General features: G+C 42.9%; 115 protein-coding genes (2 of these 115 only partly in view). 70 read left to right on the top strand and 45 right to left on the bottom strand.

Annotated elements, in window-relative coordinates:
* Positions 1 to 560 carry the 5' portion of a 3-oxoacyl-ACP synthase III family protein gene (locus B4Q04_RS18160; RefSeq protein WP_013993814.1) on the bottom strand. It extends 496 nt beyond the left edge of the window, so 560 of the gene's 1,056 nt are visible here — the first part of the coding sequence; the start codon lies at positions 558 to 560; its stop codon lies off the left edge, out of view.
* Positions 561 to 726: 166 nt separating this feature from the next.
* Positions 727 to 3,579, bottom strand: coding sequence for an aminomethyl-transferring glycine dehydrogenase (gene gcvP / locus B4Q04_RS18155; RefSeq protein WP_088697642.1), 2,853 nt, complete (start codon positions 3,577 to 3,579; stop codon positions 727 to 729).
* A 125-nt stretch (positions 3,580 to 3,704) separates the two neighbouring features.
* On the opposite strand from gcvP, the gene B4Q04_RS18150 reads away from it, so the two are divergent.
* Positions 3,705 to 4,529: a hypothetical protein gene (locus tag B4Q04_RS18150; RefSeq protein WP_088697641.1), complete on the top strand. Its 825-nt coding sequence runs from the start codon at positions 3,705 to 3,707 to the stop codon at positions 4,527 to 4,529.
* On the opposite strand, the gene B4Q04_RS18145 is transcribed toward B4Q04_RS18150, so the two are convergent.
* Together B4Q04_RS18145 and B4Q04_RS18140 are read right to left on the bottom strand one after the other, a co-directional pair.
* Complete coding sequence (locus tag B4Q04_RS18145) at positions 4,526 to 4,753, bottom strand: hypothetical protein (RefSeq protein WP_013993817.1); 228 nt, start codon at positions 4,751 to 4,753, stop codon at positions 4,526 to 4,528. The two genes, B4Q04_RS18150 and B4Q04_RS18145, sit on opposite strands and share 4 nt — an antisense overlap.
* Positions 4,754 to 4,755: 2 nt before the next feature.
* Complete coding sequence (locus B4Q04_RS18140; RefSeq protein WP_046287897.1) at positions 4,756 to 5,310, bottom strand: sigma-70 family RNA polymerase sigma factor; 555 nt, start codon at positions 5,308 to 5,310, stop codon at positions 4,756 to 4,758.
* 120 nt (positions 5,311 to 5,430) lie between these two features.
* Between B4Q04_RS18140 and B4Q04_RS18135 the strand changes: the two genes are divergently transcribed.
* The gene (locus B4Q04_RS18135) at positions 5,431 to 5,787 is read left to right on the top strand and encodes a rhodanese-like domain-containing protein (protein WP_013993819.1); all 357 of its coding nucleotides are present in this window, start codon (positions 5,431 to 5,433) and stop codon (positions 5,785 to 5,787) included.
* Here the strand turns inward: B4Q04_RS18135 and B4Q04_RS18130 are convergent.
* The 5 genes from B4Q04_RS18130 to B4Q04_RS18110 form a co-directional block, all read right to left on the bottom strand.
* Positions 5,784 to 6,305, bottom strand: coding sequence for a 5' nucleotidase, NT5C type (locus B4Q04_RS18130; RefSeq protein ID WP_088697640.1), 522 nt, complete (start codon positions 6,303 to 6,305; stop codon positions 5,784 to 5,786). The genes B4Q04_RS18135 and B4Q04_RS18130 overlap by 4 nt on opposite strands.
* A 247-nt stretch (positions 6,306 to 6,552) precedes the next feature.
* Positions 6,553 to 8,571, bottom strand: a complete 2,019-nt coding sequence (locus B4Q04_RS18125) for a M3 family metallopeptidase (RefSeq protein WP_088697639.1) — start codon at positions 8,569 to 8,571, stop codon at positions 6,553 to 6,555.
* Between the two features lie 22 nt (positions 8,572 to 8,593).
* On the bottom strand, positions 8,594 to 8,995 hold the full coding sequence (locus B4Q04_RS18120; protein ID WP_088697638.1) for a hypothetical protein: 402 nt from the start codon (positions 8,993 to 8,995) through the stop codon (positions 8,594 to 8,596).
* 31 nt (positions 8,996 to 9,026) lie between these two features.
* Positions 9,027 to 9,518, bottom strand: a complete 492-nt coding sequence (purE, locus tag B4Q04_RS18115) for a 5-(carboxyamino)imidazole ribonucleotide mutase (protein WP_013993823.1) — start codon at positions 9,516 to 9,518, stop codon at positions 9,027 to 9,029.
* 4 nt (positions 9,519 to 9,522) lie between these two features.
* Complete coding sequence (locus tag B4Q04_RS18110) at positions 9,523 to 10,695, bottom strand: 5-(carboxyamino)imidazole ribonucleotide synthase (protein ID WP_013993824.1); 1,173 nt, start codon at positions 10,693 to 10,695, stop codon at positions 9,523 to 9,525.
* 110 nt (positions 10,696 to 10,805) lie between these two features.
* Between B4Q04_RS18110 and B4Q04_RS18105 the strand changes: the two genes are divergently transcribed.
* The 4 genes from B4Q04_RS18105 to B4Q04_RS18090 all read left to right on the top strand — a co-directional run bounded on the left by B4Q04_RS18105 (position 10,806) and on the right by B4Q04_RS18090 (position 14,249).
* Positions 10,806 to 11,912 (top strand): adenylate kinase, encoded by a 1,107-nt coding sequence (locus B4Q04_RS18105; RefSeq protein ID WP_088697637.1) that lies wholly within the window; start codon positions 10,806 to 10,808, stop codon positions 11,910 to 11,912.
* A 186-nt stretch (positions 11,913 to 12,098) separates the two neighbouring features.
* Positions 12,099 to 13,100, top strand: a complete 1,002-nt coding sequence (gene obgE / locus B4Q04_RS18100; protein WP_088697636.1) for a GTPase ObgE — start codon at positions 12,099 to 12,101, stop codon at positions 13,098 to 13,100.
* Positions 13,101 to 13,167: 67 nt separating this feature from the next.
* Positions 13,168 to 13,689 (top strand): DUF4136 domain-containing protein, encoded by a 522-nt coding sequence (locus tag B4Q04_RS18095; RefSeq protein WP_013993827.1) that lies wholly within the window; start codon positions 13,168 to 13,170, stop codon positions 13,687 to 13,689.
* 194 nt (positions 13,690 to 13,883) lie between these two features.
* The gene (locus B4Q04_RS18090; RefSeq protein WP_013993828.1) at positions 13,884 to 14,249 is read left to right on the top strand and encodes a hypothetical protein; all 366 of its coding nucleotides are present in this window, start codon (positions 13,884 to 13,886) and stop codon (positions 14,247 to 14,249) included.
* Between the two features lie 13 nt (positions 14,250 to 14,262).
* On the opposite strand, the gene B4Q04_RS18085 is transcribed toward B4Q04_RS18090, so the two are convergent.
* The 6 genes from B4Q04_RS18085 to B4Q04_RS18060 form a co-directional block, all read right to left on the bottom strand.
* Positions 14,263 to 20,268: an alpha-2-macroglobulin family protein gene (locus tag B4Q04_RS18085; protein ID WP_236631046.1), complete on the bottom strand. Its 6,006-nt coding sequence runs from the start codon at positions 20,266 to 20,268 to the stop codon at positions 14,263 to 14,265.
* A gap of 281 nt (positions 20,269 to 20,549) precedes the next feature.
* The gene (locus tag B4Q04_RS18080) at positions 20,550 to 21,335 is read right to left on the bottom strand and encodes an SDR family oxidoreductase (RefSeq protein ID WP_013993830.1); all 786 of its coding nucleotides are present in this window, start codon (positions 21,333 to 21,335) and stop codon (positions 20,550 to 20,552) included.
* Positions 21,336 to 21,369: 34 nt separating this feature from the next.
* On the bottom strand, positions 21,370 to 21,681 hold the full coding sequence (locus tag B4Q04_RS18075) for a cupin domain-containing protein (protein WP_046287899.1): 312 nt from the start codon (positions 21,679 to 21,681) through the stop codon (positions 21,370 to 21,372).
* A gap of 144 nt (positions 21,682 to 21,825) precedes the next feature.
* A complete protein-coding gene (locus B4Q04_RS18070; RefSeq protein ID WP_088697634.1) occupies positions 21,826 to 23,970 on the bottom strand; it encodes an OmpA family protein in 2,145 nt (714 codons plus the stop codon).
* Positions 23,971 to 23,972: 2 nt separating this feature from the next.
* Positions 23,973 to 24,911 carry a type IX secretion system membrane protein PorP/SprF gene (locus tag B4Q04_RS18065; RefSeq protein WP_013993833.1) on the bottom strand — a complete coding sequence of 313 codons (939 nt, stop codon included), beginning with the start codon at positions 24,909 to 24,911 and terminating at the stop codon, positions 23,973 to 23,975.
* 3 nt (positions 24,912 to 24,914) lie between these two features.
* On the bottom strand, positions 24,915 to 27,800 hold the full coding sequence (locus tag B4Q04_RS18060) for a gliding motility-associated C-terminal domain-containing protein (protein ID WP_088697633.1): 2,886 nt from the start codon (positions 27,798 to 27,800) through the stop codon (positions 24,915 to 24,917).
* 257 nt (positions 27,801 to 28,057) lie between these two features.
* On the opposite strand from B4Q04_RS18060, the gene B4Q04_RS18055 reads away from it, so the two are divergent.
* The 7 genes from B4Q04_RS18055 (at position 28,058) to B4Q04_RS18025 (ending at position 35,268) form a co-directional block, all read left to right on the top strand.
* Positions 28,058 to 29,416 (top strand): UDP-N-acetylmuramate--L-alanine ligase, encoded by a 1,359-nt coding sequence (locus B4Q04_RS18055; RefSeq protein ID WP_088697670.1) that lies wholly within the window; start codon positions 28,058 to 28,060, stop codon positions 29,414 to 29,416.
* 109 nt (positions 29,417 to 29,525) lie between these two features.
* The gene (radC, locus tag B4Q04_RS18050; RefSeq protein ID WP_013993836.1) at positions 29,526 to 30,224 is read left to right on the top strand and encodes a RadC family protein; all 699 of its coding nucleotides are present in this window, start codon (positions 29,526 to 29,528) and stop codon (positions 30,222 to 30,224) included.
* 74 nt (positions 30,225 to 30,298) lie between these two features.
* Complete coding sequence (locus B4Q04_RS18045; protein ID WP_088697632.1) at positions 30,299 to 31,594, top strand: polysaccharide deacetylase family protein; 1,296 nt, start codon at positions 30,299 to 30,301, stop codon at positions 31,592 to 31,594.
* Positions 31,587 to 32,276, top strand: a complete 690-nt coding sequence (locus B4Q04_RS18040; protein ID WP_013993838.1) for a YjjG family noncanonical pyrimidine nucleotidase — start codon at positions 31,587 to 31,589, stop codon at positions 32,274 to 32,276. Before B4Q04_RS18045 ends, B4Q04_RS18040 begins: the two co-directional genes overlap by 8 nt.
* Positions 32,277 to 32,386: 110 nt before the next feature.
* Positions 32,387 to 32,878 (top strand): hypothetical protein, encoded by a 492-nt coding sequence (locus B4Q04_RS18035; protein ID WP_236631045.1) that lies wholly within the window; start codon positions 32,387 to 32,389, stop codon positions 32,876 to 32,878.
* Positions 32,875 to 34,305, top strand: coding sequence for a DUF5723 family protein (locus tag B4Q04_RS18030; protein ID WP_088697631.1), 1,431 nt, complete (start codon positions 32,875 to 32,877; stop codon positions 34,303 to 34,305). Before B4Q04_RS18035 ends, B4Q04_RS18030 begins: the two co-directional genes overlap by 4 nt.
* 114 nt (positions 34,306 to 34,419) lie before the next feature.
* Positions 34,420 to 35,268, top strand: a complete 849-nt coding sequence (locus tag B4Q04_RS18025; RefSeq protein ID WP_013993841.1) for a hypothetical protein — start codon at positions 34,420 to 34,422, stop codon at positions 35,266 to 35,268.
* Here the strand turns inward: B4Q04_RS18025 and B4Q04_RS18020 are convergent.
* Entirely contained in the window at positions 35,265 to 36,542 is a 1,278-nt protein-coding gene (locus B4Q04_RS18020) for a replication-associated recombination protein A (protein WP_013993842.1), read from the bottom strand. The genes B4Q04_RS18025 and B4Q04_RS18020 overlap by 4 nt on opposite strands.
* A 144-nt stretch (positions 36,543 to 36,686) precedes the next feature.
* Here B4Q04_RS18020 and B4Q04_RS18015 point away from each other — a divergent pair, with 144 nt between their 5' ends.
* Positions 36,687 to 37,442: a rhomboid family intramembrane serine protease gene (locus B4Q04_RS18015; protein ID WP_013993843.1), complete on the top strand. Its 756-nt coding sequence runs from the start codon at positions 36,687 to 36,689 to the stop codon at positions 37,440 to 37,442.
* Between the two features lie 21 nt (positions 37,443 to 37,463).
* On the opposite strand, the gene rlmB is transcribed toward B4Q04_RS18015, so the two are convergent.
* From rlmB to B4Q04_RS17990, 5 genes are all read right to left on the bottom strand, one after another.
* Positions 37,464 to 38,210, bottom strand: a complete 747-nt coding sequence (rlmB, locus tag B4Q04_RS18010; protein WP_088697630.1) for a 23S rRNA (guanosine(2251)-2'-O)-methyltransferase RlmB — start codon at positions 38,208 to 38,210, stop codon at positions 37,464 to 37,466.
* 91 nt (positions 38,211 to 38,301) lie between these two features.
* The gene (locus B4Q04_RS18005) at positions 38,302 to 39,099 is read right to left on the bottom strand and encodes a prolyl oligopeptidase family serine peptidase (protein WP_088697629.1); all 798 of its coding nucleotides are present in this window, start codon (positions 39,097 to 39,099) and stop codon (positions 38,302 to 38,304) included.
* Positions 39,100 to 39,108: 9 nt separating this feature from the next.
* The gene (locus B4Q04_RS18000; protein WP_088697628.1) at positions 39,109 to 41,835 is read right to left on the bottom strand and encodes a T9SS type B sorting domain-containing protein; all 2,727 of its coding nucleotides are present in this window, start codon (positions 41,833 to 41,835) and stop codon (positions 39,109 to 39,111) included.
* Between the two features lie 161 nt (positions 41,836 to 41,996).
* Positions 41,997 to 43,460, bottom strand: a complete 1,464-nt coding sequence (locus B4Q04_RS17995) for a SusD/RagB family nutrient-binding outer membrane lipoprotein (RefSeq protein ID WP_088697627.1) — start codon at positions 43,458 to 43,460, stop codon at positions 41,997 to 41,999.
* A 10-nt stretch (positions 43,461 to 43,470) separates the two neighbouring features.
* Positions 43,471 to 46,779: a SusC/RagA family TonB-linked outer membrane protein gene (locus B4Q04_RS17990; RefSeq protein WP_317042128.1), complete on the bottom strand. Its 3,309-nt coding sequence runs from the start codon at positions 46,777 to 46,779 to the stop codon at positions 43,471 to 43,473.
* Positions 46,780 to 47,418: 639 nt separating this feature from the next.
* On the opposite strand from B4Q04_RS17990, the gene rpsL reads away from it, so the two are divergent.
* From rpsL to ctlX, 38 genes are all read left to right on the top strand, one after another.
* Positions 47,419 to 47,793, top strand: a complete 375-nt coding sequence (gene rpsL, locus B4Q04_RS17985) for a 30S ribosomal protein S12 (protein ID WP_010519393.1) — start codon at positions 47,419 to 47,421, stop codon at positions 47,791 to 47,793.
* A gap of 74 nt (positions 47,794 to 47,867) precedes the next feature.
* On the top strand, positions 47,868 to 48,344 hold the full coding sequence (gene rpsG / locus B4Q04_RS17980) for a 30S ribosomal protein S7 (RefSeq protein ID WP_013993855.1): 477 nt from the start codon (positions 47,868 to 47,870) through the stop codon (positions 48,342 to 48,344).
* Positions 48,345 to 48,350: 6 nt separating this feature from the next.
* Positions 48,351 to 50,483: an elongation factor G gene (gene fusA / locus B4Q04_RS17975; RefSeq protein WP_088697625.1), complete on the top strand. Its 2,133-nt coding sequence runs from the start codon at positions 48,351 to 48,353 to the stop codon at positions 50,481 to 50,483.
* A gap of 11 nt (positions 50,484 to 50,494) precedes the next feature.
* Positions 50,495 to 50,800, top strand: coding sequence for a 30S ribosomal protein S10 (gene rpsJ / locus B4Q04_RS17970; protein WP_007094989.1), 306 nt, complete (start codon positions 50,495 to 50,497; stop codon positions 50,798 to 50,800).
* Between the two features lie 188 nt (positions 50,801 to 50,988).
* A complete protein-coding gene (rplC, locus tag B4Q04_RS17965) occupies positions 50,989 to 51,606 on the top strand; it encodes a 50S ribosomal protein L3 (protein WP_013993857.1) in 618 nt (205 codons plus the stop codon).
* Positions 51,606 to 52,235 (top strand): 50S ribosomal protein L4, encoded by a 630-nt coding sequence (gene rplD, locus B4Q04_RS17960; protein ID WP_013993858.1) that lies wholly within the window; start codon positions 51,606 to 51,608, stop codon positions 52,233 to 52,235. Before rplC ends, rplD begins: the two co-directional genes overlap by 1 nt.
* A 6-nt stretch (positions 52,236 to 52,241) precedes the next feature.
* Positions 52,242 to 52,532 carry a 50S ribosomal protein L23 gene (rplW, locus tag B4Q04_RS17955; RefSeq protein WP_013993859.1) on the top strand — a complete coding sequence of 97 codons (291 nt, stop codon included), beginning with the start codon at positions 52,242 to 52,244 and terminating at the stop codon, positions 52,530 to 52,532.
* 9 nt (positions 52,533 to 52,541) lie between these two features.
* Positions 52,542 to 53,366, top strand: coding sequence for a 50S ribosomal protein L2 (gene rplB, locus B4Q04_RS17950; RefSeq protein ID WP_013993860.1), 825 nt, complete (start codon positions 52,542 to 52,544; stop codon positions 53,364 to 53,366).
* Between the two features lie 14 nt (positions 53,367 to 53,380).
* A complete protein-coding gene (rpsS, locus tag B4Q04_RS17945; protein WP_013993861.1) occupies positions 53,381 to 53,659 on the top strand; it encodes a 30S ribosomal protein S19 in 279 nt (92 codons plus the stop codon).
* Between the two features lie 3 nt (positions 53,660 to 53,662).
* On the top strand, positions 53,663 to 54,070 hold the full coding sequence (gene rplV / locus B4Q04_RS17940; protein ID WP_013993862.1) for a 50S ribosomal protein L22: 408 nt from the start codon (positions 53,663 to 53,665) through the stop codon (positions 54,068 to 54,070).
* 1 nt (position 54,071) lies between these two features.
* Positions 54,072 to 54,794 carry a 30S ribosomal protein S3 gene (gene rpsC, locus B4Q04_RS17935; RefSeq protein ID WP_013993863.1) on the top strand — a complete coding sequence of 241 codons (723 nt, stop codon included), beginning with the start codon at positions 54,072 to 54,074 and terminating at the stop codon, positions 54,792 to 54,794.
* A gap of 19 nt (positions 54,795 to 54,813) precedes the next feature.
* Positions 54,814 to 55,245 (top strand): 50S ribosomal protein L16, encoded by a 432-nt coding sequence (gene rplP / locus B4Q04_RS17930; RefSeq protein ID WP_013993864.1) that lies wholly within the window; start codon positions 54,814 to 54,816, stop codon positions 55,243 to 55,245.
* Between the two features lie 8 nt (positions 55,246 to 55,253).
* On the top strand, positions 55,254 to 55,445 hold the full coding sequence (rpmC, locus tag B4Q04_RS17925) for a 50S ribosomal protein L29 (protein WP_013993865.1): 192 nt from the start codon (positions 55,254 to 55,256) through the stop codon (positions 55,443 to 55,445).
* Between the two features lie 13 nt (positions 55,446 to 55,458).
* Positions 55,459 to 55,719: a 30S ribosomal protein S17 gene (gene rpsQ / locus B4Q04_RS17920; RefSeq protein WP_013993866.1), complete on the top strand. Its 261-nt coding sequence runs from the start codon at positions 55,459 to 55,461 to the stop codon at positions 55,717 to 55,719.
* A 1-nt stretch (position 55,720) separates the two neighbouring features.
* Positions 55,721 to 56,089 carry a 50S ribosomal protein L14 gene (rplN, locus tag B4Q04_RS17915; protein ID WP_013993867.1) on the top strand — a complete coding sequence of 123 codons (369 nt, stop codon included), beginning with the start codon at positions 55,721 to 55,723 and terminating at the stop codon, positions 56,087 to 56,089.
* Between the two features lie 14 nt (positions 56,090 to 56,103).
* A complete protein-coding gene (rplX, locus tag B4Q04_RS17910) occupies positions 56,104 to 56,418 on the top strand; it encodes a 50S ribosomal protein L24 (RefSeq protein ID WP_013993868.1) in 315 nt (104 codons plus the stop codon).
* Between the two features lie 3 nt (positions 56,419 to 56,421).
* Positions 56,422 to 56,973, top strand: a complete 552-nt coding sequence (rplE, locus tag B4Q04_RS17905) for a 50S ribosomal protein L5 (protein WP_013993869.1) — start codon at positions 56,422 to 56,424, stop codon at positions 56,971 to 56,973.
* 1 nt (position 56,974) lies between these two features.
* The gene (gene rpsN / locus B4Q04_RS17900; RefSeq protein WP_013993870.1) at positions 56,975 to 57,244 is read left to right on the top strand and encodes a 30S ribosomal protein S14; all 270 of its coding nucleotides are present in this window, start codon (positions 56,975 to 56,977) and stop codon (positions 57,242 to 57,244) included.
* A gap of 66 nt (positions 57,245 to 57,310) precedes the next feature.
* Positions 57,311 to 57,709 (top strand): 30S ribosomal protein S8, encoded by a 399-nt coding sequence (gene rpsH, locus B4Q04_RS17895; RefSeq protein WP_013993871.1) that lies wholly within the window; start codon positions 57,311 to 57,313, stop codon positions 57,707 to 57,709.
* Positions 57,710 to 57,727: 18 nt separating this feature from the next.
* Complete coding sequence (rplF, locus tag B4Q04_RS17890; protein ID WP_013993872.1) at positions 57,728 to 58,270, top strand: 50S ribosomal protein L6; 543 nt, start codon at positions 57,728 to 57,730, stop codon at positions 58,268 to 58,270.
* Positions 58,271 to 58,279: 9 nt separating this feature from the next.
* Complete coding sequence (rplR, locus tag B4Q04_RS17885) at positions 58,280 to 58,636, top strand: 50S ribosomal protein L18 (RefSeq protein WP_013993873.1); 357 nt, start codon at positions 58,280 to 58,282, stop codon at positions 58,634 to 58,636.
* Between the two features lie 8 nt (positions 58,637 to 58,644).
* Positions 58,645 to 59,169 carry a 30S ribosomal protein S5 gene (rpsE, locus tag B4Q04_RS17880; protein WP_013993874.1) on the top strand — a complete coding sequence of 175 codons (525 nt, stop codon included), beginning with the start codon at positions 58,645 to 58,647 and terminating at the stop codon, positions 59,167 to 59,169.
* Positions 59,170 to 59,180: 11 nt separating this feature from the next.
* A complete protein-coding gene (gene rpmD / locus B4Q04_RS17875) occupies positions 59,181 to 59,363 on the top strand; it encodes a 50S ribosomal protein L30 (RefSeq protein ID WP_013993875.1) in 183 nt (60 codons plus the stop codon).
* Positions 59,364 to 59,376: 13 nt separating this feature from the next.
* Positions 59,377 to 59,829, top strand: a complete 453-nt coding sequence (rplO, locus tag B4Q04_RS17870; protein WP_013993876.1) for a 50S ribosomal protein L15 — start codon at positions 59,377 to 59,379, stop codon at positions 59,827 to 59,829.
* A gap of 12 nt (positions 59,830 to 59,841) precedes the next feature.
* Positions 59,842 to 61,185, top strand: a complete 1,344-nt coding sequence (gene secY, locus B4Q04_RS17865) for a preprotein translocase subunit SecY (RefSeq protein WP_013993877.1) — start codon at positions 59,842 to 59,844, stop codon at positions 61,183 to 61,185.
* A gap of 2 nt (positions 61,186 to 61,187) precedes the next feature.
* Positions 61,188 to 61,403, top strand: a complete 216-nt coding sequence (gene infA, locus B4Q04_RS17860) for a translation initiation factor IF-1 (protein WP_013751343.1) — start codon at positions 61,188 to 61,190, stop codon at positions 61,401 to 61,403.
* Positions 61,404 to 61,427: 24 nt separating this feature from the next.
* On the top strand, positions 61,428 to 61,544 hold the full coding sequence (gene ykgO / locus B4Q04_RS17855) for a type B 50S ribosomal protein L36 (protein WP_013305171.1): 117 nt from the start codon (positions 61,428 to 61,430) through the stop codon (positions 61,542 to 61,544).
* A 2-nt stretch (positions 61,545 to 61,546) separates the two neighbouring features.
* A complete protein-coding gene (gene rpsM / locus B4Q04_RS17850) occupies positions 61,547 to 61,921 on the top strand; it encodes a 30S ribosomal protein S13 (protein ID WP_013993878.1) in 375 nt (124 codons plus the stop codon).
* A 12-nt stretch (positions 61,922 to 61,933) separates the two neighbouring features.
* Complete coding sequence (rpsK, locus tag B4Q04_RS17845) at positions 61,934 to 62,338, top strand: 30S ribosomal protein S11 (RefSeq protein WP_088697624.1); 405 nt, start codon at positions 61,934 to 61,936, stop codon at positions 62,336 to 62,338.
* 88 nt (positions 62,339 to 62,426) lie between these two features.
* Positions 62,427 to 63,032: a 30S ribosomal protein S4 gene (rpsD, locus tag B4Q04_RS17840; RefSeq protein ID WP_088697623.1), complete on the top strand. Its 606-nt coding sequence runs from the start codon at positions 62,427 to 62,429 to the stop codon at positions 63,030 to 63,032.
* A gap of 18 nt (positions 63,033 to 63,050) precedes the next feature.
* Positions 63,051 to 64,043 carry a DNA-directed RNA polymerase subunit alpha gene (locus B4Q04_RS17835; RefSeq protein WP_013993881.1) on the top strand — a complete coding sequence of 331 codons (993 nt, stop codon included), beginning with the start codon at positions 63,051 to 63,053 and terminating at the stop codon, positions 64,041 to 64,043.
* A gap of 61 nt (positions 64,044 to 64,104) precedes the next feature.
* Positions 64,105 to 64,671 carry a 50S ribosomal protein L17 gene (gene rplQ, locus B4Q04_RS17830; protein ID WP_013993882.1) on the top strand — a complete coding sequence of 189 codons (567 nt, stop codon included), beginning with the start codon at positions 64,105 to 64,107 and terminating at the stop codon, positions 64,669 to 64,671.
* A 93-nt stretch (positions 64,672 to 64,764) separates the two neighbouring features.
* Positions 64,765 to 65,892: a glutamine-hydrolyzing carbamoyl-phosphate synthase small subunit gene (carA, locus tag B4Q04_RS17825; RefSeq protein WP_013993883.1), complete on the top strand. Its 1,128-nt coding sequence runs from the start codon at positions 64,765 to 64,767 to the stop codon at positions 65,890 to 65,892.
* A gap of 113 nt (positions 65,893 to 66,005) precedes the next feature.
* Complete coding sequence (gene eno, locus B4Q04_RS17820) at positions 66,006 to 67,298, top strand: phosphopyruvate hydratase (protein WP_013993884.1); 1,293 nt, start codon at positions 66,006 to 66,008, stop codon at positions 67,296 to 67,298.
* A 133-nt stretch (positions 67,299 to 67,431) separates the two neighbouring features.
* A complete protein-coding gene (locus tag B4Q04_RS17815; protein WP_013993885.1) occupies positions 67,432 to 68,967 on the top strand; it encodes a glycogen synthase in 1,536 nt (511 codons plus the stop codon).
* A gap of 146 nt (positions 68,968 to 69,113) precedes the next feature.
* On the top strand, positions 69,114 to 70,400 hold the full coding sequence (locus B4Q04_RS17810) for a citrate synthase (protein WP_013993886.1): 1,287 nt from the start codon (positions 69,114 to 69,116) through the stop codon (positions 70,398 to 70,400).
* Between the two features lie 110 nt (positions 70,401 to 70,510).
* Positions 70,511 to 71,425: a dimethylarginine dimethylaminohydrolase family protein gene (locus B4Q04_RS17805; RefSeq protein ID WP_088697622.1), complete on the top strand. Its 915-nt coding sequence runs from the start codon at positions 70,511 to 70,513 to the stop codon at positions 71,423 to 71,425.
* A gap of 124 nt (positions 71,426 to 71,549) precedes the next feature.
* Positions 71,550 to 72,482, top strand: a complete 933-nt coding sequence (ctlX, locus tag B4Q04_RS17800) for a citrulline utilization hydrolase CtlX (RefSeq protein WP_013993888.1) — start codon at positions 71,550 to 71,552, stop codon at positions 72,480 to 72,482.
* 8 nt (positions 72,483 to 72,490) lie between these two features.
* On the opposite strand, the gene B4Q04_RS17795 is transcribed toward ctlX, so the two are convergent.
* Together B4Q04_RS17795 and B4Q04_RS17790 are read right to left on the bottom strand one after the other, a co-directional pair.
* Positions 72,491 to 73,744: an OmpP1/FadL family transporter gene (locus tag B4Q04_RS17795; RefSeq protein ID WP_236631044.1), complete on the bottom strand. Its 1,254-nt coding sequence runs from the start codon at positions 73,742 to 73,744 to the stop codon at positions 72,491 to 72,493.
* On the bottom strand, positions 73,737 to 75,050 hold the full coding sequence (locus tag B4Q04_RS17790) for a DUF4270 family protein (protein ID WP_088697620.1): 1,314 nt from the start codon (positions 75,048 to 75,050) through the stop codon (positions 73,737 to 73,739). The genes B4Q04_RS17795 and B4Q04_RS17790 overlap by 8 nt, the downstream gene beginning before the upstream one ends.
* 240 nt (positions 75,051 to 75,290) lie before the next feature.
* Between B4Q04_RS17790 and B4Q04_RS17785 the strand changes: the two genes are divergently transcribed.
* The 4 genes from B4Q04_RS17785 to B4Q04_RS17770 all read left to right on the top strand — a co-directional run bounded on the left by B4Q04_RS17785 (position 75,291) and on the right by B4Q04_RS17770 (position 78,471).
* Entirely contained in the window at positions 75,291 to 76,289 is a 999-nt protein-coding gene (locus B4Q04_RS17785) for a Kelch repeat-containing protein (protein ID WP_088697619.1), read from the top strand.
* Positions 76,290 to 76,354: 65 nt separating this feature from the next.
* Entirely contained in the window at positions 76,355 to 76,681 is a 327-nt protein-coding gene (locus B4Q04_RS17780) for a DUF4907 domain-containing protein (RefSeq protein ID WP_013993892.1), read from the top strand.
* Between the two features lie 12 nt (positions 76,682 to 76,693).
* The gene (locus tag B4Q04_RS17775) at positions 76,694 to 77,734 is read left to right on the top strand and encodes a sensor histidine kinase (protein ID WP_013993893.1); all 1,041 of its coding nucleotides are present in this window, start codon (positions 76,694 to 76,696) and stop codon (positions 77,732 to 77,734) included.
* Positions 77,735 to 77,736: 2 nt separating this feature from the next.
* Positions 77,737 to 78,471, top strand: a complete 735-nt coding sequence (locus B4Q04_RS17770) for a LytR/AlgR family response regulator transcription factor (RefSeq protein ID WP_088697618.1) — start codon at positions 77,737 to 77,739, stop codon at positions 78,469 to 78,471.
* Positions 78,472 to 78,608: 137 nt separating this feature from the next.
* On the opposite strand, the gene B4Q04_RS17765 is transcribed toward B4Q04_RS17770, so the two are convergent.
* The 7 genes from B4Q04_RS17765 to B4Q04_RS17735 form a co-directional block, all read right to left on the bottom strand.
* On the bottom strand, positions 78,609 to 79,364 hold the full coding sequence (locus tag B4Q04_RS17765) for a hypothetical protein (protein WP_088697617.1): 756 nt from the start codon (positions 79,362 to 79,364) through the stop codon (positions 78,609 to 78,611).
* The gene (locus B4Q04_RS17760; protein WP_088697616.1) at positions 79,361 to 80,041 is read right to left on the bottom strand and encodes an SCO family protein; all 681 of its coding nucleotides are present in this window, start codon (positions 80,039 to 80,041) and stop codon (positions 79,361 to 79,363) included. The genes B4Q04_RS17765 and B4Q04_RS17760 overlap by 4 nt, the downstream gene beginning before the upstream one ends.
* Positions 80,010 to 80,627 carry a toxin-antitoxin system YwqK family antitoxin gene (locus B4Q04_RS17755; protein ID WP_088697615.1) on the bottom strand — a complete coding sequence of 206 codons (618 nt, stop codon included), beginning with the start codon at positions 80,625 to 80,627 and terminating at the stop codon, positions 80,010 to 80,012. The genes B4Q04_RS17760 and B4Q04_RS17755 overlap by 32 nt, the downstream gene beginning before the upstream one ends.
* A 5-nt stretch (positions 80,628 to 80,632) precedes the next feature.
* Positions 80,633 to 81,403: a YHYH protein gene (locus B4Q04_RS17750; protein WP_013993898.1), complete on the bottom strand. Its 771-nt coding sequence runs from the start codon at positions 81,401 to 81,403 to the stop codon at positions 80,633 to 80,635.
* Positions 81,404 to 81,543: 140 nt separating this feature from the next.
* The gene (locus B4Q04_RS17745; protein ID WP_123772397.1) at positions 81,544 to 82,173 is read right to left on the bottom strand and encodes a hypothetical protein; all 630 of its coding nucleotides are present in this window, start codon (positions 82,171 to 82,173) and stop codon (positions 81,544 to 81,546) included.
* Between the two features lie 31 nt (positions 82,174 to 82,204).
* Positions 82,205 to 83,245 carry a YHYH protein gene (locus B4Q04_RS17740; RefSeq protein WP_088697613.1) on the bottom strand — a complete coding sequence of 347 codons (1,041 nt, stop codon included), beginning with the start codon at positions 83,243 to 83,245 and terminating at the stop codon, positions 82,205 to 82,207.
* Positions 83,246 to 83,277: 32 nt separating this feature from the next.
* Positions 83,278 to 83,556 carry an EF-hand domain-containing protein gene (locus tag B4Q04_RS17735; protein ID WP_088697612.1) on the bottom strand — a complete coding sequence of 93 codons (279 nt, stop codon included), beginning with the start codon at positions 83,554 to 83,556 and terminating at the stop codon, positions 83,278 to 83,280.
* Between the two features lie 192 nt (positions 83,557 to 83,748).
* Between B4Q04_RS17735 and B4Q04_RS17730 the strand changes: the two genes are divergently transcribed.
* Both B4Q04_RS17730 and B4Q04_RS17725 read left to right on the top strand, forming a co-directional pair.
* A complete protein-coding gene (locus B4Q04_RS17730) occupies positions 83,749 to 84,780 on the top strand; it encodes a sensor histidine kinase (RefSeq protein ID WP_013993902.1) in 1,032 nt (343 codons plus the stop codon).
* Positions 84,767 to 85,462 (top strand): LytR/AlgR family response regulator transcription factor, encoded by a 696-nt coding sequence (locus B4Q04_RS17725; protein ID WP_013993903.1) that lies wholly within the window; start codon positions 84,767 to 84,769, stop codon positions 85,460 to 85,462. The genes B4Q04_RS17730 and B4Q04_RS17725 overlap by 14 nt, the downstream gene beginning before the upstream one ends.
* A 132-nt stretch (positions 85,463 to 85,594) precedes the next feature.
* Here the strand turns inward: B4Q04_RS17725 and B4Q04_RS22755 are convergent, their stop codons facing one another.
* The 4 genes from B4Q04_RS22755 to B4Q04_RS17710 all read right to left on the bottom strand — a co-directional run bounded on the left by B4Q04_RS22755 (position 85,595) and on the right by B4Q04_RS17710 (position 89,555).
* The gene (locus B4Q04_RS22755) at positions 85,595 to 85,750 is read right to left on the bottom strand and encodes a hypothetical protein (protein ID WP_013993904.1); all 156 of its coding nucleotides are present in this window, start codon (positions 85,748 to 85,750) and stop codon (positions 85,595 to 85,597) included.
* Between the two features lie 336 nt (positions 85,751 to 86,086).
* Positions 86,087 to 87,577: a BCCT family transporter gene (locus tag B4Q04_RS17720; RefSeq protein ID WP_013993905.1), complete on the bottom strand. Its 1,491-nt coding sequence runs from the start codon at positions 87,575 to 87,577 to the stop codon at positions 86,087 to 86,089.
* A 100-nt stretch (positions 87,578 to 87,677) separates the two neighbouring features.
* Positions 87,678 to 89,114, bottom strand: a complete 1,437-nt coding sequence (locus B4Q04_RS17715) for an SDR family oxidoreductase (RefSeq protein WP_088697611.1) — start codon at positions 89,112 to 89,114, stop codon at positions 87,678 to 87,680.
* 15 nt (positions 89,115 to 89,129) lie between these two features.
* The gene (locus B4Q04_RS17710) at positions 89,130 to 89,555 is read right to left on the bottom strand and encodes a hypothetical protein (RefSeq protein WP_013993907.1); all 426 of its coding nucleotides are present in this window, start codon (positions 89,553 to 89,555) and stop codon (positions 89,130 to 89,132) included.
* Between the two features lie 140 nt (positions 89,556 to 89,695).
* Here B4Q04_RS17710 and argS point away from each other — a divergent pair, with 140 nt between their 5' ends.
* Both argS and B4Q04_RS17700 read left to right on the top strand, forming a co-directional pair.
* The gene (gene argS / locus B4Q04_RS17705; protein WP_088697610.1) at positions 89,696 to 91,480 is read left to right on the top strand and encodes an arginine--tRNA ligase; all 1,785 of its coding nucleotides are present in this window, start codon (positions 89,696 to 89,698) and stop codon (positions 91,478 to 91,480) included.
* Positions 91,481 to 91,531: 51 nt separating this feature from the next.
* Entirely contained in the window at positions 91,532 to 92,359 is an 828-nt protein-coding gene (locus B4Q04_RS17700; protein WP_013993909.1) for a zinc-dependent peptidase, read from the top strand.
* Positions 92,360 to 92,365: 6 nt separating this feature from the next.
* Here B4Q04_RS17700 and B4Q04_RS17695 read toward each other — a convergent pair whose 3' ends face one another.
* From B4Q04_RS17695 to B4Q04_RS17680, 4 genes are all read right to left on the bottom strand, one after another.
* On the bottom strand, positions 92,366 to 93,355 hold the full coding sequence (locus B4Q04_RS17695) for a serine/threonine dehydratase (RefSeq protein ID WP_088697609.1): 990 nt from the start codon (positions 93,353 to 93,355) through the stop codon (positions 92,366 to 92,368).
* Between the two features lie 49 nt (positions 93,356 to 93,404).
* On the bottom strand, positions 93,405 to 95,924 hold the full coding sequence (locus B4Q04_RS17690) for a TonB-dependent receptor (RefSeq protein WP_088697608.1): 2,520 nt from the start codon (positions 95,922 to 95,924) through the stop codon (positions 93,405 to 93,407).
* Positions 95,914 to 96,816 carry a FecR family protein gene (locus B4Q04_RS17685; protein WP_088697607.1) on the bottom strand — a complete coding sequence of 301 codons (903 nt, stop codon included), beginning with the start codon at positions 96,814 to 96,816 and terminating at the stop codon, positions 95,914 to 95,916. The genes B4Q04_RS17690 and B4Q04_RS17685 overlap by 11 nt, the downstream gene beginning before the upstream one ends.
* A gap of 153 nt (positions 96,817 to 96,969) precedes the next feature.
* Positions 96,970 to 97,482: an RNA polymerase sigma factor gene (locus tag B4Q04_RS17680; protein ID WP_013993913.1), complete on the bottom strand. Its 513-nt coding sequence runs from the start codon at positions 97,480 to 97,482 to the stop codon at positions 96,970 to 96,972.
* Between the two features lie 136 nt (positions 97,483 to 97,618).
* On the opposite strand from B4Q04_RS17680, the gene B4Q04_RS17675 reads away from it, so the two are divergent.
* From B4Q04_RS17675 to B4Q04_RS17660, 4 genes are all read left to right on the top strand, one after another.
* Positions 97,619 to 98,965, top strand: a complete 1,347-nt coding sequence (locus B4Q04_RS17675) for a hypothetical protein (RefSeq protein ID WP_123772396.1) — start codon at positions 97,619 to 97,621, stop codon at positions 98,963 to 98,965.
* A 172-nt stretch (positions 98,966 to 99,137) separates the two neighbouring features.
* A complete protein-coding gene (ffh, locus tag B4Q04_RS17670; RefSeq protein ID WP_088697605.1) occupies positions 99,138 to 100,475 on the top strand; it encodes a signal recognition particle protein in 1,338 nt (445 codons plus the stop codon).
* A gap of 67 nt (positions 100,476 to 100,542) precedes the next feature.
* Positions 100,543 to 101,427, top strand: a complete 885-nt coding sequence (folD, locus tag B4Q04_RS17665) for a bifunctional methylenetetrahydrofolate dehydrogenase/methenyltetrahydrofolate cyclohydrolase FolD (protein ID WP_013993916.1) — start codon at positions 100,543 to 100,545, stop codon at positions 101,425 to 101,427.
* A gap of 138 nt (positions 101,428 to 101,565) precedes the next feature.
* Complete coding sequence (locus B4Q04_RS17660) at positions 101,566 to 102,645, top strand: sensor histidine kinase (protein WP_088697604.1); 1,080 nt, start codon at positions 101,566 to 101,568, stop codon at positions 102,643 to 102,645.
* A 25-nt stretch (positions 102,646 to 102,670) separates the two neighbouring features.
* Here the strand turns inward: B4Q04_RS17660 and B4Q04_RS22750 are convergent, their stop codons facing one another.
* Positions 102,671 to 102,817, bottom strand: a complete 147-nt coding sequence (locus B4Q04_RS22750; protein ID WP_161496087.1) for a hypothetical protein — start codon at positions 102,815 to 102,817, stop codon at positions 102,671 to 102,673.
* Between the two features lie 116 nt (positions 102,818 to 102,933).
* On the opposite strand from B4Q04_RS22750, the gene B4Q04_RS17655 reads away from it, so the two are divergent.
* The 5 genes from B4Q04_RS17655 to B4Q04_RS17635 all read left to right on the top strand — a co-directional run bounded on the left by B4Q04_RS17655 (position 102,934) and on the right by B4Q04_RS17635 (position 108,518).
* Positions 102,934 to 104,256 carry an MFS transporter gene (locus tag B4Q04_RS17655; protein WP_231854759.1) on the top strand — a complete coding sequence of 441 codons (1,323 nt, stop codon included), beginning with the start codon at positions 102,934 to 102,936 and terminating at the stop codon, positions 104,254 to 104,256.
* A 235-nt stretch (positions 104,257 to 104,491) separates the two neighbouring features.
* A complete protein-coding gene (locus B4Q04_RS17650) occupies positions 104,492 to 105,250 on the top strand; it encodes a DUF1080 domain-containing protein (protein ID WP_088697603.1) in 759 nt (252 codons plus the stop codon).
* 42 nt (positions 105,251 to 105,292) lie between these two features.
* Positions 105,293 to 106,624 (top strand): Gfo/Idh/MocA family protein, encoded by a 1,332-nt coding sequence (locus tag B4Q04_RS17645; protein ID WP_013993920.1) that lies wholly within the window; start codon positions 105,293 to 105,295, stop codon positions 106,622 to 106,624.
* A 9-nt stretch (positions 106,625 to 106,633) separates the two neighbouring features.
* A complete protein-coding gene (locus tag B4Q04_RS17640) occupies positions 106,634 to 107,497 on the top strand; it encodes an alpha/beta hydrolase (RefSeq protein ID WP_236631043.1) in 864 nt (287 codons plus the stop codon).
* A gap of 49 nt (positions 107,498 to 107,546) precedes the next feature.
* Positions 107,547 to 108,518 (top strand): aldo/keto reductase, encoded by a 972-nt coding sequence (locus B4Q04_RS17635; protein ID WP_088697602.1) that lies wholly within the window; start codon positions 107,547 to 107,549, stop codon positions 108,516 to 108,518.
* A gap of 53 nt (positions 108,519 to 108,571) precedes the next feature.
* Here B4Q04_RS17635 and B4Q04_RS17630 read toward each other — a convergent pair whose 3' ends face one another.
* Genes B4Q04_RS17630 through B4Q04_RS17610 form a run of 5 tightly spaced genes read right to left on the bottom strand, consistent with a single transcriptional unit; the run spans position 108,572 to position 112,964 of the window.
* On the bottom strand, positions 108,572 to 108,997 hold the full coding sequence (locus B4Q04_RS17630) for a VOC family protein (RefSeq protein WP_088697601.1): 426 nt from the start codon (positions 108,995 to 108,997) through the stop codon (positions 108,572 to 108,574).
* Between the two features lie 11 nt (positions 108,998 to 109,008).
* The gene (locus B4Q04_RS17625) at positions 109,009 to 109,848 is read right to left on the bottom strand and encodes an alpha/beta fold hydrolase (RefSeq protein ID WP_088697600.1); all 840 of its coding nucleotides are present in this window, start codon (positions 109,846 to 109,848) and stop codon (positions 109,009 to 109,011) included.
* Between the two features lie 12 nt (positions 109,849 to 109,860).
* Positions 109,861 to 110,826: a YitT family protein gene (locus B4Q04_RS17620; RefSeq protein ID WP_088697599.1), complete on the bottom strand. Its 966-nt coding sequence runs from the start codon at positions 110,824 to 110,826 to the stop codon at positions 109,861 to 109,863.
* A 38-nt stretch (positions 110,827 to 110,864) separates the two neighbouring features.
* On the bottom strand, positions 110,865 to 111,413 hold the full coding sequence (locus B4Q04_RS17615; protein ID WP_013993926.1) for a hypothetical protein: 549 nt from the start codon (positions 111,411 to 111,413) through the stop codon (positions 110,865 to 110,867).
* A gap of 48 nt (positions 111,414 to 111,461) precedes the next feature.
* The gene (locus B4Q04_RS17610; protein ID WP_088697598.1) at positions 111,462 to 112,964 is read right to left on the bottom strand and encodes a helicase HerA-like domain-containing protein; all 1,503 of its coding nucleotides are present in this window, start codon (positions 112,962 to 112,964) and stop codon (positions 111,462 to 111,464) included.
* A 192-nt stretch (positions 112,965 to 113,156) separates the two neighbouring features.
* Between B4Q04_RS17610 and B4Q04_RS17605 the strand changes: the two genes are divergently transcribed.
* Positions 113,157 to 113,789: a 7-carboxy-7-deazaguanine synthase QueE gene (locus B4Q04_RS17605; protein ID WP_013993928.1), complete on the top strand. Its 633-nt coding sequence runs from the start codon at positions 113,157 to 113,159 to the stop codon at positions 113,787 to 113,789.
* 4 nt (positions 113,790 to 113,793) lie between these two features.
* Here the strand turns inward: B4Q04_RS17605 and B4Q04_RS17600 are convergent, their stop codons facing one another.
* Positions 113,794 to 114,493: the 3' portion of a hypothetical protein gene (locus tag B4Q04_RS17600; RefSeq protein WP_013993929.1), read on the bottom strand. Its footprint extends 230 nt past the window's final position; the window shows 700 of its 930 coding nt (coding positions 231–930); its start codon lies beyond the right edge, outside the window; its stop codon occupies positions 113,794 to 113,796.

Below are 114,493 nucleotides of genomic sequence, written 5' to 3'. Positions count from 1 at the left end.
ATGGCCGCTCCGGCACCATCGGAGTAGATCATGGAATCCCTGTCGTGGGGGTCGGTAATTCGCGATAGGGTTTCCGCGCCAATGACCAAGCATCTTTTGGCGATACCGCTTTTTATAAAGGCATTGGCTTGAATGACGCCTTGGATCCATCCCGGGCAACCGAAAATAAGATCGTAGGCTATGCAGCTTGGGTTTTTAATTTGCAAAAGCTGTTTTACCCTGCTGGCCAAGCTGGGAAGCGTATCTCCTTGTATTTGGCCTGGTGATAGATCCCCGAAATTATGGGCGAAAATAATGTAGTCTATGGTTTCTTTGTCAATTTTGGCGTCTTCTATCGCTTTTTCCGCGGCTAAGACACCTAGGTCCGATGTGTTTAGATTGTTTTCGGCGTATCGGCGTTCACCGATGCCGGTAATACCCTTGAATTTTTTGATAATAACTGCGTTATCATGGGGAAACGGAGATCCGTCCGCATTTAAAAAATCATGACTTTCAAAACTGTCGTTAGCCACGACCAGTGAGGGTATATAACTTCCTGTTCCTGTAATTGCAATCGACATAGTGTAAATTATTTTAGCACCTCACAAGATACGGTATAATAGATTTACTGCTATGCATGCATAGTAGTTATTACGATGTTCAAGAGGTTTTTGTAGGGGTGACCTTAAAGGAAAAACCCTTTGCAATCAATTTGCAAAGGGTTGTTTGTCAATTATTTGGAGTGATTTATTCAGCTTCGGCGTAGGCTTCTATAGGCGCACACGTACATATTAAATTACGGTCTCCATAGGCATCGTCAACGCGCCTGACCGAAGGCCAAAATTTGTTCTCTTGAATAAATGGAAGCGGAAATGCCGCTTTTTGTCTGCTGTAAGGGAAGTCCCACGTATCGTTCGTAAGCATATCCAAGGTATGGGGCGAATTTTTCAGCACATTGTTAGGTTCGTCTGAAGAAGCTGTATTGATTTCTTCCTTTATCGATAACATGGCTTCGCAAAACCGATCAAGTTCGGCCCGACTTTCGCTTTCGGTCGGTTCGATCATTAAGGTGCCCGCAACGGGAAAAGAAACGGTAGGGGCGTGAAAGCCGTAATCCATTAATCTCTTGGCGATATCGGTAACCTCTATGCCATTCTTTTTAAAGGGGCGGCAATCAATGATCATCTCATGGGCTGCACGTCCGTTTTCGCCTGTATAAAGTACATCATAGGCTCCGCTGAGTTTCTGTTTGATGTAGTTGGCATTTAAAATGGCGATTTCTGTGGAATGTCTAAGTCCGCTTTCCCCGAGCATTTTAATGTAACCATAAGAAATCAGGCATACCAATGAGCTGCCCCAGGGAGCGGCCGATATTGCGGTGATGGCCTTGTCGCCACCGGTTTCCACTACGGGGTTTCCGGGAAGGAAGGGCACCAGCTGTTCGGCTACGCATATTGGGCCTACACCAGGACCGCCACCGCCATGGGGTATGGCAAAGGTCTTGTGAAGGTTCAAATGGCAAACGTCGGCACCGATAATGGCAGGATTGGTAAGTCCGACCTGGGCATTCATGTTGGCGCCGTCCATATAGACCTGACCCCCGTGGTCATGTATGAGTTGGGTAATCTGCTTTATGGAAGATTCAAAAACACCATGGGTAGAGGGGTAGGTAACCATTAAGGCGGCAAGCTGGTCTGCGTGTTTCAAGACCTTGTCCTCTAGGTCGGCTACGTCTATGTTTCCTCGTTCGTCGGTTTTGGTAACGACCACCTTCATACCGGCCATTACGGCGGAAGCCGGGTTGGTACCGTGTGCCGAAGCGGGGATGATGCAGACGTTCCTATGGCCTTCGTTTCGTGATTCGTGATAGGCCCTGATGACCATGAGTCCTGCATATTCGCCCTGTGCGCCGGAATTCGGCTGTAGCGAGGTTGCGGCAAATCCAGTAATGGTAGATAGATCTTTGGCCAGTTCTTTTAGTACGTATTGGTAGCCTTTTGCTTGTTCGATAGGTACGAAGGGATGGATGTTGGCCCAACGAGCCATGCTCAATGGCAACATTTCTGAGGCTGCATTCAATTTCATGGTGCATGATCCCAAGGAGATCATGGAATGGTTCAAGGAAAGGTCTTTGCGCTCCAATTTTTTTATGTAGCGCATAAGCTCGGTCTCTGAATGGTATAGATTGAAGACTTCGTTCTGTAAGAAATTCGATTGGCGCTGCACATTCGAAGGTAGCGCGGTTTTCGTGGATAGCTCCTCGATTGGGGCCGCCTTCTTTTCAAGCGCTTCCGCGAAAATAGAAACGATTTGATTCAGGTCTTGCAATGAGGTTGCCTCGTTTACCGCTATGGAAACCGTTTCGTCGTCTATGTAAAGAAAGTTTACTTCGTTTTGCTCTGCTATTGTTCGAACGCGCTTGGCCTCGGTCTTGACCGTAATCGTATCAAAATACGAAAGATTGGTTTGGTAGAGCCCTAATTTCTCTAAGGCATCGGCTAAGGTTACGGCGGTATGGTGGACTTTCCTCGCTATGTATTTCAAGCCTTCGGGTCCGTGGTAAACGGCATACATGCCGGCCATAACGGCCAATAATACCTGTGCGGTACATATATTCGATGTGGCCTTATCGCGTTTTATGTGTTGCTCTCGCGTCTGAAGTGCCATCCTCAACGCCATATTGCCGTCAGTGTCTTTTGTGATACCGATAATACGGCCGGGGATGTTTCTTTTGTAGGCCTCTTTGGTAGCGAAAAATGCGGCGTGAGGGCCTCCATATCCCAAAGGAATTCCGAATCGTTGGGTGGTGCCGACAACTACGTCCACACCGAATTCCCCGGGAGGGGTAAGTAGTACCAAACTTAAGATGTCTGCGGAAACGGCAACTTTAATGTCGTTTTCCTGGGCTTTGGAAACAAAGTCGCTATAGTCGTTTACTTGTCCGTATTTGCCAGGGTACTGTAATAGGGCGCCATAAAACTCTTGTCCAAAGGTAAATTCTTCATGGTTTCCTATTACCAGTTCAATGCCCAAAGGTTTTGAACGTGTTTTTAAAAGGGATAGGGTCTGCGGAAGAACTTCTTCTGAAACGAAGAATTTTAGAATACCGTTTTTCTTTTGTTCCCGACTGCGAACATCGTATAACATGGTCATAGCTTCCGCTGCGGCCGTACTTTCGTCCAACAGTGATGCATTGGCCAGTTCCATACCCGTAAGGTCGGCGACTACGGTTTGAAAATTTAGAAGCGCCTCTAGTCGGCCTTGTGCAATTTCAGCTTGATATGGGGTGTAAGCGGTATACCAACCTGGGTTTTCAAGAATATTCCTTTTGATGACTGAAGGCGTCAAACTCTCATGGTAGCCCAAGCCGATATATGAACGGAATACTTGGTTCTGCTCCGATAATTCTTGAATATGGGCGAGAAACTTGTGTTCGCTCATTGCGGCTTTGAGCTGCAATGGTTCCTTTAAACGAATGTCGTTGGGGATGGTCTCGTAAATGAGCTGGTCCAAGGTTTCGGTACCTACAGTCTTGAGCATGTGCTCTTGATCTTCTTCCTTAATGCCTATATGGCGTAAAGCAAATACATCTGTCTTCATAGCTTATTGTAAAAGTGGCGTAAAATTAGACATTTAATCCCTTAAAAAAATCACATAATTGTGTTAGGTCATTAAAGTTTTTAACTAAAACGGCAGTTTATGAACAGTTTGGTTAATTTTGTAGGATGAAGGCTATAAAGCGCATTTTCGACTTTTACCTTGATGCAAGTATACATATAGCCTTTGGGGTGTATGCCCTTGTACATATTACCGATATTACCTTGGGCTTTGAGGTAGACAGGCATTTGGCCTGGTTTCTTTTTTTTGGTTCGGTAGCCTGCTACAATTTTGTAAAGTATGGGGTGGAAGCCAAAAAGTACATTCTTGTGGCCAATCGCTATCATAAGAATATTCAATTGGTAAGTATAATAGCCTTGCTCATTGCACTCTACCACGGTTGGTTTTTGTCCTTGGAAGTCTGGTTCGGTGTTGTGGGGCTCGTAGGATTGACGGGACTGTATGCCCTACCTTTATTGCCCCATGCGAAAAACTTGAGAAGTTGGGGCGGGTTAAAAATTTTTATCGTGGCTTTGGTATGGGCCGGGGCAACGGTAATCTTGCCTATGTTGTCGGCCGAAGAACCTATGACAAAAGACGTTTGGGTAGAAACCGTTCAACGTTTTATTTTTGTGTTGATCTTATTGATCCCCTTCGAAATTCGCGATTTGGCCTTTGATGCTCCTGATTTGAAGACTTTGCCACAGCGTTACGGTATTGCCAACACCAAAATCTTTGGTTCTTTTTTGAGTGTTCCGTTCTTCTTCTTGATTTTCCTAAAAAATAGTGTATCTAGTGGCGAGGCAATAGCGGCAGGTATAGTCTTTTTGATCCTTGGCTTCCTAATGTTTATTACAGGGCGAAGGCAAAATCGGTATTTCGCTTCGTTTTGGGTGGAGGCTATTTCTGTATTTTGGTGGTTTCTGTTGCTGTTGGCCACCACGTACATTTAGTCTTTTTCCTGTAATATTTCCTTCATCTTAAGCTTGTCCTGTTCCGAGAGGCTATGGAGATTGGCCTTATCGCAGAGTGAAGTAAGTTGGGTGTTTTTCTTTGTGGCCTTTGAACAGGTCTTACACATAAATAGATGAAAGCGAAGCTTTAACTTCTCGATAAAAGTGGCTTCCCTATATTGGGCCTTGTTGCAAATTATTGCAGCTTTTTCGCAAGAAATCATATTTAAAACCAATTTTGATTAAGGCAATCCATCAAGGCCGTTCTAGCTCTGTGTATCATTACCCACAGGTTAGACGGATTAATATCGAGCTCATTACAAATATCTTCCGTACTAATTCCTTGAATGGTTTTCATTGTAAATACCAGGGCCTGTTTTTTTGGTAATTTAGAGATGCAGTCTTGTATGGCGAGACCTAGTTCTTCATTTTCTATGTTGCTATTTTCAAACGAACTAAAGGGGTCGGCTACTTGTTCTTCCAACCAATCGCCTTCGGCATCACTTTGAGAGCTGTAGTTCATTCGAACCTCGGCCTTGCCTTTATTTGAATTTATCTTTCGATAATAGTCGATTACTTTTCGCTTCAAAATAGCAATTAACCAAGTACGTTCAGCGGCATCGCCCTTATAGTTTTTTGCCGATTTTAGTCCGGCCATAAAGGTTTCCTGTACCAAATCTTTTGCTACCTCCGAATCGCTTATGCGGCCGATGGCATAGTTGAAAAGGTAATCTGCATATAAATCTACCCAGTTTTCGGGCTGTAATTGGTGTTGTGCCATAGGTTTCGTGTCATTGTCAAAAGTAATGGAATTAGATTTAATGACCTTTAATTTTTTTTCATTGCTTCTAATATAATTTAATGCTGCCATATTTCTTATTTTTGATTAAACTTCTTGAACATGAAAGTCTATATATTCACCCTTTTACTATGTATGATTACTTTAGGTTGTGCTCAAAGTAAAACAAAACCTATCACAGAATTTTCACAGAATGATATAGAAAATGCGATTTTGCTAGATGTTCGTACTCCCGAAGAATTTAATGGGGGGCATTTAGATAAGGCCGTAAATATCAACTGGTTCGATGCTGATTTTGCTGAACGTGTCAATACCATCGATAGGGCGCAAACCGTTTACGTATACTGCAAGAAAGGCGGACGTAGCGCTAAGGCGGCCCAGGTGCTTGATTCTTTGGGCTTTAATGTAGTTGACCTAGAAGGGGGCTACGATGCTTATATGGCTTCTAAAAAGAATTAGAGGAGTTTATCGGCCACTTCTAACCAATTGTTCGCACGTTCAAAACCCGTAGTTTTTATATTGTGTGGAGAGGTGAACAACAGGGTTCGCCCATCGAATTTCTCAAGGTTGTAACTGCGATCGTCGATGAGCACATCGCCTAACAGAATGTGCTTATGACCGCAGAGAATACGGTTCTGCCATGGAATGAAAGAAAGGTGTTCATCTAGCCAATCGGATTTTTCCTCGAGTGAATTCGGAAACTGCATGGCGGCACTGGCTATGTATACTTCGTGCTTTTCGTTTAGCTTCCTTAATACTTCCTGGGCATTTTTAATGGGTTTTAGATTGCGGAAGAAGCCTCGGTTACGGGCATGGTCGCGAACACTTTGTTGACGTTCGGGCGGCACCATACGCCAGACCTCGTTGCTGTTGCAAAGCTCTAGTGTCAGGTTTTCGCTAAACTGTTTGTTGTAAATTTCTATATGCGCACCGTATGTGTCCGCAATTACTTCGTCCATATCAACGAATATGACCATCGCTTTTTTTTTACGAAGTTCTAAAAAGCCTACGACGTAAAAAAACCTAAGGCCAAATTTGACAATGATTTAATTTGTAATTTGTAGAAGTTTCTAGGAAATAAAAAAAGAGGGCGTCCCCACACCCTCTTTTAAACCGTTAAAAAAATTATTTGATATAACCTTTTCAACCTACTTATGTTACGTAAATATATAAGAAAAAACTTACAAAACATAATTTAGGTTAATTTTTTTTTAAAATTTCAATTTATTCAAGCAGGCCGGCTCTTTCCAGTAGGGCTTCTACCTTTGGTTCGGCCCCCCTAAAGCGCTTATAGAGCACCATAGGGCTCTCGGTTCCGCCCTTAGAAAGCACGTTATCCTTGAACTTTGTGGCGATTTCCTTGTTAAAGATACCTTTTTCTTTGAAAAGGGCAAAGGCATCGGCATCAAGAACTTCGGCCCATTTATAACTGTAATAGCCCGAAGAATAGCCGCCTTGAAATATATGTGAAAAAGCCGTGCTCATACAGGTTTCCGGGGTGTCAGGATATAAGTTGGTATCTTTGAAGGCTTCGCTCTCGTGTTGCTTTACATCGGTAATACCCGATGGGTCGACGCCGTGCCAAGACATATCCAATAACCCAAAACTCAATTGTCTCAAGGTTTGCATGCCTTCTTGAAAAGTAGCCGACTCCTTGATTTTTTGTACCAATTCCATTGGAATTACTTCCCCTGTTTCGTAATGCTTGGCAAAAAGTTCTAGGGCCTCTTTTTCATAGCACCAATTTTCCATGACCTGGCTGGGCAGTTCAACAAAATCCCAGAACACCGAAGTTCCGGAAAGGCTAGGGTAGGTGGTGTCGGCCAGCATACCATGCAGTCCGTGGCCGAACTCGTGAAACAATGTGGTAACCTCGTTAAAGGTCAAAAGCGAGGGTTTGCTGGGAGTGGATCGTGTAAAATTACATACGTTAGATATATGCGGGCGTACGTTTTCACCGTTCAATCGGTATTGTGGTTTGTACGATGTCATCCAAGCGCCGCCACGTTTTCCTTTTCTCGGGTGAAAATCGGCATAAAAAAACGAGATGAAGTTTCCTGAAGTGTCATAAACCTTATAGGTTTTTACCTCGTCATGATACTTTTCAATGTCGGAGACCTCTTGGAATTTTAGGTCGAACAATTTTTCCGCCACCTTAAAAACACCGTCTATTACATTTTCGAGTTTGAAATAGGGCTTTAATTTTTCGTCGTCAAGGTTGAACCGTTTTTGCTTGAGTTTTTCAGAGTAGTAGCTACCGTCCCATTTTTCCAGCCGGTCGATGGCGTCAAGTTCTTTCGCGAATGTTTCTAGTTCGGTAAATTCTTTTTCAGCGGCAGGTTTGGCCTTTACGAGCAATTCATTTAGAAACTCGTGTACTTTTTCGGGGGTTTCGGCCATGCGTTCTTCCAATACAAAGTGGGCATGTGTTTTGTAGCCGAGCAAATTGGCGCGTTCATACCTCAATTGGGCAATTTTAAGAACGTTTTCTTGGTTGTCATGTTCATCGCCGTGAAAGGCTTTACTGCCAAAGGCCAAGGCTAGTGTTTTTCGTAGCTCACGATTTTTAGCATACTTCATAAAGGGAATGTAGCTCGGGTAGTCTAGGGTGACCAGCCAGCCCTCTTTACCTTTTGATTGGGCCAATTGGGCCGCGGCTTCTTTTTCTCCTTCGGGTAAACCGTCTAAATCGTTTTCATCGGTCAGGTGCATTTCGTACGTATTGGTCTCGGCCAGTACGTTTTCCCCGAATTTGAGTTTAAGTTGGGACAGTTCGGCGTCGATTTCACGTAGACGCTTCTTTTTGTCGTCGCTCAGGTTGGCACCGTTTCTACTGAAACTCTTGTATTTTTTGTCGAGCAGGGTCTGTTGCTCTACCGTTAGGTCTAATGAATCTCTTTGCCCATAAACCGTTTTTATGCGTTCGAACAAGGCTTCGTTCAGTGTAATGTCGTTGCTGAATTCAGATAGCAAGGGTGAAATTTCTTGAGCTATCTTTTGAATCTCTTCATTGGTTTCGGCCGAATTCAAATTGAAGAATATGCTCGAGATCCGGTCTAGTTGTTGTCCTGAAAACTCAAGGGCCTCTATAGTGTTGGCAAAAGAAGGCGCCTCCTTATTTTCGGTGATCCGGTCTATTTCGGCGCGGGCCTCTTCCATGGCCTGTAGAAAGGCGGGTTTAAAATGTTCGTTCTTTATCTGTGAAAAAGGAGCGGTATCAAAAGGGCTCAATAAAGGATTCATATGTCGTAAGATTTTTGTTGCGTTATATTTTCAAAGGATTGTTTTTTAGCTGAAAGTGGGTGTTGATCAGATCTAAAATAAAAGCGAGGCCGGCGAGAAGAAAAGATAGTGCCGCGCCTGTCATAAAAGCGAAATTCCTAGTGGTGCCGATCAGTACCTTGTCTCTTACGTTTCGATAATCTTTGGTGTATTCGGCCAGATCTATGGTGCCGTTCGAATTAAGGTCAAAAGTGTCTAATTGTATTTGGTAATACTTCCATCGTAAAAATACGAGTACCAATATCAGTCCATACATCGAGAAGAACAGTAGCGAGCAGCGCCAGGCACTTCTAACGTATGGGTTTTTGACTTTTGCCCTTAAAAAAAGCAAAACAAAAATGGCTACAATACTTATCAGAAAACCGAAAAGAGATGGGTAGTTCATAATAAAAAGGAGGGGTTTGGGATGTAAAGGATTACTTTTTGGTAGCTACCGATTTTGCTCCGTCGATAACCTTTTGCTTTAGCCCTTCTTTGTAGAGAATAATTTTGTCCAGAACACACTTATCGGAGCATCCGATGATCTGTGCGGCCAAAATGCCGGCGTTTTTTGCCCCGTTTAGGGCTACTGTGGCCACAGGAACGCCACCGGGCATTTGAAGGATGGAGAGTACGGAATCCCATCCATCTATGGAATTACTGCTTTTTACCGGTACACCTATAACGGGTAAAGGAGACATAGATGCCACCATACCGGGCAAGTGGGCGGCACCACCGGCACCGGCAATAATTACCTTGTAGCCCTTAGTGTGGGCATTTTTACTGAAATCAAAGAGTTTTTCGGGGGTTCTGTGTGCCGATACTATATCGACATCGACCTCAATGTCGAATCCTCTTAAAATATCAATGGCGTCTTGCATTACGGGCATATCGCTAGTGCTGCCCATTACTACGGCTACTTTGTTCATAGGGTTATTTGCTTATGACTTTTATCGTTTCCTTTACTTGTTGTGCAATCTTTCGCGCTTCCGAGATCGACTCGTTCACGATGGTAACATGGCCCATTTTTCTAAAAGGGCGGGTTTCTTTCTTGCCGTAAATATGGGGAGTTACTCCTTCCATTCCTAAAATTTCGGCCATATTTTCATAGACGACCGCACCTGTATGGCCTTCGGCACCTACCAAGTTTACCATAATACCGGCGACCTTGCTTTTGGTATCGCCCAAAGGCAGGTCTAAAATTGCGCGGATGTGCTGTTCGAACTGGTTGGTATAGCTGGCCTCGATACTGTAATGACCGCTATTGTGGGGTCTTGGGGCAACTTCGTTGACTAAGATCTGATCGTCTTTGGTCTGAAAGAGCTCTACGGCCAAAATGCCTACATGCTGTATCTTTTCGGAAACCTTCAGTGCTATTTCCTGTGCTTTTGCAGCTACCGCGGCATCGATTCTCGCGGGGCAAATAACGTACTCTACCTGGTTGGCCTCGGGGTGGAATTCCATCTCTACTACGGGATAGGTCTTTACCTCGCCACTGGCACTTCGGGTAACAATAACGGCCAGTTCGTTTTTAAAATCGATCATTTTTTCGGCAATGCACTCGCCGGCAGGTAAGCGATCCAAATCTTCGGTTTTGCGTATGACGGCAACCCCTTGTCCGTCGTAACCGAACTGGGCGGCCTTCCAAATAAAGGGAAAGTCTAAGGCCCCGTTCGCGATGCTGTCCTTGATTTCACTTTTATAGGCAAATCGTTGAAAATCGGCTGTGGGAATGTCATGGTCCACATAAAAGAGTTTCTGCTTGGCCTTGTTCTGAATGATTTTAAGGGCTTTGGTAGGAGGAAAAACCTTTAGGCCTTCATCTTCGAGTTTTTCAAGCGCGTCAATATTTACGTTTTCAATTTCAATGGTAAGCACGTCTACCCGTTTCCCGAAATCGTAAACCGCGTTAAAGTCCATCAGGTCGCCCAAAACGAATTCGTTGCAGGCAATTTTTGAGGGAGCTTCGTTGGAAGCGTCCATAACTACGGTGTAAATATCGAATTTGCGGGTTTCGTAAAGCAACATTTTTCCGAGTTGGCCACCGCCTAGGATGCCCAGTTTGAATTGTGAGGAAAAGTACTCCGATGAATTATCTGTTGACATGCATTTGATTTATGAATGGTGCAAAAATACGTTGAATTCTTAAAACGGAAGCCGTGTGCTTAAAAAAGCAAATTCAAAGTGTTATATTAGCCGTTCTTTAAAAAAGCGATGTGATAAAGCTACACGATAAACATTTTAAACCGTTCTTGAGCGAAGCCCAGATTAAGGCGGCCGTAAAAAAGGTGGCCGAGCAAGTTGCCGCTGACTATAAAGACGAGACACCCATTTTTGTGGGTGTGCTCAACGGGGCCTTTATGTTTATCTCCGATTTTTTAAAGGAATACCAGTATCCGTGCGAAGTCTCCTTTGTGAAGTTGAGCTCGTATCAAGGTTTGACCTCTACGGGCATTGTGGAGACCCTTTTAGATGTTTCTGAAAATATAGAGGGACGCAGTGTCATAATTTTAGAAGATATAATCGATACGGGACGTACCCTGAAAAAGTTGGTACACCTTTTTTCAAAGGCAAACGTGAAGGAATTCAGGGTAGCCAGTCTTTTTTATAAGTCCGAAGTATACAATGGTGAGTACACCATTGACTATGTGGGTATAGATATACCCGATAAATTTATTGTGGGTTATGGTCTCGATTATAACGAGTTGGGCCGAAACCTTAGGGAAGTTTACCAATTAAACCAGAAACATATGATCAATCTCGTGCTGTTCGGGAAACCGGGTGCCGGAAAAGGAACACAAGCTGAATTTTTAAAGGATAAGTATAACCTGAAACATATTTCAACAGGGGACCTTTTCCGTTTTAACATGAAAAACGATACCGAACTAGGTAAATTGGCAAAATCATATATTGATCGAGGCGATTTGGTGCCCGATGAAGTAACCATAAAAATGTTACAAGATGCGGTCGAAAAGAACCCTGAAGCTAGTGGGTTTATTTTTGATGGTTTTCCTCGTACCGTGGCCCAAGCCGAGGCTCTTGATAAGTTCTTGGCGACCAAAGACATGAAAATAGACGCGACTATCGCCTTGGAGGCCAATGATGAAGTTCTTATTCAGCGTTTGTTGGAACGGGGCAAGGTAAGCGGCCGTTCTGATGATCAAGACGAATCTAAGATACGTAACCGTTTTGACGAGTATAATGAGAAGACGGCTCCTTTAAAGGATTTTTACGAGAATCAAGGCAAGTTTCACAGTGTGAAGGGCATTGGGGCCATAGATGAAATTACCCATCGTTTGGGCAAGGTTATCGAAGAACTGTAGTTTCTTCGCTATACCGTCATATTTAAGGGAGTTGAAGGGGGGCAAGCCGTGGTTTTGTCCTATTTCGACTCCCTTTTTAGTTTTATAGGGCTAACTTCTAAGGGCCGGGCATGTTCAAGCTTCATACGAAATGCCTATTTTTGCAGAAATGTTGGCTGTTGTCAATATATAATTCAGGATATTTTTATGACCGAGGGTAATTTTGTAGACTACGTTAAGATTTATGCGGAATCTGGTAAAGGAGGAAAAGGCTCTGTGCATTTGCATAGGGAGAAGTACATTACCAAAGGCGGGCCCGATGGAGGCGATGGTGGTCGTGGGGGTCATATTATCTTAAGGGGGAATGAAAACCTCTGGACGCTGGTTACATTTAAGTTTAAAAAGCATTTTAAGGCCGGTCACGGCGAACACGGTAGTAAATCACGTAGTACAGGGGCAGATGGCGAAGATGTGTATTTGGACGTTCCCTTAGGGACCGTGGTCAAAGATTCCGAAACACTCGAAATCCTTTTTGAGATTACCGAACATGGAGAGGAGCGAATCTTGGCCGAAGGCGGAATGGGCGGTCGTGGAAACTGGCATTTTAAGACCAGTACCAATCAGACCCCTCGATATGCACAGCCCGGTATTCCGGGACAAGAGGTAGAGGTCATCCTTGAGTTGAAGGTCTTGGCCGATGTCGGTCTTGTCGGTTTTCCCAATGCCGGTAAGTCAACCTTGTTATCGGTAATTACATCGGCAAAACCCAAAATAGCGGATTATGAGTTTACTACCCTAAAACCCAACTTGGGCATTGTTGAGTATCGCGATTTTCAAAGTTTTGTAATGGCAGATATTCCGGGAATCATTGAAGGGGCCGCCGAAGGAAAGGGGTTGGGCCATTATTTTTTACGGCATATCGAGCGTAACGCCACCTTGTTGTTCTTGATACCGGCCGACAGTGATGATATCGCCAAGGAGTACCAAATCTTACTTGACGAACTTAGACGGTACAATCCTGAATTGTTGGATAAAGAGCGCTTGGTCGCCATATCAAAGAGTGATATGTTAGATCAGGAACTCATTGATGAAATGACACAAGAACTGGATAAAGAATTGAAAGGGATTCCCTATATGTTCATCTCTTCCGTAGCACAACAGGGCATAACGGAGTTGAAGGACAAACTGTGGGCTATGTTGAATAACTAGCTTCGGGGCTTTTAGGGCTCAGGGTGTTGTCCTGATAAATTACCTATATTTACTTTAAATCGAGACGATGAAAAATGTCTTTACTTTTGTATTGGTTCTGTTTTTGGCCTCGTGTAACGCGATCCGGGTAAACTATGATTATGATAAGAATACCGATTTCACCAATTATAGCACGTACAACTATTATCCGGATATGGATACGGGATTGAGCGAACTCGATGCCAAACGCCTATTGGATGCCGTAAACTCCGAAATGCAGTTGAAGGGCATACGTTTTTCGGAAGACCCTGATTTTTTCATCAATATAGAGAGCAATTCGTTTCAGGCGCCCAGGAGTAATACTGTGGGAGTAGGTGTCGGGGGTACGGGCCGCAGTGTAGGTGGTGGCGTATCGGTAGGTATACCCGTTGGGCAACCTAAAATGGAACGCGAAATACGTTTCGATTTTGTCGATACCAAAAAAGATGAGCTCTTTTGGCAAGGCCAGGGCCAAAGCACCTTCAAGGAAAACATAAGCCCTGAAGAGCGTGAGGAAAAATTGCGTGCCTTGGCCGCCAAGGTTTTTTCAAAATATCCCCCCAAAAAATAGAGAGCGGTTAGCTTCTTAGAAACAAGTATCTCCCCTAGTGTTAAAAACTTTCCTGTGTAGGTAATTTATTATTCCATATTTTCGAACCTTCTTTCAATTCGTGTTTTCCGGGCTACAAGCAAAGAGCCTGTGATATATGTGTTGGAAGGCTGTTTTCAACCCCCCAAAATGAACTTAAAAAGGAGATTTTCCTAATGTCAAAGCGTGCCCTTTATTATATTGATAACCATAAGATCGAAGTGGTGCATACTTTTTTTGGAAAGGAAAAAATCCTTCTGAACGGCAAGACCGTTTCTAAAAAAGCATATGAAGTAGGGGTAGAGCATTTGTTTACGATTGGGGAAAACAGGTATCGCATCGCCCAGCGTGACATATCCTACGGTGAGAAATTGAATCGTTTTGAGATTCGAAAGAACGGCTCACCCGTATCGTTGGTCAATAGACTGTCCCAAAAGCCGTCCCATCAGCTGTTTATTATGGTCGTTCTTTGTGGTCTGGGTACCGGCTTTATTTTGGGCGTTGTCCTCTATAAGATACTCTGGCCTACTTCAGGCGTGTAATTCGTTCGGTTCATTAGTTGTCGACACTTACCCGAACACCTTCTGAGTGACTTGAAAACTCGGGGGCATACATGCTTTGGATCGTTGTAATGCCATTGCTGAATTCCCCGGCGTTGTTTACCCTTAAGTCGTATTCGAAAACAAATACCCCTTTGGGTAGATAGTCGAAAAAGAAGTTGGTGCTGGCGTCTTTTGTACTTTCATAATACCCTAAACCATCTTGCCATTTGTATCTCGAAATTACATTCAAGGGTTCAAAACCTGCGGCACGCATATCCTTCATATGAACAAATTCCATATCGCGGTCAGAACGCAGTTCGATTCGTACGCGTACCAAGTCGCCTACTTGTAATGGCGTGGCATCGGTAATTTCCGAAATTTTCTCGCCCGTATCGGTATTCTTTTTTAGGAACAACTTTTTCTTGAGTTTTAGGGGGGTGTCGGCCGAAGTTATTTTATCCAAATCTTCAAAATATTGCCAGTATAGGGCACCCCAAGCGATACCATCGCCCTTTTTGCTGAGCTGTACCTCTGCCATTTTTGGTTTTATTTCATTGGTGTTCCAAGAAGTTTTAAAATAACCTGTTCCGGCTTCGACTTTGGTGTTTTCCAACTTTTCGGGGCGGATTTCGGTGCCTCCCAAGCGAACGTCTACGGCATCGGTCACCGAAAGCCAGTCGCTACCTTGAAGCAATAGGGCATAAACTGCATCGGTGGTAGATTTCGTGGTAGACCATTGGTTGGTTTGCTTGTGCTTTAAGAGCCAAATCTTAAGGTTGTCAATGGTCTTTATGTCGCCTTCAATTTCCCCGAAAGCCTCGATCAAGAGCGCCTGTGTTTCAATAGGGGCTTGGTACCAGTACCATGAAGGCGTATTTTCCTTCCAATACATACCGAGTTCTTCCGAAACGATGCTGTTCTCTTTTAACGACCTTAGGATCTTCTTGGAAGTGGTAGTGTCGCCCGTCCTATTCAATATTAAGGCCAACATCCCTTTTGTATAAAGCGCTTTGTTGGTCCAATATGTTTGGGCTTGGTCTAGGTAATAAGACCTGATTTTGTCGACTTTCTTAGAGGTTTTAATGTCATTGAAGAAACTGCGCATATACAAATAATGGATTTGCGACTGGCTTAGATGATCGCTCTTGAGATTGGTAGCATATTTCTTCATGTTTTCGTACTCCTTTACAAAGGCATCATCTAAATAATGGACTGCCTTGGCGATCATTTCGTCTTGTTTGGCTCTTTCTTGGGGCACGACGGAAAGTTTTTCCAAGTGACCAAGTCCGGTAACGATATGTTGGGTGATAAAGCGGTTTTCACGCCCACCATTAAACCAGGACCACGCCCCATTGGACATTTGGTTTTGTTGGAGTTTGTTCAGGGCATTGGCCTGTTCGTTCTTCATTTTGTTGAGGTCGAACAAGAGGGCAATGCGTTTTTTCTGTTCCATTTCCGATTGGGCATCCCTTAGCCATGGGGTTTCTTGGATTAAGAGCGATTTCAGCTCTTGGTTTTTTTCAAGGTTGCTGATCAGGGCATCGGAATTGGCCCATTGGTCGAATACTTCCTTAATTCTTTTGTTCGAATTTGCAATGTGGCTTGCCAAACTGTTCGCGTAATATCGGGCAAAGGTTTGCTCGTTACATTCGTAAGGGTACTCCATCAGATAGGGGAGGGCCTGTACGGCATACCATGCTGGGTTGGAAGTCACCTCAAGGGTAAGTTTGTGGTTTTTAAGGGTGGTCGAGGTGTGGTCCCTTAGCTTGTCCAGAACAAAGGTTTTGGTCTGGTTGCTTCGTACCCATAGGGGAAGGGTCTCGGTCACCAGCATGCGGTTGGTCAATACAGGAAGTAGGCTTTGTTCGCCATCGCTAAAATTTCCTGCCTTGGCTATTACGGTGTATTGGACCGCCTGTAGGTTTTCGGGTATGTGCAATTGCCATGACACCTGGGTGTTTCCTAAGGAATCTACCGTAAAGGCATGTTCGGTCTTTGCATTTAAAAGTTGATCGGAAATATCCTTTCCCGAAATACCATCAACGAGAACCAATTGGGCTTGTCCCGATAATTTTTTGTCGCTTAGGTTCGCAATTTTACTGCTTATGGTAATCTTGTCGCCTTCCCGTAGAAAGCGCGGGGCATTGGGTATGACCATCAATTCTTTTTGGGTAACGGTCTGAAGGGTCCTTACCGAACTCTGCAAAGATTTGGTATGTGCTATCAATTGCAATTTCCATTTGGTAAGGGCTTCTGGCGTAGTGAAGTTAAAAGAAACATTACCTTCTTTATCGGTGCGTAGTTCAGGAAAGAAAAAGGCGGTTTCCTGAAGGTTTTTACGGATTTGTACGGCTTCCGGATCGTTTTTTGAACCGGGTTGCACTTGTGCTTGTGCCGGAGTAAGGGCCGCCTTATCCATTTCGTCCGCTTGGGGAGCTTGGGCCGATATTTCGGCAACATCTTCCAATTCTGACTCCTCAGCCATGATACCTAGGGGAGCTTCTTCATGCATCGACATTTTTCTCGATAAGGAGTTGCGATAATAGTTGGTGTGCCTAAATTGTAATCCAAACCAGTTAAAGGAGTCGTATCCTTGGTAAGGGTAGCCATGCTGAGGTATATAAAGATAGGAGCGAAAGGAGTTTGTTCCATAACTTGTACGGGCGTTGGCATAGAGGGAAGCGTAATACGAACGGCGTGCAAGCGGATTGAAATTCCATGAATGATATCGAAAAACATCCAAGGAGGCGTCGTACATGCTGGCCAAAAGCTCTGCCGATGTTTTTTCGCCTTCAGGCCCCTTTATTTTAAACGACCAGGTTTCATCGGTTCCGGGTTGCAATTTATCCCTAAAAGTGGTGGTTTCAATTTCGAGTTGGTTTTCAGGATAAGGTACGATTACCGAAAGATTGCCCGATTGAAATGAATTATAGGCAGAATACATATAGTTGATGGCGAAGCCCCCCAAATCATCCTCGGTAACGGGTATACTGATAGACTTTGAGTTTTGGCTCAAACGTACTTTGTGGATGTCGACAAGCTTTCTCCCTTTTTCAACAAAAACCGTTACGGTCAGATCTTCTGAATTGGAGTAAAGTGTAACTTCTACCTTGTCGCCAACGTTATAGCGCTGTTTGTTCGTTTTGATATCGAACAAGCCGTTGTCCGCTAGTTGCTTGTCGTTTTCGCCAATAAGCGTGGTTATTGCCTTTTCTTGAACAAGTTGGCCGAATTTATCCTTGGTTTCAAGTTCTATGATATATTTTCCCGATGTATAGTTTTTAAGGTTTTTGATGCTGAACTGCGTAGATTTTTCAGTATCGAAATCGGTTTGCCAGACCAGTTTGCCTTTGTCCCAGTTTACGGCCTTGTCCTCTCCGTCGTAAGCCTCATGAGGAAACAAGGTACGGTATTCTTCCTTGCTCCAATTTTTATAGTCCGGCGCCGGCCATGGCCTGTTTCGTAAAACTTGGTCGGGGGCCTGTAGTTTGTACATTTTCAATGTTCCTTTTGAAGGAACGGGCTGTCCGTTAAGGTTTGTGGTGGAAATGTGTATTTGATCTTCGTTTTTGACCTTGTCCCACTGCTCGGGAGCATCGATATGGGCAACTACCGAATGGTAGCCTACCGAAACAAAGGTAGTGGTGCTGTGGGTCTCTCCGTTGAGGTCGGTAACATCGGCCGTAATTTCATAATTGAAGGTGGGCAGGGCTTCTTTTGACGCACTGTTGTCGGGGATGGCCTTAAAGGTGATGTCGTAGTTGCCCGAAGCATCCGTAGTTGTTTCACCTTGGGTTATTTCTTGGGGAGAGGTATTGTAATAGGGCATGCGCCAATAGAACCAACGAGGAAAATACACGGCCCGTTTTACGCGATAGCTCACTTTGGCATCGGTAATTTTACTTCCGGCATATGCTGTAGCGACACCGGTAACGGTAATACTGTCGTTTACTTTATAGCTTTCGGTGACGGGCTTGAACGAGGTTTCGAATTTAGGGCGCTTGTATTCCTCCACGGAGAAATATTGGGTGTGCCCGGCCGTTTTTGAAAGGTTATCGGCTGTTATATGGAAATCACCTGTCAACCCTGAATTCGGTAAGATGAATTCCCCGTTAAAAGAACCGAATTCGTTGGTGGTGAACTCAAGGTCCGATACTTTTTGGCCATTCACGTCATAAAGGCCTACGGTGACGGCTTCATTCGCTACAACCTCTGATTTTCCCCCAAAAGTTTCCATAAGGATCCCTTTGAAGTAAACGGGCTGTCCCGGTCGGTATATGCTTCGGTCGGTAAATAGAAAGAGACGTTTTTGAGCATCGTTGTTTTTGTACTCTATACGCTTATTGTTTACATAATATTCCCCAAAGAAGGCGGTCTCGCCATTATACTTCACTTCAATATTTACATCGTTCCAATAGTCATCGGTTAGGGCTAGGGTTACAAACCCTGTTTTATCGGTATGTTTCGTCTTGGTCAGATAAGGTTTGTTGTAATTTTTAAGATAGGTAAACCTCAATTTTGCGTTTGAAATGGGGAGGCCTGTAGTCCTGTCGATGATTTGGTAGCGTTGTTCCGTGTTGCTACTGATTTCCGTCAAGGCCATATTGGTCGCTTGAACGTGACTAAAGGCAAAATTTTCATCGCTTTTCTTTTCCGGAGAAGCTAAGATGATGTACTGTCCGTTTTCCAGTGGCGGAAGCAATACCTCTATGCTATGCTGTTGATAGTCTTTTTCATTTTTCAATGGAGCCGACCAAGTTTTTGCCGGTTTCAGTGTTTGAATAAAGTCGTATTGCTCGTCTTGTGGGTAAAGATCCTGTAGTTTCTTGATTTGGTCGTTGTTGACCCTATAGGCGGTCAGTTGTAGTTCCGTTAGGTTTTTATAATTGACCAATAGTTTTGCGGGCTGGTTTACCGGAATATGCTTTTCCGTTACAAGGGAAAGACCAGGGGCCAGGATCTCCAACCGTAGCGCCTTGCATTTTTCGGCGCCCATACTACCTGGGAATTCGGCAATAACCTTATCGCATAAGCTTAGTGCTTCCTTCTTTTTCCAGCGGATTTCCTTGTTGGTTTTAGAATGATAAGTTTGCCCCTGAATGTTGTACAGTGCGGCCAGTTCATAGTTGTAGAGCGCAGAAAGTTCATGGTGCTTTAGGTGTTCTACCGAATTTTTTAAGGTTTCCTCGTAATAGGTATCCTTGTTGGGGAAAGTGGCGTTCCGGTATACGAAATTCATACGCTCGATATCGACCATGACCAAAGGTTCCAATTTGGGGTCATCGAAGTGAAAACGTATAAGTTCTTGATAGGTCTGCAGGGCTTTCGCCTGTAACGAAGTTTCGTCTTTTGTGCTCAAGTCATGATGCACAAACTGATAGGCTTCGCATAAGGTTTCCGGATCGTTGATTTCGTATTTGTCGGCGGGTCGGGTAATCGCGGTTTCGGTGGTCTTATAAAATTGAAGTGCCGTATGGGCAAGCAAATCGTAAAGGCTAGGGCGGAAGGTCTCCGAGTTTTCCTGTTGGCTCAATAATTCTTTGACGCTTTCTAAACCGGTCTTTTGAAGCTTGTTTTTGTTTTCAAGGGAAGCCTTAAAGTGAATGTCTATTTCATGGAATAGGGTAGTGAGGTCCCATGTGCGAAAATCGATGCTGTCTACCTTGGTTTCGGTAGTGGTACGGTCGTAAAATAGATATTGGTTGTTTTGGAAATATTGCCAGTAGAGATTCGCCAAATAGTTCTCTAGGATGTTTTTCGTAGGGAAATCGGCTGTTTCGATTTCCGATTTAAAACGGTTGATGATGTTCAGCTGGGCGTCTTCCTCCAAGGTCATGGCATATTTGGAGGTAAACAGTAAAGCCTTTACGATCTGTTCTGGATTCTTTTCTTTTTTCGCCTTTTCGGAAATACTTTCCACAACTTTTAAGGCTGACTTGGTCAGCGCCTCGCTCTCGAGTTTTTGCACGCTTTTCCAAAGCGATGTATAGGAATCTCCGTTGTCTTGTGCTGGTAGCATTTGCGAAAAAAGGATTAGGGTAAATATCAAGGACAATTTTTTCATAGTATAAGATTATAGAACAAAACTGGGCAAAATCAGTGCCAAGCAAAACGCTAAATGAGTGAACGAGGGCATTGGGTTAGGGAATAGGATGTTTTGAACAATAGGAAACAACTTACAATTTAAAATCCTAACGTGCTGATGCCTTAAAATATTAGGTTTTAATGCCTGTATTTTTTTCTCTTTATAAGACCATCTTTCCTTCTAGTCGATAGAATAAGGGACTACAGGGGGAGCGGTTATAAACTTTTTAAGAGTCCACCATCAATAGGTATTTGGGTGCCGGTGATATAGGCAGCTTGGTCTGAGGCCAAAAAAGTGGCGAGATACCCGTATTCTTTTGGGTCTCCAATACGCTTGACCGGGACTCTAGACTCCATATCGGCAAGTACTTCGTCTTCCGAAATGCCCAATTGCTCCGCTTTTTTTGCGTTAAGTTGAGTGATACGTTCGGTGTCGAAGTAGCCCGTAAGTACACTGTTTACGGTTATTCCGTAAGGTCCCACGTCATTGGCCAATGATTTGGCCCAGGTAACTACGGCGGCCCTGATGGTGTTTGAAAGCGCCAAATACGACAAGGGTTCCTTTACCGAAACAGAGGCGACGTTTATGATCCGGCCCCATTTGTTATTCTTCATGTGTTCCAGCGCCAGTTCGGTAGTGTAGGATACGGTCTTAAATAGGAGGTCGAAGGCTTCTTGGTAATCGGAAGTCTGTTTTTCCAGGGCGCTTCCGGCTGAGGGACCTTGGGTGTTGTTGACCAAGATATCGATATTGTGGTTTTCAAAATAGTGATATATGGTTTCGCGGTAGCCGTGAAAATCTGAAAAATCGACCACCAAATAGCTATGTTCCTGGCCTTGGTCGGTCGGTAGTTCGTGTACTATTTTTTTGAGCTTTTCCCCACTTCTTGACATGAGGGTTACATTTGCCCCGCTTTCGGCCAGTTGCTGGGCTATGGCCTTGCCTATTCCACCTGAGCTGCCGCCTACTAATGCGTTTTTTCCTTTTAAAGAGATATTCATAGTGTAAGATTTTTTTGGGATTTTAATTCTGTTTTTATCGGTATGCTTCCCGTACGGGGCTAAACACGTCTATAAGTTTGCAGGGCGTGAGGGCCTTGCCGCTATGGGGGCTATGGGGCGGTATGATAACGATGTCGTTTGCCTCGTAAATTTTTGTGTTTCCATCGAGCGTAAATTCAAAACGGCCTTGCCGTATGTGCATTATTTGCTCGTTCATATGCGAGTGTTCGGGTACTTCGGCCCCTTCCTCCACTGTCCAAAAAGCTATGGACATATTTTCTGAATGCACCAGTTTACCGTGGTAGCCCGGCATAATTTCCTTTGAAGGAATATCGGATAGGTTCATAACGTAGTATTGTCTAACGAAGATATAAAGAATACCTACAGAAATGAAAAAGCCCCAAACCATATTTTCTGATTTGGGGCAAAGTTTAGGATGGTAATTATTGTTTGTGTAAACTTGTACTTCTACGGGTGTTTTATTTAAGGCTTATTCCCATTTTACGACGACAAGTTCACACCTTCTGTTCCACTCATGGTCTTCTTCGGTACAACTTTCTTCGGTTTCGCATTTTACAATGGGCTTAGATTCGCCATAGCCCTTGGCAATGACCCGCTCTGGGGCTATACCGTTCTTGACCATAAATTCCTTTGCCGAATCGGCCCGTTTTTGGGAGAGGTCGCGGTTGTATTCCGCATTGCCCCGAATATCGGTATGGGTGCCTATTTCGATGACCATGCCTGGGTTTTGTTTCATGATGGCAATGACCTTTGCCAGACGTTGACGCGCTTCACGTCGTAAGTACCAGAGGCTATAGTCGAAATGGATTTCCTCGGTCTTGATAACGATGCGATTCTTTTCTTTGATAATGGCATCCTCTTTTGCAATGATCTCATCGATTTTTTTCAGACGCTCCCGTTTTTCCTTTTCTTGGTCGGCCTTTTGCTTGAGGGCCATTTCTTGCCCTTTTTTGATCCGTTCGAGTTCCGCGGCTTTTTCTTGCTCTTTTTGTCTTTTTATCTGGGCCAAGGCTTCTTTTTCGGCTGCTTCTTTTTGGGCGAGTAGCTCTTTTGTCTTTTGCGCTTCCCGTTCTTCAATGGAATATAGCGAAAGGGAACCGTCTTTTACGGCGTTTCTTTCGGTATCTGAAAAAATATTTTTTGAATTGTCTTCATATCCTTCCTTATAGGCCTTTATACGGTATTCGCTGGAGCAGGTAAGCTGAAATTTAAACGAGGCATCCTTGGCCGTCCTTATTTTTTCGATAAGCTTTCCGTTGCCATCTACAAGCTCGATATAGGCGCCGGGCAAGGGGAGCTTGGTAGTTTTGTCGGTCAAAATACCGGCAACGAACTGTTTGCAATCCTCTATGACCAAGGGCTTCGTTTCCGAAAAGGAGTAGATATCGTCGCTCCCTTTCCCGCTAGGTCGATTCGAAGAAAAATAACCGCTGCCGGAATCGCGGTCCAATGACAAGGAAAAATCGTCGTAACCGCTATTTACGGGGAGTCCGAGGTTATCGGGTTTTGCGAAACCTCCGTTTTCTTTCTTGGAAACAAAAACATCCAATAGGCCGAAACCGGGGTGGCCGTTAGAGGCAAAATAGAGGTTGCCGTTGTTGTCCACAAACGGAAACTGCTCTTTCTTATCGGTATTGATTTCCTTTCCTAAATTAATAGGGCTTCCAAAGAAACCGTCCTTCTGGATACTGACCATATATAGGTCGAACGACCCAAAACCGCCTTCGCGGTCCGATGAGAAATAGAGTTTGGTTTCATCAGGACTCAAAGCGGGGTGTTCCGTAGAGAAATCGTCACTGTTGAAGGGGAGGGCTATGACGTTTTTCCAAGCGCCATCGATATATTCGGCACGGTAGATCTTTAGGTTGCTGACTTTATCGTCTTCGGTCTTCTTTTTACTGTTTCTGGTAAAATATATTGTTTTTCTATCCTTGGTAATGGCAAAGGTGCCTTCGTGCATTTTTGAATTGATCGTGTTGCTTAGGGAGGTACTTAAGCTGTCGCCCATACCGATTTTATCGATAGGATGGGAATAGATATCAAGGTAGTTTTCGTTGTTCCATCGGTATAGTTTGGACAGGGCGGAAGTTTGTTTTCGAGAAGCGCTATAGATCAGGTTTGAATCTATTCGTGCCGCCCCGAATTCAGAGCTTGCCGTGTTGAGGTTAAGGTTTTTAATTTTAAAACGGTCACCTATGGCGCGAACATTTTCAATATAGGTGAAGTCTTCGGCTAGCTGTGATGCCTTGTCGCCTTGATCCTGTTCGGTATAAAAATGCAACAGTGTTTGTTGGGCTTTTTCGTATTCCCCAATGGCCTTTAGCGATTGGTTGAGCTTAAAATAGTAGCTTTCATCAAGGTTTTCCCCGTAGTTGGACACAAGATAGCCGTACCAACGGGCGGCCGACTTCATGTCGAAGGTGTGGTAATAGCAATCGGCCAGGTTTTTTATGAGTTTTGAACTCTTGTTGCGGGGCAATAATTGTTCGTATAGGGGAATGGCGTCACTATAGTAAGCACGTTCGAAATAGGTGTCGGCGCGTTTAAGTTCTTGCTGGGCAAAGGTCGGTACCGTAAGCCCCAGAATAAAACATATGAAGAGTATTTTTTTCATGTTTAGTAGAATCTTGGGGATTTGTCGTATCCTTTGCCCAGGCCCAATAGATCGAGATTGAAAAGGATGAAAATTTCATGGGAACCGGAGCTGTAGGTGCTTAGGTTCGATAGGGTGTAATCGTAGGCATAGCCAATACGCAAAGCCGGTGTGGCGGCAATATTGAACATGGCACTTACCGAGTCTTCCAAGCGATACGACAATCCGCCTTCAAAGCGGTTTAGAAAAAGGGCGTTAAGCGAAAGGTCGAAAGTCAACGGGGCGCCCTGAACCATTTTGGCCAATACCGAAGGTTTTAATTTCAGGTCGGGGTTCAGTTCGTAAACATAACCCGAAGTCATAAAAAAATGTATTTTTTCAGAACCGATGCGGTTGATACCGTCTTTGTTTTCCAGATGCTTCGTCGTCAATAGGTTCGGGGCGGAAATTCCGGCATAGAAATTCTGTCTATGATAAAAAGCGCCTACGCCTACATTCGGAAAAGTGCTGTTGAGGTTTTCGTTAAAGGCGGGATCGTCTTGAAACTCAGGAAGCATAAAACCGTTGAAATTGGTCTCGAAAGTGGTAATGCCTCCTTTTAAACCCAGGGACAGGTTACTTTTTTCATCCAATTTTAGGATATAGGCAAAATCGGCATAGATGTTATTTTCCTTTAGGGCACCGTCCCCAATGTTATCGGTGATAAACGAGAGGCCCATCTCTATCTTGTCGCTCATAGGCGCATGGGCAAAGAAAGTCAATGTTTTAGGACTCCCTACGGCATTCTTCCATTGTGAGCGATAGAGGGCACCAAAGTTAAGCATTCCTAATTCGTTGGTGGTATACGCAGGGTTTACAACATTCATGTTGTACATATACTGCGTGTATTGAGGGTCTTGTTGCCCATGGGCCGCAGCACATACCAACATCAGAAAAATAAAATAGCGTTTTATTTCTTTCATGGTTTAGCGGTTGAGGTACAATCGGCCCTGTACTGGGGTATGTCCTTCTTTGTTATAATTTATGATGTAGAAATACACTCCGTTCGGGGCCGTTCCGCTTCCATTTTTACCATCCCAAGCGGGGTTGTTTTGGTCTCCCTTAAAAAGGGTGGTACCGTAACGGTTTAAGATTTCAAGTGTAAATTCGGGAAATATGACTTCGATGTTCGGTATAAAAAAGGTGTCGTTTCTGCCATCGCCGTTAGGTGAAAACCCGTCGGGGACGAAAAAACCGTAATCTTCGGGATCGCAATTGGTAAGGTCAACGGTTATGGCCTTTCTATCAGGGTTCATACAGCCGGTATCAGGGTTGTAGCTTTCGGCGTAATAAGTGGTACCGCTAACCAGTAAAGTGCTTCCATCGAGGGGAGAACCGTTTTCAGGGGTGTCGTACCAGAGCACGTCGTAAGGGTTATTGCTTTCGGCCTCACGTAGGTTCGCTATGGTAGGCTCGTCCAATCCACAAAGGGCCAGTGTTGAAAACTCAAGGGAAGCGGCCTCGAGCTCGTAAACGATAGGGATAACTTCTATACGTCCGGAGCTTTGACATTTTCCGCTGACCTCCGTAGCGGCAAAATAACTCTTGCCATGGGTCAAGGTCTCGTTGTTGTCGAGAACGTTTCCGCCAATAGCCGAATCGTACCAGACAATACCGTCGCTACTGGCTACGCTAGTGTTTAAAAGGCCGACCGTAGGGTTTTCGGAACCACAGAATGCCGGGCTTCCTTCTACTAATGTGGGCATTTCGGGGTCGGAGAGCGAAACGGTAACCTGAATTCGGTCAGAACCTTCACAATTGTTGTTCGGATCAATGTTCGATATAAAGTAATCTTCCCCATCTACGAGTTGGGTATCCAAGGGAAGAATGTCTAGATCCTCGGCGGTATCATAGAAAAGAATTTCACCGTTGGCTTCTACAACAATATCCTGAAGGGTCGGTAAGGCTGGGGCAAAAGAGGCAAGACAAAGGGTTTGTAAGGGTTCGGCTTCCGGTAGGGCCGGTACGCCTTCTATGGCAAAGTTTTCGTTGACCTCAAAATCAAATTGGGTCCTGCAAGGCGTCGTATCGTTCTGTGTGCTTTTTACGGTTATGGTGTAATTGCCTTGTTCTAGGGTGGCTACATCAATTTGATAATCTGCGGTACCGCCAGAGAAATTAATGGTATTATCTATTAAAACGGCATTGGTTTCTTGTGAAACAACTTCATAAGTAACGATATATGCTCCGTCTACCAGGGTAGGGGCCGTTACTAAAACGTCAATACCTGTAGCGTTACATGAATTATCTACCACTACATCTAACTGTATTGCTTCTGGTATAGCGGTAATTATTGCAGTACTGGTAATGTCACATTCCATTGGGAACCCGTTATCCACTTCAAAATCAAAATCGTATTCTCCGGATTCTGTAATTAGGGAAGCAGGTATAGCAAACTCTGCACTGCCAGAATTGAAGGTAATGGTGCTTGCAATATGTGCAGTTTCCGTTCCACTGGGTGCGGTAATGGTATAATTTACATCGTAAGTGCCGTTTGCCCGGGTAAAGGATGGGTCAAAAATATCGCTTAAAGTAACTGGAACATCATCGCCTTCGCACGTATCGGTTACATTGGCTATAGGTTCGGTTACTATAAATTGTATCGGTGCAATTTGAATATCGGCGCAAACATCTAACCCTAAGGAAGTAATCGATAGCGTAGTAGTTTCATTTTTTCGAACAGAATTGGCGTCGACTTCAAAAAAACCGGTTCGGTCTGGATTTAATGTGAGTTGAGCCGCATCTATTTGGAATCCACTGTCAGAATCCAGTCTGTAGCTAACGGTATAGGTACCATCGGAAATTAATGTGTCGTCATAATCCGTAATGTCTATTCTGTATCTTGGTGGTCCTTCACAAAAGTTAGGTGCTGTCATCGTGCCGCGAAATGCGGGTAGAATATTAATTTCTACGGTTGTTCTATGTATATCACAAACGGCATGTGACGGGTATACGGTATAGGTAAAAGAAAAAGAGCCGTAGATGTGGTTGTCTCTAATAGCCTGTATATCTATATTATGGTCGGTAAGGTCAGATAATTGGTTTGTTTCCGCTCCTTCTGACCAAGTGCCATTGATGTCCTCATCTTCTAAAAGACTATTTAAATCAAAATCAGTGTAGACAGATAAATCATCAGTGGTACAAAGCGTTAGTCCAGAGCCGATTCCGGAATTGGCCGGCCTTTGCACCTCAAGGAGCAAGGTAGCCTGCCTACTAGGGCAAGAGCCTACGGCGGGTACGGTGTGGGTGAATTCGTAAATGCCGGGGCCGGCGGATTCGGCATCGAAAAAGTTTAGCGATAAGTGGGGAATGGCCTCGGGGGTTATCGCATCCCAGGTACCATTGAAATCTTGGAACTTTCCTTCGGTTTCATCCCCAATAAAACCATGGAGGTTTACCGCGGGGTCGTCTCCACAGGCATCTGCGGAACCGTCTATATTATCTTCACCGGGATAGCCGCCGAGCATTACGGTCACTACGGCCGATTCTTCCGCGCCGCCGCAGATATTGGTGTAGGTGAATTCGTGTGATCCTGAATTTTTAACTTCCCATAGGTTGACGATACCGGTATTACGGTCTAGGGCATAAAAATTGGCCGGGTCGTTGGTAGACCAAGTGCCCCCAGGGTCTGGGGTGCCTCCCAAAACCGTAAAAAGGTTGAATGTTTTATTGGCATCATCGGCATCTTTTTCACATATGGTTATGGAGTCATCGATACCCGCACATTGCGCCATTGCATTTACGGAGCATAAGATCAAGCATAAAGGCAGTACCAATTGCAAAAAGCTTCTCGTGTAAGTTCGATCGATCATTTTATGATGTTAGGGGACAAGGTGCATTTTGTCCGAAAACAAATGTAGTTCGTCGATTAGGTGTAAGGGAATAAATGTTGTCAATAGGGGGAAATGAAGGGTGAATCTTATTAAATACGTAGCAGGGGCTATGTGAAATAGTGTATTTTGTCGATGTTTTCTTGGTTTTATCAGGGCGGTGCTTGGATGAACGGTAGCTGGTTCTGCTATTTTTTTTCGGGAAATCAATGCCTATATTTGTTGCAAATACAGCGTTTATGCAGATTCATTTTATTGCAATTGGTGGTAGTGCCATGCACAATTTGGCCTTGTCCTTGGCACATAAAGGTGACATGGTAACAGGAAGTGACGATGTCATTTTTGAGCCGTCCAAATCACGATTGAAAGCAAAGGGCCTCCTTCCCGAAAGTTTTGGTTGGTATCCTGAAAAGATCCATGAAGATTTAGACGCTGTAATTCTGGGGATGCACGCAAAGGAAGACAACCCTGAATTGCTAAAGGCCCAAGAGTTGGGAATTAAATTATATTCCTACCCCGAATTTCTATACGAACATTCAAAAGACAAGACCCGGGTGGTTATTGGGGGCAGTCATGGAAAAACCACGATAACTTCAATGATTCTTCATGTGCTCAACTATCACGATAGGGAAGTTGATTTTATGGTGGGGGCACAGTTGGAGGGTTTTGAACGGATGGTGCATCTGACCGATCATAATGATTTTATGGTTTTGGAAGGAGACGAATACCTTTCTTCCCCTATAGACCGCAGACCCAAATTTCATCTGTACAAACCGAATATTGCGCTTTTAAGTGGAATAGCTTGGGACCATATCAATGTTTTTCCCACTTTCGAAAACTACGTAGAGCAGTTCCAGATTTTTGTGGATAGCATTGTCAAAGGAGGAAGCATAACCTATAACGAGGAAGATCCCGAAGTTAAAAAGGTGGTCGAGGCTTCGGAAAATGCCATCCGAAAATTACCTTATACCACGCCCGAATATTCGATAGAAGATGGTACCACTTTTTTAGAGACCCCAGAAGGGCCAATGCCTATTGAAGTCTTTGGGAAGCACAACCTGAGCAACTTGGCAGGAGCCAAGTGGATCTGCCAGAACATGGGCGTAGATGAAGACGATTTCTATGAAGCCATTGCAACGTTTTCAGGAGCGTCAAAGCGCCTTGAGAAAATTGCGGAAGGAAAAACTTCCGTAGCGTATAAAGATTTTGCACACTCACCAAGTAAAGTGGCTGCAACTACAAAAGCAGTAAAGGAACAATATGCGAACAGGAAACTAATTGCCTGTTTGGAATTGCATACGTATAGCAGTTTTAATCCTGAGTTTTTAAAGGAATACAAAGGGGCATTGGATGCAGCTGACGAAGCGGTGATTTTCTATTTGCCAGAGTCCGTTGCCATTAAAAAACTAAAGGAAGTCACTCCCGAACAAATTTCGGAAGCTTTTGAGCGAAATGACCTTAAGATTTATACCAATGCCACAGATTTTAAAGACTTTGTCTTTGGTCAAGATTACGGCAACTCGGTATTGCTTTTAATGAGTTCGGGAAATTATGGGGGATTGGACCTAAACGAATTGAAAGGGAAGTTCTCTTCGTAACGGAAGTTTTGCCAGGGAGCGCGGTGTAAAGAAGCTCTTGCTTAGGTGATTATAGGTTTTATGGGGTATAGGGCTCTTATAAGGAATTGGAGTTTATTATATTTATATCATGCATAAAAAGCCAGTCTCGTTCTCGATCAAACATTGGTCGGACGATGATAAACCACGTGAAAAATTGGTCCGAAAAGGAAGGTCGGTGTTATCCGACGCCGAACTGGTCGCCATTTTAATCGGCTCCGGCAGTCGGGAAGAAAGCGCCGTTGAGCTGGCCAAAAGAATTTTGGCGTCGGCGAATAACAATTTAAATGAACTGGGTAAACTATCCTTAAAACAATTGATGGCGTTCAAGGGTATCGGTGAGGCAAAGGCGGTTACCATAGCGGCGGCCTTGGAAATAGGTCGAAGAAGACGGGGAGAAGAAGCCCAAAAAATCGAGAAGATCAGTAGTAGTAGGGATGTTTTCCATTTATTGCATCCCCGAATCGGTGAGTTGCAGCATGAAGAGTTTTGGATTCTCTACCTTAGTAACGCCAATAAGGTTTTGCACAGTGCGCAGTTGAGCAAGGGCGGTTTGACGGGTACCTTGGTAGATGTCAGGATCGTAATGCGACAAGCTTTGGAGCAGGGGGCGGTCGGGTTGATACTATCGCATAACCACCCTTCGGGAACACTGCGGCCTAGCGAGGAAGACCGCAAGGTTACCCAGAAATTAAAAAAGGCGGCCGCGGCACTCGATATAAAAGTTTTGGATCATTTGATAATTACCCAGAATGATTATTATAGTTTTGCCGATGAAGGTATTCTTTAGGGCCTATTTGCCATTTGAAACCGAATCGGCCCTGAAGGCCCAATAGCAGTTGAAATTTGAACTCTTAACCGATTATGTTACTTATCTATACCCATAAGATCACACCGCGTTTCAGATATACCATGAAACAGGTATTTACCCGTATTTTGGGTATAGAGATTGTATTTACGACCAAGGTCGAAGATTTTATAAAGCATACGGGGGCTAAGATTACGTATACCAAACAGCCTTTGCAAAACGAATTTTTTGTACGGAGCAACGACCTTCTCTTCGAACAAGGTATAAATGACTTGGATATTTCGGTGGCCAATTGGGACGGGGTTCCGTGTTTTTTTAAGGCAGGCGAGCGCAGCAATCTGCCCTTCGATATATTTTCGGCCAGTTTCTACCTGTTGAGCCGTTATGAAGAGTACTTGCCCCATGTAAAGGATGTGCATGAAAGGTTCCCGGTGAAAGACAGTCTTGCCTATAAACATAAGTTTTTGAGGTCGCCGGTAGTCGATATCTGGGCCTACAGATTACTCGATGAATTAAAGTCGCGGTTTCCTGATATGGAACGCAAGCCTAAAAAGTACAGATATGTATCGGCCATAGATGTAACCACGTCGCATTGCTTTGCCTATAGGGGCGTTGTACGCAGTCTTGCCGGTCTTTTCTATGACTTGGGCTCTTTAAAGTTTAAGCGGGTGGCACAGCGACTAAAAGTTTGGTTCGACCCAGAAAAGGATCCCTACGATAACTTTTCCTTCCTCATCGATTTACATAAAAAATATAGGGTAAAGGATATTTTCTTTTTTCAGTTTGCCGACTACTCCACTTACGATAAGAATGTTTCTCCCGATAACAATAAATTCCGTTTTCTTATAAAGTCCATTGCAGATTACAGTAAGGTCGCCCTAGCGGCATCTTATAGCTCCTTTAACGATATCGATCTTTTGAAGAAAGAGAAGAAAAAGTTGACCAGTGTAATCAATAGGCCTATAAATTCGTCACGTTTGCGTTATAATCGCGTGGATCTGCCCCATACCTATAGGAACTTGGTAGAGGCGGAGTTTGTTGATGATTATACTATGGGCTATACCCACGAAATCGGTTTTCGGGCCAGTACGTGTACCCCTTTTTATTTTTACGATATCAATCTAGAGGTACAACAACCCATTCGCATACATTCGTTTGCCTTTCACGATTACGCTTTTGTTGGCCATAATGACAGTAAGGCCATCATAGGGGAAATCCAGACGATATGTGATGAGGTCAAATCCGTTAACGGGGAATTTGTGTCGGTTTTTTCTAATGAACTTCTAGGGGGCGAGGAAAAAATGGACTGGAAAGACTTTTATGAAACCGTTTTAAAACAATGTCATGTTTAAGAATGTAGTTACCGATGTTTTCTTCGATTTAGACCATACCCTTTGGGATTTTGAGAAGAATTCGGCCCTTACCTTTGAAAAGATTTTTCAGGAAAACGCTATTGAGGTAGCGCTTCCCGATTTTCTAGAGGTTTATATTCCGGCGAACTTTGCCTTTTGGAAGCTTTATAGGGAAGAAAAAATAAGTAAGGAAGATCTGAGGTATCAGCGACTGAAATCGGTATTCGATGATTTGAAATATCCTGTTCCCGATAAAACCATAAACAAATTATCCGATGAGTATATCCGATACCTGTCGTCTTTCAATCATTTGTTTCCCAATGTAACCGAAATTTTAGATTATCTAAAACCAAAGTATAAGCTCCATATTATCACCAACGGCTTTCAAGAGGTTCAAGAGAAGAAACTCAAAAATTCAAATATATACGGCTACTTTGACCAAATTATAGATTCGGAAATGGCCGGTGTAAAAAAGCCCGATCCCTTTATTTTTGAATTGGCGTTGAGAAGGGCCGAAACAAGGCCGGAAAACTCCTTGATGATAGGCGATAATTTAGAGGCCGATATATTGGGGGCACAGGCCGTAGGTTATCATGCGCTTCACTTTAACGCACATCAGGGACCAAAACACGATTTTTGTGAAATCATTGACGATTTACACGAAATAAAAACCTTTTTATAGAGTTATATTAGGTAAGACCATAATTGCGCCAACTAAGGCCTGTGTTCGGTATTGCCATGATAAAATTTATTAAATCCATTTTACTTTGTACCTTATCTTGCCTGACACTTTTGTCGTGTATAGAGGATCAAGATTTTAACCAATATGACGAGATTGGGGTAACCCCGAACCTAGAAGCGAGTATTCTTTATGTAGAAGCCCCTGAATCTTTGGTTAACGATACGAATGGGGCAAATATCTTTTCGCGCAACTTTAATTTTGATGCCTTTAGTTCCGATGTTTTTGCAAAGCGGGTGCTCGATGGTACCATTACCTATATTGTTGAAAATACGACTAGTAAAGAGCTACAGGTTACTGTAGAATTGCTTGATGCGGACGATAATGTTCTCGATACGGAAATAATTCCTGTAGACCATACACCCTATAGCTTGCAACGCGATGTAGCATATGGAAGTTCGGGCCGGAGTATAGATATTATAAAGAATACCTCAAGTATACGCGTAACGGCCAATAATTTAGGAAATACTACTAGCACCTCAAATGAGCCCGAGCCAAAAATCATCTTAAAATCGAGCGGACAATTCAGAGTCGAAATAAAATGAGAGCCTCAAAACTACTGTTTATAGTCCTTTTTTGGGCAGGCTTCGCCGTTTACGGTCAGAACAAGCAGCTTCTGTACGATTTTGTCGAGATTCCACAGTCGGCCATGGTCAACCCTGGGGTCGATACCGATTTTCAATGGTATGCAGGCGTTCCATTATTGTCGGGAATGTCGCTTCAAGCAGGTTTAAGTGGTCTTTCCGTGAACGATATCTTCGCCGATGACGGTCTGAATATTAATGATAAAATACGGGAGCGGGCCATTTACGGCATGAATCCACGAGATGAGCTGAGCGGTACATTTCAAATTGAACTTTTAAGTTTTGGTTTCCGTGGTAAAAATCCCGATAATTTCTATACGGCCGGGATGTATATTGAAGGCGATGCCATTGGGTATTGGTTCCAAGATTACGCCATATTGGCCTTTGAGGGAAATGCCGATAAACTGAACCAACCCTTTGATTTAGGCCAGCTGAAGACAAGGGGCGAGTTAATGAACGTATTTCACGTCGGTTTGAACAAAAAAGTGGATAATGATCTTACGATTGGGGTGAGGGGTAAATTGTATTCCAGTATTTTCGACTTTAACTCCACCAAGAACAAAGGTACTTTTGTTACCAAGGAAGGGGTCAACAATATATATTCCAGTACCGTGGAAGCCGACATGCAATTACGTACATCAGGACTTAACGGCTTAAAGGATGCCGTTGACGAGGGAACCGTGGGAAGCACTGTCGCCAAAAGGGCCCTTTTGGGAGGCAACCTTGGGCTAGGCCTTGATTTTGGTTTTACCTATCAACTGAACGATCAAACCGTTATTACCGCTAGCCTTTTGGATTTGGGATTTGTCTACCATTCAAAAGATATTAAAAACTACAGCCTTAACGGTAAGGCCACTATTGAAGGTATAGGGATTATTTTGCCCGATGCCGCCGCAGATCCCAATGCCGATTTTTGGCAGAACCTAGTGGATGACGTTGAAGATTTTGTGCCTTTTGAAGATAATGAAGATGCTTATATAGCCTTTAGGCCTACAAAATTGTACGGGTCTTTACGTTATAATTTTGGTGAGCGTGTTGATAGCAGGGCCAATTGCGCCTGTGGTGTAAATGCTTCAAGCAACCGAGCACGGGCCAAATATGTGAACAGTGTTGGTGGTCAGTTATATATTATAAATAGACCAAGAGGTCCGCAAATGGCCTTGACGGGTTTTTATCAAAGGCGATTCGGTAATTTTATGGCCCTTAAAACCACCTATACCATAGATAAGTTCTCTTATTCGAATATTGGTTTAGGACTTTCGGTACAGGCAGGACCGGTAAATATTTATGCCATGGCCGATAATCTGTTGTCTTACGGCAATTTGGCAAATAGCCATTATGCTTCTTTTCAGTTAGGATTAAATATCATATCTTGGGGCAAGAAATGATATGGTGTAGCCGATAAATGAACAACTTCAAGGTTTGGCACGCTTTTTTCATCTTCCTATTTACAAATATTAAAAACAACAATTGTGAAGTATATATTCCTAACCTGTTTTTTCATGGTAAGTCTCATCGGTATGGCCCAAGACCAGTTGAACGATTATAAGTATATCATCGTTCCCAAAAAATTCGATGGCTTTAAAAAAGAGAACCAATACCAGACCAGTACCCTTGTAAAATTTCTGTTTACCGAAAAAGGGTTTCAAGCCGTTTATGAAGATGAACTGCCCGGCGAACTGAACAACAATAGATGTTTGGGCCTAGTGGCGAACCTTATTGACGATTCATCGATGTTCACTACCAAGGCGGGAGTGGTTTTGGAGAATTGCAAGGGGCAAGAGGTATTTACTACCGCCATAGGTAAAAGCAAGGAGAAAGATTACAAGCTGGCCTATGGCCAGGCCTTGAGAAACGCTTTCAAATCTTTTGATACCGTGAATTATAGCTACAATGGAAAGGCCGATACATCGGAGCCTGTTCGTGTAAGCTTTAAGGATGATGTCAAGCAGGTTGAGGAGAAGGCGCCTTACGAACCAAAGAACAGACAGCCCATGGTGGAGCAAGTGGCCACTAAGGAAACCCAAAGTTATAAGGACAATACGCCACAACCTTCCAATTATAAGTCAGTGCAATCGCCACAAGCCGTAGCTCCTGCCCCAAGTGTCGTTATCAACGCGTCGCAATCGGATAAGGGCACCCTTTACGCACAGGAAATACCCAACGGGTTTCAATTGGTAGACAGTACCCCTAAAATTCAGCTGAAGATATTTAAGACTTCCTTGCCCAATTACTTTTTAGCCGAAGGCGATGGGGAAAACGGCGTGGTATTTCAGCAGGGCGGAAAATGGTATTTTGAGCAGTACGTCGATGGGAAGCTTAAGACGGAAGAATTGGCCGTAAAGTTCTAGTGGTCGTATTTACCCTTCCATCTATTTTTTAAAAATTCTTTAATGGCATTCTCCCGCGAATTGTTTCCGGGCTCGTAAAAGGGAGTCCCTGATAGTTCCTCGGGAAGAAATTCGGCTTCTACAAAATTGTTTTCATAATCATGTGCATAACGGTATTCGGCACCGTACCCCAAATCCTTCATTAGTTTGGTGGGGGCGTTGCGTAAAGGTAGGGGTACGGAAAGATCTCCGGTTTCCCTCACTTTTTGTTGTGCCTTTTTGATGGCCATATAACTGGCGTTGCTCTTAGGCGATGTGGCCAAGTAAACCGCACACTGGCTCAAAATAATGCTAGCTTCCGGATACCCGATGGTGGTAACGGCCTGGAAAGCATTATTGGCTATGACCAAGGCGGTAGGGTTGGCAAGACCGATATCTTCAGAGGCCGAAATAAGAAGTCTTCGGGCAATGAATTTTACATCTTCGCCGCCTTCGATCATTCTGGCCAGCCAATAAACGGCACCATTGGGGTCGCTCCCTCGAATGGATTTGATAAAGGCGGAGATAATATCGTAATGTTGTTCGCCGGTTTTATCGTAAAGTACCGTATTCTTTTGCACTTTGCTCATTACCAGCTCGTCGGTGATCTGAACGCTATCTCCCGCCTCGGAATTGACGACCAGTTCAAAAATATTCAGCAATTTTCTTCCGTCACCGCCCGATAGCCGCATAAGGGCTTCGGTTTCTTTGAGCTCTATATTTTTTGTTTTTAGATATTTGTCTTGCTGTATGGCCCTTTTAAGAAGGTTCTCGAGGTCATCTTTTCCAAAAGGGTTCAATACATATACCTGACAACGCGATAGGAGGGCGGGAATCACTTCAAAACTCGGATTTTCCGTTGTGGCCCCTACCAAGGTAACCCAGCCTTTTTCAACTGCGGCCAAGAGCGAATCTTGTTGCGATTTGCTAAAACGATGGATCTCATCAATGAACAAAATAGGGTTCTTGGAAGTAAAAAGTCCCCCACTTTGTTTGGCCTTGTCGATTACCTCTCGAATATCCTTGACGCCACTATTGATGGCACTAAGCACGTAAAACGGACGTTGGCTTTCGTTGGCGATAATGTTGGCCAAGGTAGTTTTGCCCGTACCCGGAGGCCCCCAAAGAATGAGGGAAGGTATAATGCCCCTTTTTATTTGGTTCGTTAATGAGCCGTCCTTACCAATCAAATGGTGTTGGCTGATGTAGTCATCTAGGGTTTTGGGGCGAATGCGTTCGGCTAAAGGTTCGTTCATGGTGCAAAAATATAATAAAGTTGGCAGAAGATGGTTTCATATAGCAGAGGAAACACGCTTTTTCAAAAGAGTTATAAAGCCTGTTGGGTACTGACGATTTAGCAGTTTGCAAAGAGTTGGCCAACTTATTGTTAATTTTAAGATATGTCGGATAACGCCTATTTCAAATTTACGAACAGTGTAGTTGTAGCCCCTTTGTTGGCTATACTCTCGATATGGACGGTCTTTTGGGTTGAATTGCGCTTTAAAGTCAACTTGAACGACTATGGCATATACCCGCAGCGCGTTTCGGGCTTAAAAGGCATAATTTTCAGTCCTTTTATTCATGGTTCGGTAGAGCATCTCTATAACAATACCATTCCATTGGCAGTGTTGACCGCCTCATTGTTTTATTTTTATAGGGGTATAGCGTTAAGGGTGCTCGTTATGGGTATTTTGATTTCCGGATTGTTTACTTGGGCAATCGGTAGGCCTTCCTATCATATCGGGGCAAGTGGCGTTATTTATCTTTTGGCCAGTTTTATTTTTTTTAAGGGGATTTTTACAAAGCATTACCGATTGGTGGCCTTGTCACTGATCGTGGTTTTTATCTACGGGAGTATGCTTTGGTATATCTTTCCCATAGAAGATGGAATTTCTTGGGAAGGACATCTCGGGGGATTTTTGGGCGGACTTTTATTGGCCTTCGTGCTAAAGTCCGAAATACCGCCCGTAAAAAAGTACGATTGGGAAAAAGAAGACTATGACGAGGAAGCCGATGAGTTTCTACGGCAGTTCGATGAATACGGAAATTTTATTGAGAAAGCCCCAGAACAGGAGGTTCCCGAGGATACGGTGAAAGTTACGTATCACTACAAGGAACAAAAACCCGATGATTTTTCTGGGGAAGCTAGTAAATAGGTAAGTCGCTTGTTCCTATACCTAAGATTTAGGCAAGGCCCTTTGCCGTACCGCTTCATATAGGAATACCGCACAGGCAACCGAAACGTTAAGCGATTCTATTTCGCCCAACAGGGGCAATTTGGCAAGGTGGTCGGCCGCTTTTAGGGTAGAGGGGGAGATGCCCCGATCTTCAGAACCCATAACTATGGCCGATGGTCCGCTAAAGGAAATGTCGTATATAGAAGTATCGGTCTTTTCGGTCGCTGCCACAACACTGATTCCACTGGCCTGTAAATAGTAGACAGCGTCTTTTATATGGTCGACCTTTGCTATAGGTACTTTAAAAGCCGCTCCGGCAGATGTTTTAATGGTATCGGCAGTAACGGGCGCAGCTCCTTTTTTCTGAATGATGATCCCGTCGACACCGGTACATTCGGCAGTTCTTATAATGGCACCAAAATTACGGACATCAGAAAGTTGGTCAAGTAACAAAAATAGGGGGGCTTCCTTTTTTGCAATAACTTTTTCTACAAGCTCTTCCAGTTCGTAAAAGGTAATGGGGGAGATATTGGCAACAACACCTTGATGGTTGTTTTGGGTCAGCCTGTTAAGTTTTTCGATCGGAACGTATGAGGTGTTGATCCCGTTCCTTCGGATCAATCCTTCAAGCTCACGCGATAAGTCGCCTTTAAGCCCTTTTTGAACAAAGACCTTGTCGATGGGTTCATTGGCGTTTATAGCTTCTATGACCGCCCGTATACCGTAAATTTGAGTTGTTTTGTGCATGGACGCAAATATAGGGTATTACAAAACTAAATTATTTGATTCCGTTGTAAGAATAGTTAGTTAGGTTGAAAAAATAACATTCTTGATAGTCTTATTTCCAGATTGAGGTCGTGAGCCATAAAACAGCATCATCAAAGTATGGGGCATATTGACAAAGTTCGTTATGTGTTAGTCCGTTTGCTACCACAAATTCAATTTCGCTTCCCACTTCAACTGACTGTTCTACCCATGTCTGGGTTTGAGATAAAGGAAAGAGTTCATCATCTTCACCATGAATTACATACAAAGGTGAGTCAATTTTTCGGGCTTCGCCATTTGTATTGGTTGTATTGTAAGAGCTAGCTAGTGGTATACCTGCGCTAAACACTTCTGGTTGGGTTTCTGCAAAGAACCAACTTCCTATACCTCCGTTGCTGTAGCCCGTTACAACCACTTTGTTTGAATCAATATTCCAGTATTTTAATGCAAGGGTGACTATACCCATAACTTGTGACTGATTAATAGGTTCAAACCACTGATATGTGCCGCCATTCGGACTGACAACAAAAGCATTGATTGATGATGTTGCATTTTCTAAATAACAGGAAGTGTTTTTGTGGGCATCAGGGCTGCCACCTGCGGCACCATGAAGGTTGATGAAAAGAGGTTTCTTTTCTTCGGAAGGCTTAGGGGCCGTTACTCGAAAATTCCAAAAAAGCCCATTTGGAACTTCTAATCTGAAGTCATTATTGCCTTCTTCGATTTGTAACTCGGAAAAGCTCTTGTCAACGTCTTCGAAAGTGATTTCTTTAGGTTGAGGGGTGTTATCACTCGAATCTGAGCTACAAGACAAGAAAAGACCTGAGGCTAGAGTAATGATTAGAAGTTTAAATATTTTTGATGATTTCATAAGTTGTTTTTAACGTTTAAGTGTAAAATGTCCTCTCATAACACGGCCATCCGCTAGGGTTAAACTGAACCAATAATCAGAAGATTCTAAGTTGCGTCCGTTATAGCTGCCGTCCCAACCCTGTGAGGTCGGATCAATTTGATCAAGGAGTCTTCCGTACCGATCAAAAATGGAGATAGGCTCTTTTGGTAGTTGGGAGGAATCGAAACCTTGTATTTGCCAATAATCATTGTTTAAGTCGCCGTTTGGGGTGAAAAATTTTGGATAAGCCAAAACGGAAACTTTTTGCGAACTAAGTCCACATCCATTTATATTTCTGACGTAAATTGTATGGGTTCCTGTCGGAACGTTTTTGAAAATATTGCTTGATTGATAGTTGTTTTCATCGTCTAAACTGTATTCAAACGACCTGTTTCGATCCATTATAATTTCAACGGTGTCATTTGATACTTTAACCTTTTTTATGTTGGGTAGTTCTGTTTTTGTGACGGTAATAGTACTAGTTGCAGAACAACCCGTGTCATTGGTTACTCTTACCGAATAGATGCCATCTTCTGTAACGTTAATGGTTTCTGTAGCCTCGCCTGTCGACCATTCGAACGTGTAGTTGGTGTTTGGGTTACTTGTAATTCCGGAAGATAGAATAGTTCCTTTACCATCTGTGCCACAAAGTAGTATGTCTTGGGTAGGTGCTATATCGAATTCTTCAATTCGGATATCAAATTTTCCAGACCCATAACAAATATTTTGGTTTTCTACTCGAACATAAATAGTATTATTCCTGGAAACAAAGTTATCGGGTAGATAGTCGTTAGAACCAAGTAGGGCTTTGTTTTCGGTAAGGTAAAACTTAATGTTACTATCTTTCGAAAGGTTTAGTTGAGTCCGTATGGATTCCCTTTTTAAATCAAGATGAAACTCAGCAGTCCCGTCTCCTAAGGCGCATCCACTAAGGTCGATAATGTCTAAAGTTAAGGCTTGTTTCACCTTTAATTTGACCTCGGCATAACTGTAGCATAAGCTGATTGGGTTTATTACCTTGGCTATCAATACCTCGTCAGGAACCGTATTTTTATATTCAAAAGGAAGTGCGTTAAGATTGCTTGTGTCCATTTCTGCACTTTGTAAATCCTTGTAATAAAATACGTTTATAATTTGATCGGTATCTAGGCTTACGGAAGAATTAATGTTGGCAAGATTAAACTTCTCAATGCCGTTATTGTTTGGTGTATTGGTACATTGGTAATATTCAATTGTATTTGATGGCGTTTTTGGAGCGTCATAGATAGTGACGGTTTTTGTGATTGGATCGGATATGGTGCCGCCTATTGTTTTGGTTAGCGTAACTGTATATTCTCCAGGTTGGCTGTAAACATGTTTTGGAGATTCTGCATTTGATGTAGCACCATCACCAAAATCCCATGATACTGAATCGAATGGGGCATCACCTTGAATGGTAAATTCGGTTTCGTCTCCAAGGCAAACATTTTGAAATTCAAATTTCAAAAGAAACAAAGATTGAACATAGGGAGGGAGGCCTAACTCGGAAAATCTGCCGCCAAGAGAAATAGCGTTTGCTATATAATTGCAAGCAGTTCCTAGGGCTTCGGGGTTATTGATAACCGATAGGCTAGTGCCAGATGCACTTATCGCATATCCTGCACGATATATTTTTCCGTCAATAGCCAGTTGAAGGGCTCCAGCTACATTAGAAGATGTGTTTACGTCTATGATAGATTGTCTGATGTTACTTGAAGATAGGTCAAATTGATACAAAGAACTTCCTAAGGGGCTGCCATCGTCCTTGTAGTTGTTAACTGTGGTATACAACTTGGATGATTTTGGGGAAAACTCAATTCCGTAGGGTATTTTGTTACTTAATAAAACTTGCTCATTACTTACTTTTCCAGTGTTGGTGTCAAAATCGTATAGGAGGACTTTTCCTGTTTGTTTCTGTCTGTCGGGTGTTTTTGGCCCCGTTATGGTACTGAAATTGGTCTGGCTATGGGCGATACCAACTTTTTTCCCATCAGGGGATATTTTTAGGTAACCAATTCCATTTTGTTTATATCCAGTAGGGAAAGCCTCTACTTCAGTCATACTCTTAACTGGGCTTTCATGAACACCGTCTTTATCGATTTTAAATGAATAAAAATAGTTGCCGAAGTGGGTTAAAACCCATGTGGATTTACCGTTTTCGTGCTGGACTGCGGTCAGTTTTTCCGAACATTTAAGGTGTGATTCTGTTGGGTCGTTTGGATTGTAAGTGACAAGATGTATGTTTTTTTTAGATGTTACAACGTCGCCATATCCGTTGTTGAGGCTTAAATCCACAAGGGTGTAATTTAATCCGTAATTGATATCATCTTTCGGTTCGGGTTCGTTTACGGTGAATATATAGTATTCCGTCTGGGATCCGGTTTTTGGGACAATCAAAGCCGATTGTGTGCTCGATTCATGACCTAAGAGGCCTTGCCCATTAGGCATAATCTGGTGAGTTTTGTCCCAAACTGTTATACCGTCGGTGTAAAATAGGAGGCTACCGTTTCTGTCCGAAATGGTGGCACACCCTTCATGGGTCATTAGTTTGCCGTCCAATAAGGGGGAGGGGGAGCCTTCATTGAAATTTAAGCCGGCATTCTCCCCAAAATACCACCTGCTGGCCTCTCTTTGCGCAAAGACGCTATGAGAGCAGTAGAGTGAAAGAAAGAATATCAATAGTTTTAAATGCCACATTAGTAGAGCGTTATTAATAAAAATAGTAAAAATTAATGAGCTTAGGTATAATTAAGCATTAGAAAATCATGGGGGGAAAGTTGGTATCAATGGGTGTGAATAGGTAAAAAAAAACCTGCTTATACAATAAGCAGGTTTCTTTATTAGATTTTAGAATATGATTATTCTACATCCCAAAAAATTCGAGAAGCTTTAGTGTCTCCACCCATTGCCTCTGAAGCTGCTGAGTAGTTGGCGCCATTTACAGAAGGCTCGTCAAGAGGATAAGTGTATCTTCTTGGAACCGGTTCACCGGAAATTTCAGGAACGTTCATCTCTGGGAAACCATATAGTCTATAAGTTGTCCAAGCTTCGAATCCTCTATTGAACAGGTGAATCCATTTCTGAACGGCTATTTTTTCTTGCCAAGTAGTTGCTGCGGTTGCATATGCTACTTCGGGTTTAGATAAATAGTCCAAAGCAATGACAGATGGAGGTGTTTCTGTCTCAGGGTCACCAGCATCCCAGAAAACAAAAGAACCAATAATAGCATTGTTGTAATGTGCTTCTGCATCGGCAGGAGTTCCGACCAAGTTAAGTTCTGCGGCTTCCGCTAACAAGAATTCAACTTCTGGGTAGTCGATTAAGATACCAGGAGTTTCAGGTTGATGGAAGATAGAGCCTAGATGCGTGTAGTCTCTGTATGGAGAATTCGAACCGTAGATACCACCGACATAGTCTCCTTCTAGGTTTTGGTCATAATAAATCCTTCTTCTAGGATCTTCTAGCGCATTCATGATATCGACATTCGTGTTGGCAGGTATAAAATCCTGACGACCACTTTGTACCAAATCAACCCATACAGGGTTGGTATTTGGGTCTGCAGATAAATACTGGAAACTTGCATTATCGGCGTTAGATGTAAAAACTCCGCCGGCAACAGCTTCGGTAGCCATTGTTGCGGCTTTGCTAGGGTTTACTTTTGCAATTCTAACCGCTAGCCTCAACTTCAAAGAATTCGCAAATTTAATCCAAGAAGAAACATCACCTCCATATATTAGGTCTGATGAGCCAAAAGATGGTTCGCCAACTGTTATCATGCTCATTGCATTATCTAAATCGTCGATTATCGCCATGTAGATATCTTCATCGTCGTCATATTTCGGAAGGACATTGTTAATGTCAATAGCTTCTGAAAAAGGTACATTTCCATAAGAATCCACTAACACATGGTAGGTGAAAACTTCAAGAATAGAAATGATAGCCAATTGATTGTCGATTACGGCAGGTGGTGTTAATTGAGTGTCGGTTAAATTGATCAATCGTCTTGATTCATCAAAGTCGCGTAATACATCTCTATATAACTCATTCCAATGAGTGCCAGGTTGATCACGAGTAATCAGGTTATAATTAGTTTCATCCGTGTACGTGGTCTCAGTCCAGTGCTGGGCAAAAAGACGAAAGATGTTGCGGTTGACACTTGTACTTGTCATTTGATCGCTAAGTTGCTTGGTTGCCGCCGCAAATAATGTTTCTGGCGGGGCTTCACCGATTTTAGCCTCTTTAGGATCTATATTCATATCTCCAAAATCAGAGCAAGAAGACATAAGTCCAACTGCTGTGAGTAAAAACAAATATTTTTTCATAGTTTATTTTTTAAAATTGAAATTTCAAGTTAAATCCGTATTCTTTTTGAGATGGATGAGCACCAGATTGATATCCTTGAATGTTACCACTACTTAAACCGGCTTCAGGGTCAGAGTATGGCATATTTTTGTCGATAATCCATAAGTTTCTTCCAACAACTGACATTGAGATGCTATTGAAGGGAAGGTTGTCGACAAGTTTCTTAGGAAGTTGATAAGATAGTGTAACCTCTCTAAGTTTCACGTAGCTCGCATCGTAAACATGTAGTGCATTAGGAGCTCGAACGTAACCAAGGGCATTGGCATAGTTGCCCATGCTGGTTCTTGTTGTGTTCGGTGTTCCGTCAGGGTTAACACCTTCAAGTAGAATTCCTCCACCTTCAGAAACAGGGTCTCTTTTTGGGTTACCCAATTCGTTTGTACCTGCTGTAATGTCATATATACCGGTTGCATATCCGTACCATGTATCTAAAGAAAATACATCACCACCCTTTTGTATATCGATTAAGAAACTAAATGATAGGTCTTTGTAGGTTAGTCGGTTTGTGATACCGCCTTTCCAATCAGGGTTTATGTCTCCAATTGGTTGTGGGGTGCCATCTACAACGTATCTTCCTGTAGTAGGGTCGATTACTTTTTTACCATCAATATAGGTGAAGTTCGATCCCCAGATGCTACCGTAAGGCTGTCCAACTGTAGCGTTGATAGAGATACCTCCTTGTAGTGATGCCATTTGAAGGTTTGTTACTTCCTCACCGGTTGCTGGGTTGGTGAAAAGAGAAATTACTTCACTTTCATTCTTAGCCCAAGTACCGTTAATAGCCCATTCGAAGTCTTCTGTTCTAATAGGGGAAACAAAGGCAGATGCTTCAATACCTTTGTTGTCTACCTGTCCAGAGTTGACAACTAATGTGTGGTATCCAGTCGCGCGGCTTACGGCTACTGGGTAAATTTGGTTTGTGGATTGAGTGCTATAGTAGGCAAGGTCAAAACCAAAACGTTTATTGGCGAAACTTGTCTCCAAACCTACTTCATAACTTTTTGTAAGTTCGTTAACAAAGTCGGCATTTGATTTTTGGTTGCTTACTGAGAAGAAAGGAACCGTGAAATTGGTAGGGTTGGCATAACTGTCATAGACCCTATAAGGATTAGTACTGTTACCTACTTCAGCATAGTTGGCTCTTACTTTGGCAAAGCTCAACCAATCTGCGTTTATCAAGTTTGAAAAAACGAACGATGTAGAAACCGCAGGGTAGAAGAACCCATTGTTTTCCTCAGGTAGAGTGGATGAAATGTCATAACGACCTGAAATATCTAAATAAAGCAAATTGTTATAGCCGAAAGAAGCGTTTCCGAAGAAGCCATAATCTTTCAATTTTCCTAAATATTCAGTAGGAGGATTCAATAGGTTAACTGAGTTACCTAAAGCATATAGTTTAGGAACGGCTAATCCGCCACTAGTAACAGCTCTAACAGATTCAATTCTTTGTTGCCTTGCAGTACTACCAACTACACCATCTAAGGTTAGCTTTTCGCTTAAGTCAAAGTTGTAATTGAATAAAAGATCGTAATTCAATTCGGTAAACGTTCTGTTGAATCTGCTGTACTCAGGAACGTCAACACTTCCAGTAGCTATACGGCCTTCCTGTAATTCGGAATAAGTGTCGAGTGAGGTACGACCCGTAATGGTTAACCAATCTTTCGCTTTGTAAGTTAGGTTAACATTTCCGAATATTCTGTTACGTGTATCCGATTCATAACTTTCGAATAGAACGAAATAAGGGTTGTTAAAGAAGATAGGTTTTCTACCATCTTGTGTTAATGGGTCTCCACCGTAGTTCCAACTAACGTTACGACCTGTGTCGTAGTAAGCTTTCTCTTGGGCAGCCATGTCAACGTTGGTTTGATACCATTGTCTGTAACTTTGGGCGACGTTTCGTCCGTCATAACCCGTACCGTTACGCCCAGAACCATCAGTTTTAGTAAATGTGGCTTTAACCCCTACCGTTAATTTTTCGGATATATCTTGAGACCCGTTAAAATCGACAGAGTTTCTAGTTAACTTACTGTTTGGGTAAATTCCGGTTTGGTCAAGATTAGTGTAACCTAATCTAAAAGATCCAGTATCACTACCTGCGGAAACAGATATACTGTTGTTAAGTGTAACTCCTGTGTTGAATATATGGGAGAAATCGTTTTTGCCAGGAGCCCAAGGTGTTGCTTGAAGATAGTTGGGGGACTCAGGGTAGAATGCATCCCATTGGTATACAAGAAGGTTAGGGTCGAAGGCGGCACCAAATGATGCATCTTCAGTAAAAACGGTGGTTAGGTCATCCAGTCCGTCTCCATCAATGTCTTGTTCGAAGAAATATCCCCCTGGGCCACTATAGTATGCGCCATAACCAGCACCATATTCAGTTTGGTACTTAGGGAAGGTATCTTTGTCATAATTAGATAGCGTAACTCCTGAGTTAACAGTGAATCCTAAGCCCTTTTTTCTTTTACCGGTTTTAGTGGTAATGATAATTACGCCGTTGGCAGCGCGATATCCGTAAAGGTTAGATGCGGCAGCACCTTTAAGAACGTTGATTGATTCAATATCCTCGGGGTTGATGTCCATTGCGGCATTACCGAAATCGTATCCACCTCTACCCTGTGTTTGATCGCTGGTCGTAGCGTCAAAACTTGCGGAACTTGCGTTGCTAATGTTACTGACAGGTGTTCCGTCAATAACAAATAGTGGCTGGTTGTTACCTGTAATGGATGTGTATCCCCTTAAGATAATGTTTGATGAACCTCCCAACGTGTTACTTTTTTTAATGTCAAGACCGGCAACTTTACCAGAAAGTGAGTTTACGAAGTTAGTTTCTTTCGCGGTATTGACCTCATCGCCTCCAACGTTAGTCGTGGCGTAACCAAGAGCTTTTTTCTCTCTTTTAATACCTAAGGCAGTAACTACCACTTCGTCAAGCGCCTGTGCATCTTCCGACATTTGAAGGTTGATGGTAGTAGATGCTCCAATAGCTCGGGTTTCATTTTTGTACCCGATGTAAGAGAATACTAATGATTGACCTTCGCTAGCCGAAATGGCATAGTTTCCGTCAAAATCGGTTTGGGTTCCGTTAGTAGTTCCCTGAACTACAATGTTTACCCCTGGTAGCGGGAGACCGTCTTGGTCGGATACCGTACCGGTAATGGTTTTGCTTTGTGCAAAAGATAACTGCACGATTAACGCCAAAAACAGCGTCAACAATCCTTTTTGTTTTGCTCTCATTTTATAATTATTTGAATTAGCTAGAGCCAAAAGTCTTAATTTCACGTTAATAATCCAATTTTTTTTAACGTTAAATTATGCATGCATAGGTTTTTTGGTGTTACAAATTGGGTGAACAGGTCTTATTTTTGTGAAAATAACACATTAAAAGAGCTCGATGTTACATAAAAGGCAGTTTTTTGAAATGGTTTGTGAAAAACGACCTCGGTTTGTGTTAAAATATTTGGAATAATTTAATAATGCTCTTTTTGGCAAGTTTTTGTTAAAATAACAGTATTTGACCTCGTTAAAAGTAAGTAAATAGCCTCAATATGTGAATTATATTACCGTATTTTATTGAAATTCATGGGATTTTGTGGTTCAGGTGATTTTGTTTGTTGGGGTGAAATCGGCTTGTGTGTGGTTTTATCGGGGTCGGAATTGATGGGTTGTTAAAGGTGGGAGAAAGTGTTCATTATGATTAAATACGTATGTTGGTTTTTGGGTGTGGGTCTTGGCTTTTTGGGTTTAAGAGACTTTATATTAATGTGTCTTTTTTTTCTTGATTGAGGGTGGATTTTTTCCGATTAGGGTTTCTAAAACAAATTTCTTGGAAAATTAATGGCAAACTATTTGAATTTCTGTGAAATAGTATTACATTTGCCGACCCTTAAACAAGGGCTTATTTATACATATATATTTAGTATGCCAACAATTTCACAATTAGTACGAAAAGGAAGGTCCACGATTACTAAGAAGAGTAAATCGGCGGCTTTGGATTCGTGTCCTCAAAGAAGGGGTGTTTGTACTCGTGTTTATACGACTACGCCAAAGAAACCAAATTCAGCTATGAGAAAAGTAGCGAGGGTTAGGTTGACCAATGGTAAGGAAGTGAACGCTTACATACCCGGAGAAGGACATAACCTCCAAGAGCACTCGATAGTATTAGTAAGGGGCGGAAGGGTGAAGGATTTGCCAGGTGTTAGATACCATATCGTTAGAGGTGCTTTGGATACTGCAGGTGTTGCAGGAAGGACTCAACGTAGGTCTAAGTACGGTGCAAAACGCCCTAAGAAGTAAATGAACAAAAGGTGGTTAGGTGAAGGTCGTGACAATAGTTTCGACGGTAGCTTAAAATCCGAAATTATTAAGTAATGAGAAAAAGACAGGCAAAAAAAAGACCACTTTTACCGGATCCGAGATTTAATGATCAATTGGTGACACGTTTCGTCAATATGATGATGTGGGACGGTAAGAAGTCTATCGCTTTTAGTGTTTTTTACGATGCAATGGATATCGTAGAAGAAAAAAAGACCGATGACGAAAAAACTGCTTTAGAGCTTTGGAAAGATGCTCTTTCCAATGTGATGCCTCACGTTGAGGTGAGAAGTAGAAGGGTTGGTGGGGCTACGTTCCAGATTCCGATGCAAATCAGACCGGACCGTAAGATATCTACCGCAATGAAATGGCTTATCAGTTTCGCTAGAAAGCGTAACGAGAAAGGTATGGCCCAAAAATTGGCAGCTGAGGTTCTTGCCGCTTCGAAAGAAGAAGGTGCAGCTGTTAAAAAGAGAGTTGATACGCATAAAATGGCTGAGGCCAATAAGGCATTTTCCCACTTTAGATTTTAATCAGAAATGGCAAGAGATTTAAAATACACAAGAAATATAGGTATTGCGGCACATATCGATGCCGGTAAGACCACTACGACGGAACGTATACTTTTTTATACGGGTGTAAGCCATAAAATAGGGGAGGTGCATGATGGTGCTGCAACTATGGACTGGATGGAGCAAGAGCAAGAGCGTGGTATCACCATTACCTCTGCGGCTACTACCTGTACATGGAAGTTTCCTTTGGAAAACGCAAAACCGTTACCTGAAACAAAAGATTACCACTTTAATATTATAGATACCCCGGGACACGTTGATTTTACCGTTGAGGTAAACCGATCTTTGCGTGTGCTGGATGGTTTGGTCTTCCTTTTTAGTGCTGTTGATGGTGTTGAGCCTCAATCAGAGACAAACTGGAGATTGGCCGATAACTATAAAGTGCCACGTATTGGTTTCGTGAACAAAATGGACCGTCAAGGGGCTAACTTCTTGAATGTCTGTAAGCAAGTGAAGGAAATGCTCGGTTCAAATGCTGTGCCGATCGTTCTTCCAATTGGTGACGAAGCTGATTTTAGGGGTATTGTCGATTTGGTCAAGAATAGGGCTGTCGAATGGCACGAAGATAATTTTGGATCTACTTTTGATGAGATTGAGATTCCAGAGGGTATGAAGGCCGAGGTTAAGGAGTATAGGGCTGCTTTGATCGAAGCAGTTGCTGAATACGATGAGGAGTTGATGGAGAAATTCTTCGAAGATGAAGATTCTATCACCGAAGATGAAGTGCATGCCGCTTTAAGGGCTGCTGTAATGGATAGGGCGATTATACCAATGGTATGTGGTTCTTCCTTTAAGAACAAAGGGGTTCAATTTTTATTGGATGCCGTTTGTAGGTACTTGCCTTCGCCTGTTGATAAAGAGGCTATTATCGGTGTAAATCCCGAGACTGGAAAAGAAGAGTCGAGAAAACCGGATGTAAAAGAGCCGTTTGCGGCCCTTGCATTTAAAATTGCTACAGATCCTTTCGTGGGTAGGTTGGCTTTCTTTAGAACTTATTCTGGTCGTTTGGATGCCGGTTCATATATATTGAACAACCGTTCAGGTAAGAAAGAGCGTATTTCGCGTATATATCAAATGCATTCCAATAAACAAAATGCTATCGATTATATCGAAGCGGGTGATATTGGGGCTGCTGTTGGATTTAAAGATATTAAAACAGGGGATACAATGTCTGCTGAAAAGCATCCTATTGTATTGGAGAGCATGGACTTTCCTGATCCTGTAATCGGTATTGCCGTTGAGCCTAAAACAAAGGCCGATGTTGATAAGTTGGGTATGGCCTTGAGTAAATTGGCTGAAGAAGATCCTACTTTTCAGGTAAAAACCGATGAGGCTTCCGGTCAAACAATTATATCCGGTATGGGTGAGCTTCACTTGGATATTATTGTGGATCGTTTGAAGAGGGAATTTAAGGTTGAGGTAAACCAGGGTCAACCACAGGTTGAGTACAAGGAGGCCTTTACTCAGACGGCGGATCATAGGGAAACCTATAAAAAGCAATCTGGTGGTCGTGGTAAGTTTGCCGATATTGTATTTACAATTGGGCCTGCTGAAGACGAAGAGGCTACAGGTCTTGAGTTTATCAATGTGATAAAGGGTGGTAACATTCCTAAGGAATTTATACCAGCTGTTGAAAAAGGATTCAAGGATGCCATGAAGAATGGTCCTTTGGCCGGATTTGAGATGGATAGTATGAAGGTTACCCTTAAGGATGGTTCCTTCCATGCGGTGGATTCTGACTCCTTATCGTTCGAGTTGGCTGCCAAAATGGGTTATAAGGCTGCTGCGAAAGCTGCGAAAGCTGTGCTTATGGAGCCTATCATGAAGATTGAGGTGTTGACACCTGAAGAAAACATGGGTGATATAGTTGGTGATTTGAACCGAAGAAGAGGTACAATTTCCAATATGAGTGACAGGGCTGGGGCAAAAGTGATTAAAGGTGAAGTGCCTTTGTCTGAAATGTTCGGTTATGTGACTTCATTGAGAACATTGTCATCGGGTAGGGCAACCTCCACTATGGAATTTTCTCACTATGCAGAAACACCATCGAATATCGCAGAAGAAGTAATTAAGGCAGCAAAAGGTGTAACCACCGCTTAATTTTTAGAAAGATGAGCCAAAAAATAAGGATAAAACTAAAATCTTACGATCATAATCTAGTAGATAAGTCTGCAGAGAAAATCGTAAAGACCGTAAAGACTACTGGGGCTGTGGTAACCGGACCAATTCCGTTGCCTACGCACAAAAAGATATTTACCGTATTGCGTTCACCGCACGTAAATAAGAAGTCTAGAGAGCAATTTCAGCTAAGTTCTTACAAGAGATTGTTGGATATTTATAGCTCTTCATCAAAAACTATTGATGCGCTTATGAAGCTTGAGCTTCCAAGTGGTGTTGAGGTTGAGATAAAAGTCTAAGTATTTCCCGTCCAGATTAGGATGGGGGACATGTCCCGAGCTGCGTGCGAGGGAAAAACGGAGAAAAACAATCAGGGTTGAATTGTTTTGACCCTGTTTTTTTGTCCGATAGTTAACGAGTATTAATAAATGTAATATAAACGGAAGACGGGTTTTTGTAAATCTGGATTCCATAATCTAAAATCAGTATGTCTGGGTTAATTGGAAAAAAAGTAGGCATGACCAGCATCTTTGACGAGAACGGGAAGAATATCCCCTGTACTGTTATCGAAGCCGGACCATGTGTAGTTACCCAAGTCAGAACCGAGGAAGTTGATGGCTATAATGCCCTTCAGCTTGGTTTCGATGACAAGGCAGAGAAGCGTGCTAATAAGGCCGAAGCAGGTCATTTTAAAAAGGCGGGTACATCTCCTAAGAAAAAGGTCGTTGAATTTCAAGGTTTTGAGGAGGAATACAAATTAGGAGATACCGTCGGTGTCGATCTTTTTGTAGAAGGAGAATTTGTGGATGTTATTGGTACGTCTAAAGGAAAAGGTTTTCAGGGTGTTGTAAAGCGCCACGGATTTGGTGGTGTAGGTCAAGCGACCCACGGTCAGCATAACCGATTGAGGGCTCCGGGTTCCATTGGTGCCGCATCTTATCCTGCAAGAGTTTTTAAAGGAATGAAAATGGCCGGTAGAATGGGTGGTGAACGAGTTACCATTCAGAACCTTAGAGTGTTGAAGGTTGTTCCGGAAAAGAATCTTTTGGTTGTAAAAGGTGCTGTTCCAGGTCATAAGAACGCTTACGTAACTATCGAGAAGTAATGAAGGTAGCAGTTTTAGATATCAAAGGAAAAGAAACAGGTAGAAAGGCAGACCTTTCTGATGCTGTTTTCGCAATAGAACCTAACGAGCACGCCGTTTATTTGGATGTTAAGCAATATTTGGCACACCAAAGACAAGGTACGCATAAATCTAAGGAGCGTGCGGAGATTGCGGGTAGTACTCGTAAGATCAAAAAACAAAAAGGAACAGGTACGGCCCGTGCAGGTAGTATCAAATCCCCAATTTTTAGGGGTGGTGGTAGGATTTTTGGTCCAAGACCAAAAGATTACGGTCAAAAATTGAACAAGAACGTGAAACGTTTGGCCCGTAAATCTGCCTTGAGTATCAAATCTAAGGAACAGGCAATTTTGGTTGTTGAGGACTTTAATTTTGATGCTCCAAAGACAAAAGATTTTAAGGATGTTTTAAAGTCTTTAGGGCTTGAAAACAAAAAATCGCTGTTTGTCTTGGGTGAACCAAATAATAGCTTATATTTGTCTTCGCGAAATTTGAAGGATTCCGAAGTCATAACCTCCTCAGAGATAAGTACTTACAAGATTTTAAACGCAAATAATATTGTGTTGTTGGAAGGTGCCTTAGAAGGATTGGAGTCTAATTTAACAAAATAGAAAGCCATGAATGTGTTGATAAAACCAATAATAACGGAAAAAATGACCGCTGATAGCGAGTTGTACAATCGTTATGGTTTCATAGTTGATCCAAGGGCCAACAAGATCCAGATAAAAGACGCGGTAGAAGCAACTTACGGTGTTTCGGTAAAGAAAGTAAGAACCATGAACTATGGTCCTAGCAGAAAGACACGTTACACTAAGACTGGTATACAGCATGGAAAGACTAACGCGATTAAAAAAGCGGTAGTTGATGTGGTTGAAGGTGATATCATTGATTTTTACAGTAATCTATAAAGACAAGAAATGTCAGTTAGAAAATTAAAACCCATAACCCCCGGGCAGCGTTTTAGAGTAGTAAATGGTTTTGACGCCATTACTGCTGATAAGCCGGAGAAGAGTTTGCTCGCTCCGTTAAAAAAATCGGGAGGTAGAAACAGTCAAGGAAAAATGACTATGCGCCATAGAGGTGGTGGTCATAAAAGAAGGTATCGTGTGATAGATTTTAAAAGGGATAAGCAAGATATTGCTGCGACCGTTGAGTCTATTCAGTACGATCCTAACAGAACGGCCTTTATAGCATTGCTAAAATATGCCGATGGTGAGAAGCGATATATCATTGCACAGAATGGCCTGCAAGTTGGTCAGGAAGTGGTTGCTGGTAAGAGTGCTGCACCTGAAATAGGGAATGCATTGTTCATTAGTGATATTCCATTGGGTACTATTATTTCTTGTATTGAATTGCGGCCAGGTCAAGGTGCCGTTATGGCGAGAAGTGCTGGTACGTTTGCCCAGTTGATGGCGAAAGACGGTAAGTTTGTTACGGTCAAGATGCCGTCAGGTGAAACAAGGTTGATTTTGTCAACATGTATGGCGACTATCGGGGCTATTTCAAACTCAGATCACCAGTTGTTGGTATCCGGTAAAGCGGGTAGAAGCAGATGGTTGGGTAGAAGGCCTAGAACAAGACCGGTAGCGATGAACCCTGTCGATCACCCAATGGGTGGTGGTGAAGGTAGAGCTTCAGGTGGTCACCCAAGATCGAGAAACGGAATTCCGGCTAAAGGTTATAGAACGCGTACTAGAACCAAGAAGACGAATAAGTATATTCTAGAACGTAGAAAGAAATAATAAAGTAAGAAACAATGGCACGATCGTTAAAAAAAGGACCTTACGTTCACTACAGCTTGGAGAAGAAAATCCAGCAGAGCGCATCTTCAGGAAAGAAGAGCGTTATTAAAACGTGGTCAAGAGCATCGATGATAACACCTGATTTTGTAGGTCAGACTATAGCTGTGCATAATGGAAGACAGTTTGTTCCTGTGTTCGTTACAGAGAATATGGTAGGTCATAAATTAGGCGAATTTTCTCCGACAAGATCTTTTAGAGGTCATGCAGGAGCCAAGAACAAAGGAAAAAAGTAAGCTATGGGAGTTCGAAAAAAACAGATGGCCGAAAGAATCAAGGCCGAGAAAAAGCAAATAGCGTTCGCCAAGTTGAACAATTGCCCTACATCGCCTAGAAAGATGCGTTTGGTAGCGGACCTTGTTAGGGGTGTGCAAGTAGAAAAGGCCTTGGCCATTCTACGTTTCAACCCAAAAGAGGCTTCTCGTAAGTTAGAGAAGTTGTTGCTTTCTGCCTTGGCAAACTGGCAAGCTAAGAATGAAGATGCTAGCGTTGAAGATGCGGACCTTTATGTAAAGGAGATTCGCGTTGACGGAGGTAGTATGTTAAAGAGATTGCGTCCGGCACCTCAGGGTAGGGCACATAGAATTAGAAAACGTTCCAACCATGTTACATTGGTGTTGGGGTCTAATAATAATATAGAAAGCTAGAATGGGACAGAAAACAAATCCGATAGGGAATCGTCTAGGAATTATCAGGGGATGGGAATCTAACTGGTATGGTGGAAACGATTATGGAGATAAACTAGCTGAAGACGATAAGATACGTAAGTATATCCATGCGCGTTTGGCCAAGGCTAGCGTTTCAAGGGTAATTATAGAGCGTACCTTAAAGTTGATTACGATTACGGTGACTACTGCAAGACCTGGTATTATTATCGGTAAAGGTGGTCAAGAGGTAGATAAGCTTAAAGAGGAGCTTAAGAAAATCACCAATAAAGAGGTTCAGATCAACATTTACGAGATCAAGAGACCTGAGCTTGATGCGAATTTGGTTGCGGCAAGTATCGCCCGTCAAATCGAAAGCAGGATTTCATTTAGAAGGGCTATAAAAATGGCTATTGCTGCGGCAATGAGAATGAACGCCGAAGGTATCAAGGTACAGATTTCCGGTCGTTTGAACGGTGCTGAGATGGCGCGTTCCGAATCGTATAAAGATGGTCGTATTCCATTGTCTACTTTTCGTGCTGATATTGATTACGCTTTGCATGAGGCGCAAACAACTTACGGTAAGTTAGGTATCAAAGTATGGATCATGAAAGGTGAAGTGTACGGCAAGCGTGAATTGTCCCCATTAGTAGGTATGACCAAAGGTCAGGCTTCAAAAGGAGGTGATAAACGTGAAGGCGGTAGAAAGCAACGTCGTAGAAAGTAATTTTTTAAAGAAGTAAACAATGTTACAACCTAAAAGAACCAAGTTTCGCAAGATGCAAAAAGGCCGCATGAAAGGTAATGCGGGCCGTGGACATCAACTATCGAATGGTATGTTCGGCATCAAGACTTTGGATTCAAAATTTATAACGTCACGTCAGATAGAAGCAGCGCGTATTGCGGCTACTAGATACATGAAAAGACAAGGCCAGTTGTGGATAAAGATATTTCCGGACAAGCCTATTACTAAAAAACCATTGGAAGTACGTATGGGTAAAGGTAAAGGTGCTCCAGAATACTTTGTGGCGGTTGTTAAGCCAGGTAGGGTTTTGTTTGAAGTTGCCGGTGTACCTATGGACATAGCTAAAGAAGCGCTTAGGTTGGCAGCACAGAAATTACCGGTCAAGACAAAGTTTATTGTTGCTCGAGACTACGTTGATCAAGATTTAATCTAAGGTGTACCATGAAAAACAAGGAAATTAAAGAATTGTCTATAGAAGAGCTTAAGCAAAAGCTGGCTGAGTTCAAAACGCAGCATGCGAATCTTAAAATGGGGCATTTTGTAACCCCTCTTGAGAATCCGCTTCAAATCAGAAAGGCAAGAAGAACGGTAGCTAGATTGGCAACGGAATTAACTAATAGGGAAAACCAATAACTGGTTCTGCTTTATGGAAGAAAAAAGAAACTTAAGAAAAGAGAGGATAGGGGTTGTAACCAGTAACAAAATGGAGAAATCCATTGTTGTGGCTGAGGTAAAGCGAGTAAAGCACCCTATGTACGGTAAGTTCGTTTTGAAAACGAAAAAGTACGTTGCGCACGACGAGAAAAACGATTGCAACGAAGGTGATACCGTTAAGATAATGGAGACACGCCCGTTAAGCAAGACTAAAACTTGGCGTTTAGTAGAAATCTTAGAAAGAGCTAAATAATATGTTACAGCAAGAATCAAGATTAAAGGTAGCGGATAACACTGGGGCAAAAGAAGTTTTGACCATTCGTGTACTTGGTGGTACCAAGAGAAGATATGCTTCCATCGGAGATAAGATCGTTGTTACCGTTAAAGAGGCTACGCCTAACGGTGGTATCAAAAAAGGTGCTGTATCTACGGCGGTGGTTGTAAGAACAAAGAAAGAAGTAAGAAGGCCAGATGGTTCGTACATCCGTTTTGATGACAATGCATGTGTATTGTTGAACCCAACGGGAGAGATGAGAGGAACCCGTGTTTTCGGTCCGGTTGCGCGCGAACTTCGCGATAAGCAATTCATGAAAATTGTTTCATTGGCCCCTGAGGTACTTTAATAATAGAGCAAAGCATGAAAAAGTTGAAAATTAAAACGGGAGATACGGTTCGTATCATTGCAGGAGACCATAAAGGTACTGAAGGCAAGGTCATGACCGTAGACCGTGAGAAGAACAAAGCTATCGTAGAAGGTGCGAACATGGTTTCTAAACATCAGAAGCCAAGTGCGCAGAACCCTCAAGGTGGTATCGTAAAAAAAGAAGCTCCTATCCATATTTCCAATCTTGCCCTTATCGATTCTAAATCAGGTGAGACAACGAGAGTAGGTTATGAGGTAAGAGACGGAAAGAAAGTCCGGTTTTCTAAGAAATCCAATGAAGTAATATAAGTTATGGCTTACGTTTCAAGGTTAAAGAAAGAATATGGTGAGCGTATAGTAAATGCGCTTAAAGAAGAGTTTGGTTACAAGAATGTAATGCAAGTGCCGAAACTTCAGAAGATAGTTGTTAGTAGGGGTGTAGGTGCCGCTGTAGCAGATAAGAAACTTATCGATCATGCGGTAGACGAATTGACCAATATTACCGGTCAAAAAGCGGTTGCCACATTGTCTAAGAAGGATGTTGCTGCGTTCAAGTTGCGAAAAGGTATGCCGATTGGCGCCAAAGTAACTTTGCGTGGTGAGCGTATGTACGAATTTTTAGATCGTTTGATCACTAGTGCATTGCCTCGTGTTCGTGATTTTCAAGGTATTAAGGCTACTGGCTTTGATGGTCGTGGAAATTATAGCCTTGGTGTAACGGAGCAAATAATTTTTCCTGAAATCAATATTGATAAAATCAATAGAATTGACGGAATGGATATTACCTTTGTTACTTCGGCCGAAACGGACAAGGAAGCAAAATCATTATTAACCGAATTAGGATTACCTTTTAAAAAGAACTAGTATGGCTAAAGAATCAATGAAAGCCCGTGAGCGCAAAAGGGCGAGAACTGTTGCAAAATACGCCGAGAAAAGAAAGGCTTTGAAAGAAGCTGGAGATTACGAAGCATTGCAAAAGTTGCCACGTAACGCATCACCTGTTCGTATGCACAACCGTTGTAAGTTGACAGGTAGACCTAAAGGTTACATGAGAACTTTCGGTATCTCTAGGGTTATGTTCAGGGAAATGGCAAACAAAGGTCTTATTCCAGGTGTTAAAAAAGCAAGCTGGTAATATTTATTGAATAACTGGTTTCAGGTTCGTTAATAAAGACGAAAACCGTTACCGAATTATATACAAATGGTTACAGATACTATAGCAGATTATCTAACGAGAGTTAGAAACGCCAGCCGAGCTGGTCACAGAGTGGTAGAGATACCCGCTTCAAAGGTGAAGAAGGAGATAACTAAAATATTGTTCGATCAGGGCTATATTTTAAGTTACAAATTTGAAGAAGATAAAGTTCAGGGCTCTATTAAAATAGCTTTGAAATATGACAAGGCCACTAAAGAGCCTGTTATCAAAAAAATTCAGAGAGTAAGTAAGCCAGGTCTACGTAAGTATACCGGTGCTGAAAATCTGCCTAGGGTCTTAAACGGCTTAGGGATAGCGATAGTATCTACCTCTCATGGGGTAATGACTAGCAAGCAGGCGAAAAATGAAAATGTAGGTGGCGAGGTGCTTTGCTACGTATATTAATAGGATAAATAGTAAGAAATGTCAAGAATTGGTAATAATCCGGTAGCTATTCCTGAAGGGGTTACTGTTGAGGTTAAGGATAACGAGATTGTCGTTAAAGGCAAGTTGGGAGAACTTACCCAAGAGTTTTCCGCCGTCGAGGTAAAGATAGAAGATAACCAAGTCTGGGTAACCAGACCGTCAGATTCAAAAGAGCACAAGGCAAAGCATGGTCTTTACCGTTCTTTGGTCAGAAATATGATCGAAGGTGTTTCAAAAGGGTGGACAAAAGAATTGGAACTTGTAGGTGTTGGTTATAGAGCTAGCAACCAAGGTCAGAAATTAGACATCGCCCTAGGTTTTTCCCATAACATTGTTATCGACTTGGCCCCAGAGGTTAAAGTTGAGACTACATCTGAAAAAGGAAAGAACCCAATTATAAAATTGACATCGCACGACAAGCAGTTAGTAGGCCAAATAGCCGCTAAAATACGCTCGTTCCGTAAGCCAGAGCCTTACAAAGGAAAAGGGGTTAAGTTTGTTGGCGAACAATTAAGAAGAAAAGCAGGTAAATCAGCTTAATAGTATATCATGGGATTATCAACAAGCGAAAGAAAACAGAGAATACGGAGAAGAATCAGAAAGGTTTCCAATGGAACAGCGGAAAGACCTAGATTGTCCGTTTTTAGAAGTAATAACGAAATTTATGCCCAGGTTATAGATGATACTAAAGGTACTACTTTGGTAGCCGTGTCGTCAAGGGATAAAGATTTGGCAAAAGAAAAAGGTACTAAGACAGAGATTGCGAACCTTGTAGGTAAAGCGATTGCTACTAAGTGCAAAGAAGCAGGTATTGAAAAAGTTGCTTTTGATAGAGGTGGTAACCTTTACCACGGAAGAGTGAAATCTTTGGCTGAAGGAGCAAGGGAAGCAGGACTTAATTTTTAAATAAGAGTATGTACCAGAAATATAAAAACGTAGAGACCGTAAAACCCAGTGGGTTGGAACTTAAAGATAGATTGGTAGGCATACAACGTGTTACCAAGGTTACTAAAGGTGGTAGAGCTTTCGGTTTTTCAGCTATAGTTGTTGTAGGTGATGAAAACGGGGTTGTTGGTCACGGTTTAGGGAAATCAAAAGAAGTAGCTACTGCTATCGCAAAGGCTATAGAAGACGCTAAGAAGAACTTGATTCGTATTCCTTTGAACAAGGCGACCTTGCCACATGAGCAAAAGGGGAAATTCGGTGGAGCTCGCGTTTATATCCAACCGGCATCTCACGGTACCGGGGTTATTGCAGGTGGAGCCGTTAGGGCCGTACTCGAGGCTGTAGGTGTACAAGATGTACTTTCTAAGTCTCAAGGTTCATCTAACCCTCACAACGTGGTGAAAGCTACTTTTGATGCACTTTTGCAACTTAGGGATGCTAAGACCGTAGCAAGCCAAAGAGGGGTTTCCCTTGAAAAAGTGTTTAAAGGATAAGTAAAGATATTATGGCAAAGAAAATTCTGGTAAAACAGTTGAAGAGCAGCATCAAAAGGCCACAGAACCAAAAGCGTACATTGATGGCTTTGGGTCTCAAGAAAATTGGTCAAGTAGTAGAGCATGATGCCACGCCGAATATACTCGGTATGATAGCTAAAGTTGAACATTTGGTTTCCACTGAGGAAGCTTAAATAGCATATTATAATGAATTTAAGTAATCTAAAGCCAGCCGATGGTGCTACCAATAGAGCGGGCAAAAGAGTAGGTAGAGGTCAAGGGTCTGGTAAAGGCGGTACAGCTACAAGAGGACATAAAGGTGCCAAGTCTAGATCTGGTTACTCTAAGAAAATTGGTTTTGAAGGTGGCCAAATGCCATTGCAAAGACGTGTGCCCAAGTTTGGTTTCACGAACATAAACCGAGTAGAGTACAAAGGTATCAATGTTGAAAAGTTACAGGAGTTGGTCGATAACAAAAAGGTTAAAGACGTTATTACTTTTGAAACTTTGGTAGACAACGGTTTGGCTAAAAGTAAAGACCTGGTAAAAATATTGGGTGGTGGGGAATTGAAGGCTTCACTTAAGGTTTCAGCGCATAAATTTACGGCAAGTGCTAAAGCGGCCATTGAAGCTGCTGGTGGAGAAGCAATAAATTTATAAGCATAACTGACCATGAAGAAATTTTTCGAGACCATATCCAATATTTGGAAGATAGACGAACTAAGGAATAGGATTATACTAACCCTTGGTTTGTTGTTGGTATACCGTTTTGGTTGTCAAATAGTTCTTCCGGGTATTGATTCTACTCAATTGGCAGAATTGGCCTCAGGTACCGATTCCGGGATCTTCGGCTTATTGAATGCCTTTACAGGTGGTGCTTTTGCTAACGCTTCAATTTTTGCCTTGGGTATCATGCCCTATATATCGGCATCTATTGTTGTACAGCTTATGAGTATCGCCATTCCTTATTTGCAGAAGTTGGACAAAGAAGGGGAGAGTGGTAGAAAAACGAAGAATCAGATTACTCGTTGGCTTACGATCGGTATTTGTGTCGTTCAAGCGCCAGCCTATCTGTACGGATTGGAGGCCTTCGGTGTCCAAGACAGTGCCTTCGTTTTAGGTAAAGGATTGGACTTTATGATTCCGGCGGTTATCATTTTGGTAACAGGGTGTGTGTTTGCTATGTGGTTGGGTGAAAAGATTACCGATAAAGGTATCGGTAACGGAATTTCACTATTGATCATGATTGGTATTATAGCGACCATGCCACAATCATTTGTTCAAGAATTTATTTCTAGAACCGTTGACAATAACGGTGGGTTGATGTTTATCCTAATTGAAGTTATACTTTGGTTCTTGGTTATTTTGGCCAGTATTCTTTTGGTGATGGCTACACGTCAAATACCGGTGCAGTACGCAAGGAGAACGGCGTCGGGTGGATATGAGAAGAACGTTATGGGATCGAGGCAATATATTCCTCTGAAACTTAATGCTTCTGGGGTAATGCCCATTATCTTTGCCCAGGCAATCATGTTCGCTCCTAGTTTAATAGGTAAGACGTTCAACAATACCAGTGCAGGCCAGTGGATGGAGGTACAGTTTCAAGATATATTCGGATTGGCATACAACCTATTGTTCGCCTTTCTTATTATCGTCTTTACATATTTCTATACGGCTATTACGGTTCCCACGAACAAAATGGCAGATGATTTAAAAAGAAGCGGTGGTTTTATTCCGGGTATCAGACCTGGAAAGGAAACCGGTGATTTCTTGGATAAGATTATGTCTTTAATAACTTTGCCAGGATCGGTATTTTTGGCCCTGTTGGCAGTTTTACCGGCAGTAGTGCTTAAGTTAATGGATATTCAGGCCGGATGGGCAATGTTTTATGGAGGCACCTCTTTATTGATTATGGTTGGTGTGGCCATAGATACGGTTCAACAGGTGAATGCTTATCTTTTGAACAGGCATTATGATGGATTAATGAAAACTGGTAAAAATAGAAAAGTCGCATAATTATGGCTAAGCAAGCAGCAATAGAACAAGACGGGTCTATAATTGAAGCATTGTCAAATGCAATGTTTAGGGTTGAATTAGAAAACGGTCATGTAGTAACGGCCCATATCTCCGGAAAGATGCGTATGCATTACATTAAGTTGCTTCCCGGTGATAAGGTAAAGCTGGAAATGAGTCCGTATGACCTTAGCAAGGCCAGAATTACATATAGATATTAGTAATACGATAGAAGAATAAGAACGATGAAAGTAAGAGCATCAGTTAAAAAAAGAAGTGCCGACTGCAAGATAGTACGCAGAAAGGGCAGGTTGTACGTAATCAACAAAAAGAATCCTAGATTTAAACAAAGACAAGGATAATTATGGCAAGAATTGCAGGTATAGACATACCAAAACAGAAAAGGGGCGTAATTGCATTGACCTATATTTTTGGTGTCGGTAGAAGTAGGGCTAAAGAAATATTGGAAAAGGCCCAGGTAGATGAAGATAAAAAAGTATCTGATTGGAACGATGATGAAATAGGTCGTATCAGGGATGCCGTTTCTTCTTATACAATAGAAGGCGAGTTACGTTCAGAGACTCAGCTTAATATCAAGCGTCTGATGGACATCGGTTGTTACCGAGGTATTCGTCACAGATCTGGTCTTCCCCTTCGTGGACAACGTACAAAGAATAATTCTAGGACGAGAAAAGGAAAAAGAAAAACGGTTGCCAACAAGAAAAAGGCGACTAAATAATAAGTAGTTATTATGGCAAAGGCAACTTCAAAATCAAGTGCAAAAGCTGCTAAGAAACGTAAAGTAATAGTCGATTCTGTTGGCGAAGCTCACGTAACGGCATCTTTCAATAATATCATTATATCCCTTACCAATAAAAAAGGAGATGTCATTTCTTGGTCATCTGCTGGAAAAATGGGTTTCAGGGGTTCTAAGAAAAATACGCCTTACGCAGCTCAAGTAGCGGCTGAAGAGTGTTCAAAAACAGCTCACGAAGCTGGTTTGAGAAAAGTAAAGGTTTACGTAAAAGGACCTGGTAACGGAAGAGAGTCTGCAATTCGCGCCGTTCATAACTCTGGTATCGAAGTTACCGAGATTATTGACGTGACACCAATGCCGCACAACGGATGTCGTCCTCCGAAACGAAGAAGAGTTTAATTAATCACTATATTATTTCACAGAAGTGTTGTTAACGATTATCGAAGGATAAGCCTTAATTCATAATCACACTTCTAAACTAAAGAAAATGGCAAGATATACAGGACCAAAAAGTAAAATCGCCCGTAAGTTCGGCGAAGCTATCTTCGGAGATGATAAATCTTTCGAAAAAAAGAATTACCCACCAGGACAACACGGTAACGCAAGAAGAAGAGGTAAAAAATCTGAGTACGCGGTACAGTTGATGGAAAAGCAAAAGGCCAAATACACTTATGGTATTTTGGAAAAGCAATTTAGAAATATATTTGCTACTGCTAAGAGAAAAGAGGGTGTTACCGGTGAAGTTCTTTTACAATTGTGTGAATCACGTTTAGATAATGTGGTCTTCCGTATGGGTATTTCCCCAACAAGAAGAGGAGCAAGACAATTGGTGTCGCACAGACACATTACCGTTAATGGTGAATTGGTAAACATACCATCATACGCATTAAAGCCGGGCGATGTAGTCGGTGTACGTGAAAAATCTAAATCTTTACAGGCCATACAAGATTCACTTGCTTCCAACAGCAAAGTGTACGAATGGATTACTTGGAACTCTGAAAAGAAAGAAGGTACGTTTGTTAGCGTTCCTGAAAGACTTCAGATTCCTGAGAATATCAAAGAACAATTAATAGTTGAGCTTTACTCTAAATAATAAAGAACACTAATTCATATGGCATTATTTAATTTTCAGAAACCCGATAAAGTAATAATGATCGATTCCTCGGATTTCGAAGGAAAGTTCGAATTCCGTCCTTTGGAACCTGGTTATGGATTGACTGTTGGGAACGCACTAAGAAGAGTATTGCTTTCATCGTTGGAAGGCCATGCGATCACCTCTGTACGAATAGATGGTGTAGAACACGAGTTTTCCGTTATTTCAGGCGTTGTAGAAGATGTTACTGAAATAATATTGAATCTGAAACAAGTTCGTTTTAAGAAGCAGATAGACGATTCAGAAGCAGAGGTTGTATCTATTTCCGTTAGTGGAAAAGAGCAATTGACCGCTGGGGATTTTCAAAAGTTCATCTCGGGTTATCAAGTGTTGAACCCTGATTTGGTAATCTGTAATATGGATTCCAAAGTGAGCATCAATATGGAAATCGTTATCGACAAAGGTCGTGGATACGTTCCTGCTGAAGAAAACAAAAAATCGAATGCCGCACTTGGTACTATTGCAGTAGATTCTATTTTTACACCTATCAAAAATGTAAAATATAGCATCGAAAACTTTCGTGTAGAGCAAAAGACCGATTATGAAAAATTGGTTTTCGAAATTGTTACCGATGGTTCGATACATCCAAAAGATGCCTTGACCGAAGGTGCCAAGGTTTTGATTCACCACTTCATGTTGTTCTCCGATGAGCGCATCACCCTAGAGGCCGATGAAATCGCACAAACGGAAACTTATGACGAAGAGTCATTGCATATGCGTCAGTTGTTGAAAACAAAATTGGTAGATATGGATCTTTCCGTACGTGCCTTGAACTGTTTGAAAGCTGCCGAGGTTGATACATTGGGAGATTTGGTTTCCTTCAATAAGAACGATTTGATGAAATTTAGAAATTTCGGTAAAAAGTCGTTAACAGAACTAGAAGAATTGGTTATCAATAAGGGGCTTAGCTTCGGAATGGACCTTTCGAAATACAAATTAGATAAAGATTAATCGCTATTTCTTACACGAAGGGAAATGCCCTGGGATTGGAGAAATACATTAGAAGAAAGAAATGAGACACGGTAAAAAAGTCAATCATTTAGGACGTAAGACAGCGCACAGAAAAGCGATGTTGGCCAACATGGCATGTTCCTTGATCGAACACAAGAGAATCAATACGACCGTAGCGAAAGCTAAGGCGTTAAAGCAGTTTGTTGAGCCTTTGATTACTAAATCAAAAGCAGAGAACAACCTTACAGCTGAAAAGGGAACACATAACAGACGTATCGTTTTCAAAAACCTTAGAGACAAATATGCAGTTACTGAATTGTTCAGTACTGTTGCCGAAAAGGTAGCTGATAGACCAGGTGGTTATACAAGAATTATCAAACTTGGTAATCGTCTTGGGGATAACGCTGATATGGCAATGATCGAATTGGTTGATTTCAACGAGCTTTACAATGCCGGTAAGCCTAAGAAGAAAACTACAAGAAGAAGTAGAAGAGGTGGTAGTAAGGCCGAGGAAGAAAGTGCAAAAGTTGATGCTAAGGAAACTAAGACGCCACCAGTGGCCGCCGAAAATTCTGAAGCGGAAGCTCAAACGGATATCGAAACTAAAGCTGACGATTCAGAAGAATAAGATGTTGATATCTAATAATATTTGGAAAAGGATAAACTTAATAGTTTATCCTTTTTTTATGTTTATTTGTGAAATTAAAAAATTAGGAAACATATGAAGTATCAGACCCGAAAAAAAGCATTGATATTGTTGGCCGATGGAACCATATTTTACGGTAAGTCAGTAGGTGATAAGGAAGGAACGGCCTTCGGCGAGGTTTGTTTCAATACGGGAATGACGGGGTATCAGGAGATTTTTACCGATCCTTCGTATTTCGGTCAGATTATGGTAACTACCAACGCCCATATCGGTAATTATGGTACGGTAGCCGAAGAGGTTGAGTCGGATTCGATTAAAATTTCCGGATTGGTCTGTAGAAACTTCAGTTATAATTATTCACGACCAAGGGCCGATAAGAGCCTTGAAGGCTTTCTTGACGATAATGGCCTATTTGCCATATCGGACGTAGATACAAGGGCCTTGGTGAGCTATATTCGTGACAATGGGGCTATGAACGCCGTTATCTCTACCGAAGTCGATAATATAGAGGGCTTGAAAAAACAACTGGCGGAAGTGCCTAGTATGGAAGGATTGGAGCTCGCTTCTAAAGTGTCGACCAAGGAGCCGTATTATGTGGGCGATGAAAACGCAAGTATCAAAATCGCCGCACTCGATATAGGAATCAAGAAAAATATTTTGAGGAACCTCGCCAAACGCGGAGGGTATATTAAGGTGTTCCCTTATAATACATCTTTCCCCGAAATGGAAGCTTGGGCGCCTGACGGATATTTTATCTCCAATGGTCCTGGTGATCCCGAACCCTTGACGGAAGCCATTGAAACCTCAAAAGGAATGATCCATAGTGGGAAACCTGTTTTTGGTATCTGCTTGGGGCATCAGGTCATTGCTTTGGCCAACGGGGTGTCTACCTATAAGATGCACAATGGGCACAGGGGTATAAACCACCCCATATTGAACTTGCTTACGGGTAAGGGGGAAATCACTTCCCAGAACCACGGTTTTGCCATTAATAGGGAAGAGACCGAGGCCAATGAAAGCCTTGAGATTACACATGTCCACCTTAACGACCAGACCGTTGCGGGTATTCGTATGAAAGACAAAAATGTCTTTTCTGTACAATACCACCCGGAAGCTAGTCCCGGGCCACATGATGCCGAGTATCTTTTTGATCAGTTTTACGAAATGATCGAAAATAATTCAGTAGAAATGGCCAAAAGTTAAGTAATCGTTATATCCGCGGTAATATACGTGCATTCTACGGTGCTTTACTAGCACTGTTTCGTATATTTGCGGCTAGTTAAATTTAAGAGAATTCCAAACTTAAAATAATATTTATGAGTATTATACTTAGCGTACACGCACGCCAGATTTTAGATTCAAGAGGAAACCCTACGGTAGAAGTAGATGTAATTACCGAAAATGGGGTAATGGGTAGAGCAGCGGTACCTTCTGGGGCCTCTACAGGAGAGCACGAAGCGGTAGAGTTACGTGACGGAGGAAATGCCTTTATGGGAAAAGGTGTTAGTAAGGCCGTAGAAAATGTGAATACGATAATCGCAGAAGAAATCTTGGGCATGTCTGTCTTTGAGCAGAACCTTCTTGATCAGGTTATGATCGATCTTGACGGTACGCCTAATAAATCTAAATTAGGGGCAAACGCCATTCTTGGTGTTTCTCTGGCCGCGGCCAAAGCTGCTGCTAACGAATTAGGTATGTCATTATATCGTTATGTAGGTGGTGTTAGTGCCAATACTTTACCTGTTCCGATGATGAACATCATTAACGGTGGTTCGCATTCCGATGCCCCTATCGCCTTTCAAGAATTTATGGTGATGCCGGTAAAAGCGAAGAATTTTTCACATGCCATGCAAATGGGAACTGAAATCTTCCACAACCTTAAAAAGGTTTTGCACGATAGAGGTTTGAGTACGGCTGTAGGTGATGAAGGTGGTTTTGCGCCAAACTTGGCCGGAGGAACCGAAGACGCACTTGATACTATTGCGAAGGCTGTTGAAAAGGCCGGTTACAAATTAGGTGACGAGGTTATGATAGCCTTGGATTGTGCTTCTGCCGAGTTCTACGTAGACGGTAAATATGACTATACCAAATTTGAAGGAGATAAGGGTGTGGTGAGAACATCGGAAGAGCAAGCTCAATATTTGGCCGACCTCAGCGCTAAATACCCCATCATCTCTATTGAAGATGGTATGGACGAGAACGATTGGGACGGTTGGAAAGCATTGACCGAAAAAATAGGCGATAAAGTTCAGTTGGTGGGCGATGACCTTTTTGTTACCAATGTTGAGCGTTTGTCAAAAGGTATTGAAAACGGTATTGCCAATTCTATATTGATCAAAGTAAATCAAATCGGTACGCTTACCGAAACGATAGCGGCGGTAAATATGGCTAAAAATGCAGGCTATACTTCTGTTATGAGCCACCGTTCAGGTGAAACCGAAGATAACACCATTGCCGATTTGGCAGTTGCCTTGAATACCGGACAAATTAAAACGGGCTCGGCTTCAAGATCGGATCGTATGGCCAAGTACAATCAATTGCTTCGTATAGAGGAAGAATTAGGAGATACGGCTTATTATCCTCAGGATAAAGCATTTAAGATAAAATAAGGGTTTCGGTAAGAAAAACTTGTTTTTAGAAAAAGCCTTTCATTCGATTATTTTCGGACTTGAAAGGCTTTTTTTCTTGGTTCAATGCCAAAGTTTACCTATCTTTTTAACAAACTTCTAACCGATTTCTCCCATGAATAACTTCCTTTTTGTAGCAGCCGAAAACGATGCGATTCCAAACTGTAAGGCGGGTGGTATGGGCGACGTAGTCCGCGATGTGCCAAGGCATATTTCTAAGCGGGGAGATAAGGTTCAAGTGGTGGTTCCGTCCTATTCGCGTTTGCATAAAAACGGACTCTTCAGAACCAATTTGAATTTTCAATTAAGAGGTACGGTCTATACGGCCGAATTGTACGAGGTGGTGGGCAAAAAAGAATGTCCGAACATTGTACACTATGTTATCCATCATCCTGAAATTGAAGAAGGGGGTATTGCCCATATTTACCATGATGACCCTACTGAACCGTTTTATACCGATTTTATCAAGTACGTCATTTTTTGTACCGCGGTTGCAGAGGCCATAAAAATGGGAGCCTTTGGAAATTTGGATGTGGTTCATATGCACGATTGGCACGCAAGTGCCCTGCTCTTCTTGAAAACTTACCATCCGAGTTACAAAGACCTGAAGAAAATGCGCTATGTGTACAGCATACATAACTTGGCCATACAGGGAATACGGCCCTTCTATGACAATTACGCTTCGGTGCATAATTGGTTCCCTGAGTTGCAATTAGATCATGAAGCCTTAAAAGATCCGCGCTATGAAGACTGTATCAACCTCATGGCGGTGGGTATTCGGTTGGCCGACGCGGTCCATACCGTTTCCCCCTCATACAAAGAAGATGTCATGCTTCCGAGTGCAAGGCCCGAATTCGTAGGGGGAGAAAGCTTGGAGAAAGATTTGCAGCAAGCCAATAACGAAGGCCGTCTTTTTGGTATTCTTAACGCGTCGAACTACAATGATATACGAAAGCAAGATAAGGGCTTCTTGTATAGAAATACCGTAAAGGCTTTGTTTAGGTGGTTGCAAGACGAATCGAAAAAATACAAAGCCGATTTTTTGGCGCACACCGGTGAAAAGATCATGCTTTATGTAGACGAAAGGCCCAAGTTTATCGTGTCTAGTGTGGCGCGCCTTACGGAACAGAAATTTTACTTCTTTAAGAGGTCGCCGGAAGCCTTCGAGGAAATGCTGGCGCGCCTGAGAAAAATAGATGGTATATTCATGCTGCTCGGTACAGGTGACCCCGGTTATGAAGAGTTCTTTAGGGAAATGAGCTATAAACACAAAAATTTTGTTTTCACGAACGGCCAGTCGGAAGACCTGATCGATTCCATATATTTGGAAAGTGACCTTTACTGCATGCCCAGCCTTTTCGAGCCCTGCGGTATTAGTCAAATGTTGGCCATGCGAAACGGCAATCCTTGTTTTGTGCATCATACGGGCGGCTTAAAGGATACGGTCGAACATCATGTCACCGGTTTTGCTTTTGACGGGGTTACCTATGACGAGAAGGTCAAAAACATGGTCAAGAATTTTAGTGAAGCCCTAGACGTTTGGGAAAATGATAAGCCCAAATGGAAAAAAATCAAGGCCAATGCCAAGAAAGTCCGCTTTACTTGGGAGAAATCATTAGATGCATATTATGAAAAACTTTACGTTTTATAAGTGATATGCGCCCCTATTTGGATAGAGGCAATTTATAGAATCATCAATATCATTGTTAATTATAAATTAAACGAAAAAGTGGCATTGTTAAGATGTAACATTTTCCGTAAATTTACACTCACTTCAAATTTAAGCAAAGTCAAAAAATGTCAGATAAAGCTACTCTAGAGTATAACGGTAAGAAATACGATTTTCCAGTAATAAAAGGCACAGAAGGTGAACTCGCCATAGATATCAAAACACTTCGATCGGTCACAGGAGGTATGGTCACGATCGATCCGGGTTATAAGAACACGGGTTCATGCGAGAGTTCCATTACTTTCTTGGATGGCGAAAAAGGAATTTTGAGATACCGTGGCTATTCTATCGAGGAGTTGGCAGAAAAGGCCAATTTTTTGGAAGTAGCCTATTTGTTGATTTTTGGGGCGCTTCCGAATAGGAAAGAGCTTGAAAAATTTCATGCGGACATCAAAGAAGAGTCACATGTAGACGAGGAAATGAAGAAAATATTGGATGGTTTTCCAAAATCGGCACATCCCATGGGTGTCCTTTCTTCCTTGACGAGCGCCTTGATAGCGTTTAATCCGTCGACGGTCGATATTTCATCGGAAAAAGATATGTACCACGCCATTGTTAGGATATTGGCCAAATTTCCGGTATTGGTAGCATGGACGCTTAGAAAGAAGAAAGGCTTGCCTTTAGATTATGGTGACGATGCATTGGGCTATGTTGAGAACATTCACAAAATGATGTTCAAAAAACCAAACCAAGTCTATCAGAAAAATGACGTCGTAATCGATGCATTGGATAAATTGTTGATCTTACATGCCGATCATGAGCAGAACTGTTCTACCTCTACCGTACGTATTGTAGGCTCTTCCCATGCCGGTCTTTTTGCGTCACTTTCTGCCGGGATTTCCGCTTTATGGGGACCGTTGCACGGTGGGGCCAACCAAGCTGTGCTTGAAATGTTGGAAGCAATTGAACAAGACGGTGGTGATACGAAAAAATATATGGCCAAGGCCAAGGATAAATCAGATCCATTTAGGTTAATGGGCTTTGGACACAGGGTTTACAAGAACTTTGACCCACGTGCCAAAATTATCAAAAAAGCGGCCGATGATGTCTTGGGCGATTTGGGTATCGAAGATCCTATCTTGGATATTGCCAAAGGACTTGAGAAAGAAGCCTTGGAAGATCAGTACTTCGTTGACAGAAAACTCTATCCGAACGTAGATTTCTATTCGGGTATTATCTACCGAACCTTAGGTATTCCGACCGAAATGTTTACCGTAATGTTCGCCTTGGGCCGTTTACCTGGTTGGATTGCCCAATGGAGGGAAATGCGCCTGAGAGGGGAACCAATAGGAAGACCAAGACAGATTTACATTGGGGAAACCGAACGCCCCTTTGTTGAAGTTGATTTAAGATAGTGCCATAAAATAATTTGAATGCCCTCTTTGGTAAATCTGAAGGGGGCATTTTTATTTTCGATTATATTTTGCGCAATATTCCGTTCTCTTATCTTTGCCAATAAAAGTATATGTTAAAGCTTCATGTTAACGATGAGATTTCCAGGTTAAAAGTCCTGGTTCTGGGTACGGCAGAAAGTTGTGGCCCCACGCCGAAACCAGAGGAGGCCTATGATCCCAAGTCATTGGAACACATAAAGGCCGGCACCTATCCGAAGGAAAGCGATATGGTCGCAGAAATGGAGGCGCTTGCAAAGGTGTTTGAAAAGTATGGTGTGCAGGTGTACCGCCCCGAGGTATTGCAAGACTGTAACCAGATTTTTTCAAGGGATATCGCTTTTGTTATAGAAAACAAACTTATCATAGCCAATATTCTTCCCGATAGGGAAAAGGAGGTAGAGGCCATCCTTCATGTTCTGGATGAAATAGATGATGCACATATCTTGCATCCACCAGAGGCGGTTCACGTTGAAGGTGGTGATGTAATGCCCTGGGGCGATTACATTTTTATAGGCACATATACCGGCAGTGATTACGCCGATTATATAACGGCAAGAACCAATAAGGCTGCGGTAGAATATATAAGCGAACAATTTCCCCATAAAAAAGTAAAGTCTTTTGAGCTTCGAAAAAGTAATACGGATGCCAAGCAAAATGCCTTGCATCTCGATTGCTGTTTTCAGCCATTGGGCAAGGGAAAGGCCATATTGCACAAAAATGGTTTCTTGGTAGAGGAAGAGTATCAATGGTTGGTCGATTTTTTCGGAAAGGATAATATATTCGAGATTACATCTGATGAAATGTATCAAATGTTCAGCAACGTATTTTCCATTTCACCGGAAGTAGTGATTTCTGAAAAGAACTTTACCCGGCTCAATGGGTGGTTACGTGAACAGGGGTTTACGGTAGAAGAGGTTCCCTATGCTGAAATCGCCAAGCAAGAAGGGCTTTTGCGTTGCAGTACCCTGCCCTTGGTACGGGAATAATAGGGTCTCAAGTAGTTGAATGCTTATTTTTTATTTGGCTAAAACATATCATAATTATTTAGTTTTATACGAGGTTGCTCAGCTTTAAAAACACTAATTTTGCCTCAAATTAATTGAGTTTCTTATGCAGGTTACGAACACTATACTAATGATCCGCCCGGTAAGTTTTAGAATGAACGAACAGACCGCCGTCAATAATTATTTTCAAGAAGATATTGATGTTCAGAATACGACGATCAATGAAAAAGCACAGCAAGAATTTGATGCTTTTGTAGAAGTACTGCGTTCAAAAGGAGTGAACGTGGTAGTTGTTGAAGATACCAAAGAACCCGATACCCCAGACTCTATATTTCCTAATAACTGGATTTCCTTTCATGCCAATGGTACTATTGGCCTGTACCCTATGTTTGCAGAGAACCGGCGTAATGAAAGACGTGAGGATATTTTGGATATTCTAGAGGAACAAGGGTTTAAAATCGAGAACGTTGTAGATTATACATCTGCCGAAGCCGAAGGTGTTTTTTTGGAGGCCACGGGAAGCATGGCCTTAGATCGAGTGAATAATAAAGCTTATTGTGCACTATCCGAACGTGCCGATGAAGAACTTTTTATAGAATTCTGTGAAGATTTTGAATATTCGCCAGTGATTTTTACGGCAAACCAGTCCGTTGACGGTAAAAGAATGCCCATTTACCATACCAATGTGATGATGTGTCTTGCAGAAGATTTTTCCGTAATCTGCCTTGATACCATAGATGATAAAAAAGAACGCAAGAACGTGGTCGACCATCTAAAGCAGGATGGAAAGGAAATCATAGCCATTACCGAGCAACAGATGCACCATTTTGCAGGAAACATGCTTCAGGTTCTTGGGGCTGATGACAAACGGTATTTGGTGATGAGTTCGGCGGCTTACGAAAGTCTAGATCAAAACCAAATCGATGCCATCGAAAAGCATTGCGATATTATCCATAGTTCATTGAAGACTATCGAGACCTGTGGCGGTGGAAGTGCCCGTTGCATGATGGCCGAAGTTTTTCTTCCCCGTTCCAAATAGGGGGGCGACTAATTAATTTTTCGTTTTTGAAACCATAGGTCCTCAAGGCTTAGGTTTAGGGTCAATAGGTGAAAGTTTTCTTTTATCAAGATATTCTGAATCTGCCCTTTTGAACCATAGCTGTAAGATAGGTTCATCATAGACCTTTGTCTTTGGCCAACGGGTATACCTATACCTGCGGTAATATTGTAGCCGTCAACTTTTTTTCCGTTAATGGCCAAGTAGCCATTGTCGTAATTAAAGCCGGTTCGGTAACGGATACGGTCGGCATACTTATAGCTGCTGGGGTTTTTTACGTATTCAAGGCCAATGGCGTAGATGTCTTGATCGGCGTAACTTCCAAGGCTTTCGGTTTGCCCTGTGGCGTCCCAGTAGTTTTTCTTATAATCGGCACTTACGGTAAATGACTTTAAAAGGGTTGTGCTTAGTCCGATTCCAAGTTCAAGGGGCATGTTGAAATTCGCTGACGTGTCACTTGCCCCGTCTTCAACCGTAATTTCGGTACCGTCCAAGCTTTTGGTTATCGACCGTTTTATGTTGCCCTTTAAACTTGTCGGGAATTGAACGGTACTCCCCAAGGTAAGTTGCTCCGAAATATCGAACTGCATACCAAGACCGAAACGTATACCCGAATAATTTGTGGTTTCCTCAGAACTAAAGGTGCTCTGGTTTATGGCAAAGGCTTCGGTTTCCTCAATATTCCCGAATAAAAAAGAAGCATTGGCACCCAACCTGAAATTGGGTATAATACTATAGCCTAAATTGAATTTGAGTTCACTTAACCCTCCGAGTCCGCTAACATTGCTTTCAAAGGTTTCCTCCGAACCTTCAATATTCGTCTTTATTCCCACCAAGGAATATCCCATTTCACTATAGGGAACGAGCGATATACCTGCTCCCAAATTTTCCGCCACCCTAAAGGCGAAGGCCAAGTTTGAAAAATTCAGGGTAGTCTTTGTTTCATTGTCGGCTTTGTTGCTGTACTGGTTGTATTCTCCCTTTATTCCTACATCGTAAAAAAATGAACCTTGCGGAATCAAGGCGAAATTGGCGGGGTTGAGGTTGTTGATTTGATTCGAAGTCTTTAGGCCTATTCCTGTATAGCCCATTCCGTTGGTGCGCCCTATGCTGGATTGGTTTATGGCGCCTAGACCGTATAAGGAATAGGGCGAACTGGTCAAACCTTCCGATTGTGCCCGTATCGAACATAGGTTGAACAAGAATATGGATATGGATATGGAAAAAAGTAAGGCATTATTCATCTTCATCATAGATTGCATAAGTAAGTTCAAGTGTGGTGCCTTGAGTGTTTATATCGGTGTTGAGAACAAAACGGTCCACTGTCGAATTGTAATTGCTGGGTAGAAGAATCAAGGCTTCTGATGATTCTAGGTCAGTGGACAGTAAATCTTCTAAATAACCACTTAAGGGGAGTTCGTAGTAGATGTCGTTAAATTCTTCATTGTCCCTATTTAAAATGGCCTGGGCAGCCGTACCATCGGTTGAATACAGTTGGTCGGTCAGTTCGTTGTTTTGGTCTACGATAAAGACTGACAATGTATCCCGTAAGGTCAATAGGTCGTTATACGAGCCTATTTCGGGCGTAATTCTAAGTGAGGCATCTAATAAGGTGCCCTGTCCTTGAATGTCGAATACGGATTTTATATGTGGAAACTCTAGTCGAGTGGCTATACCGATACCCGATTGTATAAAACTCAGGTTTTCGGTTTCCGAACTATAGAGGTTAACCTCTTGGTTGGTCAGGGCATTTAAGTACTCGTTGGCTTCTTCAGTGGAAATTTGATTGAAAAACGGTAGGGGAGAGCTAAGGGTGTTAATAGTGAAGTCGGTTGAATATTGGGTTCGTTCGCTTTCTCCGGCGATGCTGTAATAGAGACGCATATTGGAGGTCAATGAAAAACCGATGATAGAACCGTCATCGCTGTCACCCGGTTGAACGCTTATACCGTAGAAGTAGTTTTTAAACTCGTCGTACGTCGTTATTTTTTTCTGTTGTAAATTATCGAAAAGTGTAGTGCCGAAGGTATCGGTGAGTTTTATTTCAAGGGTGTCGGTAGATAAGGGCCTTGGGGTATAGGTCAGGAAGCCGAGGTCATCTTCATCGAAACCTATGCTGCTGGTATTGTAAAAATTAACACCATCGGCGGGTTTAAGGTTTTCGTTCAATTGTTTTATATGTATGGTGTTGACCTGTAGGGTGTCGTTATAATAGTAATCGTCAGGCCTAAGAAGAAAAGTGATGCTATCGTATACGGCATCGGTGTCGATGAAATACGAGCTAGGGATCAATTCCATAAAACTGGCGGTTTTAACGGCCCCAAAAACAGGGTCCTTATATTTACCGACAAGCATGCGGGAAGATTGTGATGTGTCTATACTATCGAATTTCATGGTCGAGAAAGCTACCGTCATCGTGTCTAATTGAATCACGCGTATATCGCTATCGGTAAAGGCATCCCCAGCTTCAAAATCCGACTGGTTCAAGGCGTCGGTGCTGCATGAAATTAGCAGAAACGAACAGATAAAAATGATTAGGACATTCTTCATATAAGTAGTATTTGCAGGTAAAAGTATTGTGCGTTGCAGTGCTTCAAAACCGCAATAGACCAACCCTCATAGTTTTATGACCAATACCTTGTTTTTAGCGACTAAAGCCAGAATCGTTTTGGTCGATTAAATCGAGGTGTTCATGTGTTAAATGAACGGCTTTATCTATTTCGGTTTCATGGGAGTAAACCGTGTTCTAGTTTTGACAAAAATTAACTGGCTAACATAATAGAAAGGCACATGAAAGGATTCAAGTACTATATAGGAACAATAACGATTTTTAGCATAATGACTTGTTCATTGATCAGCTGCTCAAATGACGATGATGACGATGAGTATCTTGGAAACTGGATGGGTAGGTCTGTTTTTGATGGAAGTCCACGTAGCGGCACCTCTAGTTTTACCATAGGTAATATGGGGTATACCGGGGTAGGATACGATGGCGACGATTACCTTACCTCATTTTGGTCTTACGATATGGACGGCGACTTTTGGTCTCAAAAGGCAGATTTTATCGGAAGCGCTAGAAATGCGGCCGTAGGTTTTGAGGTCGATGGAAAGGGCTATATCGGCTCGGGCTATGATGGGTTGGACGAATTGAACGATTTTTATGCCTATGACCCGAGTTCCAACTCATGGCAAGAGATAGCTTCCTTACCGTCAACGGGAAGAAGGAGCGCCGTAGCTTTTGGAATGAACGGTTTCGGTTATTTTGGAACAGGCTTCGACGGTGATAATGATCGTAAGGATTTTTGGAAGTACGACCCTAGTACGGACTCTTGGTCGGAACTTGTTGGTTTTGGAGGAGATAAAAGACGGTCGGCTACTACCTTTACCATTGGCGATAAGGTGTATTTGGGAACAGGGGTGTCTAACGGCATCTATCTCGATGATTTTTGGGCCTTCGATGCAACAAGCGAGACTTGGACCAAAAAACTTGACCTAGACGAAGAAGATGATTACAGTATAACACGAAGTAACGCGGTAGGCTTTACCTTAAACGGTTATGGCTACATAGCTTGTGGCACGTCTAGCGGTACTTTGGCTTCGGTTTGGCAATACGACCCCAGTACGGATGAATGGGAGCTGAAAACCGACTTTGAGGGAACGAGCAGGCAAGATGCGGTCGTTTTTTCCAACGGGAGCAAGGCCGTTGTTGGTTTGGGAAGGACCGGAAGTCTGTATTTGGATGACCTATACGAGTTTTTTCCTTTTGATGAATATGATGATGAAGACTAGTTATTTATTTGAGTGAGCTATGGGGCAGTACTTTTGGCACTGCCCCATTTTTTAATTGGGTTTATATGAAAGCAAAAAAAACATATCTATTATTTGGCGTTTTGTTCATGGTTCTCGTATCCGTCGCATTTCGCTTAAAGGATGGCGCAGTGCGAACAACGGGCCTCCAAACCCAAGTCATAGAAGTTGATGAGGGCTATGGTTATCAGATTCTGTATGACAATAAGGTATTGGTCAAACAAGAATTTATACCGGCAATCCAAGGGAAGAGACCCTTTAAGTCTGAAGAAGAGGCACGGCTAATAGGTGATGTCGTAATGGAAAAACTGAAAAAAGGCGATGATCCATTTATTACCGTTTCAGAACTTCAGCATATGCAAATAACATTTTAAATCGTAAAAAAAATGAAAGGCGCCAAAAGAAAATATTTGCCACAGTGGTTGGTACATGCCTTCTTATGGTGTGCCTTGTACGGGTTGATAATATATCCGTTTTTGTTCGAGCCAAGATCGGTACCTCCCCATATCATCGTAAAGTTGGTGATGGCTACGGCCTTGTTTTATTTCAATTATTTCTATTTGGTTCCCCGTCTTCTGTTAAAGGGCAAAAAGAAGGTTTATATCGTCTTATCGATCGTATTGCTACTGGTCATCGGTTATCTTTCCCACAATATATTTTCGCCCCAACCGCCTAGGGATTTTGGTCCGGTTGCCGATCATATAAAGGAACATAGGGGAGGGCAAGTGCCTTTTTTTCGATTTTTGTTAATGCCATTCGTGGTTTTGGGTATACCCTACATTTTCGCGATAATGCTGCGCGTTTTTAACGAATTACAGCGAAATGAAAACCTTCGCAAAACCGTGGAAAAGGAAAAGGTGCAATCTGAACTTCAGTTTCTAAAAACGCAGTTGAATCCACATTTTCTCTTCAACTCCCTCAATACCATATACTCGCTGTCGGTCAAAAAATCACCTGATACTTCTGAGGCGATTATAAACCTATCGGAATTGATGCGCTATATGATTTATGAAGCGGATAAAGACCTAGTGCCCTTGAATAAGGAAATAGAGTACATCAAAAATTATGTGGCCTTACAAAGATTGCGCTTGGCCGATAGTGAAAACGTCTTCCTGAAAATTTCAGGGGACGACACCGGAAAGATAATACCCTCCCTACTATTTATCTCATTTATTGAAAACGCTTTTAAATACGGCACCGATTACGATGGAAAGACCAATGTGAAGATAAACCTTTTGATCAAAGAGAAGTCTATACATCTATACGTTGTGAACAAAATAGGAAAACACAGGGCAAAATCTGAGAGTAGCGGTGTGGGCCTCCAGAATGTAAAGAATAGATTGAACTTTCTATATCCGAATTCCCACGAATTGGATATAAAGGATGACGGGGCCACGTATGAAGTTAATTTAATTTTAAACTTATAAATATGAACTGTATACTCATTGACGATGAACCGTTGGCCATTGAAATATTGGCGGACTATTGCAAGAAAATTGGATTTATTGAGGTCATAGGTACGTTCACGAACCCTTTAGAGGCGATTGCGACTATTAACGGGAAAAAAGTAGACCTTATTTTTTGCGATATTGAGATGCCTCAAATCAACGGCTTGGATTTTATAAGTGCCCTTGACAATCCTCCCCTTTTTATCTTTACAACGGCCTATTCCCAATATGCCGTTGAGGGCTTTGAACTGAATGCCGTAGATTATTTGGTGAAACCCATTCCATATCAACGCTTTATTAAGGCTGTTTTAAGGGCAAAGGAGCTTATGGCCCGAAAAGATGTCCCTGCGGTTGCCACCGTTGCCAATGTGTTTCCTTCGTATGGCGATACCAATGAAAACCAGAAGTTCATTTTTGTAAAATCGGAACACGAAAGTGTAAAGATTAATTTAGACGACATCCAATACGTGCAAGGTCTAAAAGACTATTTAAAAATTCACGTGGTGGGCTGTAATAAGGCGATTTTGACCTTGCTCAGCTTTAAGGATATCTTGGAAAAATTACCCCAGAACCAGTTTATCAGGGTACATAAATCATTTGTGGTCAATGTGAACTTTATCAAGACCATACAGCGGAACAGAATTGTAATCGATGATATTCGCATACCGATAGGGGAGAGCCACAAAACACAGTTTTTCTCTATGTTGGGGCTATAGTCGAATATAGCCTTTTTGTAAGGCTTAAAGTAGTTTCTAAAGGAACAAACCGTTATAGGGCCTAAAAGATTGGGACGGGTTTCGGTTGTTGAATGATGTAGGGGAGGGTGGTTGTCTTTGAGGGAGACTTCTTTATATTAAAGCGTATAGCCCAATTCCTGTTTTAACCTCAAGGACATAACTTGGGTTCTGTTTCTCAATTTTTTGGCGCTGGTCAGCAAGTTTTGCGTCTGTATAAGCCGGTCGACCAAACTATTCTGATATTCCTTACTGTTTAATAGATTCCCATAATTTGACGATTTTCCGAAAGTCCGTATTCGGCTGTACCTGGGGTTATCTTTCGAAAGCATGTCTTTTAGGGCCAAGTGTCTCTCCAGTACCGGCTGTAATCTATCAAGAACGATTTCCTTGATTTTTGCATCGATAGATTCCAACTTTTGTATTTCGGCGGGGTAATTGGTAATCAACCCTTTGAGCGAGTCACTTTCGATAAGTTCCAATTTGGTCGTGCTGATGACGGAATTCAAGGCCCCTTCGAGCAAGTTGGTTTCCGAATAGTTGATGTGGATAATCGTGTCTTTGGCCCCTTCGGTGATTTCGCTAGGGGGCAGCCCAATATAGTTCATAGTGGCTTCCAGTCTTTTGGACGTGTCCGAATAATGGTCTATAGTGGAGTTTAGGATTTTTAGATTGGTGTTGAGTTCATCGTACAGGCTTTCGTATATTTTGAGTTCTACGATCCTGTTTTTTCGGATCTCGTTTAAATCGTTGATTTTCCAAGCGATCAGTATACCTATTACAATGAGGAAAATCTCTCCTAGGGCATAGGTTATATAGCCTTTGAGTTTGCCCGAATCCAAAAGCTTCTTTCTTATTTTCCTAAAAACGGTCATTCCTTCTTTAAGTTTTTTACATCCGTGATCAATTGTGCGATCGAGGCCCGGTTCAATCCGTTGTAGATACCCCTTATGTGTCTGTTCTTGTCTACGAGCAGAAAGTTTTCTGTATGCAGGAAGTCGTTAATGTCTTTAGGGATGCCCAAATCGTTCTCAACAAAATAGTGGTTCCTTCCCAAGTCATAGATCTCTTGTTTGTCTCCCGTGACCAAGTGCCATTTTTCATTGATGATACCGTTCTTTTTGGCATAGGTGTTCAGAACGGCAACAGAATCTATGGAAGGGGTAACGGAATGTGACAAAAGTGCTACTTCGGGGTCATCTATAAAAGCCTCTTGAACCTTTTGCATATTCCCGGTCATTTTCAAGCAAATGCCGGGACAGGTGGTAAAGAAAAAATCGGTAATGTAGATTTGGTCTTTAAAGGTTTCGGGGGTTATGGTGTCTCCCAGTTGGTCCACTAGGCGGTAATCGGGAATTTTATGGAACTCCTTTTCTTCTTGTGAGCCAGGTTCCAACCAGTGGGGCGTAAAAGATGCATCTGCGTAATAGGGAAGATGTTCGACCCTGCTCGATTTCTCCTTGTTTTCCTTTTTTACCGTTTGATTGCAGGCGGTCAAGGCCACAAGCAATAGTAAAAAGCTATATTTTTTTATCTCTAACGACAACTTCATCTTCTAGTTTATAACATGAATTGGCTCTCCTCATTCCGAAAATACGGCCATTCTTGGCTTCGTAGTTAACGTATAGTTTGCCATTTTGAAGCCATGCCTTTTGCAGGCCTTCCTCTTTTCCTTCTACCAGGTTTCTCTCTTTTGAAATTTTACCGTTGGCATACCATTTGGTTTGCTTGCCGTGAAGTCGACCATTGACGTAATGTGATTTTTCCGATAATGTTCCGTTTTCCCACCACGTCTTATAAACGCCATCTAACCGATTGTGCTTATAATTGGCCTGAACACGCAAAACGTTATGGTCAGACCATTGTTTTGCGATGCCTTCCCTTTTTCCGTCTACAAAACCTAAGCGTTCTCCCAAGGCCCCGTTCGGGTGGAATTTTACCGAATAGCCGTTGTACGGTTGGTCGTTATAGTACCATTTGCCTTCGATGGGGTTGAGTACCAAATCTTTTTTTAGCACTTCCAGCATATTGATGACAAGGGGGGCTTCTTCAACTTTTGGCTTTGTTGTAGCGCTCTCTTTGCAACTGGCAAAAGAGAGCGCCGACAATAGGGTTATGTAAAGAAATCGTTTTATCATAGGGCTTAATATCCTTGGTACGGTCCTGCAAAGGCCAGATAAGAGCCTGTTGTGGAGTATACCTCGTTAATAATATGATAGTGGTATTCTTCTTTACCATCTGTGTATTGAGTGGTCGATACGTGTCCGCCTGACTCGTCAAGGTCGGTTGGGTAAGTGCCAGTAGCGTTACATTTTCTTCCGTAGAGGAAAACACCGTCCAACAATATGCCCACCAACTTGTCATCGTCGTTACTGAAGGCCTTTGGCTCTAAGTGATAATGGTATACGCCAGGGCCGATATGCGCTCCTGTCCAATCGAGACTTGCCGCCGCTTTGTCAAGTGCTCCGCCTCCTTCTTGGTCATTGAATATGGATGCGCCACTTACGGCAATGCCAATAGTGTTCAGCTGCGTTTCCACCGTATTGCCCGTAAGATCGGGTGTTGCATCCACTCTTATGGTCGTGGCGTTGTTGTTACTGCTCATTATACTAGGTGTCAATGCCACGTCGGGCTCATCTTTGTACAGGCTGTTGCCTTCTCCCCAATAAACGGTCTCGTGGTTGGGCAAACCTGTGGTTTCGATAACCACCTCGGATCCATCTAAGTAAATCGTGGTGGCTTCGCTATTGAAGGCGGCGTAGGCGGCATGCAATTCCGTTACGGTTTCCTCTTCGGAAGTTTCGTCCATGTCAGAATCGTCAATGCTATCTGAACTACAGGCAACAAAGCCGATGCACAGTATTGCGCAACCAAAAGCCAATGGAATAACTTTTCTTAGAAACTCTTTTTTCATGTTTTTTGTATTTTAAATAGTTGATTGTTAATTCTTTGTGATGGTCAAATTTAGCTTTAATGCCCATGTCGAATGGGAGGGCGGTAGGTGGCCTTTTGTTTTCAGTGGTTGCCTCAATCTATCGGATAAACGATCTTTGCCTAAGCCGGACTGAGCTCGCTTTTCTCCGGTTTGAATATTTTTACAATCATAATCGATGAGACCACTACCAAAATATTTAGGGAAATAAAAGGCCAAAAGAGATTCGATTCTTCTCCTTTTGTTTGAAAGTGACCGTTAATTTTTTCGACCTGTACCGTAAACTGATTGTCTTTTTTTATGACGAAGTTTTCGGAAGTATCCGTTTGATCGATTATTTTAAAAACCGTATTGTGTTTTGAATTTTGCTTAAAACCTTTGAGTTTGACCTGTAAGGTGTTTAACTCACTGGGCAAACCGACCACCCTGAATTTAAGGTCCGTTTGGTGGCCCATTTTTATGGCTCCTTCTTTAAGCTCGCCCGTAAAATCAGAATTCGCCTTCAAGAGAATATTGTCCTTTACGTAAGTGATTACCAATTTCTGAAACTCATCGGCCGATAATGCGTCCATTTGAAGGTCAGGGTAATTTTGGATCAACTGCGACCGAAAACCATTAAAAGAAGAACTAATATGTAGCGTCCAGTTATTTTGTTGGTCTTGTGCCAAGGTCATCGTTGCTATCTGGGAGCTGTGGGCGCTGGCAAATAACGAACAGAGGCATGTTAAAAGGCCGAATATTATTTTATTCATGATATCGGTGTTAGGGTCTTACTATTGATTTCTAATTTATTTCAAAGGAGCCTTGAGCACCTGCAAAACAGCCAATAAAGCTATTGGTCCCGGCGGCGGCTACATGGTAGTGATAGCCACGGGTGTCGTCAGTGTGACCGCGACAATCGTCTAAATCCGTTGGCTCGTTACCGCTATCGTCCAAACGTTCGAACATGGGGAAACCGTCTATGGCATATCCGATCATAGCCGAGTGTCCGTCGTCTTGGGCTATTTTAGTGGTCATACCGGTGGCGGCATGGTAATGATAGCCGGTGTTTGGGTTTACGTGTCCTCCGTTATCATCCATCGGGGCCAATGTGTAGGCGCCGAGAATGGCTGAGGTCGGTGCCGGTGGATCAAAGTTTACTCCGTTAAAAGCCAAGCCGATAACCGAGCCGTCGCCACCTTCCATGGGAGCGTCTCCTGGTGGAGGCCCATCTGTAGGAGGTACATCGCCGCCGCCTCCGGGAATCCCATCCGAAATATAATCGGGGGAATCTAGTTTTACGGGAGTAACGGGGATATAATAAGTCAACGTAATATCGGTAACATAAGAAGGCAGACATTCCACACAGAAATTCTCATATTCTTCACCCACGTTCGGATTGGCGGCGTTCTGGCAGTCTTCCAATGAATTGGTGACATAGATGTTTCCGTTTTCATCGTACATTTTCCAAGTGGCATCGGAATAGAAATCGGCCATGTTTTCAATAAAGGCCCCATCTACATCGTAGAGTTCACCATTTTCAAACCACTTACCCCCTTTGTCGGTACCATCGGAAATATGGGTAGGGCACCAAGGGCCCATTTGGTGTTCGGTGGGGGTAGAGGTCGTAGTAATTTTATAGCAGGTGGCCACTGTACCATCGGAAAGTGTTTTTTCTACGGTGGTAATGGGTTCTGCTAGACCATCCGCTAAAAATAGGGTTGGATCTACCGTACGAGTGCCTTCATCGTTTGTCGTAAGACCGGAGCTTTCGTCGGAACTGCAGCTGTTGCCCGAAAAAATTAGAAATACACCGGAAAGTGCCATTACTATAATTTGTTTCATGTGAATAAGGTTTATGGTTTAAGCTTTTCTGTTTATTGCTTTTTTCTTCTTTGGGGCTTAGGGGCCTTCTTTAGTTCATCAAGTGAAAGGTAGCCGTCTTCGTCCGTGTCTATTTTTGAAAAGTCGTTCTTTAAAGGGCCTTTTACTTCTTCTTTGGAAAGTTTTCCATCTTCATCCTTGTCCATCTGTTTTAATATTTCAGTGGCCGATGGCGGTTCTTGTCCTTTTTTTTCTTGAGCGAATGATGCTGTGGCGGTCATCAACATAAATATGGAAAGCGCCAGTGTGTTGTGTATTACATTTTTTTTCATGATATTATTTTTTAATTAAGCCTATTGGGCAGTACAAAGATGAAGAAAGAACAAGGGCGGTATGAAACCATTCAGTGGAGGGAGAGGGGTTTTCAGTGAATGGCCGATAAGCTTCTGTGAGCGATTCGGTTCACCCGGTTTTCAACCCGTGTTTTGTGGAATGGATGAAAAATAAATGCCTTAATTTGTAGCATGAAACAAGCACATCGTTTTCTTTTTCACGCTATTTTATGGCTTGCCGTTTGGTTGATAGCTTGGTTGCTGATAGGTGATGATTCTTCATTTTTAGAGAAAAATGCATCTTCTTTTATCATGCAGGTATTGTTAATAGGTACTCTGATCTATTATACCGCGCCCCGTCTATTGTTCAGGAAAAAGTATATTGCCTTCGGAGTGGTCTCCATAGTGGCCATCATAGTTTGTTCCTTTGCCGTTACCGAGATAGTCCGGCTCATCGATGGGGTGCCGGGACCTCCTATGGGAGGGCCTCCGCCCGGTAGGCCCCATATGGCACCGCCCCAAGTTCTGATTCAATTTCTGGTCCTTTCGGTGGCCTATGTATTGGCTACCTTTGTCGAAACCTTTTTGTTGGCCCAAAAGAAAGAGGAAGAGACCATTCGGAATAAGAATGCCGGCCTACAGATGGAGCTGAAATTCTTGAAATCTCAGATAAACCCACATTTTTTGTTCAATGCCTTGAACAATATCTATGCCCTTTCGGTTATAGATTCAAACCGCACCCAAGAGAGTATCAGTACCTTATCTGAAATGCTCAGGTATGTGTTGTACGAATGCGATAGGCCATTAGTGCCTATTGGTAAAGAGATATCGTATATTGAGAATTATTTGGCGCTTTTTGCCCTGAAGAGTAGTAAGCCCTTTCCGATTACGACGCATTTTGACATCCAAAACTCGACGGTTTCCATTGCGCCTATGCTCTTGATCCCTTTTGTAGAGAATGCTTTGAAGCATGGCAATATAGAAAGGATAGAGGGTTCGTTTTTAGAGATCCGGGTTTCGTGCGATAAGCGTAAAATAGATTTTTTTATAGCGAATAGTATCCCGAAAAACGCCATAACGAAAGATGTCGTGGGAGGAATAGGTCTTGAAAATGTGAAGAAGAGGCTTGAAATACTTTATCCTGAAAAACATCGATTGCAAATAGAGCCAAAAGCGGAAACATATACGGTTAACCTAACTATTGATTTGGATGAAAACGATTAAATGTCTTGTTATCGATGACGAAGAGCTGGCCAGGGGTTTGCTCAAAACATATATCGGGAGATTGGGTTTTTTGCAGTTTGTAGATGAAATGGCCAATCCGTTGGATGCATTGGGCCTTATGAAAGATGAGAAAATCGATTTACTTTTTTTGGATATCCAGATGCCCGAGATCAAGGGGACCGATTTTGTAAAACTGATTCCCGATGGGGTTCAGGTTATATTTACCACGGCCTATTCAGAATATGCCCTTCAAGGCTATGAACTCAATGTTGTCGATTACCTGTTGAAACCCATCACGTTTGAACGTTTTTTGCTTGCGGTCAATAAGGTGAAGGCGAAAATAGAGGATTCGGGGAAGACCGGTGAAATGCTTTCAGATAGTCTTACGGTAAAATCGGGCTACGATTTGCATAAGGTCAAATATGACGACCTCCTATATATAGAAAGTGATAGCGAGTATGTCAATTTTTATCTAGAGGACAAAAAACTTATGAGCTTGCAGTCGTTAAAAAAACTGACGGAACTTTTGCCCAGTGATCGCTTTATGCGTGTGCATCGCTCGTATATCGTGAATAAAACAAAGGTAACGACCTTAAAGGGGCGCGATATTTTTATAGGAAAAACCGAAATACCTGTCAGTGCGCAATATTTTGAGGCCGTGAAAAAGGAGCTTTTCGAGTAATGACAGATGCCTGTGGTATCTTGTTCAAATTAAAAAGGGCCTAACTCTGCGTTAGGCCCTTTTTAGTCAAGTAGGCATGTTCTGGTGAAAATCATAGGGCTTTTGGGAAGCTCGATAATTTTCACAATTTTTTTAGTTCAACCTCTCAGGTGCTGAAATTTGTTCTATAACAACATCGGCAACCACATGGTTGCTGTTGTCTTCGTGGTCTTTGTTGTATCTATCATAAACAATTACGGCGGTTACAAAACTTGCTAAATAAAGTAAACTCTTTAATCTGTTGTTCATAACGGTGGGGGATTATTGGTTTGTTTATCTAATTTACATTACCCATTGCCACGAAAAACGGGATTGTTGTCAAATGTGGGTTTTGTGATGTAAAACTGCCATTTTTTGTTGAATGCCATTTTAACTCATCGGAGATATGATTCAGTTCATCGAGCGGCTTGTAGCCTTGTTGTTTTCTAGTGCTGCGCGATTTTGGCCCTTTTGACCAGTTATTTTTTGTGTTGGGACACGGATCTTATGAATTTTGTTGTGAAGATTTTTGGTGGTGTATAGCCGTGTTTTAATCTTGTCGGTCAATCGTTGCCTAATCGAAGTAAAGCACAGGAAAAAGGGACCTTAATTAATGGACTTCTGTTTTCGGGAAACCTCCCATACAAATGCCCCGGCCATATAGACCATAAAGAGGGCAAAGGGCAAGGAGGTAATGATCAGAAGCTTCTGGACGGCCGTAAGGACATCAATGTCGGGCTTAGCATTGCCCAAAAGGATTAGGGCCAGGGTTGCCAAAAGGATACAGGCCGACCAAATCAACCTATGTTTCTTCTTTGGGTTTTTCTTGCCCCTGTCGGTAAACATGCTCAATACGAATACCGCACTGTCGACCGAGGTGACCAAAAAGCCCACAAGTAGTAAAATGGTAGTAAAGTTCAAAAGGGTGGCCATGGGGTAATTTTCGAAAAACACGAAAATGGAAGAGAACACATGGCCAAATTCATTTTGGTATTGGCCCCAGTCCTCTATGAGTCCGAATGCCGAGGTACCAAAAACGGAAAACCAAAAAAACGTTCCGAACGACGGTATGATTAAGACCCCAAGAAGCAATTGTCTCAAGGTGCGCCCCTTTGAAATCCTGGCGATAAAAATACCCGTAAAGGGTGCCCATGCCAGCCAAAAGGCCCAATAATAAAAAGTCCAATCGGTCAAGAAGGTCATGCCGGGGTGATAGCTTCCGTAGGCCAGGCTCATGGGAACGAAGTCGATCAGGTAGTTAAGGCTTGCCTTGCCAAAAGCGGTCAATATTGCGCTCATATCACTCATAAGGAATACGAACAACAGTAAGAGGGTAGTGATGAGAATGTTGATTCTAGAAATGGCTTTGATGCCTTTGTTCACACCCTGCCATGCCGAATAGAAAGCAATTGCCGAGATTAAGATGGCCAAAAGTAATGTGGTGCCTATCCCGAAATCGTAATCAAAGATATGGTTGAGACCTCCGTTTATTTGTGTAGTGCCCAAGCCAATAGCGGCAATGAGTCCGAATACCGTGGTAATGATAGTCATGATATCGATTCCCTTTTTGGCCAAAGGGCTTGAAATGGAATCTTCAATGGTCGAACTTACCCTGACTTTCTTTTTGCGTACGAAAAGGGCGTAACCGACTACCATGGCAAAAAGTCCATAAAAGGCCCATGCCGTGAGTCCCCATTGATAGAAGGTGAATTCCAAGGCCAGGATTTCGGGCGTCAAATGCGAAGCGAAGGGCGGGTGTTGCTGCATAAATACGGGTTCCTGAACGGCACGTAATAAAATGCCCGAGCCCATGCCCGCACTGTACAACATTGCCGTCCACGACCAAAGAGAGTATTCGGGAGAGGACTCTTTTTTTCCGAGCTTAATATTTCCGATGGGGGAAAGGGCGATAATAATAAGAAAGAGCACACAGCCCAAGCCTAAATACAGGTAGAAAAAACCAAAATAGTTCCGCACCCAAATAGAGGTCAGTTCAATAAACTCGTAACTCTTTTCCGTGGCAAAAAACACAACGAAGGTAAAAAGGACAAGAAAACCTATGGGGAGGGCAAGCAACGGATTTTTTAGATGGCGCATTTTGGGCAAGGTATGTATCTTTTGGGTTCTAATCCGCTCTAAGTCTCCTTGGGTAGGGATTACTTTCTTGAAAAATACAAAAAAATGTCAAGGTAGTTTTTTAGGGCGATGGCTTGGCCTTGGCTATGTTACGGATCATGCCTCCGAAAATAAAGAAATGAAAAGGGATAATACTGTACCAATAGAGCCGGCCCTTAAGACCGCGCGGGCGAAATGTGGCCGTTTGGTGCAGTATATTGTGTTCGTCGATCTTAAATTCGAGCCACGCTTCGCCAGGTAACTTCATTTCTGCAAAGAGCAATAGGCGTTTTGCTTTTTTATCGGCGAGAAGAACGCGCCAAAAATCAAGCGAGTCGCCAGCGAAAATTTTGTCAGGATGCGTTCGCCCGCGGCGTAGACCGACACCTCCCGAAAATTTATCGATAATTCCACGAATCTTCCACAGCCAATTCCCGTAGTACCACCCGGTTTCCCCGCCAATTTTCCAGATGTTGCGCAAGACCTGTTCCGGGTCGTCTACCTTGATTTTTTTTTCATCTTTAAGAACGCCATACTTGGGAACCTGTATGTATTTCCCCAGGTTCTTTTTAAAGCGCCCGCTTACCATGCTGTCCTTCCAGCTGCTAACTACGAGATTTTGCTCGATTTTTTTAAAGGCGAGGGCAATGGCTTCTTTATAAGTGTGTGGTTTTATATGCAATAATTCTTGCAGTCTCTTGTCTTTGGCAATGACCTCTATTTTCATGCTGTCGACAAGGTTCAGGGCTAATTTGTAAGAGGTAGAGGTTACAAAGTACAGCCAATAGCTCGACAATTTAGGGGTCATGATCGGAACCGTAATAATGTAATTCTTAAATCCGCGGGCCTCGGCGTACTGCTCTAACATTTGTTTATAGGTCAGTACATCGGGGCCGGCAATATCAAAAGAATCGTTATAGGTTTTCTCATTGCCCAAAACACCGGTCAAAAATGTCAAGATGTCCCTAATGGCAATGGGCTGGGTTTTGGTCAAGACCCATTTTGGGGTAATCATTACAGGGAGTTTTTCACATAGGTCGCGAATGATCTCGAAGGAAGAACTGCCTGACCCCACAATAATGCCCGCACGTAATACCGTAAGCTGAAAATTGCCCTTGTATAAAATCTGCTCCACATTTTTTCGGGACCGTAGGTGTTTGCTCAGGTTCTCTTCATTGACGATTCCACTTAAGTAGATTACCTGTTTGATCTGGGTATGGCTGAGGTAGGTATTGAAATTTTCGGCGGTCTGCGCTTCCAAGGCATCGAAATCCTGTACGGACGAACTCATGGAATGGATCAGAAAATAGGCCGCGTCTATGTCTTTTGGAATGATCGAAGGATCAACTTCCTTTAGAAAATCGACTTCAAGCACCTGGATCTGTGCCTGTATTTCTTTGTCTATCGAAAATCTTGTTTCGTCACGTACCGTGCACACTACCTCATGGCCCATTTCTAGTAATTGGGGCAATAGTCGCATGCCAATATAGCCGTTGGCGCCTGTCAAGAGTATTTTCATGGGCAGTTTTATGGGTTAGAGGTCGTCGATCGAAGTCGGAGCATTATCGGCCTTGTAATTTTGAAGCTTGATAAAGAATTTTTGTATGGCCTTGGTGTCTGCCTTGACCTTGACATAATAATGGTCGCGATATATGGAATAGATACCGATGTCACCTTTGTACAAAGTGAGCTTGTAAAACGGAATGACCAAGGCATAGGTCTCGAGCAGCGATCTGAATCTTAGGATAATGCCCCTGGGGCGAAGCTCAATATTGCACTGGTCGAGATTGTTGTCTAAAATCAGCAGGTTTCTAATGCCGATACTGGTCTCGGTAATGAACAATTTAGGCGAGCCGATACCCCCCATGGCCCAACGCTCTTTGAGCGTAAAAGGCTTGCCTACGGCCTCATCTATTTTTTTGGTAATCCGTTTGTCCGTGTACGATACGTTTAAAAGCATATGGACTTCGTTTTAAAAACCCTAAGACCTGACCAAGGGCGACATTTTTATAAAGTTAAAGAAAAGCGGGGCCATTACCGCCCGTCTTAGGGTAAAAGCGTAAAAAATGATTAGTTTTGCAGCTTGAAACGAAAGATGATATGGGTATTCAAGCAATTTTAGAAGCCAAGGTTAAAGAGGCAATAGCAGCTATTTTCAATGTGGAGCTGCCATCAGTGGAATTTCAACCGACCCGAAAGGACTTTGAAGGTGATGTAACGATTGTTGTATTTCCCATGCTTCGTTTTGTTAAGGGGAATCCGGTACAGATAGGAGAGCAGATAGGGGCCTATTTGGAAAAGGAAGTAGCCGAGGTTACCGGATTTAACGTTATCAAAGGTTTTTTGAACCTCGTAATCGGTGATGGGTATTATCTTGATTTTTTCAATGGGATCAAGAACGATGCCGCTTACGGATTTGTTTCTCCCTCGGAGAACGATGCCATAATGGTAGAGTACTCTTCCCCCAATACCAATAAACCCTTGCATTTAGGGCATATTAGAAATAACCTCTTAGGATATTCCGTTGCCGAGATTTTAAAGGCTTCCGGTAAGAAAGTATATAAGACCCAGATCATTAATGACCGAGGTATCCATATCTGTAAGAGTATGTTGGCCTGGCAGCGTTTTGGCAATGGGGAAACGCCAGAAAGTACCGGCTTGAAAGGTGATAAGCTCGTTGGGAACTATTATGTGGCCTTCGACAAGGCGTATAAAGCGGAAATAGCCGAAATGGTTGCCAATGGAACCGATAAGAAGGTGGCCGAGAAAGAAGCCCCCATTCTTTTGGAAGCCCAAGAAATGCTTCAGAAATGGGAGGCCGGCGATGAAGGGGTGGTTGCCCTTTGGAAAGAAATGAACGCTTGGGTTTACAAAGGTTTTGATGTCACTTATAAAAACCTTGGGGTAGATTTTGATACCCTATACTATGAAAGTAATACCTACTTGTTAGGGAAGGATGTAGTGGCCGAAGGCCTTGAAAAGGGCGTTTTTTTTAGAAAGGAAGACGGTAGCGTTTGGATCGATCTTACGGATGAAGGCCTTGATGAAAAAATAGTGCTTCGTTCCGATGGAACGGCGGTTTATATGACCCAAGATATTGGTACGGCCATACAAAGGGTAAAAGATTATCCAGACGTAGGCGGTATGGTGTATACCGTGGGTAATGAGCAAGATTATCACTTTAAGGTGCTGTTCTTGATTTTGAAAAAACTTGGCTTTTCTTGGTCTGAAAACCTGCACCATTTGAGCTATGGAATGGTCGATTTGCCCAGCGGTAAAATGAAGAGTAGGGAGGGAACCGTAGTCGACGCCGATGACCTTATGGACGATATGACCAATACTGCCGCCCAAATTTCAGAAGAATTGGGCAAGTTGGAAGGTTATTCCGAAGAAGAGAAAAACTCATTGTACAAATTGATAGGTCTCGGTGCCCTAAAATACTATATCTTAAAAGTAGATCCTAAAAAACGGATCCTTTTCGACCCCGAAGAGTCGGTCGATTTTCAAGGGAATACCGGTCCGTTTATCCAATATACCTATGCCCGTATCCAGTCGATTTTAAGAAAGGCCGATTTTGATACCAATGTCGATGTGGCCATGGGGGATATCGATGGATTGCACAACAAGGAGAAAGAACTTATTAAACAGTTGCAACTCTATCCGGAAACCGTTCAATTGGCAGCGGAAAACTATAGTCCCGCCTTGATTGCCAACTATACCTACGACTTGGTAAAGGAATTTAATTCTTTCTACCAACAGGTTTCGATCTTGGGCGAAACCGATGCCCAGAAAAAATTGTTACGGGTACAGCTCTCAAAGAAAGTCAGTGAAGTTATCGCTTCGGCTTTCGGTCTTTTGGGCATAGACGTTCCGGAGCGAATGTAAGGCACGGGGAAACCTATACAATTTAATTCCGTTTTTGGAGTTGTTAGCAGTATGGTTACAGAGCATGATATCAAGATTTTGGCCTTGTTCTTTTTGTGTGTCCAAGCGCTGTATATCCTCTATTATACGATTGGACTTTATCACCTAAATCCCTTTATAAAAAAAAAGCCGCTTTCGCCCTCGGAGCAACAACTGCTTGCCGATAATTTTCCTATTTATACCAAGTTGCCCATAGATTTAAGGGAAAAGTGCGATAAACGCATCGTATGGTTCAGAAGTAGAAAAAGATTTGTTTTTTATGGAAAGGTCGAAAGGAGGAAAGAACTTAAATTGCTTTTAAGTGCCTCTGCCGTATTAATGACCTTGGGGTTGAAGAACTACAAAATGATGCGTTCGCTGTTGCGGATCGTTGTTTATCCTTCCAAATATTATTCCCGTATAAACCGAAAGCACCATTTGGGGGAGTACAATCCCCGTTTTAAGACCGTTATTTTTTCTGCCGATACGATTTGGGAAGGTTTTCGCATTTCCGATGACAATGTAAATTTGGCCTTGCATGAATTTGCCCATGCCCTCAGCTTTGAAATGATTCGAAAGAATTCGTGGGAGGCCCGTAAGTTTAGGGTGGGACTCAAAAAGATTAAGGAGCTTTTTCTAAGGGAAGGCTATGCCCAAAGGCTGGCCGATTCAAAATATTTTAGGGAGTATGGTATGACCAATCTACAGGAATTTTTTTCCGTAGCCGTAGAGAACTATGCCGAAACGCCCCAAATATTCTTGGCCGAGTTTCCCGAATTGTACGCCGTTATCCAAAAAATGTTGGGCTTCGACTTTCAGGTGTTTCCAGAACATCGTTCAGGGGTGGCCATGGGTACGTGATACGGGCTAGGGTTCCAAACACGGCCTAGAATCTAAATAATCGGTGTTCCAAATTTTATTTTGCTTGCTAGGGTCGATATTTCCACCGGACAAGATTACCATTACGCGTTTTTTCGATGTGCTGTGTTTTAGCCATTCGACCACCCCTGCCATGGCCATGGCACTGGTAGGTTCAACATGCAATTTCAATAAATGGGTCAGCCATTGGGTCCAGTATATCAACTTTGGTTCTTCGACTTCGTAAAGGGCATCGAGCAATTTGAGGTACTCGAAGGTAATATCGCCTACGGCCATGGTCATGGCGCCATCGGCTAGGGTGTCGGGCGTTGAACTTAATTTTTGAATACGGTTGGTGCGTAACGATTGTGCCGCATCGTTGGCGTTTAAAGGTTCAACTCCGATAACTTGGGTTTTGGGCGATAGGGCATGGGTTGCGATAAGCGTACCCGATAAAAGTCCCCCTCCGCCACAGGGCGCAAAAACGGCGTCAAGATTATCGACTTGTTCGATGGCCTCACAAATGGCGGTGCCTTGGCCGGCTATTACTTGATGATGGTTGTACGGGGGGATCCAATAGGCTCCTTTTTCTTTGGAAGCTGCAATGACAAGGGCATCGGCCATATTTCTGTCTTTGCATAGTTCAACATGGGCTCCGTACGATTGGGTGGCCTGTATTTTTATTTTAGAGGCGTAGGCCGGCATATAGATGGTGGCCGGAATGTTGAACTGTCGGGCAGCCCATGCCACGGCCTGCGAGTGGTTGCCCGAACTATTCGCAATAACATGTTCGGGCCTCTCTTTGTTTTCAACGAGCCAAGCTAATGTATTGCAGGCGCCCCTGGCTTTAAAGGCTCCTATTTTCTGGAGGCATTCCGCCTTAAAATAGATTTCATGTCCGAGCCAATTGTTTAGAAGGGAAGAACTGAAAATCGGTGTTTCGTGTACAGGGCCGTGGATGCGTATCCTGGCTTTTTTGATGTCTTCAATGGTAGGCATAGGAAATTTTTATTGTATTACGGTAACGGACACATTCCCTAGAGCAGTGCTAAAATCGGAGCCTAAAACTGGCGTTGGGGGTCAGACCTAGGGAAACGTTGTCTACTTTTTCAATTTCATCGGTTTCGTTGAGGCGATAGTAGGTATTCAATATATTGTTCCGGCCCGTAAAATTCAAAACCGAAATTCCTGCTGAAGCCTTTAGCTTTCTGCCTATGTCAAAGTCATAGATGGCCGAGGCATCGGCGCGTAGGTATTCGGGTAAGCGACTGCCGTTCGGTTCTTGGTAGTTGATGCGGTTTGGAAAAAAGGAGGTGTTCAAGGGCTCCTCTATATTGGGTTCGGTGTAGGGTTTGCCCGTACGGTAATTTAAGCCTAGACCCAGTTTAAAATTGTTGATATTATAGGTGCCCGCAAAGGTGGCGGTATGTCTAATGTCTAGGTTGTTCGGAAAATCGGGGGGCAGAACTTCCGAAAAGTGGTAGTTGTTCAAATTGTAGGTGTAGCTGGCCCATATACTGTAATCGTCCGTTTTTCTATTGATCAAGAACTCAAGGCCTTTAACGTTGTACTTTCCCGTTTCACCATTGAATTGGTTCTGGTTCTGAAATCCTTGGGTCAATGTACTGATGCCGTTGACTTCCTTATAAAATGCTTCAAGGCCGATATATAGGGTTTTGTGGTCGTAGTTGATCCCTATAGAGCCCTGTTTACTTTTCGTAATCGGTAGTCTATCGTCGTCGGAAACGATCCAGCGCCGTTTTTCTATTCCGAGAAAATTTTGTTCTAGGTCGATGATCTGATTGACGGCCTGGCTTTTAAATTCGCCCAACAGCTGTAGCTTCCACCTGTTGGTAAAGGCGTAGTTCATGCTCAATCGGGGCTCAAGAAGATATTTGGTGAACGATTTCGGGTTGTCCAAATAATTCAGGCGCATACCCGCACGGCCGTAGAGTCTGTTATCGGTTGAAGTGTAGGTCAATTCGGAAAACAGCACATGGCTTTTAACGATGTCACGCTGATTGCTGGTATAGGGAGGTTGAGTGACCGCCGTCTTGTTCGAGATAGAGGTTTCAATAAATTGATAGCCGTTCAGCCAATCTAAATTTTCGAAAAGACTGTAATTCGTGTTCAGTTTCAATGCGGTTTCCTGTACTTCGTTGTTCTGGAAAAGAACTTGCTCCGCATTGCCCGATATGTTCTGGGCCTCAAGTTTATAGTGTGTTTGGTAGGCGTTTAAAGAGGTGCTGAGCTTTTTGTTCCATTTGCTTTTTACAGAGGCCCCCAAAGATAGGTTCGTTTGGCTTAATGCACTTTGAATTTCATCGTTCGTGTCTATGTCCCTTTCCGAATAGTCCAAGAGATTGTTGATATTGATGAAGCTCAACCTTAGTTTGTGTTTATGGTTGATGTCGTAGAGTAGCTTTCCCGTAAAGTCGTAGAAATAAAAATTACCGTCTCGGGAGACTTGGCTGTCTTCGAAGACACGGGTAAAGAACTTGTCGTAAGTAGGGGTGTCTAAAAAGTCGGTCAAGGATCTTCGCGCCGAAAACTGAACGGCCAATTTTTCGTTCAGGGGCAGGTGGGCGTATACATCGCCGCCGATAAGGTTTAGGCCTGCACCGGCAAAATAGGTGTCGGCGATACTGTCTCTGGTCCGCATATCGATAATGCCGCTTACGCCATCGCCATATTGACTGCTGCTTCCGTTTTTAATCAGGGTGACCTTGTCGGTCAGGTAGGGGTTGAAAGCGGATATCAGCCCAAAAAAATGACCCGATTGGTACATCTTGATACCATCCCATAAAATGAGGTTTTGGTCATTGCTGCCGCCGCGTACGTTGATATTCGATACGGTCTCGTCTATACTTTCAATACCGGGTAAGGCCTGAACGGTCTGAAGAACGTCGGGTTCTATCAGTCCGGGTAAAATGCCAAACTCCTTACTGTTCATTTGAACACTGCCATCGAGTTGTTTTATGAGTCCCTTGGTCAAAAATTCGTAGACGACCACTTCTTCGAGCTGTTGGTAATATTGGGCGAGCAACAGGGTCTTGCAAGGCTCTTTGGCCACCAGCTCATCGGCATTGACAAAAAGGGTCTTGTAGCCTAAATATTTAATTTGGAGTTTGGCATCGCGGGGGACCCCTTTAAATGAGAAATTTCCGTTTTCATCAATGACGCTACTAAAATCGGTACCCAGTACGGTTACCGTGGCCCCGATAAGGGTATTCATTTTAAAGTTGTCGTAAACCGTGCCGCAGATATCGATTGTTGTGCTTCGGGTGAGGGTGTAGTAGCGGTCGTTCAGTTTTTCGATCAAGACCTGGGTTTGCGATTCGATCAGCCGCAAGATGGTATTAAGTTCGGTGGCATCGGGGGCCTCGACAAGCACATCGCGTATATCGTCATCGGCATAAGAGAATTTTATATCAAACTTATGCTCTACTTCCTGTAGATATGTGGTCAAGGGAATTTTAGCCCTGTTTTGGGCATGAATGCCGTAGAAACAGAAAAAACTCATGAGGGCGATTAAAAAATGAAAGAGTTTACGAATTTTAATTGCCATAGAAGAGCACTTTGCTGCCCTCAAATTTAAACTTTATTTGTGAAGGCGCACTTATGCTTTTTAAGGCAAGCTTAGTATCGGTATTACTGAAAGTGCCTGTAAATAATTGGTCGGTATCAATATTTTCGATTTCTACCTTAATGTTGTGCTGTCGCGCAAACTCGTTCAAAACATATTTGAGCGGTACGCTCTTGAAAGAGCTTTCATGGTTCAGCCAAGAAGGTTGCTCGTCTTTTGGTGCCGTCGTTTCTATAATCTTGCCGTCTATTACCATAAACGAACTGCCGGCAGGTAGTTTGCTTTCCTTGCCTTTAAAGGTGACGCTTACCAATCCTTCGTAGCAGGTGACCTCAAAAAAACCATCCCTATTCTCTACATTGAACTGCGTGCCCAATACGGCAACGGTTCCGGCATCGGTGGCAACGGTAAAACGTTTGCCTTTGGCGACTTTAAAGAAGGCTTCACCTTTAAGGGAAACGTTGCGTTCTTTCTTCCATTTCCGTTCACTGAACGAAAGTTCGGAATCGGCATTTAATAACACTTCGGAATTGTCGGGGAGTAGAATTTCTTTGTTTTCGGCATATTGGGTCACTATATTTTTATCTAAAGTGTTGAGGTAAAAATAAGAGCCGAACATAATTATGGCCGCCGCGGCCGTAACGCGTAAAAACTTTTTAAACGGATGTAGCTGTACTACCTTGCTGTCTTTTAAGGTGCGTTGGTTCTTTAGGGCCATAAGGGCTTCGTCTGCGTTGAAATCAGGACTTCTCAGCTGATTGGAAGCAGCAACGATTCGTTCATACGAAGCGTACTCGGCAGATTTTTTAAATGCTGCGAGCTCGGCCTCGGTGAGGTCGTTGTTCAACCATTTTGCTAAGTGATTTTCTTGCATCGATTCTAGCTTTATGCCTTAATAACAACTCATTACGTAAATACCCTACTTTTTATGGGTACTACTTGTTTGTTATGAGGAAAAAAATAACTTTCCTACTAACTACTAACTACTAACTACTAACTACTAACTACTAACTACTAACTACTATAGCTATATTCCTTCAATTTCTTCCCTAAGGGCCTTAAGGGCCAAATGCATTCTTTTTTCAATGGCTTTTACGCTTACCCCTTCCATTTCGGCAATTTCCGCATATTTTTTTCCATCTATACGGTTCAATAGAAATGTAGAACGTTGGTTTTCGGGCAAACGGTCGAGTGCACGCTGGAGTTTTTGTCTAAATTCTTCCTCCTCCATTAAAAATTCGGGCGACTCGTTTGTGCTCTTTAAGGTCTTGTCGGCATATTTTAAACGGACCTTTTCGGCTTTTATCACGTTAAGGTATATGTTGTTCGCTACTGTGTATACATAAGATTTAGCTTTGTCAGGAGCTACCTTACCGCAGTTTTCCCAAAGTTTCAAAAATGCTTCCTGAACGGCGTCGTAGGCTTTCTCCTCATTGCCGAACTTATAATATATATAGTTGAAAACCGTTTTAGAATTAGCTTTGAAAATTGCATCAAAGACTTGTTCTTCGCAAACATTGCCTGTATTTTTGGTTTCCAAGTAAGTTGATTTTTTTCAAAGGTATTTGAAAAAAACGAAATTGAACAGGTAGGGTATTTTAAATTTTGGTTGTTTCAAACTTGAAGTGCCGATAAATTCCAAATCGAATATGAGAAAGTGTTTTAAATTTTGCTTAGTGGCTTTCCTACTGGCCACGTTTGTGGCTTTGACCTCTTGTCAGGAAGAAGAGCCCTTTGAAGAGCATATAGACACGGAGTTGACCTTAACTTCAGGGTCGGAGGTATTGGATCTTTTGAAACGCACGGTGTCGAACGATGGTTCTTATGATAATATTATTGATCAGGCCAGTTGTTTGGAAGTCCAATTTCCCTACACGATCGTTGTCAATCAAGAGGAAATAGAGGTTGAATCGGCCAAGGTCTTTCAGCTTATAGAAGATATTTTAGATGTAGCCGATGACGATGTAGACGAACTGAAGATTATTTTTCCCATTACGGTAGTAACGGCCGATTATTTGGAAGTTGAGGTAAATTCGGCCGAGGAACTTGAAAATTTGGCGGAACAATGTGTCGAGGGCGGCGACGATGCCGATATTGAATGTTTGGATGTATCGTATCCGGTAACGGTGTTTACGTACAATCGTGATTTTCAGCAAACCGGCACCCTCGCCTTAGAGAGTGATGCCGAGGTAAGGCGATTTTTAGCAGGTCTTTCCGATTCCGATTTGATCAGCATCGATTTTCCCGTTAGCCTGACAGTACTCGATGGCAGTAGTCTTGTAGTAAGTTCAAATAGTGAGTTGGCCACTGCCCTTAAGGAAGGGGTCAAGGCTTGCAATGAAGATGATAACAACGATCATAACGATGACGATTTTACCGAGACCGACCTTGGGGCGGAGCTGGTAAAGTGCCCATGGCAAATTGTACGTATGGATCGGAAGGCTTTCGATAATACCGCACAATACGTTAAATATGCCCTTATTTTTTCGGAAGAAGGAAAAGTAATCGCTTATGACGATTACGGGTATAGTGTAGAAGGGGTGTGGAGTACTTCCGTAGTTGGGTACCGTGTGGTGGTAGAACTCGAGTTTAAGGAAGCTGCTGAATTTAATGATAGTTGGTATGTGTATGAAATGGTCGAAGGCAAGATCAAGATGTTCATAGAAGATGATGCCATTATTTTAGAGCGTTATTGCGGGTATGTGCCGGCAGAACCCTGTACGGATCAATTGGTCAGCGAAAAATTAATGACGTGCCAGTGGACCATTGCCGACGAAAAAGGCGAATCGACCACAGAGCTTTCCATGGGTTTTGGTCAAACCGATATGACGGTTTACGATGCCAAAGGGCAAATTGTCGACAAGGGAACTTGGAGGTTGTCAGAAAACCAATTGACCCTTACGGTCCTACAAAGTGATTTGGAAAGATATACCGGAGAGTGGCAGTTATATCAGTGCTACGAAGACCGTATAAAAATAAAGAGAAAAGAAGAAATTGCAGTCTTGACAAAGGTTTGTCAATAAAGATTTTTGTTTTAGATTGAATAACCCGACACCTATTTTTGCCCCACAGAGTTTTGAAGAGCATCCATCGAAAGATGGATGCTTTTTTTGTGATTTCATATTTTTTTCTTTACGCCCCGTTCTTTCCCCCAGTTATTATTAAATTTGCCTTTCTTCAAAAGCAAGTAAGACGATGTTCGACAATTTAAGTGAAAAGTTAGATAAGGCGCTCCACACCCTACGGGGACATGGGCAGATTACGGAAATTAACGTTGCCGAGACTACTAAAGAGGTCCGACGGGCTTTGCTAGATGCCGATGTCAACTTTAGAATAGCCAAGGAGTTTACCAATAAGGTCAAGGAAAAAGCCCTAGGGCAAGATGTTTTGACGACCCTTCAACCAGGGCAGTTAATGGTAAAGATCGTTAAAGACGAGCTTACCGAGCTCATGGGAGGCGAGACCGAGGGCATCAACCTTTCCGGTACCCCTTCCGTTATTTTAATGTCCGGGCTTCAAGGTTCGGGTAAAACGACCTTTTCGGGTAAGTTGGCGAACTTCCTTAAGAACAAGAAAACAAAGAAACCTCTTTTGGTAGCTTGTGATGTATACCGTCCTGCGGCTATCGATCAGTTGCACGTAGTAGGAGAGCAGATAGGGGTAGAGGTATATTCCGACCGCGGGAATACCGATCCCGTAGCAATCGCACAGGCCGGTATAGCCAAGGCCAAGTCCGAAGGTTATAATGTGGTCATTATAGATACGGCCGGTCGTTTGGCGGTAGATGAAGAGATGATGAACGAAATCTCTGAAATCCATAAGGCCATTCAGCCCCAAGAAACACTTTTTGTAGTGGATTCGATGACGGGTCAAGATGCGGTCAATACGGCCAAGGCTTTTAACGATATCCTGAATTTTGACGGGGTAGTACTGACCAAGTTGGACGGTGATACGCGTGGTGGGGCGGCAATTTCGATTAAATCGGTTGTTGATAAGCCGATAAAGTTTATCGGTACCGGCGAGAAGATGGAAGCTATAGATGTCTTTCACCCTTCACGTATGGCCGAGCGAATTTTGGGAATGGGCGATGTGGTTTCCTTGGTGGAACGGGCCCAAGAACAGTTCGATGAAGAAGAAGCCCGTAAGATCCAAAAGAAAATTGCCAAGAATAAATTCGGTTTCGATGATTTCCTTTCCCAGATACAACAAATCAAAAAGATGGGAAACATCAAAGATTTGATGGGGATGATACCGGGAGCCGGAAAGGCTTTGAAAGGACTGGATATCGATGATGATGCCTTTAAGCATATCGAGGCCATAATTCACAGTATGACGCCTGATGAGCGCGCTAACCCTTCTAAACTGAACGTAAGCCGTAAAAAGCGAATCGCCAAGGGAAGTGGTAGGGATATGCAGGAAGTGAACCAACTGTTGAAGCAGTTTGACCAGATGAGCAAAATGATGAAGATGATGCAAGGTGGCGGTGGCAAAAAGATGATGCAGATGATGGGCAATATGAGAGGTATGAAATAATACCCGAACGAATAAGGAAAATGGGGTTCGCCCCTTATGATAATAGCGTAGACCGTAACCGAACATTATGAAATTACTAGACGGAAAAAAAGTATCGAACCAAATCAAGGATGAAATCGCCATAGAAGTGGCGGGAATGAAGGAAAGAGGCGAGAAGGTGCCGCATTTGGCGGCCGTTCTTGTTGGTAACGATGGGGCCAGTTTAACTTACGTGGGCAGTAAAGTGCGTTCGTGTAAAAAGATTGGCTTTGAATCTACTTTGATCCACTTACCGAGTGAAACTACAGAGGAAGAATTGCTGCAGCAGGTCCATCAGTTGAACACCGATCCCGATATTGATGGGTATATCGTGCAACTTCCCTTGCCCAAACATATCGATGAGGAAAAAGTGTTGATGGCGGTAAACCCCGATAAAGACGTAGATGGTTTTCATCCGACCAATTTTGGTAAAATGGCCTTGGATATGGAGACCTTTATTTCGGCCACCCCTTTCGGTATTATGGAACTTCTAAAGCGTTATGACGTAGATACTGAGGGCAAGCATGCCGTGGTGATCGGACGTAGCCATATCGTAGGGAGGCCAATAAGTATCTTAATGAGCCAAAAAGGAAAGGCGGCCAACTGCACCGTAACCTTGGCGCATAGCCGAACAAAAAATATCAAGGAACTTACGCTTCAAGCCGATATCGTGGTGTCTGCATTGGGTGTTCCGCATTTTCTCAAGGCCGATATGGTCAAAGAAGGTGCCGTAATTATCGATGTGGGTATTACCAGGGTAGCCGATGAAACCAAGGAAAAAGGGTACTATATCACCGGAGATGTAGATTTTGAAAGTGTGGGTCCCAAAGCTTCTTTTATCACCCCGGTTCCTGGGGGCGTTGGTCCAATGACCATTGCCATGCTGTTAAAGAACACGCTTTTGGCCAGGGAGCGGCATAGAAATGCCAATTAGTTTTTTATTGCGTAGTGGGTCTTATTGGTAGGGTATTCTTACAAATTAGGCAAAGTTGTTGATTATTAGTCGTTAACTAATGTTAATGTACAACAATTTGTTATAGTTTTACGTTCGCTCCTAATATACCTGCCCCAAATGAACCCAGCATTAAAAGCTAAGCATATTCTACTAGACCCTTTTTTTGATCTGTCTATGGATTATCTCTGTGTTGCTGGTTTTGATGGGTACTTTCGAAGGGTCAATCCGGCCTTCGTGAGGCTTTTGGGCTATTCAGAGGCCGACCTGTATTCTAAGCCGATCGATAATTTTATTTACGAGGAAGACCGTAACCTGACGGCCTTGCAAAGAGAGGGGCTGATCAAGAATAGGCCTTTGGTGAATTTTGAAAATCGTTATGTCCGTAAATCGGGTGAATTGGTATGGCTCCATTGGACTTCCATACCTTTAAAAGACGAGCAATTGGTTTACGCAATCGCCAAAGATGTAACCCATAAAAAGAATATGGAATCGGAGCGGATTTCCCACGTGGCCCGCCTTTCGAAAATAAACCAACAGCTCAAGCAGTTAAATTACACTACTTCACATGATTTAAGGTCGCCGGTAAACAACTTGCTGAGCCTTGTGGAGATGATAGATTTTAAGAGTGGTAAAGAAGAGGGGAATCTACAGATTATAGACTATATTAAACAATCGGCCCTAGGCTTGAAAAATTCTCTGAACTCGTATGTTGACGCCCTGAAGGAAAATGAAGCGGAAACGGTTGGCTTGGGGAAAGTAGGCCTACGGGAAGTTTTTGAAAAGGTTCAGGGATCTATCAGTTCCTTGATCAATAATTCAAAGGCAAAATTCTGTGTCGATTTTTCCGGCATGGAGAGCGTACACTTCAATACGGCCTATATGGAAAGTATTTTTCTGAACCTGATTACCAACTCCATCAAATATATGAGGCCCGATGTTTCCCCTGAAATAAAGATTATTTCGTTTCAAGAGCAGGGGGAAAGCATTTTGACTTTCTCCGATAACGGTCTCGGATTTGATATGGATAAAGTTGGGGGCTTGATCTTTAACTTAAACCAAAGGTTTCACGATACCAAAGATAGTAAGGGGGTAGGTCTGTTTTTAGTGCATAGCCATGTAACAAGTCTTGGGGGTACTATCGATGTTGCTAGTAAGGTAAACCAAGGAACCACTTTTACTATCAAGTTTAAATCTTGATAGGGGTGCCTAGTGCCGAATAGGGTTAATTGAGTTTCTTTAAAGCCACCTTTCCCATAATAACGGTGTCTCCCGGCTTTATAATTTCTATATCGTTACTGTCGTCAACACTGCAACTGCTAAATATTATGATTGTGGTGAGTATGAATAATAGGCTTGCTAATTTTTTCATAGATCGAAAACTTAAATGTAATTGAGGTTATATAACGTTTAAAACTTCGTTTTCCGTATAGGATTTCTGTAATCTTTATCGATTCTACCCCTTGCAATGGGGCAAAACCGTTACTTTTGCGCTTTTTCGTTTCGCCGATGTCCAAAAACTATTTTTCCTTTATCGACCCCGCTAAAAGTCCTATTTTCTATGGCTATGTCATTTTGGTTATCGGTACGATCGGTATTTATTTTAGTATACCGGGGCAGACCATAGGGGTGTCGGTGTTTACCGATCCAGTAAAAGACGCACTCGGGTTGAGCAGAAATCAATTTAGCAATGCCTATATGATCGGAACCATTTGTAGTTCGTTGGTCATTGGCCGGGCCGGTGTTTGGTTCGATCGCTACGGGGCACGTTATGTGGCTTTCTTTGCCGCCCTGACACTTTCCGGGGCGCTTATGTTGTGCTCGTGGTCGGTGCGGATGAGCGAATTTATGAAGCACCTTTTGAAGCTCGATACCTGGCTTGTGCCCTTTGTATTGATGGCCTTGCTGTTTTTTGTGCTGAGGTTTTCGGGTCAAGGTGTACTCACCATGGCATCAAGAAACCTGATTATGATATGGTTCGATAAAAACCGTGGAAAGGTCAATGCCATTAGTAGTGTGGCTATTTCCTTTGGTTTTTCTTCTTCCCCGCTTTGGGTAAATGCTTTGATAGAGGGTTATAGCTGGCAAATTACATGGCAGATATTGGCGGTAGCCTTATTGTTTTTCGCTATTTTGATTTTAATATTCTATAAGAACCGGCCCGAAGAGCACGGTCTGTTGCCCGATGGGGAACCTAAGAAAACGGAAAGCGACCCCGAACACCTACCCCTGGCGAAACAGTACACCGCCAAAGAGGCCCAGCGTACAAGGGCATTTTGGATGTATGCCTTGATATTGGCCTTTAATAGTTTTTTTATAACGGGACTCACCTTTCACGTAGTATCGGTATTTGCCAGTGAAGGCTTTCCTAAAGAGGATGCGATTTCCATTTTTCTTCCCGCCTCGGTAGTGGCCGTAACGGTATCGTTGATTTTTAATTTCTTGAGTGATTACCTTCATCTCAAATTGTATTTGTATTTGATGATCTTGGGCGGAATTATGGCTTCGGTCGGATTTTTGTTTCTATCCTCTGTTGTAGGTATTCCTCTATTGATAGGTGGGTTTGGTATTTTAGGAGGCTTCTTTGCCGTCTTGAATGCCATCGTTTGGCCGAGGTTTTACGGGCGGACCCATTTAGGGGCCATAACGGGTAAGGTCATGTCGTTCTTGATTTTGGCCAGTGCATTGGCACCGTCCATTTTTAGTTTGTGTTTCTCGACTTTTGATACTTATAGGCCCTTAGGTTATCTAGGTCTGGGCTTTTTGCTTTTTCTGGCCTTGGCGTCGGTAAAGGCCAATAACCCGCAATAAAGAATCTGTTTTCACTAGGGTTCTTTTACTTACATTTTTCTTTGTTTTTCGTGTAAAAGGTTAAGAAAAAGAATACGCAATACTTAAAAGTTAGCATATTTATGTATTGACTTGCCGTTATCGGGACATATATTTTGATTCTTGGGGTAATGTTGCTAGATTTAGAAATTGTACAGGGCTTGCCGTGCTTGTGGTAATGCCGGCGTGCTAAACCAGATACAAAACAACTTGTTTAATGAAGAAAATTGCCTTGGTGCTATCTCTAGCGGTAGCCGTTGTTTCATGTAAAGGTGAAACCAAAAAAGAAGAAGCGACCGTTGAGACGGCTAGCACCGAAACTAAACCTGAAATTGATGAATGGATTTATCTTTTTGACGGGACAACTACCGAAGGATGGCGGGCGTACAATGGGGATGACCTACCTCCACAATGGGTTATTAAAGACGGGGCTTTGACTTTTGATACGGAGAAAAGAACCGAAGCCAACCGTAAAGGAGGGAAGGATATTATTTATGCCGCCCAAGAGTTCGACAATTTTGAACTGAGTTGGGAATGGAAAATTCCCGAGGGAGGAAATAGCGGATTGTTGTACCATATCCAAGAAGGCGATTGGAGCATTCCCGAGGTTTCTCCCGAATACCAGATGTTGGACGACCTGAAGTGGGAAGAAATCAACAATGCCAAGTTGGAAGAATGGCAAAAAACAGGAGCGGATTACGCCATGCACTTGCCCGATAATAGCCAAAAGATAGTGAAGCCTGCAGGGGAATGGAATACCTCCCGCATCATCTTTACCCCAGAAAATGTGGAGCACTGGCTCAACGGTAAAAAATTACTGTCCTTCGTGCCTTGGTCGAAAGACTGGGAAGAGCGAAAAAGCAAAGGGAAATGGAAAAACTCCCCAAAATACGGTTCTTTTAAAAAGGGCTATATCGGTTTCCAAGATCACGACAGTCCACTTTGGCTTAAGAACGTTAAGATTAGGCCATTATAATTAAGAACTTAGAACAACCTCCAATAATCCAAACTACTAGAAATGAATAAAAGGGAATTTTTAAAGAATGCTGCTACCTTGTCAACGATTACCCTGTTGCCTTCAGGGGCCATGGCTTTTTCCAAGTCAAAAAAGAAACGCTTGCGTACGGCACACATCGGTGTCGGTAATATGGGCGGTGAAGATTTAAAGGCGATTTCGTCACATGCTGCAGTAGATGTGGTGGCCTTATGTGATGTTGATTCCGAGCTTTTGGCCAAGGCCAAGGCCTTGCATCCGGACGCTAAAACCTATACCGATTATAGGGTGATGTTAAAGGAAATGAAGAAAAAAATCGATGCCGTGGTAGTCTCTACACCAGACCATACCCATGCCCCAGCTTCTATGATGGCCATGGAAATGGACAAGCCTGTATATTGCCAAAAGCCTTTGACGCATCACGTGACCGAAGCAAGGGCCATGAAAAAATTGGCCAAAGAGAAAAATTTGGTTACCCAAATGGGGATTCAGGTGCACTCTTTTTACGACTATAAACTGGCGACCTTGATGATTCAGTCCGGTATCATCGGGAAAGTACACACCGTAAGGGCCTGGTCACCGAAAAACTGGGGTTATGACGGACCGTTGCCAGAAGGACAAGATCCCGTTCCGGCCAATTTAGATTGGAACCTTTGGTTGGGTACTTCGTCCGAAAGACCTTATAAAAAAGGGGTATACCATCCTGGAAACTGGAGAAAACTGGTTGATTACGGTTGTGGTACCCTAGGTGATATGGGGGTTCATATTTTTGATACGCCTTATAATGCCTTGGAACTGGATGTGCCAAGGACCATTACCACTAATTGTAGAAAGCCCAATGGTTTTGGCTATCCGGAGCAGAATATGGTAACTTATGAATTTCCCGGTACAAAATATACGGCAGACACGCTAAAGTGGGTGTGGTATGACGGCGAGGGAGCCGATAAACAACGTGAAGATTTGATGCTTCCCGGTGGTGAGAAGCTCCATGATCAAGGAGCAATGTTCATAGGGGAAAAAGGAAGGTTGTATTTGCCGCATTTTCAAATGCTTCCCAAGGTCATCGTAGATGGGGAGTACCAGGAGATAGATGTTGAAAAATTCAATCTAGGGGAACCGGTTCGCGATTATGAAAGTGAAGGGAAGAAACACTACCATCAATTTGTCGATGCCTGTTTGGGTACTGCTGAAACGAGTGCCCCGTTTTCTTATGCATCGCGTTTAACGGAAACCATATTGTTGGGCGTTATCGCAGGCCGTTTTCCGAACAAGACCCTTCATTGGGACGCTAAATCGGCCAGATTCGCCGAAGATGAGGCCAATCAGTTTTTAGATTCGCCTTATAGGGAATTTTAATAAATACCGATGATACAGAAACTCGCTTGTACCGTATTTACCTGTCTTTTTGTGTCTTTTTCCGTCGTTTCACAGACGGGAAAGGTCTTTGATGCACTGACGATGAAAAGTGAAATATTAAAGGGGGAACACAAGTATGCGGTTTATCTGCCCCCTGATTATGACACTTCGCAACGGTCGTATCCCGTACTCTATTTATTGCACGGTGCCGGTGATGATCAAACCGGTTGGGTGCAGTTCGGGGAAGTACTGCGTATTACCGATGAGGCTATCAAAAACGGTACGGCAACGCCCATGGTCATTATTATGCCCGATGCCGAACAAGGCAAAAGGGGCTATTTTAACCAAGGCGACGATTGGCGGTATGAAGATTTCTTCTTTGAGGAATTTATGCCCTATGTAGAGAAACAATACCGTATTAAATCCACTAAGAGATATCGGGCCATAGCCGGACTCTCCATGGGGGGTGGCGGTTCTTTTATGTATGCGCTACATCACCCTGAACTATTTTCATCGGCCTGTCCCTTGAGTGCTTATGTAGGGCCATTGACCATTGCCGACCTTAAGGAACGCCTAGAGAAAAGTGATGTCAAATTTAGCGAATCGGAAATCAAGGCCTATTTCAAAAGACACAATGCTTTGGAATTGCTAGAGACCGTTCCCGTTGAAGATGTGAAGTCCGTACGTTGGTATATCGATTGTGGTGACGATGATTTTCTCTTTGAAGGAAACAGTCTGATGCATATTGCCATGACCAAGAAAAAGATTCCGCATGAGTACAGGGTGCGTGACGGTAGACATAGTTGGACGTATTGGAGGGCATCCCTACCCAAGGTCTTGGAGTTTGTATCCGATGCTTTTCATCAATATTAACGACCAATAGTACGTTTTTTTGAAGGGCAGTAATCTATTATAGAGCAATATGAAATATAGAAGATTTGGAAGAACCGACTGGCAAGTAAGCGAAGTGGGATATGGTATGTGGGGTATGGCCGGATGGACGGAGTCCGACGATGTGCAATCGGCAAAGTCCTTGGATTTGGCCGTGGAAAACGGAGTGAACTTTTTTGATACGGCCTGGGGCTACGGTGAAGGACATAGTGAGGAATTGCTGGGAGGGCTCATTAGAAGGCATCCTGGGACTAAACTATATGCCGCAAGTAAGATACCTCCCAAGAACTTTAATTGGCCAGCAAAGCCCGAGTATAGGTTTGAGGATTCGTATCCTAAGAACCATATTATAGAATATACCGAGAAAACCCTGACCAATTTGGGCATGGAACGCATTGACTTGATGCAGTTTCATACCTGGGACGACTCTTGGTCGCACCGTGAAGAATGGCAACGTGCTATAGAGGATTTGAAAAAAGCCGGAAAAATTGCGGCTATGGGTATCAGTGTAAACCGCTGGGAACCCGAAAACGGTATCGAGGCCATTAAGACCGGCCTAATAGATGCCGTACAGGTCATCTACAATATTTTTGACCAAAACCCGGAAGATGTGCTTTTTCCTTTATGTGAAAAGATGGATGTAGCCGTAATTGCAAGGGTGCCTTTTGACGAAGGTACCTTGACCGGTAATCTTACCAAGGAAACTACTTTTCCCGAAGGGGATTGGCGCGGAACCTATTTTGTGCCTGAAAACCTAAACTCAAGTGTAGAGCATGCCGATGCCCTGCGACCCTTGATTCCTGAAGGTATGAATATGGCTGAGATGGCCCTTCGGTTTATTTTGGAGAACAAGACCATAGGTACGACCATACCGGGTATGCGAAAAGAACGTAATGTTTTGGCCAATACCGCCACGAGCGATGGTAAAAGACTCCCAAAAGAATTGATGGACGAATTGCGAAAGCACCGTTGGGTACGAAAGCCCACCGAATGGTCGCAATAAGAAATAGTAACCCAAGTCGTCCTGAGCCCAGGGCGACTTGTTTTTTTAGGGGGTTATTTGGCAAACAACTGCCCTATATCTTTAAAAGCCTTAAACTCCAAGGCATTTCCTGCAGGGTCTAAAAAGAACATGGTAGCCTGTTCCCCGGTCTGGCCTTTGAACCGTACATAAGGTTCTATTACAAATTCTACGCCTTTCGCGGTAAGTTCCTCGGCAAAAGATTCAAATACTTCCCACGGTAAAACCACACCATAATGCGGTACTGGAACATTTTTGCCATCTACCGGATTGCTGTGTAGGGCTTCAGTTTCGGTTTTGGGCTTATAGTGAATGACCAATTGGTGCCCGAACAGGTTGAAGTCGACCCAATGGTCGCTGCTTCGCCCTTCCTCACAGTTGAGTACTTCCCTGTAAAAGCTTCGGCATTCATCTAGATTATGGACCGGTATGGCAATATGAAAAGGGGTTACGGCTTGCATCGATGTCTGTTTTAGTTTTTTAAAAAATCTACAATCTGATCGTTCACATGTTCTTGGTGCATAGAATGGCCGAGGCCCTTGGTCCGGATAAAGGTACTGCCTTTCCATTGGGCGTGTACCGCCTCCGAGGCATGAAAAGGGGCCAGTTTATCAAGTTCATCGTGTAGTAGGAGTCCTTTTTTGGTATTTTTTTTCGCAAAGCGGGAAGAAGAAAATTCGTTTACGGTAAAGCCAAAGCGATCAAGGACAAAAGCTTCGAGCTCCTTTCTGACTTTGTCGTTGAAATTGAGCAGCTTTTGATAGTGGTCCATTATTTCATAGAACTCCGAAGGCGAGCCAATGGTTACCATTTTTTCGACAGATGCATTTTGATGGCAAAACTCGTTGTACATGAGGGTCATTCCTCCCATAGAATGGCCAATAAGATACTTTGGGCCATACTTTTCTATCATGGCTTGAACACCGTCGGAATACAGGGGGAGGTTTAAGTGCTGCCCTGAGGAATATCCATGTGCGGGCGCATCAAAAGCTACGATATTATAGTCGGCTTCACGGAGTTTGGCGATGAGGTTGCGCCAGCGAAAGGTATTGCTTTCCCAACCGTGGACCAAGAGTACGGTCTCTTTGTTGCCGGGCCAAGCATAGGTCTGCAAGGTGTAGCCTTGAACGTTTATGGTTCCGTTTTTCGCTTGGTCTAGATATTCTTTTTGATTGGGGAGAACCCTTCCTTTTCGAACCGTACAGAAAACATAAAACGCTTTCTCCGCAGCCTTTTTGGGGGATACTCTGGCAAGCAAGTTAAAATAGCGCCCGTAGACCTTGGGGAGCATTTTGTTCAGGTTTTTACGCATAGATTTTTCGGTCTATTTTAAGGGCTTCTTTTTGATCATTCCGCCTCTTATATCTTTTATAACGCCCATAACGATAAAGGCGTTTTTGTCTATTTTGTCTATTTCGGTGCTTAACCGGGCCAGTTCTAGGCGGGTCATTACGGTATAGATGATTTCGGTAGAAATACGTGCCGTACCATCTTCGGCGTACCCGCCCTTTCCGCTATAAACGGTACAGGCCCGCCCCATTTTTTCGGTGAGCATCACCCGTATTTCTTCATTTTTCGGGGAAATAATGGTTACGCCAATGTATTCTTCCACACCATCTACCACGTAGTTCACGGTCTTGGCCGCCGCCAAATAGGTAAGAATGGCGTAAAGTGCCGTTTCTATACTCAATAGGTAGGCCCCAGCCGAAAAAATCAGAATGTTTATAAGCAGAAGTATATCGCCTATGGTCATATGCCATTTTCGGCTCAGGTAGATAGCCAATACCTCGGTGCCATCGATGACGCTTCCGCCACGCATGGCCATTCCTATACCTAGGCCCAAGAAAAAACCACCGAAAACGGCTATAAGAAGCTTGTCGCTTGTTATTATTGGGTAGGGAACAAAATGAACGACAATGGCCAAGGCCAATATGGCAAAAATACTTCTGATCGCGAACTTTCCGCTTATGGTCTTGGCCCCGAGCAGTATAAAGGGGATGTTCACCAATAAGAGCAAAATTCCCAGTGATATGTTCGATTTTACCTGAATCAATAAAGATACGCCCGTAGCCCCGCCATCGATAAAATTATTGGGCAATAAGAAGCCTTTTAGGCCAAACCCTGCCGCGCCAACGCCAATGGCGATGAACAAGATTTCCTTTAGGGCGTGCATTAACTCCACATGGCCCACGCGTATTTCTTTGACCAATTGGCGCTTGGCCACGTTTTTTTCGCTATTTAGTTTATTTTTGGCGCGTTGTACCAGTATGTATTGTAAGATAGTGTTCATGGTACGGAATGTTTAAACTAAAGGCAGTAGCAAAAGGATCAGTCCCAAGCTACCATCATATATTTGATTTTTGCATCATCGGGAATTTGAACGGCTTCGATATTGACACTGGAAGCATAACGCAAGCTTGAAGGGAGCTCTTCTTTACTGATCGTAAAATAGACATCGCTATCCTTTAGAAGGATGACCACATTGTTCATAGAGGTAATTACCTTTCTGATGGTGTAGTTGTCCTTTATGTCTTTAAAGGTACTGTTTAGGCCAACCCCTTTTTCGGTAGTGAAACGGGGGTCTTCAATACGAATGTTCTCGATTGTCGGAATACTATCGGAGTTTGGTGTAAGCGTCAAGAGCGGTTTTCCTCCCTTTTCGAAAATCTTTATTTTTTTACTGTTGTTCGCCCTATTGGCTATCGTACTGTCTTTTACGATGGAATCGTTCTCGTAAATGATGTCAAGGTCGCGTACCAAGCTGATGCGATCCAGTTTGCCTACTCGGTCGGTAATGATTGAAAATGAGGTGTCTTTTTCATCTTTACAGCTGGTAAGGCAAATGATCAGACAACTTAAGGTTACTATTGTTTTCATGAATTTTTGTGCAAAGTTAAAATTTGATTCTGAAATTAGGTCGGTACATTAACGCATTACTTTCTTCAGAACTCCCAAAACTCCACGAATGAAGGTGGCACTGGTCAAAACCTTAATGATCGGGTTCTGTCGGGTACTGGCCCTACTTCGGCTGGTCTTTCTGGGTGCCTTTTTTTCTTTTTCGGCCTCGGCTTCGGCCCGTTCTATTTTTTCGTTCAGAATTTCATACGCGCTTTCCCGATCAATGGTCTCGCCGTATTTCTTTACCAGTTTAGAGGTGCCGATTACAGTATTGAGTTCGGTTTCGGTAAGAACGTCCATACGGCTCATAGGGGCGCGCAACAGGGTTGCGGCCAAGGGGGTCGGTCGTCCCTTTTCATCTAAGGCCGATACCAGTGCTTCACCTATACCCAAGGCCGTTAAAACCTCTTTGGTGTCGTAATAATCGGAAATCGGGTAGTTTTCGGCCGTTAGTTTTATGGCCTTTCGGTCTCTGGCAGTAAAGGCACGCAGGGCGTGTTGAACCTTTAGTCCGAGTTGCGAGAGTACTTCATTGGGTACGTCGGTCGGGTTTTGTGTAACAAAGTAAAGACCGATACCTTTTGAACGTATCAATTTAACGATACTTTCTATTTGGTCGAGTAGGGCCTTTGAGGCTTCGTTAAAGATAAGGTGGGCCTCATCGATGAACAAGATCAGTTCAGGCCTATCACTGTCGCCCTGTTCTGGAAAAGTACTGTATATCTCGGCCAGTAGGCTTAACATAAAGGTCGAGAAAAGTTTGGGCCGGTCTTGTATATCGGTCAGACGTAGAATGTTTATATAGCCTCTTCCGTTTTCGTCTACACGGGTAAGGTCTTCGACATCAAATGATTTTTCACCAAAAAAGAGATCGGCTCCCTGCTGTTCGAGTTCTATGATCTTTCTAAGGATGGCTCCCGTGGAACTGGAAGAAATTCTTCCGTAATCTTTGGTGAATTCGGCTTTGCCTGCGCCTGTGGCATATTGCAGTACCTTTTTGAAATCCTTTAGGTCTAAAAGCGGAAGTTTATTGTCGTCGCAATATTTGAACACTACCGATACGATACCTTCTTGGGTATCCGATAGGTCAAGTATACGGGATAGGAGCACTGGTCCGAATTCCGATACCGTGGCCCGAAGTTTTACGCCGTCTTGTTTGGAAAGCGAGAGGATCTCGACCGGAAACGCCTTGGGTTCAAAGGGCAGGCCTATTTTGGCATGGCGCTCATCTATTTTCGGGTGACCGGGACTCGGTTGGGCCAAGCCGCTCAAATCCCCTTTAAGGTCCATCAATAAGACCGGGATTCCTTTTTCAGAAAGGTTTTCGGCCAGTACCTGTAAAGTTTTTGTCTTTCCAGTTCCCGTAGCCCCTGCGATAAGTCCGTGACGGTTCAACGTTTTTAAAGGTATTTTTACATGGGCATCGGTAATAGCCTCCCCATCGAGCATGGCAGCGCCCAATATTATGGAGTCACCTTTGGTAGTATACCCTGCTTCAATGTGTTGAAAGAATTCGTCTCTAGTTGCCATTCGGTCTATTTTGGAGTAAAAATAAGAGAATTTTACTGTTTGGCCGTTACTTTTAGAGAAGTTTGGGATTGGTCAAGGCTGAACCTTGGCCCTCTGGTGGTATTCTACCGTTGAAATCTTGCTTATGGGGCAAATGGTGAATTTAAGAATCAGAATTTGGGTTTTGGAATTTGCAAGGCCTATCTTTGCACGATGGTCAAAGATGAAGTTTTACAGGAAGTGGAGAAAGGGATGATGTTGCCCCTAATGGAAGAATTCTACACCATACAGGGCGAAGGTTTCCATAAAGGTACGGCGGCATATTTTATTCGTGTCGGAGGATGCGATGTCGGATGTCATTGGTGCGATGTGAAAGAGAGCTGGAATGCGGAAACCCATCCGCCCACCGATATTCGGCAAATTACCGAAAATGCTTCAAAATATTCTGATACCATTGTCATTACGGGTGGCGAACCCCTTACTTGGAATATGCAGCCCTTGACCGATGCCCTAAAGGCGAAGAACCTTAAGATCCACATAGAGACTTCGGGTGCATATCCCTTGACCGGTACGTGGGATTGGATTTGCCTTTCGCCCAAAAAGAACAAGCTTCCGGTAGATGAAATTTATGAGGTGGCCCACGAACTTAAGGTCATTGTTTACAATAAACACGATTTGATCTTTGCCGAACAGGAAGCGGCAAAGGTGAACGGAAAATGTATTCTCTACTTACAGCCCGAATGGAGCGTACGTGATAAGGTTACGCCTATGATCGTCGATTATGTGATGCAAAACCCTAAGTGGAAGGTAAGTCTACAGACCCACAAATATTTGAATATCCCTTAATATCTTAACGACCGCCTGCGGATTTTAGATCCAATAGGCATTCGGGGTCAAGGCTTGGTGGGTCGGGAAAAAGACCTTTTGAGGTTTTTGATTCCAACATTCGAAGTACGTCTTTGCCGCTTAGGCGACAGGCGGCTTTTAATCCGTTTTCATACGATTCCGTCTTGGCCGATTTATTGGCGAATCCGGCAAACTGTAGTTCGGCCTGCATAAGACAGCCCTCTACCGAGCAATGGCTGTTTCCTTTTGTATTGCCATCTTCATCTAAAACCGGTTTGCCGTCTTCGTCACGTTCTATGTCCTCATGGTCGTTTATCGGCGCCGTTCCTAAATTTACAAGGCCGAAAAGATGGCCGAATTCATGGTTGAGGGTTGAGCTTTCTACGTCGGCAGCGGTAATAAAAAAGCTTTGATTGGCCAGTTTTCGTACCGTTACTTCATGAATGATCATAGAAGTATTGCGATATACCGCACCTAAGGTAACAAGTCCCACTTCCTCATCATCGCCTTCTGCCGGTGCATCGGCAAAATAGATATAGAGACCTAAAGTAGAGCCCTCGTTAAAAACGGTTCTGTTTTCCGATTCGAGTTTGGCTATTTCTTCCAAGGTCAAATTTTCTTCATCGGGCGATTCCAGTTGGGTGTACTTGAGTTCAATATCTTCCTTGAACGTTCTTTTTTTTAGGTAGGAGACAAAACCCAAC

The organism is Zobellia sp. OII3, assembly GCF_002211465.1.
GTDB classification, from domain to species: domain Bacteria; phylum Bacteroidota; class Bacteroidia; order Flavobacteriales; family Flavobacteriaceae; genus Zobellia; species Zobellia galactanivorans.
The sequence above is the reverse complement of the archived record's forward strand: the minus strand, read 5'-3'. Positions and strand labels throughout refer to the sequence as shown.

Coding starts and splice junctions, on each gene's coding strand:
- gcvP (WP_088697642.1), bottom strand. CDS start 3,579: ATGAAGACAGATGTATTTGCTTTACGCCATATAGGCATTAAGGAAGAA.
- B4Q04_RS18150 (WP_088697641.1), top strand. CDS start 3,705: ATGAAGGCTATAAAGCGCATTTTCGACTTTTACCTTGATGCAAGTATA.
- B4Q04_RS18145 (WP_013993817.1), bottom strand. CDS start 4,753: ATGATTTCTTGCGAAAAAGCTGCAATAATTTGCAACAAGGCCCAATAT.
- B4Q04_RS18140 (WP_046287897.1), bottom strand. CDS start 5,310: ATGGCACAACACCAATTACAGCCCGAAAACTGGGTAGATTTATATGCA.
- B4Q04_RS18135 (WP_013993819.1), top strand. CDS start 5,431: ATGAAAGTCTATATATTCACCCTTTTACTATGTATGATTACTTTAGGT.
- B4Q04_RS18130 (WP_088697640.1), bottom strand. CDS start 6,305: ATGGTCATATTCGTTGATATGGACGAAGTAATTGCGGACACATACGGT.
- B4Q04_RS18125 (WP_088697639.1), bottom strand. CDS start 8,571: ATGAATCCTTTATTGAGCCCTTTTGATACCGCTCCTTTTTCACAGATA.
- B4Q04_RS18120 (WP_088697638.1), bottom strand. CDS start 8,995: ATGAACTACCCATCTCTTTTCGGTTTTCTGATAAGTATTGTAGCCATT.
- purE (WP_013993823.1), bottom strand. CDS start 9,518: ATGAACAAAGTAGCCGTAGTAATGGGCAGCACTAGCGATATGCCCGTA.
- B4Q04_RS18110 (WP_013993824.1), bottom strand. CDS start 10,695: ATGTCAACAGATAATTCATCGGAGTACTTTTCCTCACAATTCAAACTG.
- obgE (WP_088697636.1), top strand. CDS start 12,099: ATGACCGAGGGTAATTTTGTAGACTACGTTAAGATTTATGCGGAATCT.
- B4Q04_RS18095 (WP_013993827.1), top strand. CDS start 13,168: ATGAAAAATGTCTTTACTTTTGTATTGGTTCTGTTTTTGGCCTCGTGT.
- B4Q04_RS18090 (WP_013993828.1), top strand. CDS start 13,884: ATGTCAAAGCGTGCCCTTTATTATATTGATAACCATAAGATCGAAGTG.
- B4Q04_RS18085 (WP_236631046.1), bottom strand. CDS start 20,268: ATGCTACCAGCACAAGACAACGGAGATTCCTATACATCGCTTTGGAAA.
- B4Q04_RS18080 (WP_013993830.1), bottom strand. CDS start 21,335: ATGAATATCTCTTTAAAAGGAAAAAACGCATTAGTAGGCGGCAGCTCA.
- B4Q04_RS18075 (WP_046287899.1), bottom strand. CDS start 21,681: ATGAACCTATCCGATATTCCTTCAAAGGAAATTATGCCGGGCTACCAC.
- B4Q04_RS18070 (WP_088697634.1), bottom strand. CDS start 23,970: ATGAAAAAAATACTCTTCATATGTTTTATTCTGGGGCTTACGGTACCG.
- B4Q04_RS18065 (WP_013993833.1), bottom strand. CDS start 24,911: ATGAAAGAAATAAAACGCTATTTTATTTTTCTGATGTTGGTATGTGCT.
- B4Q04_RS18060 (WP_088697633.1), bottom strand. CDS start 27,800: ATGATCGATCGAACTTACACGAGAAGCTTTTTGCAATTGGTACTGCCT.
- B4Q04_RS18055 (WP_088697670.1), top strand. CDS start 28,058: ATGCAGATTCATTTTATTGCAATTGGTGGTAGTGCCATGCACAATTTG.
- radC (WP_013993836.1), top strand. CDS start 29,526: ATGCATAAAAAGCCAGTCTCGTTCTCGATCAAACATTGGTCGGACGAT.
- B4Q04_RS18045 (WP_088697632.1), top strand. CDS start 30,299: ATGTTACTTATCTATACCCATAAGATCACACCGCGTTTCAGATATACC.
- B4Q04_RS18040 (WP_013993838.1), top strand. CDS start 31,587: ATGTTTAAGAATGTAGTTACCGATGTTTTCTTCGATTTAGACCATACC.
- B4Q04_RS18030 (WP_088697631.1), top strand. CDS start 32,875: ATGAGAGCCTCAAAACTACTGTTTATAGTCCTTTTTTGGGCAGGCTTC.
- B4Q04_RS18025 (WP_013993841.1), top strand. CDS start 34,420: ATGGTAAGTCTCATCGGTATGGCCCAAGACCAGTTGAACGATTATAAG.
- B4Q04_RS18020 (WP_013993842.1), bottom strand. CDS start 36,542: ATGAACGAACCTTTAGCCGAACGCATTCGCCCCAAAACCCTAGATGAC.
- B4Q04_RS18015 (WP_013993843.1), top strand. CDS start 36,687: ATGTCGGATAACGCCTATTTCAAATTTACGAACAGTGTAGTTGTAGCC.
- rlmB (WP_088697630.1), bottom strand. CDS start 38,210: ATGCACAAAACAACTCAAATTTACGGTATACGGGCGGTCATAGAAGCT.
- B4Q04_RS18005 (WP_088697629.1), bottom strand. CDS start 39,099: ATGAAATCATCAAAAATATTTAAACTTCTAATCATTACTCTAGCCTCA.
- B4Q04_RS18000 (WP_088697628.1), bottom strand. CDS start 41,835: ATGTGGCATTTAAAACTATTGATATTCTTTCTTTCACTCTACTGCTCT.
- B4Q04_RS17995 (WP_088697627.1), bottom strand. CDS start 43,460: ATGAAAAAATATTTGTTTTTACTCACAGCAGTTGGACTTATGTCTTCT.
- rpsL (WP_010519393.1), top strand. CDS start 47,419: ATGCCAACAATTTCACAATTAGTACGAAAAGGAAGGTCCACGATTACT.
- rpsG (WP_013993855.1), top strand. CDS start 47,868: ATGAGAAAAAGACAGGCAAAAAAAAGACCACTTTTACCGGATCCGAGA.
- fusA (WP_088697625.1), top strand. CDS start 48,351: ATGGCAAGAGATTTAAAATACACAAGAAATATAGGTATTGCGGCACAT.
- rpsJ (WP_007094989.1), top strand. CDS start 50,495: ATGAGCCAAAAAATAAGGATAAAACTAAAATCTTACGATCATAATCTA.
- rplC (WP_013993857.1), top strand. CDS start 50,989: ATGTCTGGGTTAATTGGAAAAAAAGTAGGCATGACCAGCATCTTTGAC.
- rplD (WP_013993858.1), top strand. CDS start 51,606: ATGAAGGTAGCAGTTTTAGATATCAAAGGAAAAGAAACAGGTAGAAAG.
- rplW (WP_013993859.1), top strand. CDS start 52,242: ATGAATGTGTTGATAAAACCAATAATAACGGAAAAAATGACCGCTGAT.
- rplB (WP_013993860.1), top strand. CDS start 52,542: ATGTCAGTTAGAAAATTAAAACCCATAACCCCCGGGCAGCGTTTTAGA.
- rpsS (WP_013993861.1), top strand. CDS start 53,381: ATGGCACGATCGTTAAAAAAAGGACCTTACGTTCACTACAGCTTGGAG.
- rplV (WP_013993862.1), top strand. CDS start 53,663: ATGGGAGTTCGAAAAAAACAGATGGCCGAAAGAATCAAGGCCGAGAAA.
- rpsC (WP_013993863.1), top strand. CDS start 54,072: ATGGGACAGAAAACAAATCCGATAGGGAATCGTCTAGGAATTATCAGG.
- rplP (WP_013993864.1), top strand. CDS start 54,814: ATGTTACAACCTAAAAGAACCAAGTTTCGCAAGATGCAAAAAGGCCGC.
- rpmC (WP_013993865.1), top strand. CDS start 55,254: ATGAAAAACAAGGAAATTAAAGAATTGTCTATAGAAGAGCTTAAGCAA.
- rpsQ (WP_013993866.1), top strand. CDS start 55,459: ATGGAAGAAAAAAGAAACTTAAGAAAAGAGAGGATAGGGGTTGTAACC.
- rplN (WP_013993867.1), top strand. CDS start 55,721: ATGTTACAGCAAGAATCAAGATTAAAGGTAGCGGATAACACTGGGGCA.
- rplX (WP_013993868.1), top strand. CDS start 56,104: ATGAAAAAGTTGAAAATTAAAACGGGAGATACGGTTCGTATCATTGCA.
- rplE (WP_013993869.1), top strand. CDS start 56,422: ATGGCTTACGTTTCAAGGTTAAAGAAAGAATATGGTGAGCGTATAGTA.
- rpsN (WP_013993870.1), top strand. CDS start 56,975: ATGGCTAAAGAATCAATGAAAGCCCGTGAGCGCAAAAGGGCGAGAACT.
- rpsH (WP_013993871.1), top strand. CDS start 57,311: ATGGTTACAGATACTATAGCAGATTATCTAACGAGAGTTAGAAACGCC.
- rplF (WP_013993872.1), top strand. CDS start 57,728: ATGTCAAGAATTGGTAATAATCCGGTAGCTATTCCTGAAGGGGTTACT.
- rplR (WP_013993873.1), top strand. CDS start 58,280: ATGGGATTATCAACAAGCGAAAGAAAACAGAGAATACGGAGAAGAATC.
- rpsE (WP_013993874.1), top strand. CDS start 58,645: ATGTACCAGAAATATAAAAACGTAGAGACCGTAAAACCCAGTGGGTTG.
- rpmD (WP_013993875.1), top strand. CDS start 59,181: ATGGCAAAGAAAATTCTGGTAAAACAGTTGAAGAGCAGCATCAAAAGG.
- rplO (WP_013993876.1), top strand. CDS start 59,377: ATGAATTTAAGTAATCTAAAGCCAGCCGATGGTGCTACCAATAGAGCG.
- secY (WP_013993877.1), top strand. CDS start 59,842: ATGAAGAAATTTTTCGAGACCATATCCAATATTTGGAAGATAGACGAA.
- infA (WP_013751343.1), top strand. CDS start 61,188: ATGGCTAAGCAAGCAGCAATAGAACAAGACGGGTCTATAATTGAAGCA.
- ykgO (WP_013305171.1), top strand. CDS start 61,428: ATGAAAGTAAGAGCATCAGTTAAAAAAAGAAGTGCCGACTGCAAGATA.
- rpsM (WP_013993878.1), top strand. CDS start 61,547: ATGGCAAGAATTGCAGGTATAGACATACCAAAACAGAAAAGGGGCGTA.
- rpsK (WP_088697624.1), top strand. CDS start 61,934: ATGGCAAAGGCAACTTCAAAATCAAGTGCAAAAGCTGCTAAGAAACGT.
- rpsD (WP_088697623.1), top strand. CDS start 62,427: ATGGCAAGATATACAGGACCAAAAAGTAAAATCGCCCGTAAGTTCGGC.
- B4Q04_RS17835 (WP_013993881.1), top strand. CDS start 63,051: ATGGCATTATTTAATTTTCAGAAACCCGATAAAGTAATAATGATCGAT.
- rplQ (WP_013993882.1), top strand. CDS start 64,105: ATGAGACACGGTAAAAAAGTCAATCATTTAGGACGTAAGACAGCGCAC.
- carA (WP_013993883.1), top strand. CDS start 64,765: ATGAAGTATCAGACCCGAAAAAAAGCATTGATATTGTTGGCCGATGGA.
- eno (WP_013993884.1), top strand. CDS start 66,006: ATGAGTATTATACTTAGCGTACACGCACGCCAGATTTTAGATTCAAGA.
- B4Q04_RS17815 (WP_013993885.1), top strand. CDS start 67,432: ATGAATAACTTCCTTTTTGTAGCAGCCGAAAACGATGCGATTCCAAAC.
- B4Q04_RS17810 (WP_013993886.1), top strand. CDS start 69,114: ATGTCAGATAAAGCTACTCTAGAGTATAACGGTAAGAAATACGATTTT.
- B4Q04_RS17805 (WP_088697622.1), top strand. CDS start 70,511: ATGTTAAAGCTTCATGTTAACGATGAGATTTCCAGGTTAAAAGTCCTG.
- ctlX (WP_013993888.1), top strand. CDS start 71,550: ATGCAGGTTACGAACACTATACTAATGATCCGCCCGGTAAGTTTTAGA.
- B4Q04_RS17795 (WP_236631044.1), bottom strand. CDS start 73,744: ATGAATAATGCCTTACTTTTTTCCATATCCATATCCATATTCTTGTTC.
- B4Q04_RS17790 (WP_088697620.1), bottom strand. CDS start 75,050: ATGAAGAATGTCCTAATCATTTTTATCTGTTCGTTTCTGCTAATTTCA.
- B4Q04_RS17785 (WP_088697619.1), top strand. CDS start 75,291: ATGAAAGGATTCAAGTACTATATAGGAACAATAACGATTTTTAGCATA.
- B4Q04_RS17780 (WP_013993892.1), top strand. CDS start 76,355: ATGAAAGCAAAAAAAACATATCTATTATTTGGCGTTTTGTTCATGGTT.
- B4Q04_RS17775 (WP_013993893.1), top strand. CDS start 76,694: ATGAAAGGCGCCAAAAGAAAATATTTGCCACAGTGGTTGGTACATGCC.
- B4Q04_RS17770 (WP_088697618.1), top strand. CDS start 77,737: ATGAACTGTATACTCATTGACGATGAACCGTTGGCCATTGAAATATTG.
- B4Q04_RS17765 (WP_088697617.1), bottom strand. CDS start 79,364: ATGACCGTTTTTAGGAAAATAAGAAAGAAGCTTTTGGATTCGGGCAAA.
- B4Q04_RS17760 (WP_088697616.1), bottom strand. CDS start 80,041: ATGAAGTTGTCGTTAGAGATAAAAAAATATAGCTTTTTACTATTGCTT.
- B4Q04_RS17755 (WP_088697615.1), bottom strand. CDS start 80,627: ATGATAAAACGATTTCTTTACATAACCCTATTGTCGGCGCTCTCTTTT.
- B4Q04_RS17750 (WP_013993898.1), bottom strand. CDS start 81,403: ATGAAAAAAGAGTTTCTAAGAAAAGTTATTCCATTGGCTTTTGGTTGC.
- B4Q04_RS17745 (WP_123772397.1), bottom strand. CDS start 82,173: ATGAATAAAATAATATTCGGCCTTTTAACATGCCTCTGTTCGTTATTT.
- B4Q04_RS17740 (WP_088697613.1), bottom strand. CDS start 83,245: ATGAAACAAATTATAGTAATGGCACTTTCCGGTGTATTTCTAATTTTT.
- B4Q04_RS17735 (WP_088697612.1), bottom strand. CDS start 83,556: ATGAAAAAAAATGTAATACACAACACACTGGCGCTTTCCATATTTATG.
- B4Q04_RS17730 (WP_013993902.1), top strand. CDS start 83,749: ATGAAACAAGCACATCGTTTTCTTTTTCACGCTATTTTATGGCTTGCC.
- B4Q04_RS17725 (WP_013993903.1), top strand. CDS start 84,767: ATGAAAACGATTAAATGTCTTGTTATCGATGACGAAGAGCTGGCCAGG.
- B4Q04_RS22755 (WP_013993904.1), bottom strand. CDS start 85,750: ATGAACAACAGATTAAAGAGTTTACTTTATTTAGCAAGTTTTGTAACC.
- B4Q04_RS17720 (WP_013993905.1), bottom strand. CDS start 87,577: ATGCGCCATCTAAAAAATCCGTTGCTTGCCCTCCCCATAGGTTTTCTT.
- B4Q04_RS17715 (WP_088697611.1), bottom strand. CDS start 89,114: ATGAAAATACTCTTGACAGGCGCCAACGGCTATATTGGCATGCGACTA.
- B4Q04_RS17710 (WP_013993907.1), bottom strand. CDS start 89,555: ATGCTTTTAAACGTATCGTACACGGACAAACGGATTACCAAAAAAATA.
- argS (WP_088697610.1), top strand. CDS start 89,696: ATGGGTATTCAAGCAATTTTAGAAGCCAAGGTTAAAGAGGCAATAGCA.
- B4Q04_RS17700 (WP_013993909.1), top strand. CDS start 91,532: ATGGTTACAGAGCATGATATCAAGATTTTGGCCTTGTTCTTTTTGTGT.
- B4Q04_RS17695 (WP_088697609.1), bottom strand. CDS start 93,355: ATGCCTACCATTGAAGACATCAAAAAAGCCAGGATACGCATCCACGGC.
- B4Q04_RS17690 (WP_088697608.1), bottom strand. CDS start 95,924: ATGGCAATTAAAATTCGTAAACTCTTTCATTTTTTAATCGCCCTCATG.
- B4Q04_RS17685 (WP_088697607.1), bottom strand. CDS start 96,816: ATGCAAGAAAATCACTTAGCAAAATGGTTGAACAACGACCTCACCGAG.
- ffh (WP_088697605.1), top strand. CDS start 99,138: ATGTTCGACAATTTAAGTGAAAAGTTAGATAAGGCGCTCCACACCCTA.
- folD (WP_013993916.1), top strand. CDS start 100,543: ATGAAATTACTAGACGGAAAAAAAGTATCGAACCAAATCAAGGATGAA.
- B4Q04_RS17660 (WP_088697604.1), top strand. CDS start 101,566: ATGAACCCAGCATTAAAAGCTAAGCATATTCTACTAGACCCTTTTTTT.
- B4Q04_RS22750 (WP_161496087.1), bottom strand. CDS start 102,817: ATGAAAAAATTAGCAAGCCTATTATTCATACTCACCACAATCATAATA.
- B4Q04_RS17650 (WP_088697603.1), top strand. CDS start 104,492: ATGAAGAAAATTGCCTTGGTGCTATCTCTAGCGGTAGCCGTTGTTTCA.
- B4Q04_RS17645 (WP_013993920.1), top strand. CDS start 105,293: ATGAATAAAAGGGAATTTTTAAAGAATGCTGCTACCTTGTCAACGATT.
- B4Q04_RS17640 (WP_236631043.1), top strand. CDS start 106,634: ATGATACAGAAACTCGCTTGTACCGTATTTACCTGTCTTTTTGTGTCT.
- B4Q04_RS17635 (WP_088697602.1), top strand. CDS start 107,547: ATGAAATATAGAAGATTTGGAAGAACCGACTGGCAAGTAAGCGAAGTG.
- B4Q04_RS17630 (WP_088697601.1), bottom strand. CDS start 108,997: ATGCAAGCCGTAACCCCTTTTCATATTGCCATACCGGTCCATAATCTA.
- B4Q04_RS17625 (WP_088697600.1), bottom strand. CDS start 109,848: ATGCGTAAAAACCTGAACAAAATGCTCCCCAAGGTCTACGGGCGCTAT.
- B4Q04_RS17620 (WP_088697599.1), bottom strand. CDS start 110,826: ATGAACACTATCTTACAATACATACTGGTACAACGCGCCAAAAATAAA.
- B4Q04_RS17615 (WP_013993926.1), bottom strand. CDS start 111,413: ATGAAAACAATAGTAACCTTAAGTTGTCTGATCATTTGCCTTACCAGC.
- B4Q04_RS17610 (WP_088697598.1), bottom strand. CDS start 112,964: ATGGCAACTAGAGACGAATTCTTTCAACACATTGAAGCAGGGTATACT.
- B4Q04_RS17605 (WP_013993928.1), top strand. CDS start 113,157: ATGGTCAAAGATGAAGTTTTACAGGAAGTGGAGAAAGGGATGATGTTG.